Raw genomic sequence first — 115,343 nt, 5'->3', positions numbered from 1 at the left:
CGTGAATGTCAGCGCTGACTTGCATTCTGACATAATCTTCGCTTAATGGATGAGTTTCACCAATAAAGACCGGAACGTCTGAAGCACCAAGTAAATCTAAAATTTTAAGGGTATTAACGGCTGCCCGTTCGGCTTCGATGTTGCCAAACGAAGCAATAACCCCGATTAAATCAATCTCAGAATTGCCAACCGCGTAGGTTAGTGCCATTGAGTCATCGATTCCAGTATCAAGGTCCAAAATCATTTTTTTGGTACTCATATAAAGTCCTCCTATATAACTTCAGTTACAGTACAACTTTATAATACTTTAATATGTAGGAAATTGCGATAGATATGAAATTGGTTTTTTTATTTTGTCTTTGCATGGTAAACTTTGGTTAAAGATAAAATTAGATAAAGAGTGATAAAAATGGAAAATATGTACGATATAACAATTATTGGCGGCGGTCCCGTTGGGATGTTTGCGGGGTTTTACGCTGGCCTGCGGGATGCTAAAACGCAGATCATTGAGAGCCTTCCTGAACTTGGGGGCCAGGTCAAAGCGCTTTATCCTGAAAAGACCATTTTGGACGTTGCTGGTTTTGCGGGCGTCACGGGTGACGAGCTGATTGCACGACTGCAAAAGCAACTTGACACCGTTGATGTTGACCAAAAGGTCGAGAGTAAGGTAGTCGATGTGATTAAAAAAGATGACTATTTTGAGATTGAAACCAGTAGGGGAACTACTAAGAGTAAAGCCGTCATCATTGCGACCGGAAACGGTGCCTTTAAGCCACGTGAACTACGGGCTGAAAATGCCGAAGAGCTCACTGGGAAACGTCTTTTTTACAGTATCAATGATTTAAACCAGTTCAAGGGGCGAGACGTCATGGTCGCTGGTGGTGGCGATTCCGCCGTTGACATGGCTTTAATGCTTGAACGGGTTGCAAGTAAGGTATTTTTATTGCACCGGCGGGACGAATTTCGTGGTCTTGAGTATATGGTTGATCGTCTCAAGGAATCATCAGTTGAGGTGGTCACCCCATACTTAATCAAACGACTGGATGAGGTTGATAATCGTTTAAGGGTTACCAGTAAAAAAGTTAAGACTGAAGATGACGAGATGGAAATGATGGTGGATGATCTCGTGGTGAACTACGGGTTTATTTCGAATAATCACCAGTTAAAGGAATGGCAGATCCAACCAGCCCTTGATCATCGCTTACTTGAGGTTGATCAATCTTTTGAGACCAGTGTGCCAGGGGTCTTTGCGATTGGGGATCAGATCACTTATCCCGGCAAACAAGATTTGATCGCAACCGGATTTGGTGAGGCTCCCACCGCCATTAACGTCTTAATGAAAGAAATTTATCCCGACCGCAGAGGACCCGTTCACAGTACTTCGCTTCACCGCAAGTAGGTTCAAGAAAGGATAAATGTTGTGAAACCATTAACATGATGCTATCATGAAACTAGTTGAAATTTCTTAACTGGAGGATGATGTTCATGACAAATGAAGTATTTCCCTTATTTTTAAAGCCCGTTTTACAGAATAAGATGTGGGGTGGAACCGAACTAAAGCGGTATCACTATCAGTTAAATAGTAATCACGTTGGAGAGGCGTGGATTGCTTCGACTTATGGTGATGACTTGTCAGTGGTTTATAACGGACCCTACGATGAAAAGACTTTAAAAGAAGTTTGGAAGAAACATCCAGCACTATTTGGTGGGCATCCGGCTAACGCCTCCTTTCCACTATTGGTTAAAATTTTGGATGCCAAGGAAAACTTGTCAATCCAGGTTCATCCAAGTGATGAGAACGCGCAAAAGTACTTTAATGAAAAGAATGGAAAAACTGAGTGCTGGTACATTTTAGACACCAAACCAGATTCAAAGGTATATTACGGTCATTCCGCCAAAAGTAAGGATGAAATTCGGCAGGCCATTAAAGACCACCAGTTAGACCAGATTTTAGAAACGAAAACGGTTCAACCAGGTGAGATGGTTTATGTACCAGCTGGGACGCTTCATTCTTTGGGAGCAGGCATTGTCGCTCTTGAGGTGGAACAAAATTCTGACAACACGCTCCGGTTTTATGATTTCGACCGGGTGGATCAAAAGACGGGTAAGAAACGACCACTCCAGGTAGAAGATGCCATTAAAGTAACCAATACTCCGAACGTTCTACCAGACCCCGAGCAAACCCAACTGGTTGTCGATTCAAATAATCCAGCCCGGACGCGTCTATTGAAATCAAAGTACTTTAACGTTTATCAAATTGTGGTTCACGGTCAAGCCGAGATTAAAGACATGCAGACTTATTCAGTGAACGTTGTTATTGATGGAACAGGTACACTAATTGTCGATGACAAATCATATTCGCTTGAAAAGGGAAGTACGTATGTCTTGCCAGTTCAAGCCAAAACGTATCAGTTAAAGGGAGACCTCCGAATTATTCAGACAACCGCAAACTAAAATATGACAAAAATACCACTACCTCAATGATAGTGGTATTTTAGTATCCAATGACATCCTCTGCCACCGTTTCTAGCGTCTTGGTTTTGATGTCGGCTACGTTAATCCAATACAGGCAATTTTGGCGTGGATAAAACAAGCCTAACTGCTTAACCATTTCAAAATAAGACTTATTTGCTGAATGGAGCCCCATGATGTAGTACATCAGGATCTGGAGGGTGAATTTATTGGTTGGTTTAGCCTTTGATACCTTGAAATCCCACAGCCCATCCTTGGTCAGGTAGTCACCATCGCCGTTTACGACGGTGTCGGTGTACGCACCGGGAAAATCAAAGTCAATTGTAATGGGACCATCTTCTGATGCTTGCTTCAAGAACTGAACGCCCCGGTTAACCATTTGTTTAATGTGCTCAATGGTAACCTCATTCGCTTGGTACTTGGGACGAGGAACGTAGTAACTAGGTCCCATCCGGTAGGCAATGTCATAATTAACGAGTTGAATGGCGCACTGAATGCTGTCATCATCAAGTCCGGAATTGATTTCACTGGTTAATTGTTTAAAACGGTCCATATTACCATCGTAATGGTGCCCAGTCTTTTCGGCCGCTAGTAGGTCAACGTTATGGGCACCAATTTCAGGAATACTGAATGCTGCCACGACGTCTCCGGTGACTTCAAACCGTGTTAGATAGTCGACGACCAGTCCCATAAAGCTGGGCGTGATGTTTTCACTAGCAATCGGTAGAAATTCGTCTGGCGTAAACTGCTTGATGTGAAGGGATGAGACGGGAATGAAACCACCACGGGGCTGTTTATACTGCTTGGCTCTTTTTGTAACTGTATACTTAGTCATAATTTGTAACCTTCCATCCCTAGAGTTACCCGTATTATAGCACAGCTGAGAAGCGTGTGATCCCCAACAAAAGAACCCACATCAACTGATGTGGATTCTTTATAGTTATTCTTTGTTTGAATCAGGGTTGGTAATCTGAATTCGATTAGAGTTAGTTGAACTATGGTAAAGCTCAGGAGCATCGGTATGGTATAAACTGTTCGTACTCTTATCATGTCGTTCTGAGTAGAGACTGGTTGAGGCTTTTCCAAGCTTCTTTTCAATGTTTTCTTCATGGTCCAATCCGTTAGCATAATTGTACTTCTGCGGGTTAACTGGTTTAAATCCCTTAGGATGATAAAAACGAAGTAGGTTTTGTTCATTCAGCGTATCGGATAACGAGAGTTCTAGATTGACTTTATCCTGCGTCTTTTCTAACTTCTGTTTCAACTTTTTATCCGGATGGATTACTTTTTGGGTCTTGTTATCATAGACCGTCCCATTAACCGAAGTGTACTCAGGAGAAACCCAGTCCCGATTTCTAAAAGCAACGACCTGATCATGATGCTTGGAGAAGAGGTCCGTCCCAAATTGGATGTACTTCTTGGAACTGATTCCAAGAAGGTGCATCAAGGTTGGAAGTACATCAATTTCACCACCATAGGTATGATCCACGTGACCATTCTTGATTCCTTGCATGTTAATCATGAATGGAACTCGTTGCAATTGGGCGTTATCAAAGTCATTCCAGTCGTTAGGGTCTTTTCCAAGTAGCGGTGCTAAGCTGGTGTTTTCAGAGTTCGATAAGCCATAGTGATCCCCGTATAGGACAATCACGGAGTTCTTTAGTAAACCGGCTTTGTCAAGGTACTCATAGAGTTCCTGAACTGATTGGTCGAGATAGTGGGCCGTTACAAAGTAGTTGTTAACGGCTTCATCATTAGTATCAGGGGCCTTGAAATCAGAATCCTTCTGATCCTCAGCGTCTAGTTGATACGGGAAGTGATTGGTAACGGTGATGTATTTAGCATAGAACGGTTGCTGGAGGTGCTGAAGATAGTTGGTTGAATCTTTAAATAAGAGCTTATCCTTCAGTCCGTATCCGGTTGACTTATCACCCGAGGTATCGTAGTAACTGGCGTCAAAGAAGTAGTCATATCCTAGGTTTTTGTAAGTGTTGTTTCGGTTCCAGAAGCTAGCAACGTTTCCGTGAAAGACGGCGGACGTGTATCCCTTTTGACCAAGGATGGCAGGAGCACCCTGGAAGGTGTTGTCACTGCCAAGTTGAGCAAATAAGGATCCCTGTGGGAGACCATAAGTACTAGTCTCGAGCATGTTTTCTGCATCGGACGTTTTACCTTGGCCAACCTGATGGAAGAAGTTATCAAAGGAATAAGTTGACTTACTGTGATACAACTTGTTTAAAAATGGAGTGACTTCCTGGCCATTGATCTTTTTATCAATCACGAACTGTTGGAAGCTTTCTAGATGAATGATAATGACATTTTTACCCTTGGCAATCCCATACATTTTCTTGTTAGGAGCGGCGTAGTGTTCTTTTTTGAATTTAAGAATCCCCGTTAAGTCAGACTTATTGGCATTGGCTCGCATGTTGTTGGTTTGTTGGGACTTTATTCCGTCATAGACGGTAAAAGAATCCAAACCCAGGTATTTAACGATGTAAGTGCGGTCAAAGGTTCTGGTCAATAATTGGGGCCGATCCATGTCGGCCAAAGTAATGTTACCAACTAACATAAGGGCTCCAAGTGAGAAAACCGCAAAACCAACTCGGGCCTGTAGTGGCCGTTTGTCAATCTTAATCACTTTAAACAAAAGTAAGAGGATGACGATCACGATGTCGATCCAGTAAAAAACGTCGTGGGGCGAAGTTAGTGCTAATGAGCTTCCGCTTAGCCCCTGGTTGACCTTGGAATAACCGGTCATGGTCGACACCGTCATAAAGTCGGTGAATTCACGAAAGTAAATTACGTTTAAGTATAAAAGAACCGTGTTTAGAAAATCCAGAAACAGGATTGCTGGATAAAAAAGTTTAGCTGGTTTTAGATAAAGCGCCAAACCTAACATAATAACGGTGGTTGCGATTGGATTAATTAGGAGCAAAAACAGTTGAAAGATACTGTCGACACCCAAATTAAAGTCAGTGAAATATGCGTAAATTGTTTTAGCCCAAAAAAGCACTACTAGTAAGACGAAAAACCCGATTCTAGTATTGCATTTAGACAGAATTTTCTTGATCGTTTTCAAGGTATAAAGTCCCCTTTTTAAGTCCAACCCCTATCTTATCAGATTTATTAAATTTGGGTAGGATTGAGGGAGAATCTTAGAGAAAAGTTAAAGCCCACAAGTGATATACTTAGAGTGTGAATGGAGGAGATACAATGGCAAAATTTACCCTATACGTTGTCCGACACGGACAAACTTATTTCAATATTTTTAACAAATTACAAGGCTGGAGTAATTCACCACTAACCGACAAGGGAATTACTGGTGCCAAAAAGACCGCTAAACGTTTATCTAACATCAAATTTGTTCAAGCTTACTGCAGTGATACTACTCGTGCTGAAGATACCGCCAAGATTATTCTAAACGATAATTTAGTTTCAGATATTAATGAGCCTGTCGTATCTCCCAATTTTCGTGAACAATTTTATGGTTATTTTGAAGGATTAAACATGGATGAAGCGTGGTACGAGGCCGGAGCACCTCATGGAGTACCAACTTTTAAAGACATTGTAAATAAATATGATATCAATACGGCTAAGGACTATATGAAAGAGGCTGATCCTTTCCATATGGCTGAAAATGCAGCTGATTACTGGAAACGACTTGATAAGGGGTTAGATATGATTACTCACGATGCTAAGGTTCAAGACGGCGACAACGTCCTCTTGATTAGTCACGGAAATACCCTGCTTAGTTTAGTAGAACGTTTTTCTGACGGACAGTATGATATGACAAAACGTCCCGAAAATGGCAGTATTACTAAGATGAGTGTTGATGGTAATCAAATCAAGGTCACTGAATACAATAAGTAGTGGAGGCGAGGCGACAAATGCATGAAGCTAATGACAAGATCATCAATTCCTTTAACATGCAGGACTTTATTTTTCGAATTGGTGAAGTTAGTAAGATGACGGGGGTATCACCAAGACAACTCCGATACTGGGAGAAAAAGGGATACGTGAGAAGTACCCGAGTTGAAAAATTAGCGTCACGAGTTTTCAATTTTTCAAATTTTGTACTGATTAAGTTAATGAAAGAATATCTAGATGACGGTTACACCCTGACATCTGCTTATCAAAAGGCGACGCAGTTTAAATCACGAATTGCTTTTTTGTATTCCTTTTTTAAGCGAGTGGATCATGGTTGTGACGAAGTGAATGGAAAACGAATGGCAGACATGGGATACTTTGATGATGCGCACACGAAGCGTTTGTATGGCTACCTTGATGACGACGGGGAAGTTAAGTACCTCGTAAAAGATAACTAAAATTACTCGAAAAGACACCAAAGCTGATAATTAGTTTTGGCGTTTTTTGACGGAATGACTCATGTACGGTAGCATGTTTATTGGCAGTAGAAAAAGTAGAGTGCTAGGAAGGGTCATTTGATAATGGCATTGCTTGAAAAAGTCATTTTGACAATGCTGGGATTGGTATCAATTTTGATACTAGTTGCTGTTTTGTTAGTATTTTAGAATTTAACCCAGTGGGGAATCGGCAGAGGTGCCGATTCCCTTTTTGTTAGGAGCCTTGTTTTTAGGGACTAAAAGTATATACTTTTGAATAATCATTAATTATGTCGGAGGTGTCAACGATGGAAAGCGAATTTCAAGAAATTGGCAGTAAGTTTTCAGCACGTCATGTAACGGTATTTATTCAAAGACAGACTGTTTCCCAAATAGTTGTGAAATGAAGTTGAATCATAATTTCATTCGATTATTTGGGTGAAACATTCATCCTGAATCAATCATTGAATTTCCTCAACTTCATTAGTAATCGTTAAACTGAAATGAGGGAAATTATGAAAAATATCAGGAAAATGTATACGTACGCATTCTTTTCTAACTTAACCTTTGAATTAGTAATTTGGATGCTTTATTTGAAACATATGGGATGGTCAGTTGGCCAAATTGCATTATTACAACTTGTGATTAACGCAACTCAGGTTATTTGTGAACTACCATCCGGAATCATTGCTGACAAAATTGGCTACAAAACCACTTTGATTTTGGGTCAGATAATGTGTGTATTATACGTGGCAACTTTTTTTGTCGCACGTAACCACTTGCTAGTATTTGGTGGGTTCGTTTTGTTTGGAATTGGACTTTCGCTAATTTCGGGAACCGATGAGGCCATCATTTATGAGGCAGATGAAAAACAACACTACCAGAAATTTTGGGGACGTTACAACGCCATCATGATTTGTACGGTTGCTTTCAGTAATATGGTTGGTGGGTATTTGGCAGACATTTCGTGGCCACTGGTCTTTACCGCCTCAATTATGGCCCACGTTCTTTCAATCATGACGGTATTAGTGATCAAACCTCGACCGGTGGTTAATGAGCCCGATGCTCCAAGTGTCTTAAAGCAATTGAGGACTTTCTTGGTCAGTAATAAAAATTACCAGAAGTTAATCCTAGTAGTGGCGATTTCACAGGCTACGGCTTCGATTATGTATCAATACGGGTCGTTGTATCTATCCCACATTACAAGATTTAGCACCGGTAACATTGCGATGATCCTAGCGATTGTTGATATCATTGGAGCTGTTTTTTTCGGCAAACGTCTTTAAAGTAGTTGCTAAATATGGCCGAATGAGGGTGATTTCTTTAAGCATGGCAATTGGCTTATTGATGTCACTGCTCTTAGGGATTTCGAATTTCATCGTTGCTTTAATTGCATTTGTAATTTTTAGTTCACTTTTTGAAGTGTGGGATACGACACTAAACGCTGAACTGCAGGATACAGTGGTAAAACGACTCCGAGTTACGTTGATGTCTTTTTGCAATCTAATTACGGCTCTTTTGATGGCACTTGAGTCATTGTTTATCAGTGCCTTTTCAAAGGTTATTAACATTCAGGTGATTTTTGTATTATTTGGTGTTACGGCAATGTCTGGTTCTTTGGTCATCTTGTTTCTTTACTTTAAATCAATTCGTAAAATGAATGTTTAGGGCATAATAAAAGCCATCAGTTTAACTGATGGCTTTTTGATTATTTATTTTTGGCTCGTTTGTTTTTATAAAGGGGCCAATGATGCAAATCGGAACGAGGTAACGTGATTGCTAGTTTGCCAAGTCCAGTCGTGACAAGTGGCAGGATGACATTAAAAATAATAATCGTGATGATGACGGTCAGTCCGATGAAGTCAAGCGAGTGAAGCAGACTAACGAAAAGACCGAATGTAATGATAATGGTAGCAAACATCACGTAACTAACTGTTTTTGTAAATGCACTTGTCCCACCGGTCAACCATCCTAGTAAGTCTGGATTTTGTTTTCGGTAGGAAATGGCCAAAAAGGTTAATTCAAATATCCCAGTTATGGAAAGGGGAACCAGCATTGAAACGGATGCCTGCCAGTTTAATTGACTGTCACTTGCGGCATAGTACATGATAAGTTGGGTGGCCTTCAGTGCGGAAAAGACACTCATCACGTATGTGACCAACCACCAAAATGGTTGGAGAATGGAACGACTAACGATGATGATGGAGGCGAAAACGATTAAGATGATCATTATCATTCCAATAATAAAGTCGTGGTCAAAGTTAGTTTGAACGTTGGCGTTTTCAATTGGCTGGCCGGTATAAGCGACCTTAGCATTTTCAAGGCTGGTGTTTTGTAACTGGTTTCTAACCGTATTTTGCATGTTGTGAACGTTATTTAAGTTCGTGTTGCCAGTGGGATCATTGTTAAATTCTACTTCGAGCTTAGTGATTTTTTGGTTTTCGCTTGCAAAATTATACTTAGTTTGATAAAAATCGGTGTCATTAATCTGTTGCGGTGAGATGTAGAAGGTATTCCCAGCACTTGACTTCTTGACACCATTTAAGTAACCAGTGACGGGCGTTAACTTATCCTTACTTTCCTTTAAAGTTCGGTTAACGGACGCAATTTCACCACGAACTTTAGACGCTTGTTCGTTGTATTGCTGGACCGCTTCTTGCGCTTCCAGTCCAGAATTTTGGGCGTCAGAGATTTGGTTGCTTAACTGGGTCAAGCTTTGACTGGTGGTACTCAACTGATCAGACACTTGTGAGAGATTTTGGCGAAGTTTTTTGGACTTCTGGGCTTGATTAGATGACTGAGCCGTTTCAAGTGGAGTGAATGTGCTGAAATTGTTGGTGTCAGCTTGTTCACTCGTATCGCTAATCCGATCAAGTTGTCTAATCAGTGAATCGACTGATTTAGTTTGATTCTTAATGTTTTTCTGTTGAAGTGTCTTGTTTGCACCCTTAAGGGTTCTTTGTGAGCCCTTAAGGGAATTACTAATGCCATTAAGCGTTGAAGTGGTCTTATTCAATTGATTTCGTAAATAGTATTTATCAATTTCATCCCCACCTGGTTGAGTCACAGAGTACACCTGCGCAACGTTTTTTTGGGACTGAAGCTTCGTTGTAACCTGGTCAATGGCACTAATGGTGTTGTCATTATTAAAGGGTCGGTTATTTTTGATGTAAATAGTGACTGGAGTTGGTTTTCCCTTATTAAAGTGATTTTGAAGGATGTGTCTACCGACTTCAGCCTGATCATTAGCAATTAAATTGTTGTTAGTAAGGTAGGTTACATTAGGACGATAGAATAAAACTAGTGGGACCGTAATCACTAATGCAATTAGTAGTCCTAGGAGAGGTTTTAAAAACGAGACATGGGCAAGTTTACCCCAGAAGCCCTCGTTTGCGAGTTTTAAAGTCTTCTTCTTTGGCCAGAAAAAGGTTGGTCCAAGGAGTTGCATGAACATTGGGGTCACGGTCATCACGGCGAATAGAGTTATTAGTACGACAATGGCGACGCTACCAATGGCCCGAACCGAACTAAACTTGAGCAGGTAAAGTGATCCAAATGCTAATGACGTAATTATTGCGGTTGCCCCAAGTGGATATGTAAGACTTTTAGTGGCTGTTTTACTGGGGTCAACGCTTTCGTTTTTAAGTGCCAATTCAAAACGTCGATACAAAAAGAAACTAGCAAGGGTACCAAATAAAGTTACTACCAAGCCAGTTACTAAAGGAATGTATGGCGAATACGGGAGACTAAGTTGAGTTGACATTAAAGCTGTTGCACTTAATGAAACCAGGTAAGCGATGATCAGGATGATAAAGGTAAAAACCGGTGCTAATAGTGATCTAAATGCAATGGCAATAAAGACTAAAGAAAGAATGAAAATTGCAATGGTCACAATGTTAGTGACGCTTAAAATCTTCTCATTGTTGTCTTGATTAATTAATTGCGGACCGGTGACGTACGTCTTCAGTCCATTATCAACGTTGAATTGCTTTTGAAGCGTGTTAGCAAAACTTGCACTTGTGGCATTGCTTTTTGGAACATGAATATTCACAATCTCGGTTGATTGATCGTTGGAGATAAACTTTGAGGCACCATTCGGGCTCGTGTGAGCGGTGGTGATCCGACTAATACCGTTGTCCCCGTTACTTTTCTGAATCATACCAACCCGATTGTAAATGTCCTTTTGCTCAGAACTGGTAATTTTACCCTTGTTGGCGTGGTAAACGATGTTCATACTTGTGGTTCCATCTAAGCCTTCGCCCCATTGGTTCTGTAAGTTCTGTGCTTTATACATCTGGGACTTTGAGTTCATTTCCGGGTTGCCAGCCTGCATCACAACCTGACTCAGGTTGGGGAGACTGACAATTGCCATAAAAATGACAACTAGCCAAATAATTAAAGAGAAAATCCTATTTTCGTGTAACGTCCTTATAAAATGTTTCATCGAAGAAAATTCCTTTCATTTTATTTCACTACCCCCTCATGCTCATTTTATATTAAATTAGTTCTTAAAGAAATGGTTTGCACGTAAAAACAGCAACACAATGATGATAAAAATGATCGTGATGATAATGGTTATAATCCACGCTGATGGTTTATCCATAAATGGAAGTTTTACGTTTTCACCATAGAACCCAAATACGATGTTTGGAACACTTAGAATTAACGAAAAAACGGTTAAAAACTTAATCGTGTTGTTCAAGTCACTATCAAGGAGGTTGGAATAAGCGCTTGCTACTTGCTGGGTCGCGGCGTTCGCCATCTCTGCCATTGAAAGTCCCTGTTGAAGTTCGATACTGATATCTTCAACGGCAGCTTTTTGATCCTCAGTGAGGTCCCTTGTAAAACGCCGCTTGAAGTCGTTAATCATATCGTTGTTTGATCCGAGTGACGTTAGGAAATATACTAAGTCGGTCTGTAGATTAAGCAGGTGGTTAATGGCACTTTTATTGGCCTTGCCACGTAAGTTACGTTGAATGTTAGTTCTGACACTGTTGATTTGGTTAATATAATCAAAGTATTGGACGGATAGTTGGTACAACGTTTTATTAATTACGTCAATTGGTTGCAATTCTGCGAGTTGTTTTGAACCGGCTTTCTTTATAATGGTAGAAATGAGTTCGTTAACGAAGTTAGTTTTATCAGCCGTGAACGTAAATAACATGTTGTCATGGGTTATGATTCCAATTGGTTCAGCAGAAACATCCCCGTTAAAACGAGTCGGTTCGGCCACATCAAATATGAAAAGGAGGACTCCTTCTTCATCGTAATATTCAACCCGAGGTCGTTCGTGACGGTCAAGTGCATAATAGAGCATTTCGTTGTTTAAATGGTATTCTGTTTTTAAAATTTCCTTATCAGCTGGACGGCAATCGATGGTTTTAATCCAGTTAATATTTTGGTTGATTTTTTCAATTTTAATCAATGCAAAACTACTCCCGTTACTATATTGTCAGATATCTTCATACTACACTAAATGGCTAAGTTAGTCGATTTTAGTGAGTGTTTCTTCTATTATAATGCGTAATTGGAAATGAGTAAGAAACTTTTTTAAGTAATCATAAATACTCAACAAAAAATGGTTGGCTAAGGTATAATAACCACATAGGGAGATGTTGTCCGTGAAACACAGTAAAAAGAAAAACGTGTGGATTGCAGTTGTGATTGGAGTAGTCGTCGTCTTACTACTTGTATTCGCTGCATTTAAGATTAGACACATGTTGATTAATCATTCATATCAAGTTCGACAAGAGCAAATGAATAACGCAACCAAGAAACGTGATCAAGAGATCGAAACTCAGCACAAAGAGTTTATTCAAAAAATTGGTGACCCAGCCGTTAAGATTTACGAGAAAAAACAACAGGTTTTGCCAAGTATCGTGATCGGACAGGCTATTCTCGAATCGAATTGGGGGCAATCCGAACTTTATAAGAAAGCCAATAATCCGTTTGGAATCAAAGGAACGTACAATGGTCAGTCAATCTCGTACGATACAACCGAGTACGTTAATAAAAAGAAAACGACCGAAGTGGGTCAGTTTAGAAAATACCCCTCGGTTGCTGATGCCATCGAGGATCATAACGAGACTTTAAATACCAAGTTTTTAAAGAAAACGGGCATCACGAGTTTTAGACAAGAAGCCAACTTGTTGCAAAAAAATGGCTACGCTACCGATCCCGACTACGCTAATAAGCTAATTGGTGTCATCGTGAACCATCAATTAATGAAATACGACGTTAAAGCAATTAACAATTACTAATTACAACTAACTAATGGAGGAGTCTTTGATTGTTCGACCTACTCGCTAAATTATATGGTCCTTTTTTTGATCTACATAACTGGGAGACCGTCATAACGTCTGGAAATGACTGGTTGATTATTTTCTCATTGGTAGTGATTGAATGTCTTTTATCCGTTGATAATGCAGTTGTCCTTGCGGCCCAGACTCAAGTTCTTCCTACTAAAAAGTGGCAGGAAGAATCTTTGTTTTACGGAATGTGGGGAGCATACATCTTTCGCTTTTTGATCATCGGAGTCGGAGTGTACCTAATTAGGTTCTGGATCATTAAGGTCTTAGGTGCAGCTTATTTGTTTTATCTTGCGTTTAGTTTCTTCTATAATATGCACAAGAATAAGCACAAAAAGAGCCGAACTCATCAGGTCAAACCAAATAAGAAAAACCACACCCGCAAGTACTTTTGGTGGGTGGTAGTTCAGATTGAATTCATGGACATTATCTTTTCAATTGACTCAGTGCTAGCGTCGTTAGCCATTTCACCTAATCCAGTGATCGTCTTAATTGGTGGGATGATTGGGATTTTAGCGATGCGTGGAGTAGCTGAAGTCATAATGATGTTGATGAAAAAGATTCCTGAACTACAGCCGATGGCGTACTTCTTGATCATTATCATTGCATTGAAACTTTTCTTATCGATTCCAATGATTGACATTGAGATTCCAGCGGGATGGTTTGGGATCTTGGTAATTGTCACACTAGTGGCTACTTTAGTTATCCATGTGATTAACGTGAAGAGGGGGAAAGACTATGGCAGTGGATCTAAATCAGAATAATTTTGACTCAGAAATTACGGGACCAATGACCGTGGTTGACTTCTGGGCCCCATGGTGTGGTCCATGTAAAATGATGGATCCGTTGATTTTAGAATTGGAACGTGAGTACAAAGGTCGAATCAAGTTTTTAAAGCTTAATGTCGATGATAATCAGGAGATTGCCAGAAAATACCGGGTCATGAGTATTCCGACACTAGTATTATTTCGTAACGGGAAGGGCGTTGAGAAGGTCACCGGAGTGTATCCTAAGAGTAAATTAGAGCACTATTTTAATCGAAAATTAGCTGAAAAATGATGAAATTAAGTAAAGTCTTATGCTTTTAATAACTTTTTTTATGGCAGAAGGCTTTTTCTTTTGCTAAAAATTGGTGTTGTGAAATGTTGATCAATCCTTGAAAACGGGCATTATTGCGAGTTTTGTTACATTGACGTTACAACGTGACAAAATAATCGGTTTTTTTAACATTGCTGTTTTTGCCATGTAAATAACAGTATTTAGAATGTGAAATTGTTGTTTGAGTATATTTTAGTTTTAAGAAAACGGAAGTAACAAAAATTTATAGGAGTGATTTATCATTTTATTAAAATCTAGAAACGTAAAGGTGCTTTTAGCATCTATTTTCACAGTAGCCGGTGTGTTAATGACTGCAGGCTTCAACGCCAATGCTGCCACTAACACTAATCAAGTTACCGTTAAGAGCGGTGACACAGTCTCAAAAATCGCAAAGCAACATAACACTAGCATCAGCAGCATTGTTAAGGCTAACCACCTTAAAAATGTCAACCTGATTCATGTCGGAGAAAAGTTAACATTACCTACTAACGCAAGCAACATGACTTACCAAAGTAACAATACTCAAACACAACCATCTGCTCAGGTAAGTAGCAATGCACAATACACTGCTGCACCACAGCAAAACGCACAACCTGCTCAAACACAACAACAAGCAACAACTACAACCACTACTCAACCTGCTGCAAGCAGTAACAATAATGCAAGCAATGCCGGTGATAACTCTGGTTTAGCATCAATTGCACAAGTTGAATCTGGTAACTCATACAGTGCTCGAAACGGTCAGTACATTGGTAAATACCAATTGTCTTCATCATACTTAAATGGTGATTACTCTCCAGCTAACCAAGAACGTGTGGCTCGTCAATACGCAGTTTCACGTTACGGTTCAATCGCTGCCGCTGCTCAATTTCGAGCATCACATAACTACTGGTAAGATTTAATTTCAAGTTAACGATTACTCAAACGAAAAACAAGATGCAAAGGGGACGAAGAATAATTCTTCGCCCCCTTTTTTGGATCCAAAAAAATCCCAGTACCATATTTATGATACCGGGATTTATTTACTTAACTTTAGCTAAGAAGTAACGTTTCTTGCCGCGTCGTATGATGATAAACTTCCCGTCAAATTGAGCTTGGGGGTTAATTTCAGTGTTGACGTCGGTAACCTTTGCTCCATTGATGGTAATAGCGCCATTATTAACGTCTTCTCTAGCCTGACGTTTGGATTTATCAACTCCAGCCGCAATGATTAAATCGACTACGTTTACGGGATCAGAACTAATCGCAGACGTTGGGACACTGTTAAATGCCTGACTAACTTCTTTTACTGATAGGTCTTGAACGTTGCCTTTAAAAAGAATTTTTGAGATATTTTCGGCCTGCTTAACGGCGTCTTCACCGTGCACAAATTTCGTGACCTCACGTGCTAATGTCTTCTGGGCTTCTCGTTTCCAAGGCTCATCTTTAACTTTTTGGGCCAGTTCATCAATTTGATCCTTAGGCAAAAAGGTGAAGTATTTGAGGTATTTGATAACGTCAGCGTCGTTTTGGTTTAGCCAGAACTGGTAAAATTCATACGGTGAGGTCTTTTCCGGATCAAGCCAAACAGCACCACCAGCGGTTTTTCCAAACTTAGTTCCGTCTGATTTAAGCATTAATGGGATGGTTAATCCGTATACCTCGGCGTCTTGACCTTCAACGCGATGAATGAGGTCAATTCCGGCCGTGATGTTTCCCCATTGGTCTCCACCACCAATCTGAAGTTGAACGTCATGGTCACGATAAAGAGTGAGAAAGTCCAATGCTTGTAGGATTTGGTAGGTGAATTCTGTGAAGGAAATGCCCTTTTCCAGGCGACTGGCCACCACTTCTTTTGATAACATGGTGTTGACGTTAAAGAGTTTTCCGTAGTCACGAAGAAAATCAAGCAGTGACACGTTAGACGTCCAGTCGTAGTTATTCACGATGTGAATGTTACTGTCACTGCCAAAGAGGTGCTTCATTTGCTTTGTTAAGGCGTTAACGTTGTGTTTGACCATCTGTTTGGTCTGAAGGGGACGTTCGGTGTTTCTCCCACTTGGATCACCGATGGAACCGGTGGCCCCGCCGATTAGGATGTAAGGGTGAAAACCAGCCCGTGAAAAACGTTCCATGATCATAAACGGAATTAGGTGACCAATGTGCATACTATCACCAGTTGGATCGACCCCACAGTATAGGGCAATCTTTTTCTCGTTGGTTAATTTTTCTAGTCCGTCTTCGTCGGTTGTTTGGTTAATGGCACCTCGCCATTTTAAATCTTCAATGATATTCATTGTTGTTTTCCTCCTGTTGTTGATAAATAAAAAGCGTCCTAGTAGTAATTGACTACTGGGACGCTTGTGCGCGGTACCACCCACGTTCAGATACAAAAGTACCTGCACTTATTTTGATGTGTAATTTTAGGTAGTTCATCTAATATCCTGTGTGGCTTGCACCAACCGCCACTTCTCTTATCACTTAAATATTAGACTACTTTTGATAAACTCATCGTATCATTACCTAGCCGAATTAACAATATGCAAATTATTCAAGGTAAATTTGACGTAACTGATGAATGTCGGCATTGGTCAATCCAATACCTTCATGGAGAAATTGGTTCATTCCGCCGTATAATTGATTGATTTCATCCATTGCGGCATTGAAAAAGTCTAATGAGACACTATAAAGGGATCTTAGACTCTTTAGGGCTGCATCATTATATCCTTCTTCTTTGGCTTGCTCTAATCGAGCATCAATCACTGGTTTTGCCACCTGATTGGTTAACAGGTAATCTTCTTCGATGGTTTTACGATCGACTCCTAGGGCAGAGAGGATCATGGTCGCAGACATTCCGGTTCGGTCTTTTCCAGCTGTACAGTGAAATAGGACGGACTCGTCATCTTGCCTGTTATCGAGTAGAACTTCAAATAATTTTTTAAAAGCCAAACGACAGTGTTTCGTTTTAATCATGCTTTTATAGACGTGTTCCATATGATCATGACCATAATTAGGGTGATTGCACAGGACTTTCTTCATTTCAGCTGGACTTTTCGAATTGTCAGTTGCGTCTTCTTTAAAGATCGGATCAAAAATGTAGTCGACAGCAGAAGTTTCCACTTGATCGGCCAGCATGTCGACTTCAGGTTGACTTCTGAGATCAACGTCAAAGCGAACCCCGTAATGCTCAAGGGTTTTTAGATCATTTTCACTGAGCTCACCTAAGTGTCCCGCACGTAGTAACTTGTGCCACTTAGTGGTTTTACCATCAACAGTTTGGTATCCACCTAACTCACGAAAATTTTCACCAGTTGGAATGGCTAGAACTCTTTTATTTTCCATGTTTTCCATGTAACCCACCTTTCAATGTCAGTGTAATATAATTATATCATGAAGCCCGTGTTCCACATGATTTTTTGAGATATGATTTTACAAATATTAGAAAATAGAATAAGCTTAGCGTATGAAGATTATTAAGGAGAGTATGAATTATGGCAATGACTGAAAGACAAATGATTCAAGAAATCTTAAACACGGTTGACGTTGGTTATGATTTTGAAAACGTTGATGAAGATAACAAGCAGTACACGTTATTGATTAAACGTCAGGATAATGATGTTCGTGATTTAAACGAGATTAATGCTGAAATCAAGGAATACTTTAAAGATGCTGATTTTTCTTATGACGAACAGGTTGAGCCAAAAGATATTGATGCTGACATTCGGGTTGAAGTTAAGCGTTAATTAATGATGCCATAAAAGAGAAAGTAGATTTTATTCTACTTTCTCTTTTATTTTCAAGTAGTGAGATGAATTGAATCGTGCTAATATGAGTATCAAAAATACGATGAAACGGAGATGAACCAGTTGTCTGACAATAAAGATTACGTCCTAGCGATTGATCAAGGATCGACTAGTACGAGAGCGATCATTTATGATCATAGTGGTAGAAAAGTCATTGAAAGTTACAAGGAAGTTCCTCAGATTATCAATAGTGACGGATGGGTTGAACAGGATCCAAACGAGATTTGGAACTCCGTGCTTTCTGCCATTGCGAGTGCCTTGATTGACGCCTCCATTCACCCCGAAAACATTGCCTCAGTGGGGATTACCAATCAGCGTGAGACCACGGTAGTGTGGGACAAAGTGACCGGCAAACCCATTTACAATGCCATTGGTTGGCTTTCAAAACAAACTAATTCAATTGCTGAAGACTTAAAAAACAGAGGGTACGAGGACCTAATTCATAAAAAAACGGGCCTAGTCATTGACTCGTATTTTTCTGCTACCAAGGTCAGGTGGATTTTAGACCACGTTAATGGTTCACAGAAGCGCGCTTCTGATGGTGAATTGTTATTTGGGACCATTGATACGTGGCTCGTCTGGAAATTGTCTGGTGGGAAATATCACATTACTGATTATACGAACGCCAGTCGAACGATGATGTTTAACATTAATGACTTAAAGTGGGACGACGAAATCTTGAAGATTTTAAACATTCCAAAGATCATGCTTCCGACCGTTCATGCTTCTGATGAAGTTTATGGAACGACCGAAAACTACCAATTTTATGGTGTTAGTGTCCCAATTGCTGGAATTGCTGGCGATCAGCAGGCGGCGTTGATCGGACAAATGGGCTTTTCAAAGGGAATGGTTGAAAACACCTATGGTGATGGTGCTTTCATCATGATGAATACGGGACACCAGCCGCAGTACTCAGACGAGAATTTGTTGACGACCATTGCGTATGGAATTAACGGAAAAATTACGTATGCACTTGAGGGTTCAATCTTCGTGGCTGGAAGTGCGTTGACGTGGCTTCGAGACCAAATGAAGATTATCACCAGTGTTCCTGAGTCCAGACAGGCGGCTAAACGATCGACCGACCACAATGAAATATACGTTGTTCCTGCTTTTAATGGATTAGGGGCCCCATATTGGGACCAAAATGTCAGAGGAGCCGTTTTTGGGATTACCCGAGGAACTAACAGTGATGATTTTGTAAAGGCCACGCTTCAGTCAATTGCGTACGGAACTAAGGATATCGTTAACACAATGGAGTCCGATACCGATCTCGATATTCCACAGATTCGAGCTGATGGGGGAGCTAGTCGCAATAGTTACCTAATGCAGTTTCAGTCTGACATTTTGAATATTCCGGTTCAACGAGCCAGCGATGAAGAAACGACCGGATTTGGGGCTGCCATCTTGAGTGGACTAGCAACCGGGTTCTGGAAAGATTTAGATGAAGTTCAGTCCATTTACGAAGAGGGAAAGATTTTCACTCCTTCAATGAAAGCAGCTGAACGAGATAAATTGTATCAGGGATGGAAGCGAGCGGTTAAGGCCACGCAAGCTTTTAAACCCATTAATTAAGACTTGCTTTGGCAAGTTTTTAAATTTTTCTTAATGAAAACGTTTTCTTTTTATTTTTGACGTGTTATAATTAATTTCGTAAATAAGGGTTACAAAAGTATTTTGAAAAGAAGGTATGGGATATGAGTTTTGAAGCAATATTAATTGGATTAATTCCAGTGATTGGTTGGGGGCTATTTCCAACTATTTCATCAAAAATTGGTGGTAAACCAACGAACCAAATCTTTGGTGCCACAGTTGGTACATTGATTTTTGCGATTGTTGTCTTATTATTCACCCAAGCTGGCTTCCCAATGGGCTGGAACTTAGTCTACGGAATCTTGTCTGGTATGGGTTGGGGCTTCGGTCAAATCATGGCCTTTAAAGGTTATTCTTTGATTGGTTCTTCAAGAGTTATGCCAATCACGACCGCATTTCAGTTGATTGTAACTGCTTTGTGGGGTGCATTTGCGTTAAGTAGTTGGCCTGGTATTGGTCATAAGATCATTGGAATCCTTGCTTTGATCGTTATCATTATCGGTGCCACTCTTACCACTTGGAGCCAAAATAAAGAAAACGTTAATAAAGGTGCGCTTGAAAAAGCCGTTATCTTACAGTTAATTGGTGTTATTGGTTACTGGTTATACTCAGCCGCTCCACAGGTTAATAACTTGACTTGGGCTAAGGGAATTTTGCCACAGTCCACTTCAGTAATGACCCCAATGGAAGCATTCTTGCCACAGGCAATGGGAATGGTCTTGATGGCTATTATCTACGGTTTGATGAACATGAAGAGTGAAAATGTGTTTGCTGAGGGTGTTTCATACAAACAGATTATTGCTGGTTTCTTCTTTGCAATTGCCGCATTCTCATACTTGATTGCTGCACAGCCAAACATGTTAGGCCTTTCAACTGGATTCGTTCTATCACAGGTATCAGTAGTTGTTGCTACCTTGACCGGTGTTTACTTCTTACACCAGAAGAAGACTCCAAAGGAAATGGTTGCTACTTTGATCGGTTTAGCTTTGATCATCGTTGCTGCTGCCGTTACCGTTATGCTATAAAATCATTAATCTCAAACAAAAAAACACTTCACATTATGTGAAGTGTTTTTTGTGTTCCTAATTATTTATAATAATGACTTCGTTTTAAAAGTTCAGCTGAACGTTTATTGATTGGAACAAATCCCTTGTTTTGCAAATGCCGGAAAAACATCATATTGTATACAAAACTCCATGCTAATGGCATGATTGCAAAAATCTCATAGGCAGAGGATGCGATGTTTAATCCAGTTAAGACGGTAAGTGCCATTGCTAGGATAAAATCCACCCCTAGCATACAAAGGGTATTATAGAAATCACCACGAAAAATAGAAGGCCAGATTCCAAAAACTAGCGTAGTGAATGAGAAGCCCACCTTTTGGACTTTGACTTCTTGGGTTTCTTTATTTTGCACGACGGCGTAGTTAGGTGGCAAGAACATGTTGTTCATGCCATTATTCCCACTATTATTGCCGTTATCGAATGGATTCATTGACAATTGGACCTTTCTAAGACTTTAAAGTAAATTTGACGACGACTTCGACGTGCGGAGTCTGTGGCATCATATCAACTGGTTGCAGGTAGTCCACGTTATAAGACTTCGTTAGTTGAACTAGGTTCTGAGCTAGCGTTGATGGATTACATGAAACATATACAAATTTTTGTGGTTTAGCGGTTAAAATGGCATCAATTAAGTGTTGGTCAAGGCCAACGCGTGGTGGGTCAACCACCAGTGCCGTGGGTTTAAAACCCTCGGTTATCCACTGCGGCATCAAATCCTCGGCACTGCCAAAGTAGTAGGTGGCGTTATCAATATGATTGATTGCTGCATTATGATTGGCGTCGGTGATGGCTTCCTTAATGGTATCCATTCCTCTAACTTCAGAAACTTGGTTTGCTAATGAAAGACCGATGGTTCCTACCCCAGAATATGCATCAATCAAACGATCATCAGAATCAAGATTGAGGGCTGTTCCAGCTAAATCGTAGAGTTTTGGTGTCATGATGCTGTTGAGTTGGAGGAAAGCTCTTGGTGACAACTCAAATGATAAACCATTAATTTTTTCGGTAATACTATCATTTCCAGCTAAATGAACCGTCTTTTCTCCCCAGATCAAAGGTGAGTCACCAGGATTGATGTTTTGCATGACGGAAGTGACTTCTGGAAGGCGATCGGAAATCATTTCTAAGAGTTGATTTTTCTTAATCAACTTGGGCGTGTTAGTGATGAAAACCACCTGCACGTCGTTGGTATTGAGAGCTGCTCGAACTACCAAGGTTTTTAAAATGCCAGAGTGATTGGATTCAACGAACGTTGGGATGTTTAGTTCCTGAACCATTTCGACTAAAGCGTGCATGACCTTCATGGTAAGCGGATACTGAACGGAGCAGGTCTCCATGTCGACCACTTCGTGAGTTCCTTCTTTATATAATCCGGCGATGACTCTTCCGTTTGCTTCAGTTCGAACTTGAAACTGGGCCTTATTACGGTATTCATAGGGATTATCCATCCCGATCGTTTCCCTGACATCATAATGATCATAAGCCCTCGGATGATATCTTCTAAGCGATTGTTTAACTAAATCACGTTTGAATTCCAGTTGCTTAGGGTATGCGAGGTCTTCGAGTTCAAAACCACCAACTTCTCCAGCATATGGATCACGCGGTTTAACCCGAAAGGGACTTTCCTTATCAATTTGAACTAATTTTCCGCGTAGGTATTTAGGTTTAATCTCGGTTACATCAGCTTGAACTAATTCACCAACTAGCGCACCAGGAATAAAAATTAATTTGCGGTGAAAATAACCAATTCCCTCACCATTAATTCCGAGACGCTTGATGGTGACCGTAACTCGTTGGTGGAGTTCTACCGAAACATTTGACGATCTTTTTGAACCGTTTCTAACTCTTTTATAACTCATTAGAACTCCTTTTTTCTTCATAACAACGTCTACGTCATTATAGCAGACTCATATATGATACAAAAGTGTTGTATAATCATACTGTTAATTTGTTAAAAAGAAAAGAGAGGTATCAAAATGGCAGTACTAGAAACTAAAAACCTATGCTACGACGCTGATGGACGTGAGATTATCAAGGATATCAGCTGGAGCGTTGATGCCGGAGAAATCGTTACGATCACTGGTCCATCAGGGAGTGGGAAGACAACTTTTGTGAGACTTTTGGCGGATCTTTTGACTCCCAGTTCTGGTGAAGTAATTTTTGAAGGCCAAAACGTCGCTGATTTAAATCCAATTGAGTATCGGAGAAAAGTATCATACGCCGTTCAGCAACCCACCTTGTTTGGCAATACGGTCAAGGATAATCTTGAGTTCCCATATCAGATTCGAAATAAACCGTTTGATAAAGAACATGCGTTAAAAGCACTTCAAACCGTCGATCTAGGTGATGGTGATTTGGATCGGACGGTCGATAATCTTTCTGGTGGGGAACGCCAACGGGTCGCATTAATTCGCAACATCATGTTTGTGCCTGATGTGCTTATTTTAGATGAGGTTACCACTGGCCTTGATGAGAACACCAAGGAAAGTGTGCACAAGATGATTAACTACATTAATCAAAAAGATCACACCACGGTCATCATGATTACTCATGATCAAGGTGAGATTGACCATGCCACCGAGTTAGTCACAATTGTTAACGGACGACTAGTTAAAGGAGATAAAGATGCCTAATTTAATTGTTTCAAATCAAGCGCTCGCATTAACTGGACTCCTGGTCTTAATCGCGTTATTTGTCGGATGGAAAGAAAAGTTGGGCATTGATAAGTCAATTATCATTGCCACCATCCGTTGTGTGGTTCAGTTATTTATAGTTGGGTACGTTTTACGATTCGTTTTTCGGATCAATAACGTTTTTTTAACCCTGATTTTAATCTTAATTATTTTGTTTAACGCAGCTTATAACGCCAAAGGACGTAGTGACGGTATGGAACACGCACTCCCCATTTCCATCATTGCATTAGGAAGTAGCACGATTGTCGTACTTGCGGTATTAGTCTTTGCGGGAGCAATTAAGTTTATCCCGTCTCAAGTGGTACCAATTACCGGAATGGTTGCCAGTAACTCAATGGTTGCCTTGGGACTTTGTTATCGAAGTATGAATTCCATGTTTAAAGACCGGAGACAGCAGATTATTGAAAAATTAGCTCTGGGAGCCGACGTGAAGACATCCTGTTCTGACATTGTGCGTGACAGCATTAAGACCGGGATGCAGCCCACGATTGATACTGCGATGACCGTTGGACTGGTTAGTTTACCCGGGATGATGGCTGGTTTAATCTTTGCTGGTGTTGATCCGGTTAAGGCCATTAAGTACCAGATCATGGTAACTTTCATGTTGCTTGGGATTACGGCCGTTAGTTCAATCATCGCATGTTACATGGGTTATCATAGTTTTTACACTAAAAATGACCAGCTTAGAAATATGAATTAATAAGTAAGGGCTCTGACTAGGAGTCTTTTTTATTGCTTCTGATAGGATAAATTGATGGAGTGGTTTATAATTCAATTGGGTCAACAGTTAAATTGGAAAAAACGAAAAGAGGGATTCTATGAGTAAAATGACAGCAAGTAGAGCACTGGTGAAAGTGCTTGAGAGTTGGGATGTCGACCATTTGTATGGCATCACAGCTGGCTCTTTGAATAACTTATTGAATGCGCTAGATGAGGAAAAAAAGAACATTAAATATATTCAGGTTAGACATGAAGAGGTCGGTTCTTTGGCCGCTTCCGCTGACCATAAGTATACCGGTAAGATTGGGGTCGCCTTTGGTTCGGCTGGTCCTGGTGCGACTCACATGTTTAATGGTTTATACGACGCGAAGGAAGACAATACGCCAATGCTAGCCCTCGTTGGACAAGTTCCCCAACCAATGATGAACACGCGGTTCTTTCAGGAAATGGATGAACTGCCAATGTTTGCTGACGTTTCGGTTTACAACCGCCAGGCGTCAACTGCCGATCAGATACCGAAGATTATTGATGAAGCCATCAGGACGGCCTATCAAAAGAAGGGGCCAGCAGTCGTCATCTTACCGAATGATTTACTTGGAACTGAGATTGACTATGAACCAACTAAGACAGCCAACGTTTCAAGTAGCATTAAAACGGTTCACCCTAAACAAGCTGACGTTGATGAAGCCATTAAGATGATTAAGAAAGCCAAACATCCGGTTCTTTGGTACGGAAGAGGTGCTAAGGGTGCCCGAGATGAGATCGTGAAAGTTTCCGATCAGTTTAGCATGCCAGTCTTGTCCACGGCTCCTGCAACTGGGATTATGCCAAACGACAATCTGAGTTACATGGGTGCTCGTGGTAGACTGGGAACGAAACCCGGATTTGAAGTTTCTCAGGCTGCCGATCTGATTATTATGCTTGGAAACGACTTTCCGTTTGCTCGCTTCATGCCTAAAGATAAAAAAATCATTCAAGTTAATAACAATCTGGCTGATTTGGGTCGTCAGTATCAGGCCAACCTCACGATTCACGGTGATGCCAAGGAATTCTTAGAAATGTTAATTGATTCAGATGTAAAGCTTCCTAAGAGTGATTTCTTAAAAGCCGCTCGAATTGATCGCGAGAATTGGTTAAAATGGCTTGATAGCATTGCGACTGACTACGACGAGGGTCTCAGAGCTGAGACTGTTTTGAAAGCAATCGCTGACCATTCTAAGTCGAATGCGGTTTATGGACTTGACGTTGGAAACAACACCATGCATTCCATTCGTCAACTTCCCTTTAATCAGCAGCAGCAGTTTGCCATGTCACCGTGGTTTGGAACAATGGGCTTTGGTCTACCAGCTTCCATTGCTGCTAAACTCTCATATCCTGATCGTCAAGTTTGGTCGATTTCAGGTGATGGGGGATTTGCAATGGTCATGCAGGATGTGATTACGCAGGCCAAGTACAACTTGCCGATTATCAATGTCGTTTTGTCAAACGAACGCTTTGGTTACATTGAACACGAAGACGTTCAATCTGGCATTAGTGATTATGGTGTTGACCTCTATCAAGCGGATTTTGCCCAAGTTGCTGAAGGCATGGGTGCTCATGGCTTTAAAGTTTCAGGTCAAGATGAACTTGATAGTGTCATGGTTGAGATTGACCGAATGCAGGCTGAAGGTAACACGAAGCCGATTGTGATTGACGCTAAGATTAAAGCGTTTGACCCAATTGATACTAGTTTTGTCCCACTTGACCCAGAGAACTTTGACCAAAAAACGATTGATGCGTACAAGAAACGTTATAACGTTTATGGTCAACCAGCATTGAGCGAGATTTTAAAAAGTTTGAAATAGTGGTTTAAATAAAAATAACCGATCTCGGTTGAGATCGGTTATTTCTTTTGCTTATTTTTTCTTCGTCTTTTCGTCTTCGTCAATATCAACGGCAACCGTTGATTCATCACCAACATCTAACGCTTGATGCTTTAGGTGAGGGAAGATGTATTTATCAGCAAGTCCAGTGATTCCACCTTGGAATAGAAACGCAAAGATCGTTCCTACTCCTAAGTTAGTAAATTGACGAGTAATTGCAAAGGCAACCACTGCCATGACAGTCGGTGGGATGTAGGAAGCCCACATGGCTTTCCCAGCAGCACCATTGAAGTACTTAAATCGCAGGATCTGCATCAAATCATCAGCGGGATGCAAGACTAAGTTGACTCGTTGGTAGATTGAGATGGCGGTTGCAATCAATGCTACCCCGAAGAAATTCAAGAGAACATAGAAAGCGACCATCATCCAACCCTTGGCTTCAGGGAATCCAGCAAAAAATGATACTTTTCCAATTACTGGAAGTGAACCATCCATGAAGAAGTCATCAAAGACCTGGATGAGTGCTGAGAACGGAACCATGAAGATGACGTTTCCAATGGCACGTCCCCAATCCCAGTGACCGACTAAAAAGGCGTTCAAAATGGTAATGGCAACTCCCAAGATTAGAAATGCCCAGAATAAGTTCCAGTGAAATGCATTTCCAAGGTTGGTTTCGGCTGCGGTCCAGTAAGCTGAACCTAGAAAAGATGGATGAATCTTAGCAGTTGTTACTAGAGTCAAAACATTTCCAGCAGAGTTAATTATTAATGAAAGGATAAAGAACATAATTGAAGCTGTCATGGAAATGGTACGTTTGGCTTTTCTATTAGCGGTTTTCTTCGCCATAGTTTCCCTCCACGATCAGATTTTGGTTCAATTATTTAAGATTACCATTAACTTTAACAATTGACTTGCCTTGAACCTTGTCAGTACCAGCTAATACACCAGGTACTTGTTCTAAAGTAAGGATGTTGTGTTGGAAAGGTGTAACCTTAACGGAACCATCTGAAAGTAAAGCAATTGAATCTTCGAAACTGTGGGGGTTAATCATTGAACCCTTGATGGTTAATTGCTTCTTGAAGATTTCGTAAGTGTTCATGTTAAATGTTTGACCTGGTGCACCAACACCAAACATCATAACTTGAGCGCCAGGATTAGTTGCTTCAACAGCTTGTTCTTGGGTTTCAGGCTTTCCAACACATTCGATTACCATGTCGTACTTGTCAGTGATTTTTTCCTTAGTCGTGTTGATAACCTTGTTTAAGTTAAGTTCTTTCTTTTCCCAAGCAAGGTTTTCATCATGTCTACCAGTCATGTCAATGTTCTGGATTCCGTAGATTCTAAGTAGTTGAGCAAACAACTTAGCCATGTATCCATCACCAATGATTAAAGCGTGTTGGTAAGGGGTAATGTTTTCGGTGATCTTCATCGTGTGAACGGCACATGAAAGTGGTTCCATTGAGCATGCAGTTTGAAGTGATAGTTCATCAGGAATGTGGTAAACAACCTTTTCTGGGGCAGTGAAGTAGTCTTCAAGACCACCATCTCTAGTTACACCAACGGCCGATAGGTTTTCACACAATTCGTAGCGGCCAGTGTGACAGTAGAAACATTTGTCACAGTAAATGTTAGGGTCAACAACAACACGATCACCCTTCTTGAAGTCCTTAACGTTCTTTCCAACTGCGGAAACAACTCCAGAGTTTTCGTGACCTAATACGATTGGAGGAGTAGCATCAGCTGAACCTGGGAGACCATTGTATAAGGCGTGATCGGTACCACAGATACCAGCGTAGGCAGTTTCAACTAAGACTTCGTCGTCCTTAGGGGTTGGGACATCTCTGTCTTCAATCTCCATGTGTTGCTTAGCTGTCATAACTAAAGCTTTCATTTTTGACATAAGATAACTTCCTTTCGAAAAGTTGATGAATTAATATCGTTACAATCTGAACATAACTGATCGAAAAAAATGGAAAGATTTCTTTCAGGAATATCAGATTTGTTTCCAAGTAATAATGTAAACCGTTTGAAAACTGTTTGCAAGGGCATTCCAGCTTCTGAAATAGATCCAATAAAAATTGAACAAAGAAGAAATTTGATAAGTGAAATAGATAACGGCATTAGAGTGGGAATTAAGCAATTAATTTTAATTATTGTTATGAAAAAATTACGAAAATATTTCACAAAATTATTTTTTTAATTTTCCGTTAAGGCCAGTCTTACTTTCAGGTTAAAATTTACTTTTGGTTAAATTGGTTTAAAATGGACACTACTAAAAAAGAAGGAGAGAACCAAATGGCTTATTTAGAACTAAGAAACATCAAAAAGTCCTATTATGTGGATAATCAGGATTTTCATGTTTTAAACGGGATCAGTCTCAACTTCGATCGTGGGGAATTTGTTTCCATCCTGGGAGAATCTGGTGGTGGAAAGACGACCCTTATGAATATTATCGCTGGACTAGACAGTGATTATTCCGGTGACGTTTTAATTGACGGGAAATCGTTAAAAAAAGATACCAGTAAACAACTTGATGAGTATCGGCGCAACACAATTGGTTTTATCTTTCAAAACTTTAACCTTGTGAATCATCTGACCATTAAAGAGAACGTGATGGTCTCTTTAGAAATGACAACTTTAACGCATAAACAACAAGAAGCACGGGCCACTGAACTTTTAAAAAAGGTTGGTTTGTATGACCACCGTAACAAGTACCCCAATCAACTCTCAGGTGGACAAATGCAGCGGGTTTCAATTGCTCGAGCACTTGCTTCTGACCCAGATATCATCATTGCTGATGAGCCAACTGGTGCCTTGGACGCTCAAAATACTGATGACATCTTGGAACTAATGAACGAAATTGCAGAAGACGGAAAACTGGTAATTGCCGTCACCCACTCTCAGGTGGTTGCCAATTATGGAACGAGGATCGTTCATTTAGCCAACGGGAAGATTGATGAAGATAGGATTTTAAAACCCGCTTACCCGGTTAATAAAACGCAGGCGGACTTTCAGGCGCGTCCGGCCAAACTTGCTTCCATCTTTACGATGGCCTTCGAACACTTTCGTTATAACCTGAAGCGCAACCTGTTAATTATTTTTGGGGCGGCCATCGGCATCTTTTCGGTCATTTTCATGTTAGGTCTCGGCAATGGGGTCAAGGGATACATTAATCATGAAATTTATTCAGAGGTTAATCCCACTACCATTCAGGTTAGTCGAAAACAGAAACAGGGAGAGGAACAAAACCCTAAAAATGAACTTCTGACCAACCAGGATAACCAACAGTTGCAGGACCTAAAGAATGTCAAAAGTTCAACGTTAGGTAAGTTTTTAGCTGGCGGTCAGTTTAAGGCGGCCGATAAAACCGCTTCCGTTCAGTACATTCAAACATACTATCAAGGAGCGGTCTTAAAGAAGAACATTAAATCCGGAGCAGTCCCCACTAAAGATAATCAGGTGTTGATTAATAAGAAGACGGCCCAAAGCTTTAATAAGAAGAAGCCGTACGACATGACGGGCCAAAAAATTAAGTTGTTTGCGAATGCTCCCGATGATAACGGGCAGCCCCACGTCCTATCAAAAGAGGTTACTGTGAGTGGGGTGACTAGTGACGTGAACCCAATGGCACTTGTTAGTTCCAACACGATGAAGTCAATGTTTAGTGAGGCTAAAATGAAGTACGGACCGAACTTTGCCGCGGTGAACATCGCTGGTGGAGTTCCCAACGTTCAACCCGTTCAAGATAAGATTAAGTCGTTGAAGGGACCCAATCAACAAGCCAAGTACCAAATTACTGGTGCGGGTGCGATTGTATCAACACTGAACACTTACATTAACGTCGCTGTTTGGGTTCTAGCAGGAATTGCGGCAATTTCGCTCCTTGTGTCAGCAATTATGATCATCGTGGTGCTCTACATTAGTGTTGCCGAACGAACCAAGGAGATTGGGATTCTAAGGGCACTTGGTTTTACCAAGGGCAACATTCGAAACCTATTCTTCTCCGAAGCCTTTATTCTGGGAGTCTTCTCGTCCATCTTTGCGGTTATCATCGCCTACCTGGCCGAATGGGGAGCGGATACGATTTCTAATGGAGCGATTAAGTATGCAATTGTTCAAATTTCACCGGCCAATTCCATTATTGGGGCACTAGTCTTTGTTATTATTTGTTTACTAGCAGCACTTGCTCCAGCAGCCAAGGCCGCTAAATTAGATCCAATTGTGAGTCTGAGTTCCGAATAAAGATTAAAAAATTAATTAAGCTATTGCAATTATAGGAAAGTTGGACCAAACTAACTTCTAAACCAAATAAGAGCTATCCCGTTAATTCGGGATGGCTCTTATTTATTAGGAATTACTAAATTGTAATGGAGGGGTTCATTTTGAGAATTGGAATTGCGGCAAACGTTAACCGGATTAAGACGTCTAACTATAACCTTGATTACGCCAATTATACTGCTCAAGTTTTTATTGATTTACTGCAAAAACACGGCATTCTGCCTGTTATTATTCCCATGGCTGAGCTTGATATGATTTCCGAATACGTTGACTTAGTTGACAGCCTAATTATTCCTGGTGGTCAAGATGTTCAACCGGAATTATTCCACGAAAAATCAGTCGAACCAGATGATGCGCACTATCGACCCCATGATGAGTGGGAAATGGGACTGATTAAAGAAATGGTGCGCCGGAGAAAACCACTTTTAGGGATCTGTCGGGGGCTTCAAGTATTAAACGTAGCTTTTGGTGGTAGTCTTTATCAAGACATTGCCACTGATTTACCCAAGTCTAACGTTCAACACGTGAAACACGACGATCCGAAGCATAATTTTCATGAGGTGCAAGTGAAAGCCAAAAGCCAGTTGGTCCATTCCATTGGAAACCATCTGGTGGTGAACTCAATTCATCATCAGGCCCTAAAAAGGGTCGGAGAGAGTTTGACCGTCACGGCCAAATCCCCTGATGGCGTCATCGAAGCGGTTGAAAATGAAGATGCTAGTATCATGGGAATCCAGTGGCACCCAGAATTATTGTGGCAAAACGATCCAAAAGAAGAACAGTTGTTTTTGGACTTCTTTGAGCGAACCAGTAACCAATAAATAGCGAAAACCACCTTGATAGAAATATCAGGGTGGTTTCTTTGTTACTTGTTGTTTTCAAAGTATTCTTCATCGTGATTGGTGCTGTGACTGAGTTCGACCATCTTGCCGGTTTGATTGTAAACGAGCCACTCGGCGAGGTTCACGACGTGGTCACCGATCCGTTCGAGCAATCGGATGACCATTAAGTAGCTTAGGGCCGCTTGCGCCGTCTTACTGTTCTTTTTCAGGGATTCAGTTACTAACTTTCTGGTGGAATGGTAATACTTGTCAATTGATTCATCCTGGTCAGCAATTTTCTTGGCTTCCGAGGCATTGCCCTCAAAGAAGGCCTCTAGTACCTGTTCTAACATTGAACGGACTTGTTCAGTCATTTCACTGATGACTTTTTCGACCGCCGGGATTCGTTCATGGCCCTTGGCGTTAATGGTTTCTCTCGCAATCGTATTGGCGTGATCGCCGATTCGTTCAATGTCGGTACTGGCCTTTAAAATACTGATAATTTGACGAAAATCACTGGCAACGGGTTGCTGGAGTGCGATCAGTTGTAAGGACTGTTTCTCTAAATCCATTTCTTCGTTGTTAATCTTGGGGTCCTCTGCAATGATTTTGCGTGCGAGGTCCTTATCATGATCAATGAAAGATTTGGTGGCTTGATAGATTTGTTCACTACTGTCAAATCCCATTTCCATGAAGTGTCCTTTAAGTTTCTTTAATTCATCATCAAATAATGCTCCCATAGTCATTCTCCTTATCCAAATTTTCCGTTGAGATAGTCACTTGTTTCTTGCTTATCAGGATTCATAAACATTTTTTTGGTTTTGCCTACTTCCACTAGTCGACCGTTCAGCATGAACGCCGTTTTGTCTGAGATCCGAGAAGCTTGTGACATGTTATGAGTCACGATGATGATCGTATACTTGTCCTTGATGTTTAGGAGGGTGTCCTCAATCATCTGACTCGAAATAGGGTCGAGCGCGCTCGTTGGTTCATCCAGTAAAATCACGTCTGGTTGAATGGCCAAGAGTCTAGCAATGCAGATTCGTTGTTGTTGTCCTCCAGAAAATGAAAGCGCACTTTTATGAAGTTTGTCCTTAACTTCATCCCAGATAGCCGCCTGCTTTAGAGATTCTTCAACGCGTTCGTCCAATAGTTGCTTATCTTTAACGCCAGCTAATTTTAAGCCAAAGGTGACATTATCGTACACGGAAAAGGGGAAGGGATTGGGTTGCTGGAAAACCATTCCGACTTCTTTTCGGAGTTCCACGATGTCTTCTTTTGGACCATAAATATTGTGACCATTGAGCGTGAAGCTTCCCGTGATGGTAATGTTTGGAATAAGATCATTCATTCGGTTTAAACAACGGAGGTATGTCGACTTTCCGCATCCAGATGGTCCAATTAGGGCGGTAATCTCATTTTGTTTGAAGTTTAAATTAATGTCGTGCAACGCTTTTCGCTTTCCATAGTACAAATTGACGTTTTCAGTTTTGATAATCTCTTTTGGTTCCGTTTTAGTTGTCATTTACTTCTCCTTAACCGAAGTTGCCGGAAATGTAATCCTCAGTGGCTTTGACCTGTGGTCTGGTGAAAATGTCAGCTGTTTTAGCGTACTCCATGACGTGTCCAAGATGGAAGAAGGCGGTATAGTCACTGACTCTGGCGGCTTGTTGCATGTTATGGGTCACGATGATAATCGTATATTTTTTCTTTAACTCTAGAAGCGTTTCTTCAATCTTAGAGGTTGAAATGGGATCAAGAGCACTCGCTGGTTCGTCTAACAACAAGATGTCAGGTTGCATGGCGATTGAACGAGCGATACAGAGCCTTTGAGCCTGTCCACCAGATAATTCAAGGGCGCTTGTATCCAGCTTGTCTTTGACTTCGTCCCATAGTGCAGCGGCTTTTAGACTTTGTTCTACTCGTTGATCAAGTTCCCGTGGATCTTTTACGCCATGTTTTCTAAGCGCAAATTTAATGTTCTCACGAATGGTTTTGGCAAAGGGGTTGGGGTGTTGGAAGACCATGCCAATGTTTTTTCGAAGGACGTAGACGTTTAATTTTTTTTGGTTAATGTCTACGTCTCTGTACATGATTCTACCGGTAACGTTTGCCACACCATCATTCATTCGATTGAGACAGCGAAGGAAGGTTGATTTGCCAGATCCAGATGCTCCAATGAGGGCGGTGATCTTGAACCTTGAGAATGCCAGTGAAGCATCAAATGTAGCTTGCTTTTTACCGTAGAAGACGTTCACGTCCTCGGTCTCAAGGGCCATTTCTCCTGGTGGTGTAATAATTTGATGGTGGTCTAAATCGTAATTTTGTTGAGCCATGTTTTAACCTCGCTTTTTTCTAGAAGTCCCAGTCATCTTGCGGTAAGCCCAGTTACCTAAGAACCGAGACGACAGGTTAAAGACTAAGATAACAATGATAAGAACCGCTGAGGCGCCGCTTGAAACAACGTGTGCGTCTGGAACAATTCCCTCGGTATTTAGTTTCCAGATATGAACTGCAAGGGTCTCAGCTGGACGCATGGGATTTAGGAAACTGCTGGGACTGAAAGGATTCCAGTTGGTGTAACTTACGATTGGCGCACTTTGACCAGCAGTGTAAATCAAGGCGGCGGCTTCCCCGAAGATTCGACCAGAACTAAGGATGACACCGGTGATGATGCCCGGGATCGCGAGGGGTAGCACAACTCCAGTAATGGTTTTAAACTTGGAGAGTCCAAGCGATAACCCGGCTTCTCTTTGTAACTTTGGCACCTCCTCGATGGAATCTTCGACACTTCTGGTAAGGAGTGGCAGGTTGAAGATGGTTAAAGCAATCGCTCCTGACAGAATGGAGTAATCAAGTTGAAACTTGATTACTAGCACCAAGTATCCAAACAGACCAACGACAATGGAAGGCAATGAACTTAGAACCTCAATGGCCGTTTTAACGAGCGTTGTGAGCCAGTTGTCCTTGGCATACTCTGCCAGGTAAATTCCGGCCCCAAGACTGATTGGCAGCGAGATGATGATCGTCAGTATTAGCAGGTAGACGGAATTAAAGAGCTGATCTCTAATTCCACCGCCGGCACTGATCGAACTGGACGTGGTGGTTAAAAACTTCCACGAGATATCGGGTAGACCGGTAATGAGGATGTAACCGAGTAGGAAGATTAAGATCAGAACTACGACTAAGACTAAGGCCCAGATGGTCCCAATGGCGAACTTATTAATTTTTTTGGCATTTATTTTCATTTTTTAAATGCACTCCTCTTTCCAATTAGTTTTACGATGACGTTGAATACTAGTGACATTACTAGTAAAACTAAGGCCAATGTCCATAAGGCGTTGTTAGGCAACGTTCCCATGATGGTATTACCCATTTGGGTCGTCAGTTGACTGGTTAAAGTTGCAGTTGGACTTGTCAAGCTGGTTGGCATGAGGACTGCATTTCCGATGACCATTTGAACGGCTAGTGCTTCACCAAAGGCGCGCGCCATTCCGAAGATCATCGCGGTAAGGATTCCCGGAGTGGCAGCCCGTAAGACCACTTTGTACATCATTTGCCATTTAGTGGCTCCAAGTGATAGGGCAGCACTCCGGTAGTCTCGTGGGACGGCCTTTAAAGCATCAACTGACATTGAGGTGATGGTCGGAAGAACCATGACGAACAAAACGATGGTAGCTGGTAAAATCCCAGAACCGGTTCCCCCAAACACCGTTCTAACGATGGGAATCAAGACCATTAGGCCGATGAAACCATAAACAACGGATGGAATTCCAACGAGTAATTCGATTACTGGTTGCAGAATCTTTTGCCCTCGTTTGGGCGCAATTTCGGTCATGAAAAGGGCCATGGCAATCGCAAATGGGGTGGCAAGAATGGCGGATAGTAGGGTGACCGCAAATGAGGTGACGATCATTGGAAGTGCCCCAACTTCTGGTTTCCCATTTGGTCCCGTTTGACTTGGATTCCAGGTTCCCTTAGTGAAGAAATCGATGATACTGACGTGATCGGAAGTAAAGGTCGCCAGTCCCTTGGTGGTGATGAAGAAGAGGATGGTAATGACGAGGATGCCGATCAGGCCGATACATATGAGACTGATAAAATGACCAACCTTATCTTGATGAGTTTCTTTTGATGGTTTCAGTAATTTTTCTTTAATGTCATTCATATAAAAACCACTTTCATAATTATTTAACCGCTTGAACTTGACCTTCAGCATTCTTTTCAAATTTCATGTTTTTAACTTGAATGTATCCGATCTGCTTGACTAATTTCTGTTGAACATGATCTGAAAGCATGTAATCAATAAATTTTTTGGTGGTTCCAGTGGGCTTGCCCTTGGTATACATGTGTTCATACGACCAGATTTTCCAATTGTTATGTTCCACGTTAGGGTCGGTTGGTTGCACCTTATCGATGGAAATACTTTGCGTTTTATTGTTTAAATATGGAAACGAGAGGTAACTAACCGCACCGGGAGTCGATGAGACAATCTGTTGCACCGTTCCGTTTGAGTCTTGTTGCTGAGCGTTGACGGCTTTTTTGCCCTTTAAAACGGATTGTTCAAAGGTCATCCGGGTTCCACTTCCCTCGACCCGGTTAATCACCACGATCTTGACGTTATTTCCGCCGACCTGCTTCCAATTGGTGACTTTACCAGTGAAGATTTGTTCAAGTTGTTTCATTGAGAGATTTTTCACTCCCACTTTTTTATTGGCAACCGGGGCAATTCCAACAACGGCAACCTTATGATCAACTAAATCGCGAGCAGTAACACCTGGTTGTTGGGAAGCAAAGACATCTGAATTACCAACATTGACGGCTCCCTGTTGGATTTGGCTTAGGCCAGTTCCAGATCCACCACCCTGGACGTTAATGTTAACTTTCGGGTTACTAACCTGATACTCTCGACTCGCTTGCTCGACCAGTGGTTGAAGTGCCGTGGAGCCAACGGCGGTAATCTTATTACCGTTTTTGGCCTTGGTGGAAGAAGATGATCCGCACGCGGCTAGTCCCAGCGCCAGCAGTCCACACGTTAATATCAATGCAACCTTTTTCTTTTTGCCTAATGACATGGACGAAATCTCCTTTGGTTTAAATGGACATTATTTTGTTTACGAACCAAGTATATAAGGTGAATGTAAATGTTAAGTAAATTTTACGGTCTTTTTATGTAAATGTTTGGTAAAGCCAAAAAGAACCCCTTCAAGTGCTATTGAAAGGGTTCTTAAATAACGGTGTTATTAAAAACAAACTAAATGGACAGCCATGCCATCCATCCCGGGTAGAAGAAGTCGTAGAGGTTGTTACACAGCATGATGGCCTCTTGCTCGTTATACCGATGTTTCAAAATGTCACAAAAAGTAGCATAAAACGAGAACACGTGAAAATGCAGTTCCTGGTAGTTAAACTTAAAGCTAACAAGGATGATGTTACGTTCTTGCATGATCCCAATGGCGTTAGCAATTTTTTGGGTAAAGTACTTCGTTAGCATTTCGGCTAGATTGTCGTACTTCGACCCCTCTGATTTAAAAAGAATTAATTCCTTATACTTCGGATTAGCGTAAAGGGTGTGGATGATTGGATTCATATTCAAAATGTTTTGTTTCCACACCGTTTGAACGCTGGCTGGACTGATTTTAGCCATTCCCTGATTAAACTGATTCTCATATTCGTCTTTTAATTGCTTAATAAAGGGATCAAGAATTTCATCTAGAATCGCATCCTTTGATTCAAAGTGTTTGTAAAAGGAACCGGTTGTCCGGTTAGCGTTTCGGCAAATTTCACGAATCTTTGTCTTATCAAACCCGTTTTTTAGAAAGGCCTTAAACCCGGCCTCTAGTAATAGGGAATGGGTTTTATCCTGGTTACGAACGTTTGCCATGAAAATTCCTCCAGTGGATTGATTGCTCAATTTAAGATAACAGTGTTATATTAAGTGAGTATTATTTGTTTAATGATGGTCAACTTAACTTCGGATGATGTTTCAAAGGAGAAAAACAATGATAAAAAAGTTTAAGTTAAGTATAACAGCAATTTTAATCTTATTTTGTGTCATCGTGCTAGTTGGTTGTGGCAAAAAATCAGGAGATGAACGGGCCAACCATAAGCTGAGAGTGGTTACCTCAACTAATTTTTATGGTCAAATTGCGAAAAATGTTTTGGGAAATCAGGGGAGCGTTCAGCCGATTATTAAGGGAAGCGGTGACCCACACGATTTTGATCCTTCAACGAGTGATGCGAATCAAGTTGCAAGAGCAGACGTGGTTGTTGAAAATGGCATTGGATACGACGATTGGATGAAAAAGCTGGTAAAGAATGGAAGTGATCAGACGTCGGTTGTCAACGTTTCAAAGGTGATGAACCGAAAAAATGGGGATAACGAGCACATTTGGTATGATCCTGACACTGTTAATAAGCTCGTCTACCAACTCGCAGACGTCTACAGCAAAAAACAACCGAATCACAAACGTTATTTTCATGATAATGCCAAGCGGTATTTAAAAGAATATGAACCAGTTAAGCAGCAGGCGGAAAAGGCACGAGATAATCTGAACGATTACCAGTTAAATCGCAAGGTCGACGTCAGTGAACCGGTTTTCGATGATGCCCTTAGTTACATGGGATACAAGGTAAATGACCCTGATTTTGCCAATGCGACCGAGAAGGAGATTGACCCGTCACCTAAGAGTATTCAAAACATCAGGGATGATATCACTCACCATCGGATTGCTTTCTTTGTTGATAACACGCAGGCTGACAGTAAAATGGTCAAGAACCTCGTCAAATTAGCTAAGGATCATGATGTGCCGGTTGTAAAATTGACCGAAACGATTCCTGAAGATAAAAACTACTTGGAGTGGATGGATAATGCCTATCAGCAGGTGGTCAAAATTCAAAATAATGAAATGAAAAACAAATAAAATGACATCCAAGCCCGTTAATGGTTTGGATGTCATTTATTATGGTTTATTTAATTTCGCTTCAAATTCATAACCAAAGCCACGGATCGTTTTGATTAAGACGGGGTCTTTGGGATTAGGTTCAATCTTGTCCCTTAAATGGCTGATGTGCATTTCAAGCATGCGGGAAGATTGGTCAATGTAAAGATCGTTCCAAACGCCGTTTAGGATTTGTTCACGACTCAGGATCCGTTTAGGGTGAGTCAGAAAGTACTCTAAAAGCTTGAATTCTTTAGGCGTTAGTCGGAGCGAAGTACCATTTTTGGTAGCAACCTTCTGATCTAAATCAACGTCGATGTCAGAAAAGTGAAATCGTGGTTTGACCTTCTTATTTTTTTCCTGCTTTAGACTATTATTTTCGTCTTGGTAGAAGCGCGCACGATGCTTCATCCGGAGCATGACTTCGTCAGCGTTGTATGGTTGGATGATGTAGTCGTCGATGCCAACTTTAAATAATTGATCAACGATGCCCTCGTCCTTTTTTTCTCCCAGAGCGAGAATTGGAAGTGAGGCCTTTTGGCGGATTTTAGGGATAAGCTCGCTCAACTTTTGAGCTGCCACGGTACTTAGGTCCCAAATAATGGCCTGTTCTTCGTACTTTTGAATGGATGATAGTAAGCTTGAAACATCGTATAAATCGTCGACAAAGTACCCATTGTCATTAAAGGTTTGGTTGAAACTAAGTGCTAATGATAATTTTTCAGTCACTAAAACAATGTGATTCATGGCACCATCCCGATTAAAAATCACGCTTCTCTTTCTTCACTCATTATACAGTTTTATGGCTGATAATCGTAACTTTAACGTTTTCACGTAACTAAGCTACTTGGAATCAGAATGTCGGTTCTCTTTTTCCTGTCGTTTTTTGGCGCGATGAAGACTCACTAAGATGGTAATGATGGTTACCACTACGAAAACGACCACCATCATTATGACGAGCCAGATAAACGTGCTTAAATCCATGACGTCCATTCCCTTCGTTAATGATTGGTTTTATTTTAACACGACCGAAAAGATTAAGTTTTAAGGAAATCACAAATTTATAACTTAATTGATTGTGATAAAATGACTAAGAAGGGGTTTGATGCATATCATGAATGATACAAACGACGCTAATACTACTAACTACTTAGATATCGTAAAAAGATTAGTTTTTGATGAAAAAATTGAATACTTGTTTTGGGGAGCCATGACCACCCTGGTTTACTTTGTCAGTCGATTCGTTTCGATGAAGATTTTTACCAGTGATTTTACCCCGGTCTTAATTGCCCAAGTTCTGTCGATTGCGTTTGCTTTTGTGGTGAACAAATACTTTGTTTTTAACAGTGGAACGCAGTCCAAGACACTTCAGGCTCAGATCGTTAACTTTGTTTCGGGACGATTGTTTGTTTTAGTCCTCGACTTTTTGATGACTTACGTAATGATCGATAAGTTTCCGCAATTTTTCATTAAGATTTTATTTTTAGATCACTTAAACTATTCGGCTTGGTTGTTCCAACTTCCCGTTGTTCACGGGTTGATTGGGAGTCCCACGTTGTTTAACAGTTTTATCTGTGTGGTTGGAACACAAATTATGGCCATTGTGATTAATTACTTTGTTTCTAAGTACTTTGCTTTTAAATAAAATCAAAAAAGCATCCACTTTTTCTAGGTGGGTGCTATTTGTTTGCGATGTAATCCAAAATCTTGAATAAATCGCGATGGTTCTGTTTTGAAATTGGGTGGTTAATGATGGTGTCCTTAGATTGATTTAAAACAGAACCCTTGAGGTAGGAGTAATCGTTAATTGCCATCTCGGTGACATTGTCGTGTTTGGGTTCGAGGTGAAACTGGAGGCCAACGAGGTTATCCTTTACAAATCCCTGATTAACGAGTTGATCACTTGAGTACAATAACGAGGCACCATCTGGAATCTGAAACGTTTCCTCATGCCAGTGGAGCACTTCTAGTTGGTTGGATAATCCGGAGATGAGTTTTGATTTTAAGTAGACAGGAGCAAACCCAACCTCCTTAGTGTGCGAGTCAAAGACGGAAGCTCCTAGAACTTTGGCCATTTGTTGGGCACCAAAGCAGGCGCCAAAGATTGGTTTTCTTTGGCTAATCATCCGTTTGATTAGTTCACGTTCGGATTTGATCCAGTTTGTGTCGTCGTTGACGCTCATTGGGCCGCCTAAGATTACTAACATGTCGGTTGTACCAGCGTCTGGTAGCACCTTAAACTGGGAAGGATGATAAACGAACATCTGGTGATGGTTGTGATGAATCCAGTCGGAGATTGCTCCAGGTCCTTCATCAGAAGTGTGTTGCAAAATACTTACTCTCATTATTGTTGTTCCTCTTGAATTGACCGTGATAATAAAAAAATAATGCCAAGTGGCATTATTTTAGTAAATTACATCATTCCGCCTTGCATACCGATCATGGCTGCAATGGCTGCGACGATCATCTTGAACAATCCCATTACGATGAATGCAACGATGATTCCAAAGGCAATTGTGAATGCCATTTGCATTGATGATTTCCAGGCTGCCTTGTCTCTACCACCGAGGAACTTGTAGAACAACCATGCTAGAGCGATTAGAATGATCAAAATCACAACTAATGCAACAATTGAAATGATTAAACTTTCTGTACCCATTAATTTTCACCTCACAAACATAAGATTATATATATTTAGCATGAACTTTTAGGGTTAAATGTGCAAACATATTACTTAATTTTGAAGGAATCTATAAGAATCTTAAAATATACTTACGGTAAGTCATTTTAGTAACTTTTTGGTGTCGACGGTGCTATCTTAGCAGTTGAAACATCATAAAAATATCAAGGGGAGCTCTTCAAAGATGAAAATGAAGAAAACATTATTTACGTTAGCTGCCGTAGCTAGTGTGGGATTGGTACTTACTGGTTGTGGAGAAAGCAAGAGTAGTTCTAAGTCCAGTTCGTCATCAAATATGTCGAGTAGCAGTAGCGAAAAAACAATGAGTAAAAAAGACATGAAGGAAACCAAGGGCGATAAGTCAATGGACATGAATATGCCAATGAAGCATAAGATGAACCTACCAACTGACTTAGCTGCCGCTAAAAATCCTAAGTTTAAGGTTGGTTCTGAAGTTAAACTATCAGCTAACCACATGAAAGGAATGAAAGGTGCTAAGGCTAAAGTTACCGGAGCATATGATTCACCACTTTATGTCATCGATTACAAGCCAACCGATGGTAAGGCTGAAGTTAAAAATCATGAGTTTGTTACTAAAGACCAACTTAAGGCTGATAAACAAGGTGCTACCTTGAAGAAGGGTGAAAAAGTCACCGTTGAAGCTGATCACATGCCCGGCATGAAAGGTGCTCAGGGGAAGATTGTTAAAGTTTGTGACGGTCCTGCCTATGCTGTAACCTTCAAACCAACTAATGGTGGCAAAGAATACGTTAACCATCAATGGGTTAGCCAAACTGAAATGAAAAAATGCTAATTTAAATTAATTCAAAAATACTAGGACATTGTCCTAGTATTTTTTTATTTTAGATGAAGTTGTAACCGATGGCACCAATTAAACCAATAATCGCGGCAATTAAATACCACGTAGTCTTCTTGTTTTTGCCGAACATGCCCCATAAGAGTTCATCAATAAAAACGATTAAGACCGTGATTAGTAAAATATTGAAGTGGGCGAACATGATGGCAATTACCAGGGCAATGCCACAGATGAGATCGTTAATGTTTCGTAGAACGTTGCGTTTGTTTTTCATTTTTTCTCCATTAATAGTAGTTTGAAGTTTAATCAGTGATACTAATCATATTACTTCAAATGAGTTTTAGATAACATCACCTGAAACCAAAAAAATTCCTTAGCCCATCCAAGCTAAGGAATTTCTTATAGGTACTGTGATTTTTTGAGTGCTTCTTGAAGGGCTTTAGGACAAACATTAATGGTTTCGGTGACCTTTAAGTGGTTGTTACTAGCGGCTTCCACGATTTTGGCAATGTCATTAACAGCCATTTTACCCTCTAGGGCATAAGCAATGTGGACAGCAAATTCGTAAAAGTTATGAGAATCCTGCATCTCCATTTGCACGGTATTGTATAGTTTTTGATCATTTATAAAAACATCGTTTCCAGTACAATGAATCATAAGCACGCCTCCTTTATTATATTATAATAATTATAATCAAATAAGTTGAATAATCAAATAATAGAATTATAGTTCATCAAAATTCACGAACACTGAGGGAATTGGTGAACGGGAATTGTTGAGTGACCGATATCCCGTGCCGCAATTAATTGATTTTTTTATTTATGTGCCTTAGCCCTTTGATTGAGCTAACCAGTATGTGATAATGTAAACGTAAGAAAATCTTAATATTTATTTAATTGGGGGAACTAGTATGAATGAATGTCCTAATTGTCATTTTAATAACAAGCTAGGCGCAAAGTTTTGTGTCAAGTGTGGAACTAAGTTGACTGGCAACAGTCAAACGAGCAGTAACAAGGTACATAATGAAGCAAAAAAGCAGCAGCCCCGTAATTCACAGGCTGAAGTTTCCAACGGGTTAACCAGCGTGTTTAATTATTTCATTGAATCAATTAAACATCCAGTCAAATATGAGGCTGCTAGTGAGAAGTATCTGGGATATATCTCGCTTGGAATCTTTGCCGTTTTGACCTGGCTAGTTTCGTTTATTTTAGCAATGAGAATGAAGAGTGGACTGGCCTCTGAATCAGTTCCATACTCACTTATTCATAAGATGGATGGCGTCATTAACACGAGTGTTATGGGACTAGGACTGATTATTGCCGTAATCGGTCTGTTAGCTTGGATTTTAGGCTATGTCGGAGTTCACTTCATTATGAACAACAATATGAGCCTTAGTGATTATACGAATGAGTACGGTAAATTTTTAAACGTTGGAATTATTTTACTGTTAGTGGGTTTGCTTCTATCAGCCGTCATGCCCGCTGGAATTTTATTTTTAATTGGTCTCTACGTGGTCGACTTGGCCATCACCATTTCGGGTTGGGCGTTAATTTATGAAATGCTCTTTTCTAAGAATTTTGGGTCGATTGATAGTTTCTATGTTTTATTGATTGTAACGGTTATCGTGGCAATCATTTCCGCTGTCCTAGTAGCTATTTTGGGTAATAGCCTGGGCTCTCAACTTCAAACGCTGACTCAAGAGATCATTAACAACTTTGCTGCTAACTTTGGGCAGGGATACTAGGAGGAGTCAAAATGAGTGAAGAAGCGTCTTTTTGTCCCAATTGTGGACATCGAATTAATGCAAATGATGAGTTCTGCCCCAATTGTGGGTATAAATTAACTCCTAATGGATCACCAAAAAGTCAAGCAGGACCAAGTCGCAAGGCATCAGGGAGTCGGCCCCTGCGTCAGACAAGTAACGTTAATCGTCCGCAAAAACAAAAGAAGATGAAACCACTTACTAAAGTGATTTGGGTGATTGTGGTGGTCTTGGTAGTGGTACTTATCGGTGGTTACTTCTTTGGAAAGAATTACTATTCAAAAGCTAATCAAGTCGACCGGGTCATCTCAGCGATTAAGAATGATCAGGAAAAGAATTTAGCCAATGTGTCGGAAACAAACGACCCGAACTTTAAGATTAGTGGGAAAGCGATGAAGCCAACCATTAATTATTATGCTAGTAATAAGGACCAGTTATCAAAGCTTAGGAGTCAGTTCATGCGCGATAACGATAATCCGGTGACCGACAGCCTGCAATTTAAGCAGGAGGGTAACACCTGGTTAGTTTTCCCTAAGTATAAACTGATGGTCAAACCCATTTATTCTAGTATTTCCACTAACCTGAATGGCGTCTCGTTGAGTGTGAACGGCAAGCAAATTACCAGTAACATGGGCAGTCAAAAGGCTAAGAAGATTGGGCCACTTGCACCAGGCCTTTATAACATTACCACTGCCGGAAAAGTCAATGGCCGTGAATTGCACAATAATGGTCAATTCGACTGGATTGATGGTGCCAGTTCAGCGTTTTTACCACTTCGAATTATCACCTTCACCGTAAAGGGGCAACCAGGATCAGACGTGTTGATTCAAAACAAGAAGGTTGGAACGATTGGTGACAATGGGAGCTTTAAGCTTTCTGACTACCCATTTAGTACGAACATGAACGTTCAAGTTCAGATGAAGGGCAAGTCCGGTAAATTAATTCAGAGTAAACCCTATAATTTAAAAGACAGTGATAATAACAACACGATTGAACCGAAGTTTGATGGGATTGCCACGAAAGATCAGGCTGATCAGGTCTTGAATCCGCTCTGGACTCAGGTGAGTGGTGCCGGTAACGACGTTGATATTTCCCATTTCTTTGACGGTGGAAATGGTAGTCCCGCTTGTCAGGATATGCTTAAGATGGTCAAAAGTTATAATGACAACGATAAAATTGAGTCATTTGAAACTAGTGAAAGGACCGAATCGGTAGCACCTTATGATAGTGGGGAGACGCAAGTCACTTATCAGGTTGATTATACTTTCGATAACAATGACGACGATGACAATAGTTCGGTTCGTCATCAGACGTTTGAATACAATGCCATCTTGGTCAAAAATCCTGGCAGTGATGATTCTGATGATCTTCCGTTTATTATCAAGAGTAACCAGTCAGTTAAGAAAGTATCGGATAGTACCGATAACGATTAATAGTAATTTAGAAAAGAAACGAGCATTCTGTGCTACGTTTCTTTTTGTTTGGTGTATGTTATGATTTCCTCAATATTATAAAAGGATGGAAATTAGATTGGCAGAAAAACGTAAATCACATAAATTCTTGGCCTTTTTACTCGTGTTGGAAATTATCATCGTGATTGTGGTCGGAGTTTCCGGGACAAAGTATTATTCAAAAAAAGCCAGTGGTGACCGCTTGGTGAATGCTCTGCGTAATCACGAACAAAAGCAGGTGATTGCTGGAATCAAAATTGACGGGCAAACGGGTACTCCAAGTGAAGAGGCCCTTCAACCCCTTGTTAACGATTTCGATCAAAATTCCGAAGCAGTTAATCGGCTCAAGATGCAGATTAACGGTGAGAAAGTGGCTGAAAACAACTTGGTTTATAAACAAATGGGGAAGAATTTCCTGGTATTTCCACGTTATCAACTGGTAGTTAAACCAATTGATCCTAAAATTAAGACCAATCTTTCAGAAGCCAACGTGACAATTGATGGAAACAAGGCAGGTAAAACGGATGGTAATGGGGAGCTGAACGTGAAGTCACTCATCCCGGGAGTTCATCAGATTGAGGCGACTGCCACGGCTGGTGGTAAACAGCTTAAGACTTCCGGTCAGTTTAGTCTGATGAAGTCATCTGATATGGCGCACCTGACGTTTAACGTGGTTTCGTTTGGGCTTCAAAGTGTCCCAAACGCCATCGTCTACGTTGACAATCATCCGGTTGCTCAAATTGGTGAAAACGGCAAGGCGAAGGTCAATAATTTACCCATTGGTGATGATTCATCAATCTGGGCCACTCTGAGTGTTGACGGCAAACCAATGAAAAGTGATGTTCAGTACCTCGGGATGAAGAATAATCACTCTGAGATCAAACTCCCGTTTAAAAAGCTCGTTGATAAAAAGGCAGCAACTGGTCTGCTTAAAGCCGTGTGGGAGCCACTGAACCATGACGTTTTTGACGAAAAGTCAGCTGATCAAGTTCAGTACGACCAAAACTTTGTTGGAGGAAAAAGTAACCCAGCCTATAATCAGATGATTACGATTGCGAAAAAGGATCATGAACCGGACGTTAAAGATCTTCAAATTAAGGTAAACGTTAAAAAGGTTACAAGTACTGATGAAAGGAAAGCCACCGTTGACTTTGCGGTTCAAACTGATTCAACTAACGATCAGGGCCAAAAAGCGTCAAAAACGACCAATTATCGGGCTGATGTTAAACAAGATGTTAATAATCAACTCAAACTTAAAGGTCTGGATGAGGTTAAATAAAAAAGGAGGCCAATTATGGCTCCTTTTAGTTGACGTTTGCTTTAATAAATTTGGCAATGGTTTCGGCCATCATTTTGTAAGTAGTCGAATTAGGGTGAAGACGATGGTCATGTAGTCTTGTTCTATAATTATCGTCGTCGACAATGGTCGGTGCCACCTTACGCCAGTTCAGATACGGAATGTTATTTTGGCGGTAGACGGTGGTTAAGCCGCAAAGGAGCTGCCCAAACGTGTAGTGGGCAAGTCCCTCAATGTTGTAGTTATCGGTGCCACCATCGAAGCGGTTAAATGGAAGGATTCCCAGAATTTGAATGGACGGATTTTCGATCTTGATTTGCTGGATGTTTTCATTTAACATCCTTTTAACGACTTCTAAAGTATCGTAGCGGTGGGCAAAATCGTTGGTACCATAAAAGATCGTGGCGATGTCGTAGTCACCAAAATTGTTGTGGTTAACCTGATAGGTTAAGTCCAGCTCACAATTTCCGGTAATGGTACCGGCATTCTGGCCTGCGTTTTTGATGAAGTTAAATGGTAAAATTTGACCTAAATAATAGGGCCAATTGTGCACTAAATCTTTTTCTCCGTCAAAACCACGAGTTAACGAGTCACCTAATAATATGATGTTGTCTTCATTAATTGATTTCATTTTTTAAACCTCGGTTGTGAATTGTGATACTATCATTTTACTGCTAAGTCAATTGACATGGGCATTTTATTATTGCATTATAGAATATAATTAAATTTTATTAAGTCGCATGGGAGATGAAAACGTGAGTTATAAAAGGGTAATTGTTGTGGATTTAGCATCACTCGGATTACGCTCGGACAATGAAGCAGAACAACTTAACGCTTCAAGCGATAACATCCTTTCACACGTTTTGAATCAATCCTCAAAGTCAGATTTACCATCGCTTCGGCGGTTGGGCCTTTTTAACATCTTTTTTGATGGGGAGCGTTCTTCATCAGATGAAGTCAATCCCGAGGGCGCTTACGGATTAGTTCGAACTAATTCCGTTGTTAATCGACCCGCATCCGGACTGCGAGAAATGTTTGATTGTGCCGTTAATTCACGTGTGTCAAGCGTCTTTGAAGAGGTTTATAAAGCGGAAAAGAGTTCCGTGATCATTTCCCGGTTTGTGGAATATCTTCAGGTTCAGGACTTTTCCAGACGGATTCAGGTACCCGATAATACCTCTGCTTTTGTTGAATTAAATCATCAGCTGGAAAAGGTTCGGAGCGGTTTTATTTACGTTCAAGTTCCAGATCTTCAGACCTCCGCTATGGAGGGTGATTTGGATCAATTCTCATCGGAACTGAAGAAAGTTGATGTCATGTTATCAGAACTGATGGATTCTTTAGAGGATGATGACTTGTTGATTGTTACCTCAAGTCGAGTTGGTGATTCACAAACCCAGGATGGATTATCGACTTACAAGATTTTACCAGTAATGTTGTATGATAACCAATCAACTGATCGCCACATTGAAGATGTTAATAAAGTAAGTGTGATTGGCGGAACGGTTCTAGATGGATTAGGAATCCTTGATCGAGTAAAACGACCATCAATAAGTTTACTTCCATACTTAAAAAAAGAGACAGCTTAGGCCGTCTCTTTTTTGATTGCTTTTAAGCTGAAGCAGCTAATTCAATTATGCGTGTGGTAAACTTGACTAATAACGACGGATTTAAAACGGAGGGATATTATGCAAAAAATTATTATGGACATGGACCCAGGAATTGATGATGCAGCAGCTTTGTCAGTGGCACTCAATGAGCCAAAACTGGATGTGGACTTGGTGACCACCGTCGCTGGAAACGTAACGGTTGATAAAACGACGATTAATGCCCTTAAAATTATTAATTTTTTTCATGATGGTGAGCGGGTCAAAGTCGCTAGTGGGGCCGCAAATCCCTTAATAAAGCCGTTTGAAGATGCAGCTCGGATTCATGGTGAATCTGGGATGCGCGGTTATGATTTTACGGGTGAACTGCCAGAGCCATTGAAAATGACCGCGGTGAAAGCCCTTCATGACCACATTATGGACAGTGAAGAACCAGTCACGTTGGTCGCAACAGGATCTTATACCAACGTTGCTCTCCTACTGTCTGAATATCCAGAAGTAAAAGCCAAGTTAGTGCGGATTGTTGCCATGGGCGGAGCACTTGGACGTGGTAACATGACCAGTGCCGCTGAGTTTAACGTCTTTACTGACCCTGATGCGGCCAAAATAATGTATCAAAGTGGTGTTTCAATTGTGATGATTGGACTTGATGTGACCAAAAAAGCTCTTCTTACTAACGAAACTTTAGCTGAAATTAAGAAAATGAATCGAGCGGGAGAGATGCTTTCTGCCATTATCACTAGTGATGGGGATCAAAGTAATGCAGGCGTGGCCATGCATGATGTTAATACGATTTTCTACCTGTTACACCCAGAATTACTTACTACTGAAGAGATGTGGATTGATATTCAAACTACTGGGCCCGCCAATGGCGCCACCGTTGGTGATATTCGTGGTGCTTATCATCATGGTCAAACCAATGCTAAGGTTGCCGTTGACATTGACGCCCAAGCGTTTAATGACTGGTTTAAGTCTGAAGTTCAAAAGATGCCAGATTAAACGGAACGGGGGTAAATTTCTCGGTGACTTTTTTCCTTTTTTTGGTAACGAAATCTTTAAATTTTCGTTATAATGAATAAAGGGTCTAATTTAAATTGGTTTAACTTTAATTAGTTTCCAATTGTTTGTTTTACATAGGAGAAGTAAATGAATCCAGAACAATTTAAAGCGGCATTGTTAAAACACAATGTCTCACTATCGGACTTTCAAGTAGAACAGTTTAAAAAGTACTACGAACTCTTAGTGTCCTATAATCAAAAGGTGAATTTGACGACCATCGTTGAACGTGACGACGTGTATTTAAAGCACTTTTACGATTCACTTACTCCCGTTTTTTACATACCAGAGCTTAAAAAGCCAAGGTCAATTGTAGACATTGGTGCGGGGGCAGGGTTTCCGTCAATCCCACTTAAGATTATTAATCCCGATTTAGAGGTCACCATCGTGGACTCACTTAATAAGCGGATTGTTTTTTTGAAACAACTAGTTAGTGAACTGGGATTGACTGACGTGCGCCTTGTTCATGCTCGTGCCGAGGAATTTGGTGGAAAGCGGTCAAATGATCGCGAACAATTTGATTTTGCAACCGCACGGGCACTGGCGCGGTTGAGTGTGATGTCTGAGTTGTGCCTCCCACTGGTTAAGATCGGCGGCAAGTTAATTGCGTTAAAGGCCGCTAGGGCTCCTGAAGAACTGAAGGGAGCTCAGAAGGCAATTACAACTTTAGGTGGTAAGGTCGAAAGTGACTTTGAGTTTAAATTACCGGAAAACGATGAAGTAAGAAATATAATTGTCATTGATAAAGTCACCAAGACACCAAAGAAGTATCCAAGAAAAGCTGGAACTCCAAATAAGGATCCGATCAAGTAAGAAGGAGGGAACAACATGGGAACCGTTATATCGCTTGCAAATCAAAAGGGTGGCGTTGGTAAGACCACGACTGCTGTTAATCTGGGGGCTGACCTAGCCACAAAGGGCAAGAAAGTCCTGCTGGTTGATGCCGATGCCCAGGGAAATGCCACTAGTGGCGTTGGTCTTAGTAAGCAAAAAATTAATAAAGATATTTATGATGTTTTAGTTAATGAAGAGCCGATCGAAGACGTTATTCTACATTCAGCTCATCAAAATCTCGATATTGTCCCTGCTACCATTCAATTATCTGGAGCAGAGATTGAGTTGACCCCCATGATGGCGCGTGAGACTCGATTGAAAACGGCACTTGAGAGTGTCTCTGACAAGTACGATTACATTTTGATTGATTGCCCACCTTCTTTAGGATTAATCACGATTAACGCTTTTACTGCCAGTGATTCGATTTTGATCCCGGTTCAGTCTGAGTATTACGCCTTAGAGGGACTGAGCCAATTACTTAATACCATTGGTTTGGTACAGAAACACTTTAATCCCAACCTCAAGATTGAGGGAGTGTTATTGACTATGTTTGATTCCCGTACTAATCTTGGAGCACAAGTCAATGGTGAGGTTAGAAAGTTTTTTAAGGATAAGGTGTACACCACCGTCATCCCCAGAAACGTTCGTTTATCGGAAGCTCCCAGTCATGGACTGCCGATCATTGACTATGATGCCAAATCAAAAGGCGCCAAAGTATACATGGAATTGACAAAGGAAGTGTTAGCTGCCCATGACCAACAAAAATAGTAAGGGATTAGGACGTGGAATTGAAGCATTGTTTAAGGACAATGACGTTAATAGTAATGACGAAGCAGTTGTTGATCTTGACCTAACCGAAATTTCGCCTAATCCTTATCAACCAAGAAAGAAATTTGATCAGAAGGCTCTTGACGATTTAACCCAGTCCATTAAAGAATCAGGAGTTTTTCAGCCAATTATTGTGCGCCACGATGTTGATAATCATAATTACCAGATTATTGCTGGTGAACGTCGATTTCGGGCATCTAAAGCTGCTGGGAAAGCCAAAATTCCAGCAATCATTCGTGATGCTACCGAAGAGCAAATGATGGAAATCGCTGTAATGGAAAACTTACAGCGTGAGGACCTTAATCCACTAGAAGAAGCTCAAGCGTACGATACTTTAATGACGAAACTGAATTTAACGCAAGCACAAGTTTCAGAACGCTTAGGCAAGAGCCGCCCTTACATTGCCAATTATCTTCGTTTGCTGGGGTTGCCACAATCCGTTAAGGATATGCTGCAAAAAAAGCAACTTTCAATGGGGCAGGCCCGGGCTCTTTTATCAGTCAAAGAAAAATCACAACTTTTGAATTTAGCTGCTAAGGCTAAGGATGAAACCCTCACGGTTAGACAGTTAGAAAAGTTAATTGCCAAGGCTAATAAGGCTCACTCAACCAAGAGTAAACGACCAGTGAAAAAGTCCAAGTCTCCCTACATTATGGAGAGCGAGGACCAGCTTCAAGATAAATTTGGAACTAAAGTTTTGATTAATGAGACCAATTCTAAGCTTGGTAAGGGACAAATCCAGATTGATTACATGTCAAACGAAGATTTGAACCGAATTTTAGACCTATTGGATATTCATCTCGACTAGGGAGGATATTTTTATGTATGGAATGCATGATATCGTTGAAATGAAGAAACAGCATCCCTGTGGCACCAATCGATGGGAAATCATTCGAATGGGAGCTGACATTAAGGTTCAGTGCATGGGATGTGGTCACATTGTGATGATCAGTCGACGACAATTTGAGAAACGTTTGAAGAAAATACTAGAAAAACACGAAGAAATTAATTAAAAGAGGTAAGCAGGATGTCTTTAACAGCGGGAATCGTTGGGTTGCCGAACGTTGGTAAGTCAACACTTTTTAATGCCATTACAAAAGCTGGTGCTGAAATGGCTAACTATCCTTTCGCAACGATTGATCCAAACGTAGGAATGGTAGAAGTGCCAGATAAACGGCTGGACCGGATTCAGGAGTTAATCCCGGCTAAAAAGGTGGTACCAACTACTTTTGAATTTACCGATATTGCGGGGATTGTAAAGGGTGCTAGTAAAGGTGAAGGGCTTGGAAACAAGTTTCTTGAAAACATTCGTCAAGTGGACGCCATTGTCCACGTCGTTCGGGCTTTTGATGATGACAATATCACCTCAGTTACGGGAACCGTTGACCCCATTGGCGATATTGAAACGATCAACGTCGAACTTGGAATTGCTGATTTAGATGCCGTTGATAAACGAATTGGAAAAGTTCAAAGAGCAGCAAAGAGCTCAGATGAAGCCAAGGAAGAACTGGATGTTTTAAACAAGATTAAACCGGTGCTTGAAGATGGCGGAGCTGTCCGCGATATTGATTTTGATGAAGACGAGCAGAAGATCGTTAAGGGATTGTTTCTTTTGACTTCTAAACCCGTTTTGTATGTCGCTAACATCAGCGAAGAATCGATGGCGGATCCAGAAAGTGACAAGTACTTTAAAATGGTTAAAGACTATGCTCAAAAACACGGTGCGCAGGCAATTGGAATTGCTGCCGAAACCGAGCAGGAAATCGCTGAACTAGGTGATGATGATAAAGCTGACTTTCTTGAGGCTGAGGGGGTTAGTGAGCCTGGTCTAAATAAGTTGATTCGTGCTTCATACAAATTACTTGGACTGGAAACCTTCTTTACTGCAGGTGGCAAAGAGACCAAAGCCTGGACCTTTAAAAAGGGCACTAAAGCACCTCAAGCCGCTGGAATTATCCATTCTGATTTTGAACGGGGCTTTATTCGAGCTGAGATTATGTCCTTTGAAGACCTAGATAAATACGGAAGTGAAAATGCCGTTAAAGAGGCCGGGAAATTGCGGGTTGAAGGTAAGGATTACGTCATGCATGATGGAGACATTGCAGAATTTAGGTTCAACGTCTAGGAGGAAATTATGAGCGAGGAAGATAATCGAAAACGAAATGCTAAAGCAAAACAGCATCAACATCACTCAAACACTAAGATTGCTGAACGAGAACAATTTGATCACGTTGGTTTGACCAAGAGAAATGCTGAATACATGTATAAATTTAAGCAGGAACTTTCGGAAACCAAATTGGAACCAGAAAAACAAGTTGCTCAAATCAGTACGATGGTAAATGAACTAAAAAAGGCTCAAAAGAGTGGAGTGACTGCAAAGAATCTGTATGGAACGGTTGCTCAAAAGGTGCAAGTCACGGTTCATCCACCAAAGAAACCCCAAAAGATGACGCCCATCACCTACGTGATTGATGCCACGTACAACTTTTTGTGGTTTTTGGTCCTGTTCTGTTTCTTGTACGCGGCCATGTTCTTCATTAATTCTTCGCAAGCATCAAAAGGTGGTGTAATGGGGATTACTGGCATCTTTGTTTCCTCCATTGTTGCTGGTGCAGGGATGCCACTTATGACTAACTTGTTTGCTCCGGGAGTAAAACATAAATATAATGGCATCATTCGAGCTTTGATGATGGTTCTATTGTTCGCAATTTGGATGCTAGTCTTCTTTGGTGGAACGTATATTCCGAGAGTGATTAACCCGATTACCAGTCCGATTGTTGATGCAGTGATTGGTGTAATTGGAATTGCGGGAATTTTGTACATGCGTCATCGTTTCCCAATTACCAATGGACTATTTACCGGGAACCGAAATTAATTAATGAATCGTGGATCAACTGGTCTACGATTTTTTTGATGTGAAAGTTTAAATGTTTATAATATTAAAACAATTTTGGTTAATCCCTGTTTTCAATCTGATAAACTGAAAGAAAACAGTGAATTCGAGGTAATTAAAATGAAAATTTTAGTTGTTGATGACGATAAAGAAATCGCACAATTATTAGAAATCTACATTAAAAACGAAGGTTACGAACCAATCTCAGCCTATAACGGTAGTGATGCCCTCTCACTTTTGCGCACTGAGCCAGACATTGGCTTGGTAATTTTAGACATCATGATGCCGGAAATGAGTGGGATTGATGTTATTAAAGAAATCCGTAAAGACTCCCAGATTCCGATCATTGTGTTGTCCGCCAAAACGGCTGATATGGATAAAATTCAGGGATTGGTTTCTGGAGCTGATGATTACGTCACCAAGCCATTTAACCCATTGGAAATCATGGCACGGGTTCGTTCCCTGCTTAGAAGAAGTCAAAACGATGTCACTAAGGACAAGCCTGACATTTTAAACGTGGGTCCACTGACTATCAATAAGGATTCACACGAAGTCAAGACGGAAGACGGCAAAGAAATCCAGTTAACCGCTCTGGAATTTGGTATTTTGTACCTTCTTGCCAGCCATCCTAACCGGGTCTTTTCCGCTGATGAGATTTTTGAGCGCGTTTGGAAACAAGAAAGTATCATTTCAGCTAAAACCGTCATGGTCCACGTCAGTCATTTACGTGACAAGATTGAAGAAGCCACTGGCGGTGAAAAAGTGATTCAAACCGTTTGGGGCGTCGGCTACAAAGTGGAAGCATAAATAATAAGAGGAATCTTGAGTTTGAAATTAACGACGAAAGAAAAAACTGAATTATTTGTTGAAGGAGTAGTTACTTTAATATTATTACTCCTTTTAAACTTGGCGATTACCGTGATTATCACTGAATCAATCGAGAGTAACCCGGGTCTAAGGGACGGAATCTTCATCATTAAGCAGTCGGTGACCTTTGGCCCGATGCATTTTCGACTACTTAGCTGGGAGAATCTCTTCATCATTGCTATGGGCGTAATCGATGTCATTATTATTTACTGGCGGTTGATTCGGCGCTATCATCAAATGCAACTCCGTCACATTATTTCGGAATTGCATTACATTGCGAACGGGCATTTTGACCATCGAATTCCCTTTGAATTAAAGGGAGATACCGAGCGAGTCATTCAAAGTATCAACGCGCTTGTTGATAGTGTCATTGAATCCATGAATGATGAGCGAGAGGTGGAAGCTTCAAAGGACAAATTGGTCACTAGCGTTAGTCATGATTTAAGAACGCCACTAACTTCAATTCTGGGGTACCTTGGTCTCATTGAAGACGGTCAGTATCAAAATGAAGACGACATTTTAAAGTATTCACATATTGCTTATTTAAAGGCGCAACAAATGAAACAATTAGTGGATCGGCTTTTTGAGTATGCTAAAGCGGGCGACAAGTCTAAGCCTTCGCAAAAAATTGATAACATTGATATGAATGCGCTATTAGAGCAGCTTCAGACCTCATTTAAACTTGATGCATCTAAGCACAAGATGACGATTGAAATGAAGCCACTCAAGCACGATATTTCGATCAAAGCCAATGCGGAGTCGTTAGGTCGGGTATTTAATAATCTGATCTCGAATGCTTTTAAGTATGGAAAGGGTGGACGTCATATCTATCTTTCTGCTAAGCCATTTAGTAGTGAAGGAGTTGAAATTATCGTTTCAAACGATGGCGAACAGATCCCTAAGGGGTCGCTAGATCACATCTTTGATCGTTTTTACCGGGTTGAGGAGTCACGAAATACCAAAACTGGCGGAACTGGCCTAGGACTTGCCATTGTTCGTGAGATTGTCACCAATCAGGGAGGTTATATTAACGTTTCTTCAACGAAAAAATTAACCGCGTTTAAGATTTACCTTCCGTTAGATGTTAAGCATCCATTACGGAAAAATAAACATGTGATAGGAGAGAAAAATGCAAACCAAGAAAAGTAATCATAGTGGTCATCAATTTCTCGTTTCATTTTTAATCATGACGTTAGCGCTCGTTTTAATGATTCCAGAGACCTTGGCAAAGGCCAACTCGAACGAAATCGATAGTAAAGCTGCCATTGCAGTGGACGCTAAATCAGGACAGATTATTTATCAAAAAAACGCTGCTAGAAACTTACCGGCAGCCTCGATGAGTAAGTTACTCACCGCATACATAGTTCAAAAACGAGTTCATGATCATCAATTGAAATGGGACACTAAGGTGGATATTTCACCTGCAGTTGCCAAATTAAGTACCAAAAAAGGGTTCACCAACGTTAAATTAGAGGCCCATAAGAAATACACGGTAAGGGAGCTATATTCAACGGCCCTAATTGGTTCAGCTAACGCGAGTGCGATGGCGCTTGGTGATAAAATCTCTGGTAACAGTGAGAATTTTGCCAAAACCATGCGAATAACTGCCAAAGAATTGGGAATTAAAGACGCCAAATTCTATAATGCTTGTGGTCTGACTAACAAACAGGTTGCACCGATGAATTTGCCAAGGGTGACTGGTGATTCTGAAAATGAGATGTCAGCAAAAGACACGGCAATCATCTCTTCCAAAATTATTTCGCAGTATCCTGATGTTCTAAAAACCACTAAGAAAACGCAGTATACATTTGGTGATACCGACCAAAAACCGAAAGAAGTTGTCAAGACCTCTAACGAAATGTTGAAGGGACAACGATATTACGATCCAGCCTTAAACGTTGATGGTCTAAAAACGGGAACTTCTAAGAAAGCGGGTGAAAACTTCGCGGGGACTTTAGATAATCACCATGGTCACCGCATTATCACAGTAGTTATGGGTGCTAAGCCTAATCAACGGTTTATCGTTACTAAGAACTTAATAGAACACGTAATCAAGAATTATCGCCCCATGGAGTATGATAACGATCAATTTACCGAGAATCATCTAAGGGTGATTAACGGGAAAAAACGGACGGTTAAAGTCAAGATGAGCAAACCAGTTACCCTGTGGGGCAAGGTTTCTCAACCAAATGAATTTAGCGACCAAATTATACTTGATTCAAAGCATGCTAAAGATAACGCGGTATCAGCTCCTGTGCTTAAAAATCAGGAAGTTGGAACGAATCAGGTTGGATTTAAAAATCAGAAGGTGGAATTTTTAAATCATGATGGTGGAAAAGCACCAATCGTTACCTGCCAAAGCGTTGATAAGGTTGGCTTCTTTTCGAGATTGTTCCGTGAAATTGTGGAATTTTTCTGATAATTACCATTAGAACAAAATTATGGTTTGTTATTTTGCCATTTTTTCTTATAATGAACAATGTACGCAAAAAGTTAATTAATTTTTTTAGGTTATTTATTCAAGAAATCAAGTGGAGGATTTCAATTGACAAAATTAGTACCGAATCCTAATGAACCTACTTGGAAAGCCAATTTCAAGGTCTCGTTTCCCTTAGACTTGAGTTACATTCCAATTGGTTTGGCGTGTGGGATTTTGCTACACGCCGCGGGATTTAACACGTTTAACACGATTTTGGTATCACTACTGGTTTTTTCCGGTGGTGCCCAATTTTTGATCGCATCCATGTTAACCATTAATTCACCACTTCTAACGATTGTGTTGATGCTTTTTTTCCTAGAGCTGAGATACGCATTATTAGGATCGAGTCTTTCTAAGTATCTTCACGGGCAGAACACGCTCTTTACGTTCTTTTTTGCCTGTTCTTTAAATGACGAAAATTACGCTGTGAACTATTTAAAGTTTTCAACTGACAAGAAATGGACCCCGAAGGATGCGTTGCAAGTAGAACATTTTACGTTATTTTTCTGGACCATTAGTAACTTAGTGGGGAGTTTAATTGGGTCAGCTCTTACAATTGATCTAACCGTGGTGCATTTCGCACTCACAGCGCTCTTCTTGTATATGATTGTGATGCAGTTAAAGGATTTGCTAAAAGTGTTTATTGCACTTTTTGCTGCTGGCCTTGCGATCTTCTTCTTAGTGTTAACTAAATCAACACTCGGATTAGTTGCGGCGACGTTAGTTGCATCGTTCGTCGGTTTTTTGCTTGATAAATACTTTCGGAGTCGAAAACGGAAGACCAACAAGAAAAGTATTTTTCTTAAGACGTTTAAAAACCCTGCGGGGACACCGAAGGAATAAGTTGGGAGAATTGTTATGAAATGGGATGCGATGCAACACTTTCTGTTAATATTGCTGTGTTTTTTGGTTGCTTTAGCTCCAAGATTTATACCATTAGCATTTTTTAGAAAGCGCAAAATTCCAAAATGGTTTACCGAATGGATGGAATTTGTACCAATTTGCCTGTTTACTTCACTGGTAGTAAAGGATATTTTTATTAATCAGTCATATGCCTTTTCGATTAGTGGTCAGGGACCAGAGTTAATCGCTGCCGTGTTGGTAATTGGGATTGCTTACTGGACCCGATCTATGCTAGTTTCAGTGATGGCAGGACTAGCGGCGGTGTTTCTGTTAACGTTTGTCCTTTAATGAATATTTGATAACAAAAAGACGTAACTTTAATTGATGAAGTTACGTCTTTTACTATCTATTATATTAAGTTATTTGTACATGTAGTCACGAGTCATTGGAAGTGATGCACCAGCCGGTCCCTTTGAAATGAGGTACTGCATGACATCGATATTTCCAACCTTAAATGAAGCGGCACAGGCTTGAAGGTACAAGTCCCACATGCGGCAGAAACGTTCGTCAAACATATTTTCAATTTCTTTTCGGTGCGCATTGAAGTTTTTGTCCCATGTTTCCGTAGTCTTCTGGTAGTGTCTTCTTAGTGATTCCAGGTCATAGATTTGCATGCCATTATCAATAATGTGGTCTAAGTTTTCGGTCAAACCGGGAATGTAACCACCAGGGAAGATCCACTTATTAAGCCAACCATTGATCGCACCACCTTGTTGTCTGGTAATTCCATGGATGAGGGCGTTTCCGTTTTTCGCTAAGTGGTCTGAAACAACCTTGAAGTATTCATCAAGATTTTCTTTCCCAACGTGTTCAAACATTCCGACTGATGTGATGTAATCCCATTTTTCTGACTTTGGTAGTTCACGGTAATCTTGAAGGCGGACTTCAGCGACGTCTTCAAGACCGTATTTTTTGATCTGTTCGTTAACGTAGTCGCATTGTTCCTGACTAAGAGTCACACCAGTAACCTTTAGGTCGTATTCTTTAGCGGCAACTAACATTAAAGTACCCCAACCACAACCGATATCTAAAAGAGTACCACCAGGCTGTGGGTTTAGTTTCTTGATGATATGATGAACCTTATTCATCTGAGCATCGTACAGGCTATCTTCTGGACTTTCCCAGTAACCACATGAATAGGTCATGGTCTTATCAAGCCAAATTTTGTAGAATTCATTTCCGATGTCATAATGCTTTTGCACATCTTTTTTACTTGCCGCTTCTGAATGAGAAGACTTTGGTAGCCACTTAATGAATTTCTTGTTGTGTAAGAAACTGCTACTATCCAGGTAAGCTGCTGCAACTAAATCTTCTAAAGAAATCCCTTCAACAGTGATTACACCATCCATGTATGCTTCACCTAAAGCGATTGAAGCATTACTGGTAATATCTTTAATTGGAATTGCCTTGTGGATGGTAATATGAGCTTTAGGCTCACCCTTACCATAAGTCTTGGTAGAACCATCCCAGTATGTTACCTTTAATGGAATATTAAAACTGTGTTTGATAAATTCACTGTAAAACGTCTTTTCAAGCATATAAAAACCTCTCTTTAATTCAATAGTTATATGGCCATTATAACCTTTTTTTGTGAAACTCGTAAAATAGACTGACATGAATTTTAACAAATTACATTAGATGCTATAATAAAAATATTACGTACTACTATTAAAATTGATTTGAGCAAAGTGTTAAATACGAATTATGAATGGAGAGGGGATGGATTAAAACCAAAATGGAGAATTTAACCAATTGGTGGCAAAAATTTTTAAATAACACAAAATTAAGACGGGCAGTGGTCTTGTTGCTAATTGTCGTTGTTCTGTATCTCTGTCGCTCAATGATGACCACCATTCTTTTGACCTTTATCTTTACGTTATTAATAACCAAGCTAGTACTTTGGATTCGGGCCCGGATTAAGATTCCGATTCCAATCTTGGTCATTGTGATTTACTTATTAATTGTGGGAGCCATTGTACTGGTAAGTATCCTGTACCTTCCCCAGATTGCTGAGCAGGGAGTTGAAATAACCAAGACGCTAATTACCTTTTATGAAAGTCCCCATTCGATTAAAAACCCAGAATTACGTTCGTGGGTTTTATGGTTACTAAAGAACTTTAATGTACCAAACCAGATTAAGGGAAGTATGAACCTGATTTGGAGTTACATTACAAGCATTGGTTCAACTGGGATTGCTATGTTCTTGTCACTACTTTTGAGTTTCTTTTTTACCTTGGAACTTAAGCAGGTGAAGCGCTTTTCTAAGAAGTTTTTAACCAGTACCTTTGGGTGGTTCTTCTCGGATATCCTGTTTTTCGCGAAGACATTCGTCAAAACCTTTGGGGTCGTGATTGAAGCCCAATTCTTTATCGCAATCTGTAACACGACCATTACCACGATTTGTTTATGGATCATGCAAATTCCACAGCTTTTGATCTTAGCTGTCATGATTTTCTTCTTGAGCCTCATTCCGGTGGCTGGGGTTATCATTTCGTTAATTCCTCTAACCTTGATTGGTTATACTGTAGGTGGATTTAGATACGTGGTATACATCTTCATCATCATTATGTTGGTTCATCTACTTGAAGCATACGTGTTAAACCCCAAGTTCATGTCGGCTAAGACCGAACTACCAATCTTCTTTACGTTCGTGGTCCTCCTGGTTGGTGAACACATCTTTGGAACGTGGGGATTAATTGTTTCGGTTCCTGTTTTCACCTTTTTACTGGACGTCTTAGGAGTCCAAAACGTTGATGAAGTGGCGAGAAATCGAAAACCAGGTTGGTTTAGTAAGATCAGTAAGTTAGTGAAAAAAAGTTTTAAATGATGTAAAATGAGTTAGTATAAAAACAAAAGAGGGGTAATTACAATGGCTAAATTAGTATTTGTTAGACACGGCCAAAGTGAATGGAACTTATCGAACCAATTCACTGGTTGGGTTGACGTTGACTTAAGTGAAGAAGGAGTTAAGCAGGCTAAAAATGCGGGTAAATTAATTGCTGAAGCAGGAATTCAATTTGACCAAGCTTACACTTCAGTTTTAAAGCGTGCCATCAAGACTTTAAATTATGTGTTGGATGAAAGTGACCAATTATGGATTCCAGTTTTGAAGTCTTGGCGTTTAAACGAACGTCACTATGGTGCACTTCAGGGCCAAAATAAGGCTGAAGCTGCTGAAAAATTTGGTAAGGAACAAGTTCACATCTGGCGTCGTTCATACGATGTTTTGCCTCCACTTTTGGACGCAAATGATGAGGGATCAGCTGCTAAAGACCGTCGTTATGCTGACTTAGATCCAAAGGCGATCCCTGGTGGTGAGAACTTAAAGGTTACTTTGGAACGAGTTATTCCATTCTGGCAAGATCACATTGCTCCTAAATTGTTAGACAACAAGAATGTGATCGTTGCTGCCCATGGTAACTCTCTTCGTGCTTTAACTAAGTACATTGAAGGAATCTCTGATGAAGACATCATGAACGTTGAGATTGCTACTGGTCAACCAATTGTTTATGATATTGACTCTGACTTAAACATTTTAGACAAGGTTAAATTAGGCGAAAATAAATAATTTAATCTAAACCAAAAGACACCTCCTAATTAATTAGGAAGTGTCTTTTTTGTATCCATTAGTGTGATTTTACTACCACGATCGCTTACTTTGATAATGACCGATTTACTGGGGTCGTCTGAAAGAGGTCCCATATTAATGCAGTAGTCGTCATTTTTAGTTTTAACGTATTGAACCCGATCGAGGATTAATTTTTTAAAAACTTTACTGATTTCTTCGTGACGTTTTGCCTTATCTACTGCCGTGGCTAAAGTAAAGCCGGACTCTAGATAGGATTTGATTAATAAAACGGTTACTAAGGTATAGATGCTATATCGCTTGTTTTGATTTTTATGAACTGGTAAAGAAGTAATGTATCCTCGCTGCTCCCAGTAGCGAATCTTACTTTGGGAAAGGCCGGAGCACTTGGAAATATCACCAATGCCAACCGAAATGTTATTTTTTTTGATGATTTTTCCGAGTCGTCCGTTGAGGTCAGCTACGTCTTGATCATTCTCATTTTCCAAGGGTTTACCTACTTTCTATGCTTAATCAAACTCGATGAATTCATTAAATAATACAATACTAATTATATGTAAAATAATGCGCGTGTCAATTAAATTGACATAAACATTGAATGGTTGTATAGTAGTTGGTGTTGTAATTTTGAGCAAATATTAATTAATTAAGCTTTTGAAAGGGGCATATATAATGCATAATATTCCTGCTGTTGATGCTAATGGCAAAAAGTATAATCGAACCATGTTTGTCATTATTCTTTTGGTTGGAACTTTTTGTACGGTTTTAAACCAAACCATTTTGTCAACGGCTTTTCCAACATTAATGCGTGCCTTTAATGTTAATACCTCGACCGTTCAGTGGTTAACCACCGGATTTATGATGGTTAACGGAATTTTGATTCCGGTTAGTGCCTGGTTGAGTGGACGTTTTAACACTAAATGGCTGTACTTATCAGCAATGATCATCTTTGAGATTGGAACGGTGGGGTCATGGATAGCTCCAAGCTTCTGGTTTTTATTTGGATCACGTTTGATTCAAGGTGTTGGAGTTGGTATTGCCATGCCATTACTTCAGACTATCATGTTGTCAATTTTTCCAGCAGAAAAACGGGGCACTGCCATGGGACTTGCTGGAATCGTCGTTGGTTTAGCGCCTGCCATTGGACCAACTTTGTCTGGATGGGTGATTGATACTTCATCTTGGCGAAATTTGTTTGGGATTATTGCTCCCATTGTTGCCATAGTCATTGTTTTAGGACTGTTTTTTGTTAAACCAGTTCTTCCAACTAAGAAGAGTAAGCTAGATTATCTCTCATTAGTTTTGTCTACCATTGGTTTTGGTAGTTTACTTTATGGATTCTCGTCAGTTGGAAATGACGGTTGGGGAAGTCCAACTGTCATTTGGGGATTAATTATTGGAATCATTTTTATTATTCTCTTTGGATGGCGTCAACTGGTCATGAAGAACCCGTTCTTGAATTTAAATGTTTTTAAATCACGTGAATTTCGACTTGGAACCATTGTCAGTGCGGTGGTCTTCATGGGAATGGTCGGAGTTGAAATGGTCTTACCTCTCTACTTACAAATTGTTAGAGGGATGAGTGCTTTTCATTCCGGATTGACTCTATTACCCGGAGCACTTTTGACCGGATTTATGAGCCCAATTACTGGAAGACTATTCGATAAGTTTGGAGCCCGTCGTTTAGCAATGGGTGGATTGTTCTTATTGACGGTTGGAACTTTTCCATTTTTGTTTTTAACAAAGGATACTCCAACCATTTACGTTGTTATTTTGTATGCGATTAGAATGTTTGGGGTGGCAATGTCCATGATGCCAGTAACGACATCTGGAATGAATGCTCTTCCAGTTTCTGAAATGGGGCATGGAACTGCTGCTAACAATACCTTTAGACAGGTTTGTGGATCAATTTCAACGGCCGTTATGATTTCAATTCTAGCCAACGTTACTACCAATAATATGCCAGCAAAACACTTACTTAAAATTAATCCATTGGCATATCGAGCTGGAGCAATTAACGCTAATTTGAAAGGATACATGGCAGCCTTTGGAGTCGCATTCTTAATCTCATTAATTGCCTTTCTTTTGACGTTTGCGTTGAAAAAGGGTCATGTTACTGAAGATCCTGTTTTTGAAAAGGGAGGTAAAAAATAATGATATTTATCTTACTAATTATTTTTGTAATTGCCTTTTTCTTAACGTGGAATTTGATTGCTAATAAAAAAGTGGCAACCTCTTTAGGCCTTATATTTGCTACTTTGATTATCATTACGATTGGTATAATGATTGCCAATTACCACAATCACTTTGGGATGGAAAAGAAGACCACGGTTAAGACCACTTCGTTTACATCAGTGAACAATCAAGCCAACATGATATTGTATAAGAAGATTGGTCAGACTAATGATAAAGTTGTGATCTACAAAAAGAATGTAAGTCAAAAGAAGCCAACCGTAACACCTGCGATTGACACTACGAATGAAATCAAACCAGGTGACGATTCAAACAAACTGGTTACGAAGAAACAAGATTGGGTCTACAAAAATAAATTTTACAAAGTCTTCTTCATGTTTGCTCAAAAAGAAGCCTTTATTAAACGTACGAATACTTTCCACGTAAAATCAGGTTACATGGTATTCACACCTGAACAAGCTAAAGCATTTGGGAAGGCCATGAAACAAGAGGCTGCTCAAATGAAGCAGTCACAACAAAATCCTGAAGCTCAGCAACAGATGGCTGCTTCTGGGAAACAGTTTGTAGCAGCTAAGATACAACAAGCTATGGCCGAAAATCCAAAGATGTCACCAAAGGACCAAGCTAAGCTGCAAAAACAAGCTGAGAATGAATTTAAGGCGCAAATGCAGAACAAAGCTAAAAATCAGATGGAACAAAAGGCAATGGAACAAGCTTTAAAAGTTAACTAGATAAAAAATGATGCTCAAATTTTGAGCATCATTTTTTATTGCTGTTTTTGGATTTTTTCAAGTTCTTGGTATTGATTGTTCATCCACTGCATGTAATTCTGGCCCTTTGGAGCAGTCTCTGAGACGTTTAAAATAGGAACATGATGTGTTTTAGCGTACTTAACCATTTGCGTTACCACCGGGCTATCGGATTGAGTGTTATTAACAAAGAAAGCAATCTTATGGTTGCGCATGTCACTTTGCAGGTTAGAAATGTCACTGACTGAAGGATCGACGCCCTTTTCGATCGCATTTGAGAACCCGTAGTCCTTAAGTTTGTAACCAAGAGCTGAAAGTGAGTAGTCAAATACGGGTTCGCTGGTAGCAACTGATTGACCGTGCGAATTCTTTGATAACTGCTTGATTAACCGTTGCGTTTGGCCCCATTCATTTTTGTATGTTTGCGCATTTTCCTCAAAATATCCACGGTGATCTGGATCAATCTTACTGTAGACGGTAACTAGATGATCAACCAAATGGTCCATGGTAGTTGGTTTATACCAAATGTGTTCGTTGTCGCCATCTTTTTTATGCATCAATTTGCCAACGTTTACGTCCTGTTGATGATCGTTTCCAGCGTTGTGAATTAATTCGTTCATCCAATCGTCATAACCAATTCCATTTGAGATGACCACGTTTGCCTTGGCAACTTCTTTCGCGTTGTTAGTTGTTGGTTCAAAGTCGTGTGGATCAACGTCTGAATTGATGATGGACGTGTTGTGACCGTACTTTCCAACAACTTGTTGGGCCGCGTCCCCATAGAAGTTCACCGAACTCACAATCTGAATTTTCTTTGGGTCATGGACTGCTGATTTGTGACAGGCTGTGAGTGGAATCATCAGTAGTACGAGACAAGTGACTAGGAGGGAAAGTTTAAAATGTCGTTTCATATTATCGTCCTTTTCTAATCTTTATGAATTCTATCCTAGTGTACCATTTTTGGTGTGGTAAAATAGGAATGCCATTCTAGCTCAGTAGGTAGAGCATTTCCATGGTAAGGAAAAGGTGCCGGGTTCGACTCCCGGGAATGGCTTATCATTTATTTTCATAGTTTAAAACTCTCACTACGTAATCGTAATGAGAGTTTTTTTATTCGACCGTTGAATTTTTACTGACTTTAATTAAATTATCACTGATGGATTGTTTAGGTATCAACGGCGAAACTTCGCCGTTACACAACAGGGTTAACGAATGCATGGCTCGCGTCAAAATTGTGTAAAGGACTCCAAGTGAGTGCTGATCAGGGTAATTCTTTTTTGAGACGTCCCAGGCAATGACCGAATCAAATTCGAGTCCCTTGGCCAGATAAACGGGAAGCACGACAACTGGTGAAGTCATATCTCGGTCACTATCTTTTAATAATGTAGCATCAAAGTGAGCGTTGACCTTTTGATAAACTTGTTTGGCCGATGTGGCATCTCTAGTAATGACCGCAACGGTTTCATGTTTTTGAAGTTGGTTGTTGATAACGTCAAATAAAGAACTTGTTAGTTCATTAAAATTGTCCTTCACGATTAGCTCAGGCTTTTCCCCATTTCGGTTGAAGGCCTCGATGTTATTTCCATCTGGTAATAATGACTTGGCAAAGGACGTGATGGGATAGGTTGAGCGGTATGAACGATTCAGCTGAATTAGTCGCGAATGTTTACTAGGGATGGCATCATTAAGCTTGTCCAGTAACGTTTGGGCTGATTCAACATCCTTGAAAATGGCCTGTTCACTATCACCAATCAGGTTGAACTTAGCTCTCGGAAAAATGAGCTTGAGATACATAATCTGGGCAATTGAGTAGTCCTGAATCTCGTCGACGAAGAGGTATTTAATGTTAACGTTTTTATTTTCCCCACTGAAACGATCCCTCAAGTACAGTAGGGGGGCAGTGTCGTCCAAACCAATTTGGTGAAATTCAATGTGATTTAGGAAATCATTTTTGCTTTGTTTAAAAGCATCTGGTTCAACATTTTCAGGCAACTTAACGTGGTCAAGAAAATCGGCGTATTGAACGTATGGATCGAAAAACTCATCGTTGTAGATGGCATCGTACACGGTACTAAGTCGATCTTTAACTAGTCGCGTGGCAATGTAGTTTCGTTCATCGTCTAGTTCCTCAAAGTCATTTAAGTGTTTTTCACCCAGAAGATTGTGGTACTGTTCTTCGCTCATGGTGTCGATAATGTCAGCGACCCATTTTTTCTTAGTTTCATCGTGAATACGGTTCTTCAGTCTCTTGATTAAGCGATTCTTCGTTTGAAGGAGTTTTTCACTACTGGTCATCCCACTGGGTAGACTAGCGTAAACTTCACGAATTTCATTTTTAGAAAAGTAAACTTCACCATTAAAGTGAATATCATCGAACTTGATTTGATCAGAAGTGAGAGTTTGGACGTAGTTTTCAATCTGATCGATGAAGTTCTGACTATTTTTGAATTCGCGAAGTTTAGAATCAGAATCATGATCAGAAGCTTCGTAACGTTGAAAAAGGGTCTGAACTTTCATGCCCTCAAGTCGGTGGGCAAAAAATTCAGCTAACGTAACCTGACGCATATTACGTTCCCCTAAACTTGGCAGCACATCCTTAATGTAGTTACTAAAAAGAAGATTCGGAGAAAAGAGTAGGATTTGGTCAGCATTTAAAGAGTCCCGACTGTGATATAACAGAAAAGCAATCCGTTGTAAGAGTGCTGAGGTCTTTCCTGATCCAGCTACTCCTTGAACGACCAGCAGATTACTGGTGGTATCTCTAATAATGTCATTTTGTTCGTGCTGAATGGTGGCTACAATGTTCTGCATCTTTTCGTTGTTTTCATCACTTAAAGCACTCTGCAAGAGTTCGTCGCCAACCGTTTCGTTGGTATCAAACATGTTGATGATCTTGCCGTCTTTAATCTGGAATTGACGCTTCTTTAGAAGGTCAGTGGCTTGTTTTCCATTGGGAGTGTCATAAGTGACTTTTCCAAGCGTACCATTATAGTAGACACTTGAAATGGGAGCTCGCCAATCATAGATTAAGAATTCACCGTTTTTGTCGATGAAAGACGCCTTTCCAATGTATAGGTGATCAACGTCAGAAAAGCCCTCGTCAGAGATGTCAATTCGACCAAAGTAAGGTGATTTTTTAAGATCCTGGTAAGTGGCTAGTTGGCCCTCAACAATGGCTTGATCCTCAACCACTTTGTTAGTTAAACTTCGCTGTTGTTGCAGGTCAGCGCTGGTTTCGATTCGGTCATCAGCTTCCAAATAATTTGCGGATGTGTTAGTCCCGTAGTCTTTTTGAACTCGTTGAGTTTCTGCCTTGGCTTTTTGGTATTCGGTTTGGGTGTCTTGGATTTTTTCGTCCAATTGGGAACCAACCCAGGTGACCCGCTCTTGCTCTTTGTTTTTTTCATCCTTATTCAAGTGCATACTCCTCCCTTTAATTCGTGAATAATTCTAATTTGAAAAGCCGGTACTGTCAATTTTTTCGTGCTTTGACAACCCGTCATAAATCGCATAAAATGAAGTTAATATGTATTTAGTTTAGTAAGTAGTGGAGTCAAATAACAGAGAGGCTATGTTTACTGAGATTAGTCAGACAACACGAATTGGATAATGGGTAACAACCTTATAGTTTGAGTGGCAGAGAAACCTCTGCAATTTAGGTGGTACCACGTGCAAGGCGTCCTATTGATTATTCAATAGGACGTTTTTTATTAAAGAAAGGAAAATTACTATGGCAAAAAAAGAAATCGTGTTAACTGGTGATCGTCCAACTGGAAAACTCCACATTGGACACTACGTTGGTTCGTTAATGAGTCGTTTAGAGTTGCAGAATTCGGGTAACTACGACCCATTCATCATGATTGCTGACATGCAGGCCTTGACCGATAACGCTCGTGATCCAAAGAAGATTCAAAACAGTCTGCTGCAGGTAGCCTTGGACTATCTAGCGGTCGGACTTGATCCAAATCAATCAACGATCTTTGTCCAATCACAGATCCCAGCCTTAAATGAACTAACCATGATTTATCTTAATTTAGTAACGGTTTCCCGGTTGAAACGAAATCCGACCGTGAAAACTGAGATTAAACAAAAAAATTTTGGTGAAAGTGTACCAGCTGGTTTCTTCATCTATCCGGTCAGTCAAGCCGCTGATATCACCGCCTTTAAGGCAACCGTGGTTCCGGTTGGAGAAGATCAAGAGCCAATGATCGAACAAACCAGGGAAATTGTCAGAAGCTTTAATAGTGCCTATCACAAGAACGTATTGGTTGAACCACAAGGTTTCTTTCCACCGAAAGGCATGGGGCGCATTCCTGGCCTCGACGGAAATGCCAAAATGAGTAAATCGCTTAACAATGCTATTTACCTTGCTGACGATGCCGATACCATTAAGAAAAAAGTGATGTCCATGTACACGGATCCAAAGCACGTCCACGTTGATGACCCAGGTCAAGTTGAAGGGAACACGGTCTTTACGTACTTAGATATTTTCGCTCACGACAAGCAAAAAGTTAGTGAACTTAAAAAGCAATATCAACACGGTGGTCTTGGAGATGTTAAAATTAAGTTGTATTTAAACGAAGTTTTGCAAGATGAACTCAAGCCAATTCGACAACGTCGAGAAAAGTTAGCTAAGGATCCTGAGTATGTCTACCAGGTTTTAAAAAACGGAAGCGACGCGGCTAACATTGTTGCAGAAAACACCCTTGAAGAAGTTCGTGATGCCATGGGGATTAATTATTTTAAGTAGATAAATTGTCATAGCACCAAATATGAATAAATACTTGAGGAGGAGAATCGAATGGAGAACTTTGTTATCATTGATATCGGTTCAAACTCAGTCAGAATGGCAATTTATTGCATCGATTCCGATGGAAGTTATCATGAGATTAAACGCGTTAAGAACGATACGAGATTGTCTGAGGGAATCGGACAAAATAACATTTTACAGATAACTGCAATGAATCGTACGATCTCGGCGCTTCGATCCTTTAAGTCAGAGTATTCAAAGTATAAAAACGTTGTGGTTCGTGCCATTGCTACGGCAGCGGTGCGCCAAGCTCAAAATCAAAAGGATTTTTTACACAATGTTTATAAGCAGCTTCACATTAAGATTCGCGTGTTAACCGGCAAGGAAGAAGCTTACTATGATTATCTAGGAATCTCTGATCGATTGGCGGTTAAAGATTATCTCTTGATGGATGTTGGTGGTGCTAGTGTTGAAATTATTCAGGTTAGAAACCAAAAAGATATCCATTGTATCAGCGTTCCCATTGGGGCAGTAAAAATTTCGGAACAATTTCATTTGATTAACCAGGTGACTCCAGCTGATTTATTTGCGGCTGAGTCTTACGTTATCGAAGTGTATAGTCGGATTCCTTGGATTAAGAAGCCCCTTCATTATCCGATTGTTTTGATTGGTGGCGCTGCCCGCGCAATTGCAAGAATTAATCGACAGTACCAACACTTAAGTCACGTCGATCACATCCAAAATTTTCAGTTAACCAGAAAACAGGTCAACAGTACGATGGAAATGTTTCTGAGTAAGACTTTGGCTGAGCGTCAAAAGATTAATGGGCTTGAAAACGACCGTGCCGACGTCATCATTGGTGGTTCCCTTTGTTTAACCGTCATGATGCATTTTATTGATTCCAAACGGGTCATTTTCTCAAACGGTGGCGTGCGTGAGGGACTGATTAATGAATACATTGAGAATAGTCCTCATTTTAGAAAATAGGTGTCATTTTGAACGATTTTAATGGATTTTATAAAAAATCATATCAAAAACGGTTACAGCAGGTTGCCAAATTTGCCGATCTTGATCGAACACAACTTGATGTGATTGAAAGTCACTTCGTAGATGCTAGTAGCCACATGATTGAAAACTACCTTACCGACTACGGATTGCCAGAGGGGGTTGCAACTAACTTTGTAATTAACGGAGTCGAACATTTAATTCCGATGGTGATTGAAGAACCCTCGGTCATTGCGGCCGCTAGTAACGGCGCCAACATGCTTCGTGTTGGTGGCGGCATTCAGGCTAAGTCTCAGAGTTGCATCTTGACTGGTGAAGTCATTTTAGGAGTCTCGGATCCGGTTCAATTTACCGAATGGGTTGAAACTCATCGAGTTAAATTAATGCAGGTTGCACACGATGCTCATCCCACAATTGATAAATACGGTGGTATACACGATTTGACCGTCTCACCTCTTTACGATCATTATCTGGTGATTGAACTGTTCGTTGATGTCGGTGATGCGATGGGGGCTAACATCATGAATTCGATGCTTGAGGCTCTTTCGACATACATTGAAATCAACACTAGTCAATCATCTTTAATGAGTATTTTATCGAATTATGGGGATAAAAATTTGGTTACAGCATCAGGAACCGTTCCGTTTCGGGCCCTAAAACGAGGTCAATTGGACGGAAAAAACGTTGCTGAAAAAATCGCAGAAGCCTCATTAATTGCAAATAAGTACCCAAAACGGGCAGCAACTCACAATAAGGGGATCATGAATGGGATTGATGCGGTTCTCGTTGCCACTGGTAATGACTGGCGCGCCGTTGAAAGTGCGGTTCATTCCTATGCCGCAAAGGATGGTCAGTATCGTGGGGTTAGTCAATGGCGAGTTACTCCTGACGGATTAAAGGGAGAAATTACCATTCCGGTACCCTCAGGAATCATTGGTGGTGCAACTCGGCTCTTTTCAATGAGTAGGATTAACTATCAAATTTTAAACGTTAACTCCGCCACTGAGTTCATGGAAGTGATTGCTTCCGTGGGACTAGCGCAAAACCTGGCCGCATTAAAGGCCCTTGTTACCGATGGAATTCAAAGGGGTCACATGAACCTCCAGATGAAATCACTCGCCATGTCTGCTGGAGCTTCCAGTAAGAACTTGGACATGGTGATTAACGCATTAAAGAAATTACCAACAAATCAAAGAAACTTAGAAAACGCAAAACAAATTATAGAAGGGAAGTTTGGATCAGATGGCCGAAAATAATGATAATGTGCAATTAAGTAAGACGACGCAAGGCTTAATTAACGAAGTCAGTCACTTTTTTCCAGGGGATGTTGAGGTTCAATTTATTGGCAACTTAAAGTCCGGTTATGTGCGACATGACCAAGCGCAAGTCGTGCAAGATGGTGATCGACTTTACGTGCAGATTAGAGATCTGACTGAGCCGGATTTTACTGCTACTCATGAGTTGTTACACTTGTTAATGACACTCCGTGGTTTTCCACAGATTTACTTTCCCCTTACTAGTGGGGATAAGCAACTTGATGAACAGTTAATGTACATGGGAACTGAGTTGTACGATGATGTATGTCACTTTGTCGTGTATGCTGAACAGAGAAAGCACGGTTTAGTTGATGAAGCGGTTGAAAAAGAATATGTTAAGGGTGTTAGACAGACGATTACCCCTGAATCTGGGAAGGTCGACGATGAAATGCCATTACGATTAGTGACCATTTTGGATGCCATGATTTTTCTTGGCGACCACTTTGATCAGTACGAAGACGTATTTCAAACGAGTTTTCCCATTTCTTTAAAGGCCGCTAAGGAACTTTACGCAATGCTTACAGAGAAGCCGGTGGACTCACCATTTACCCTCAGACGCGATGTGGTCAAACTATACCGTGATTTTGATAAACAGATGAAGAACTGGGGACTACCAGCCTTACAATTAAATGATTTTGTGATGCTAACGGCGGTCTTCTCAAAGCGCCAACTCGGTTTGCAAGTGAAACAGGTTTTTAACCTTTATCACTCAGAATTAAAGGAGACCAAGACTAACAAAAGAGCGTACGTGGGCTTTACCAAATCGGATGACCAAAATTCGTTTGTGACAAGTGGTCCAGCTGGTAAAAAGGCAAGTGAAGACTATTTCAAAGAACTATATTCAAAGACGGTTAAAGAGTTGTATCAAGACTTACGGATTCCATATTTATTGAGATAAGGTGACAATATGAATCAAGATAATATTCAAGAAAAGTTTGATAATGCTAAAAACATCGTATTTTTAACGGGAGCCGGAATCTCTACCCCTTCTGGAATTCCCGATTATCGTTCTAAGGGCGGATTGTATACGAATGACAAGAGCAGTAAACCAGCGGAATATTACTTGAGTCACGACTGCTTAGTAAATGAACCTGAGGTATTCTACGAGTACGTCAAAAAGAACATGTACTATCCAGATGCTCAACCCAACATTATTCACAAAAAGCAGGCGGAATTAACCCGTCAAAATCGGGCTAGTATTATCACTCAGAACGTTGATAATCTGTACGAAAAAGCTGACGCAAAGAACCTGAATGAGTTTCACGGTAACTTGTATGATATTTACTGTCAAAAATGTGGCAAACACGTTGATTATCATGAATATATGAAGAGTATGTATCATCAAAACTGTGGTGGAATTTTGCGCCCTAACATTGTTTTATATGGTGAGGGAATTAATCCTCAAACAATTGAAAATAGTGTTCGATTGATGAGTCAAAGTGATCTAATTGTGATCGTTGGGACTTCAATGCGAGTCTATCCGTTTGCCGGATTACTTGATTACCGTAATCCTAGTGCCGATGTGATTGCGATTAACCAAGAGGCACTTAATTTTCCGTTTCCGTTCACCATGGTGCAAGAAGATGCCGTTGATTTCTTTGATAAACTGAAAGTATAGGTGGTAACGTGATTTTAATTGGACTGACAACCTGGTCTGATCATCCATCACTGATTAATGGGGAAGATCGCAAAGTTACTTTATCAGAATATGCGGAACATTTTCCCGTTGTTGAGGTTGATAATCCGTTTTACGGCATCCCTAAGATTAAGACGGTGGAGAATTGGCAAAAGCAGGTTCCAAACAATTTTCAATTCATCTTAAAGGCCAATTATTTGATGACCAAACATCATTTGCCACAGTTTGGTGAAGATAATGAGCAGGTTAGAAGGGAGCAATTTATGCGGTATGGTGAGATGGTTGCGCCACTAGTAGATGGTAATCAGTTGGCATCCGTTTTATTTCAGTTTCCACCGTACTTCCGTTTAAACAATGATAACATTAGGTACCTTCGACTAGTTCGTGAGTGGATGGGAAGTTTACCCATCTCAGTTGAGTTTCGAAATCCTAGCTGGTATGGTGATGAAATCTCAAATGATGTCCACGATTATCTAAAGAGCCTCAAAATGAGTGAAGTGATCGCTGACGAGCCCCATAACCTGTCAGATGGCGTGCCCTTTGAACCCGTTGTTACGGATAAGAATTTCGTCATGCTTCGACTGCACGGTCAAAACCAAAAGGGCTGGTTTGAAAAGAGCTCCCAGTGGCGTAAGAAACGGACTCTGTACCGTTATAACGAAGAGGAATTAAAGCATTTTGCCGAAGTTGTTGATGATCTACGCCAAAAAGCTAAGGTAGTTTGCGTCATTTTTAATAACAATTCTGGTCATGATGCGGCTGACAATGCCCTTCAGTTAAAAAAGATTTTAGGATTGAACTTTGGTGGGTTAGCTCCCATGCAACTCGATCTATTTTAAAGGGCAAAAGTAGTATAATATTGGTACGATTTAATTTGTACGATAGGAATAAAGGAGCGAATTGGGATGGCTGAAAAACCAACATATTACATTACAACACCAATTTATTATCCATCAGGAAGGTTACACATCGGGAACGCTTATACGACGGTTGCCTGTGACGCACTGGCTCGTTTTAAGCGGGAATCTGGCTACGACGTGTTTTATTTAACCGGAACCGATGAACATGGACTAAAAATTGAACAAAAAGCAGAAAAGTTGGGTGTTGATCCTAAAAGTTACGTTGATAAGATGGCCACTCAAATATCTGACTTGTGGGCTAATTTAGATATTTCTAACGACGATTTCATCAGAACCACTGATGATAAGCACGTAAAAGCCGTGCAAAAAATATTTCAAACGTTACAAGACCAAGGTGACATCTATCTTGGACAGTATTCGGGATGGTACTCGGTTTCAGACGAAGAATACTTTACCGAATCACAATTAGCAGAGGTTTATCGTGATGCTGAAGGCAACGTGATTGGCGGAAAAGCCCCATCTGGACACGAAGTTCAACTTGTTAACGAAGAGTGTTACTTCTTTAAGATGAGTAAATATTCTGATTGGTTAATGAATTACTACAAAGAGCATCCTGACTTCATTGAGCCGCATTCTAGAATGAACGAAATGGTTAACAACTTCTTAAAACCAGGTTTGGATGACTTAGCGGTTTCGAGAACCACCTTTAAGTGGGGAGTTCCCGTTAAGTCAAATCCTAAGCACGTGGTTTACGTATGGATTGATGCATTGTCAAACTATATCACTGCCCTTGGTTATGACAGTGATAATGACGAGTTGTTTAAGAAATTTTGGCCAGCTGATCTACAGATGGTTGGAAAAGAAATCGTTCGTTTCCATACCATTTATTGGCCAATTATTCTTCACGCCCTTGGTCTCCCACTGCCAAAGAAAATTTATGGCCACGGCTGGCTGACCATGAAAGACGGAAAGATGTCCAAGTCAAAGGGCAACGTAATTTATCCTGAGACGTTAATCGATCGTTATGGATTAGACGCTACCAGATACTATCTGATTAGAGCAATTCCGTTTGCAAGTGATGGGATTTTTACTCCTGAAGACTTTGTTGATCGGGTTAACTATGACCTAGCTAACGACCTTGGTAACTTGTTGAACCGAACGATTGCAATGGTCAATAAATACGAAGATGGCGTAACACCTTCATATCATGATTCTGATGATCAACCGAGTGTTGATTTACAAAAAGTTGCTAAAACAACCGTTTCAGAATTTAAACGGTTAATGAATGACACTCATTTATCTGATGCCTTGGCTGAGATTTGGAAATTAGTTTCTCAAACCAACAAGTACATCGATCAGACCGAGCCATGGACCTTGGCTAAGAACAAGGATGACGCAGATGACCAAGCTAAATTAGCAAACGTCATGAGTCATTTGGTTGCCAGTCTGCGCTTGATTGCAATCTTAGTAAGTCCAATCATGCCAAATGCGGCGAATGAAATGTATCGTCAATTAGGTCTTGATCAGATGGATGGGTTTGATATCAAGAATGCCGCTCTTTCTGGACTTCCTGAAAAACAAAAGGTAATTGAGAATGGTGAACCAATTTTCCCTCGTTTAGATCGCGACGTTGAAGTTAGATTCATTAAGGATCAGATGACTCAATCTGACAAAACAAAGGGTCGTTCAGCAATGAAACGTGCTGACCAAAAGAAAGCTTTTGACCCAGAAAAAACGATTTTGAAGTCAGAGAAGAAGACCTTGGACTTTAGTGATTTTGAAAAAGTTGAATTAAAGGTCGCAGAAATTAAAAACGTAGCTAAAGTTGAAAACGCAGACAAATTATTGAAGTTTCAACTTGATGCTGGCGATGACGGTGACCGTCAGATTGTTTCTGGAATTGCTAAGTGGTATCCAGATTTTAAACAGTTAATTGGTAAAAAAGTGATCATTGTTGCTAACTTAAAGCCAAAGAAACTTCGTGGTGAGTTAAGTCAGGGAATGATTTTGTCCGTTGAACAAAAGGACGGTTCAATTAAAGTAGCAACTGTTGACCAAACTTTAGATAATGGCAGTACTTTAGAGTAGTAAAAAAGTTTCACTAGTCAATGATTAGTGAAACTTTTTCGATTATGAAAGGAATAGTCAATGAAAATATTTGATTCCCACACTCATTTAAACGATCAACCATTCCAAAATGATATTGAGGGCTACGTTCGACACGCCAAAAGACTTGGTGTTGTTAGAATGGCTAACGTCGGGTCCAATACTGAGCTAAATGAGCGTTCCTTGGAGCTTTCAGCTCAGTACGACAATCTGTATTCAATTATTGGATGGCATCCAGAAGACGCTATGAATTACAATCACGAGCAGGAAGAACTGCTCGAAAAGCAACTAGAAAATCCGCAAGTTGTCGCTGTGGGTGAGATTGGAATGGATTATTTTCAAGATGTCACACCGAAAGACGTGCAAGAACGAGTCTTTCGGCGACAAATTGAAATTGCCAAAAACATGCATTTACCAATCTCAGTTCATAACCGAGATGCCTTTGAGGATGTTTATCGGATTTTAAAAGATGAAAATATTGGTGAAGTCGGTGGCATTATCCACAGTTTTAACGGAGATAGTGAATGGATGAAGAAATTCGTTGATTTAGGGATGGTGGTTTCATACAGTGGGGTCGTGAGCTTCAAGAAAACCAAAGAGGTTCATGAAGCCGCTCGTTTAACTCCGCTGGATAAGATTCTAGTGGAGACGGATGCCCCATATTTGACACCTGAGCCGTTTCGCGGACGACAAAATGAACCGGCTTATTCTTTGTATACCCTAGAAGCAGTTGCCAGATTTAAAGACATTGATCCTGATGTGGTCGCAAAGGCGACGTACGAAAATACGAATCGATTATTTGGATTGGATAATTAAAATGAAAAGAATTAAAGAAGTAATTGTGGTGGAAGGAAAAGATGATACCAAACAAATTCAACGAGCCGTTGATGCTGATACGATTGAAACCCGGGGCTCTGCGATTTCGGATGAGACCCTCGATCTAATTGATCGGTTGGCACAAACCCGTGGAATCATCGTTTTTACTGATCCAGATTTTTCTGGGGAAAAAATCAGAAAAATAATTTCAGATGAGATTCCAGAAGCAAAGCATGCCTTTTTGAAAAAGTCGGAAGCAGTTCCTGATACACAGAAGGGATCTCTTGGAGTTGAGCATGCTAGTCCAGAAGCAATTCGGAATGCCTTGTCTGAAGTGTACACCGAAAGCGATGAGAATCCAGAAGTCATTAGCAAGCGGGATTTGATTCAAGCTGGTTTAGTAGGAACGAAAGAAGCCAAGGAACGCCGACTGGAACTTGGTGAATTGCTTCATTTGGGGTATGTTAACGCTAAACAAATGCAAAAAAGATTGCGAATGTTTGGCATCACGAAAAAACAGTTTAACGATGCACTAAAACAAGTTGATGATAAGGAGGGATTAGATGAGTAAAGTTCCCGCAATCGGTAGTCCAGCTCGGACCCAGGCCATCTTGAACCGATACCGTTTAAATGCGAAGAAAAGCTTGGGGCAAAATTTCTTGAACGATCTTGGAGTTTTAAAAGAAATCGTTGCAGTTGCCCAAATATCAGAAGCCGATGATGTAATTGAAATTGGACCTGGCATTGGGGCATTAACTGAACAAATTGCTCAATCAGCTCACGCCGTAATGGCCTTTGAAATTGACGAGAATCTTCTCCCAATCTTGGATGAAACTCTCAGTCCCTATGACAACATTAAAATTATTAATGAAGACTTCTTGAAGGCTAATCTGCCAAAATTAATTAAAGAAAACTTTGATGGAAAACACCACCTAAAAGTTGTGGCTAATTTGCCTTACTACGTCACTAAACCAATCTTGATGGATATTTTAAAGGGCAACGTTAAATTTGATTCAACGGTGTTGATGATGCAAAAAGAAGTGGCAGAACGAATTAGCGCAAAGCCGGGCAATCGCGACTATGGAGCTTTGACGGTTATCACTCAGTATCTTAAAAACGTTGAGATTGCAATTAACGTATCGGCCAAGTCCTTTATTCCCTCACCAAAAGTTGATTCTGCGGTGGTCAAGTTAACCCCGAAAACAGATAAAAAGGTGATTGCTTACGATGAAAAAGCTTTCTTTGGCTTTGCGCATGGATGTTTCATGCACCGAAGAAAGACACTCTGGAATAATTTGCAGGGTATTTTTGGAAAGAAACCTGAGGTAAAAGAACAAATTGAACAGGATTTAAAACGGTTAGGCATTAATAAGTCAGACCGTCCCGAACAGTTATCGGTTGATCAATTTGTGAAAATGGCAAATCAGTTTCACGTAAGTGGATTGCTGGCATAACAGGCTATTCATCCATTACCTTTACATTATATTGATTTTAATGTATAATAGTAATACGCGAGGTGATTGATAATGCCAACTAGTCTATCTAAGATTAAATTATTTCTAGATAATCACATTGGACAGGAAATCCATGTAACTGCACAAGCCGGAAGAAAACGAACTAACGAATATGATGGGGTTCTGGCTGAGACATTTCCCGCTGTATTTTTAATTACACTTGATCCAGACGAGAAGTTAGGACAAGTATCATACAGTTATACTGATATTTTAACCAAGAACATCGAGATTAACTTTGTTTAATGAATTGACCGAAAGGTCTTTTTTTTTGCTTTATATTATTAGTAGTTAGTAAGATGATGTGGGTATTTAAATTAGTCAAGATAATCCATGATTTCCCCGAGCTGTTAGTTGCATGTCTTAAGATAACAGTGTTATATTAGTTGAGAACTATTGATTAGTTAGTAAGCTTCGTTAGTACTATTGAAGCTCGAAATGGTAGGAGTTTAAATATGAATGACTTAGTTTTAAAGATAGAAAATTTAACCGTTAATTTTGCGGATAAACACGTTTTAAGTGATTTGAGCTTTAACGTGAAACGTGGTAGTTTTTTAAGCATTGTAGGCCAGAATGGAGTAGGGAAGACCACCTTGATCAAAGTGATTCTTGGTCAATTGAAGCCCACCAGTGGAAAGGTTCAGTTTATCCCGGATCGTTCTCAGGTCAAGATTGGGTATGTGCCCCAGTTTAGAAATATTGATACCGAATATCCGTTGTCGGTAAAAGATTTTGTTGCTCTAGCTTTTAGTGGGTTTAAACTACCATGGCTTTCAAGAAAAGATCGTGAAACGTTAAATCAGGTCCTAACTGAGACTAACCTAACTGATATTGCCAAAGAACCATTAGGAAGAACTTCCGGTGGGGAAAAACAGCGAGCTTATCTAGCACAGGCGCTGGTAGTGAAACCCGATCTTTTGATTTTGGATGAATCGACGGCAAGTCTTGACCCAGAGGCCAAGGAGAACCTGCTTAATGTGGTTTCCGATCTAAACGTCAAAAGTGGGTTAACCGTAATTTTTGTTACGCATGACATTCCGCTAGCAAAGAAGTTCGCTAACGAATACTTGTTTTTGCGTCCTGATAATTATGAATTTGGACCAATTAAGAACTTAAATGTTGAAGAATTTTGGAAGGGGCAAGCCGATGTTTAGTTTTGAATTTATGCGTAATGCCTTTTTAGCCAGTACCATCATTGCGGTGGTCTGTGGGGTCATCGGGGTGTTTGTCGTTTCAAGAAACATGCCGTTTCTGACCCACACTTTATCTGAGATTGGGTTTGCTGGAGCTTCCTTTGGAATGTTTGTTGGGATTAGTCCGTTAAACGGGATGCTACTCTTTACCACCATTAGTTCGGTTCTCGTTGGGAGAATGAGTGCTGGCTCCGTTGCCGAAAGACGAGAAGATACCATCAGTGCTGTTTCGGCCCTCTTTATTGGACTAGGAGTCTTATTTCTAGCCCTTTCAAACAGTAGTGCTAGTTATGCCACTAATATCTTGTTCGGAAGTATTGTCGGAATCAGTGCTTCTGAAGTCCATCAGATGATTTGGTTATCGGTGATTGTGTTAATCGTGACCCTATGTATTTATCGGGACTTAAAGTTTGATTCGTTTGATGCAGTGGGAGCCAGAGCCCAGAAAATTCCAAGTGGAATCCTCTCATTGATTTTCCTAGTGATGCTGGCCTTAAGTGTCTCCGTGGCTGCTCAAATTGTCGGGGCACTTTTGATTTTTATCCTTTTGACTTTGCCAGCTGCGAGTGCTAAATACTTTGCCCATTCAGTCGGAAAAATGATTGGACTGGCCATTGTTTTTGGTTTGATCGGAGTTTGGGCCGGATTAACGCTTGGATACTACACGAACTGGCCGGTAAGTTTCTTTATTGCTGTTATTGAGGTTGCCATTTACTTTGGATCACTGATTTATAATCACTTTAGGGAGGGCTAATTTGATTTAGTTCCTCTTTTTTTACTCTTTTTTCGATAAAGTGAAGTAAAACACGAACATTTATGCTAAAATTTCCTTGTGTGCCAATTTATGACGAGGTGAAAGCATGAAATTTAAAAGAAGTGAACGATTAGTAGATATGACAAACTATCTATTAAACCGTCCTCATACATTAGTACCATTAACTTTTTTCGCTAAGCGCTACAATTCTGCTAAATCTTCCATTAGTGAGGACTTAGCCATTGTGAAGCAAGCATTTCAACAACGTGGGATTGGTCTGGTTGAGACCGTTCCCGGAGCTTCTGGGGGCGCCAAATTTACGCCATACATTTTAAAAGAGGCGGCTGATCAGTTTATTAAAGAGGTCTCTGACATCTTAAACGATAACGATCGTTATCTTCCTGGTGGTTATGTTTATATGTCCGATATTTTAGGCCAACCGGAGAAGTTGAAAACCATTGGGCGGATCATTGCCACCCAATACCTGTTTCAGAAAGTTGACGCAGTACTAACGGTGGCAACGAGAGGAATTCCAGTTGCCGAAGCTTCTGCCACGTATTTAAATGTGCCACTGGTAATTGCTAGGCACGACTCTCAAATTACTGAGGGGTCGACCGTGAGTGTTAACTACGTTTCCGCATCTAGTCAAGAAGTTAAACGAATGACAATCTCAAAAAGAAGCCTGAAGCCAGGTTCTAACGTTTTGATTGTTGATGATTTTTTGCGTGGTGGTGGAACGATTTCTGGTCTGACGTCCCTGATTGATGAGTTCGATTGTCATCTGGTGGGCAGTACGGTTTTTGTTGAAACCGATGACCCAGGTCACAGAAAGGTTACTGATTTTACTTCATTACTTAAAATGGATATTAAAGATGATCAGATTGAGATTAAACCTGGCAATTATGCCCAAAAAATTTTTGGGAGTACAAATTAAAAATTAATTACAAGGGGAACAAAAATGAGTTCAAAGAATACGATTATTTTAGCGGCTGGTAAGGGCACCCGGATGAAGTCCAAGTTATATAAAGTTCTCCACCGAATTTGTGGGAAATCAATGGTTGACCATGTTTTGACGCAGGTATCCAAGTTAGATATGGATAACATCATCACGATTGTTGGTTACGGTGCTGAAGATGTGGAAAACGAACTGGGCAATCGTTGTGAGTACGTCATCCAAGATAAACAACTTGGGACTGGCGATGCCGTTGCACGAGCTGAAGGACTTTTAAAGAACTCAGATGGTGAGACGTTAGTTATTAGTGGTGATACTCCATTATTTACCTCCTCTACTCTTAAGCAACTCTTTGAGTATCACGAACAAAAAAAGGCCACCGCGACCATTTTGACGTCTAAAGCTCCTGATCCGACTGGTTATGGCCGGATTGTTAGAAATGACATTGGGATTGTAGAAAAGATCGTGGAGCAAAAGGATGCTACGCCGGAAGAGCAGGGCATTCATGAGATTAACACTGGGGTTTACGTGTTTGATAATCATTCGTTATTTGAGGCTTTGCACAAGATTAATAACGATAACGCTCAGGGTGAATATTATTTAACTGATGCCATTGAAGTTTTAAAAAATGAGGGTCACACAATTGCTGCCTACAAGATGGCGAACTTTAATGAATCGATGGGTGTAAACGATCGGGTCGCTCAGGCCCGTGCCACTCAAATTATGCAAGCCCGGATTAATCGTCAGCACATGCAAAATGGTGTTACGATTGTTAATCCCGATGATACCTATATTGATAGTGACATTAAAATTGGTCAGGATACCATTATTGAACCAGGAGTTCAACTTCAAAATGGGACGGAAATCGGTAGTAATTGTATCATTGGTGCCCACTCTAAAATTTCTGGCAGTAAAATTCATGATAACGTTAAGGTCTTCTCTTCGGTAATTGAAGATTCTGAGATGATGCCAGGTTCTGATATCGGACCAGATAGTCATTTAAGACCGGGTGCTAAGATTGAAAAGAATGTTCACATTGGCAACTTCTGTGAGGTCAAAAGTGCCACCATTGGCGAGGGAACCAAGATGGGTCATCTGACTTACGTTGGCAATGCTAAACTCGGTAAACATATTAATATTGGTTGCGGAGTGATTTTTGCGAATTACGATGGAGCCCATAAGCACACCACAACGGTTGGTGATGATTCTTTTATTGGAAGTAATTCCAACTTGATCGCCCCAGTCCACATCGCTGATCATACCTTTATTGCGGCTGGTTCGACCATTACCGACGACATGGATCAGTATGACATGGGAATTGCTAGAGAGCGCCAGACTAACAAGCCGGGTTATTATAAAAAACTTCCCTTTAAAGGCGCTAATTAATTTGAGCTAAATAGTGAAATTGTTTTCTGAAAATAATATAATGGAATTGATTAGGTAGGAAAAAAATGTGGGGGTTATAATGGCTGAAAAGTATGCTGATCCAAAATTAAAGATTTTTTCTTTAAATTCAAATCGTCCGCTTGCAGAAAAGATTGCTAAACGAGTGGGAGTTCCCTTGGGAAAAGCTTCCGTCAGTCGCTTTAGCGATGGTGAGATTCAAATTAATATTGAAGAAAGCATTCGTGGCGATAACGTTTATATTATCCAATCAACTTCTGATCCCGTTAATGATAATTTAATGGAATTATTAATCATGATCGATGCTTTAAGAAGAGCAAGTGCCAAAACCATTAACGTAGTTATTCCATACTATGGTTACGCTAGACAAGATCGAAAAGCACGAAGTCGTGAACCAATTACCGCTAAGTTAGTGGCAGACATGCTGGAAAAAGATGGAATCACACGTTTGGTAGCCCTTGATTTACATGCTGCTCAAATTCAAGGATTCTTTGATGTTCCCGTTGATCATTTGATGGGGGCACCGCTCCTTGCTGACTACTTCATCAAGAACGGACTCGCAAAAGACGCGGTAGTTGTTTCACCTGATCATGGTGGGGTGAGTCGAGCTCGTGCCATGGCTGAGTTTTTAAAGGCTCCAATTGCTATTATTGATAAGCGTCGCCCAAAAGCCAACGTTGCTCAAGTTATGAACATCATTGGGGATGTAAAGGGGAAGCGTTGTATTATGATTGACGATATGATTGATACAGCTGGAACCATTACGAAAGGTGCGCAAGCCTTAATGGATGCTGGTGCTTCAGAAGTTTATGCATGTTGTACCCATCCCGTCTTATCAGGGCCAGCAACCGAAAGAATCGAAGCTTCGCCAATTAAGAAACTGGTTGTGACTGATTCCATTCAGTTACCCGATTATAAAAAAATTGACAAGATCAAACAAATTTCAGTTGCACCATTAATTGGAGACGCAATTACTAGAATTAACGAAAATCGTCCCGTTAGTCCGCTGTTTAGTCATCGGTTTGACTATGGTAAGGATGATGAAAAAAAGTAATGGATAAAAAAATAATCTTAGCTTAAAATGCTAAGATTATTTTTTTGCGCTCGTTTGTTATTGATTAACGTACTTATTGATGGCGTATGCTACCCCATCTTCTGAATTAGGTTTAGTAACAAATTGGGCGTTCTTTTTAACTTCATCGATTCCGTTACCCATGGACACTCCCAGTCCCGCAAACTTGATCATCGAAATATCATTCCCCTGATCGCCAATGGCCATGACGTTATCTGGCTTTAAACCAAGCTTTTCGGAAAGATCCCGTAAGGCATTGCCTTTACTTGAATTTGAGTTCATAAACTCAAGAAAGACCGGTGAACTCTGAACGACACTCATTCGGTCGTAGATTGATTTTGGTAGATTGCCCTTTGCTTTGGTGATCTTGTCCGGATAATCAACGTACATCAGTTTGTAAATGTTGACGTCACGAGTGATTTCACCAGGAGTTCGATATTTGATGGGCATCGAAACAAGATGGCTTTCTTCAACGGAAAAGGGACTGATATCACGATTGGTAGTGGTAATGGAATCAACCGTTTCGATTTGGAAGTGGACGCCCATTTCTCGTGACATCATTTCAATTTCTAAAAAGTCATCATACTTAACCGTTTCTTTGATTAACACTTTACCACTAACCGTTTCGACTAAAGCACCATTATAAGTGATGGCGTATTCATCGTCTCCGTCAATTCCGAGTTTATCAAGGTATGGCTTTACGCCAGTAATGGGGCGACCAGTACAAAGGACCACTTTTATGCCTTGATTGCAGGCTTTAGTAATAGCTTTGATGGTTGCTTTTGCTAATTGATTTTTTTCGTTTAATAGGGTGCCGTCGATATCGATGGCAATTAATTTGATATCCATGTTAGTTCTCCTTTGGAATTATAAGGTTGTCATTATCAATGTATTTTTGAAATTCATCGTATAAAGGTTGAAAGAGTTCAACGTTTTTTGTTGGCTTAAGCATTTCACGTGGAAAGAAAAAACGCTTGTCACCAATTAGTTTTCCGGTAATGGCACGAACTAGGTCACTAGCCTGAGAAAGTTCTACCAAATTACCATCATTTTCCATCAGTTCAATCTGGGCGTTTTGATGTTTACTTTTGGGATCGTAGACATCGTAGGGCTGATCAAAACTGTTGTCAGTGGCAGTGTAGTACTTTGGATTAAATCCGGCTTTTTCAATGATCTTTTGTAGCTTAGGGATTAAAAATTCCGTCTGATCATTGTATTTAGCGGATTTAAAGGGACGCCGATTTAAGAAACGTTTGGCGAGGTCAGAGAGAATCGGATCTTCCGACTTTCGCCACATGACGAAGTAGGTGTTAAGCACCCCATCGTCAATTTGTAAATAATCATCTAGGGAGTAGTTATTAGAAAAGATTGGCATTAAAAGACTAGGCTTAAAGGTGCTCTTAGGTTGTAACGCTAATTCTTTCGCCCGCATCAGTAGGTGACTTAAAATAACCTCCATCGAACGTGAGACGGGATGGAAGTATACTTGTTGATACATTTGAAAACGACAAACAATGTAGTACTCAATCGCATGTAAACCACTTGCCCGAAAACAAATCCCACCAGAGTACGGACGCATCACCTGAAGAATCCGATCCAAATCAAAATTACCGTATTGTGCTCCGGTGTAATATGAATCGCTTAGAAGGTAGTCCATCCGATCGGCATCAACTTGACTTGAAATCATTTGGACGACTTGCGGATTGTCATAGGTCTTGTTAATGACACTGGCGACGCGTTCGGGAAAATCGGGACCGACCTCACTTAAGACGTGGTTAATTTCCGTTTCGTTTGAAGTGATGATTTGCTGGGTAATCTGTTCGTGATTGGTGTGAAAAATGTGTTCAAACGTATGTGAATAAGCTCCATGACCAACGTCGTGAAGTAGAGCGGCACACAGGGCCACAATTCGTTCTGAATCGTCCCATAAGCCATCACCCGCTTTTTTAGACGGATAATTTCGCTTAAAATTATCACAAATTCGTCTAGTAATTTCATACACTCCTAAAGAGTGGCTAAATCGGGTGTGTTCTGCTCCGTGAAAGGTTAATGAAGTAGTTCCTAACTGCTTGATTCGTCTTAGACGTTGAAATTCAGGCGTATTAATGAGATCAAGAATTACTTGGTGTTCAACGTAAACGTGACCCAGAACTGGGTCACGAAAAACTTTGTCATATTTCAATGGTTGATTGTAATACTTCAATAAAAGACCTCCACTTATACTAATCTCTCTTCATTATAACTGAAATAAAAATAAACGTCATGACAAACTCAAAGTTAGTGCATTTCCATTGCTAACGGCGTAAAATCAAATTTGTGAGGTGATATTTTTGACAGAAAACGAAAAGATCGAAAAAGTTCAAGTTGAGATTGTAATCGAAATAAAACAGGACGAAAATGTCGAACACCATCATTTTAAAGAAAATGGGCAACTAGTTATGCTCAACGGCTATCGTTATTTACGTTACGTTGAACACGTTGACGGACAGCCGGACGTTCCTGTCACCTACCGGATTGGAAAAGATGCGATTCGGTTAACTCGTGCTGGCAAAAATCATCTTGAACTTCATTTTAAACCGAACGAAACAATCGAAGACTTGTACCGAACGCCATTTGGTAATCTAAAAATTGGGGCACATACCACTAGCATTAAGCAATCTAGAGATGATAAAAACGGCTGGCAAATGATTGAGATTAACTATGAGTTGTACACCGACGGACAGAAAGTCGGCGACTATCGAGTCAAATTGCAATTTAAATGTTAAACTAGTATTATTAGTCTGTTAGGAATCTAGAAAGGCGTGGTCGAATTGGAACTTAAAGAATTAGACAAGCAAGATAAAAGCGAATTATCAATGGTTGAAGTGGCTCATGCAATTTTAGCTGATGCTGGTAAAACCATGTCATTCGTTGATTTAACCAACGAAGTACAAAAATACTTGGGGGACAGCAACCAAGTAATTCGTGATCGTTTACCTCAATTCTACACAGACCTTAATGTTGATGGGAGTTTTATTTCCCTTGGCAATAACGTTTGGGGTCTTCGTACTTGGTACCCATATGAATCCATTAACGAAGCCACCATCAATGAAGGTGAAGAAGACAACGGTAATACTCCCAAAAAGCATCGTAAGGTGAATGCTTTTATGGCTGATGCAGCTGACGATGATGACGTGATCGACTATGATAACGATGATCCAGAAGATCAGGATGATTTTGATGATACCCCTGACGACAAGGATAAGTATCATAAGGATCTTGATGAAGAAAATCCTGATACTGATGATGACGCCATTGACGATGATGATGGTGTTGAAGGCGACCTCTCAGAGGTCAATCCAGATGACGATGACGATAAAAAAGATGATGACGACGACAATGATTAAACTTGACTAATTATGTAGAATCACTTAACATACTATTTGGGCACTTTGCAGACATGTGAAGTATTTCGAATAAGTAACCGCTCCCTATTCAATGAATGGGGAGCTTTTTTTATGTTGTAACCTAAATTTGATGGAGGAGTTAAGCATGACTAAGTATATTTTTGTAACCGGTGGAGTAGTTTCTTCCTTAGGAAAGGGAATTGTTTCGGCTTCAATCGGAAGATTATTGAAGAATCGTGGTTTTAACGTTACGATCCAAAAATTTGATCCATATATCAACATTGATCCGGGAACAATGAATCCTTATCAACACGGAGAAGTCTTTGTTACCGATGATGGTGCTGAAACTGATCTTGATTTAGGTCATTACGAACGTTTTATTGATAACAATTTAAACAAGTACTCTAACTTTACGACCGGTAAAATCTATGAAGAAGTTTTAAGAAAAGAACGTCACGGAGATTATCTTGGGAGAACCGTTCAGGTCATCCCTCACATTACTGGAATGATTAAACAAAAGATTATGAGTGCCGCTCAAAGCACGGACGCTGATATCGTTATTTCAGAAATTGGTGGAACGGTTGGAGACATCGAGTCCCTCCCGTTTTTGGAAGCCATCCGTCAGATGAAACATGAAGTCGGTGACGAGAATACTTTTTATATTCACGTTACGCTTGTTCCATACTTGCACGCCGCAAAGGAAATGAAAACCAAACCAACCCAGCACAGTGTTAAAGAATTAAGGGGAATTGGCATTCAACCCGATATGTTGGTTCTTCGTGCTGAGAAACCAGTTAGTGATGAGATGAAGAAAAAAATTGCCATGTTCTGTGATGTTCCGGTTAAGGATATCATAGAGTCCATCGATGCTCCTAACTTGTACCAAATCCCGCTTAGTTTTCAAAAACAGGACATGGACGATGAGATTTTAAAGCACTTTAACGTTAAAGCTCCAGAGGCTGACATGAAAGACTGGAAGAAGATGGAGAAGCACATCAGAAATCTCAAGGGTGAGGTTAACATTGCCATTGTTGGTAAGTATGTTGATCTAAACGATGCTTATTTGTCCGTCAATGAAGCTTTAAAACATGCTGGTTATGCTGCTGACGATAAGGTTAACATTCACATGGTTGATGCGGGTACGATTAACAGAGACAACGTTTCTAAGAAGTTAAAGGGAATGGACGGAATCTTGGTTCCTGGTGGATTTGGTAATCGAGGGGTCGAAGGAATGATTCAAGCCGCTCGATATGCTAGAGAAAATGATGTTCCTTATTTAGGTGTTTGCCTTGGAATGCAGATTGCTACCATCGAATATGCTAGAGACGTTGTGGGTTATAAGGATGCCAACTCAACTGAATTTGATCCGCAAACTAAGCACAATGTGATTGATCTCATGGCCGATCAAAATGATGTTACTGATGCTGGTGGAACCCAACGCTTGGGTGCTTATAAGACTAAGTTAAAAGCAGGGAGTAAAGCCGCCGCTGCATACGACAACAAAAAGGAAATCTCAGAGCGTCATCGTCATCGTTATGAATTCAATAATAAATTTAGAAAAGACTTGGAAGATGCTGGCTTAGTTATTTCTGGAACCTCACCAGATGATCACTTGGTTGAAGTAGTCGAAGTTCCAGCCAATAAATTTTATGTTGCAGCACAATACCATCCCGAATTTTTATCACGGCCAAATCGTCCCGAGGGATTATTCAAGGCGTTTGTCGCCGCTTCCGACAAAGAACACATGCATAATCACAAGAAGTAATCAGGCTTCTTTATAATCTTAATAAAATAATTTCTGATTTTGTATTGTGTTTTGGTGAAAACTTTCCTATGATTATTATTAAAAGATATGATATAAGTGAGGATTACCAATTATGACGATACTAAAAATATCAGGAGGACATCCTCTATACGGCGACGTCACCGTTGGCGGAGCTAAGAATAGTACGGTTGCTTTGATACCAGCCGCTATTTTGGCGGATAGTCCAGTGGAACTTGACATGGTTCCCGATATCCTGGATGTGCATAATCTCATGCTAATCCTCCAGTCGATGAACGTAACATCTGATTTTTCAGATGGTGTCTTAAACATTGATCCAACTAATATACTTGAGGGTGAATTGCCCGGTAAAGCAATTAAAAGTCTGCGTGCTTCCTATTATTTTATGGGAGCGCTTCTTGGCAAGTTTCATCGTGCCACGATTAGTTTCCCTGGTGGAGACAATATCGGACCACGGCCAATTGACCAGCACATTCGCGCCTTTAAGGCTTTGGGTGCAGAAGTCAATGAAAGTGATGATTCGGTCGATATTAATGCAACGGAAAATGGACTTCATGGTGCTTCAATTTTCTTTGACATGGTCTCGGTTGGAGCGACGATCAACACGATTCTGGCAGCGGTAAAGGCTGATGGGGTTACTACCATTAGTAATGCCGCTAAAGAACCGGAAATTATTGATATTGCATCGTTTTTGAATAGTATGGGAGCTAAGATCAGGGGAGCTGGGACCGACGTCATCAGGATTCAAGGCGTTGATCATCTCCAGGCCAAGGCGACGCATACGATTATCCCTGATCGAATTGAAGCGGGAACATATTTGACGTTAGCCGCCGCTGTTGGGAAGGGAATTAACGTTAAGAACGTAATTCCTGAGCATTTACAAGCCTACACGGCTAAGTTGATTGAAGCCGGCGTTCAATTAGAAGTTGGCGAAGACAGTATTTATGTTCCAAAGACTGGGAAATTAAATGGTATCGAGATTAAAACGGCACCATTTCCAGGATTTGCAACGGATTTACAACAACCAATTACCCCCATGCTGTTTAAAGCAGACGAGGATAGTGTGATTCACGATACGATTTATCCGGAACGTCAGAATCACATTGCCCAGCTCCAGAAGATGGGGGCTAATATCAAGGTCAATCCAACTGATAATTCAATTATTATCAGTAAGAGTGAGAACCTCCATGGGACAACCGTTCAAGCCGGAGAGATCCGCGCTGGGGCATCCTTGGTCATTGCTGGGCTGATGGCTAGTGGTAAGACCGTCATTGAAAATGCGGACAATATTTTACGCGGATATGATAATATTACTAATAAATTAACCAATCTACACGCTAACGTCCAGATGATTGACCAGGACGACTAACGCCTGGGTCCTATTGCGTACGTCAAAAAATAATGTTAAGCTATTATGGTTGATGTTATATTCGATAATCAATCTCTGAACTGTGTTTAGGGCAAAAGGAGCGAAATATTATGAAAAAAGGAATTCATCCAGATTTTCATCAAGTTGTTTTTCAAGATTCAAGTACTGGATTTAAGTTCATTACTGGTTCAACTGCAACCTCTGATGAAACCGTCAAAATGGACGACGGCAACACTTACCCATTAATCCGAGTTGAAATTTCATCTGATTCACATCCATTCTACACTGGTAAGCAAAAGTTCAACCAAGCAGATGGTGCGGTCGATCGTTTCAACAAGAAATATGGTCTTGCCGACAAATAATAATAAATAAAAAGAGCCAACTTTTAGTTGGCTCTTTTTTTGTCTAAATTTAGTTTACGGTCTTCTGTTCGTTTCTGGTTTCGTTTAATACTAACAAGAAGTTAATGAAGACAAGGATCGCGGTTGAAATGAACACACTTGAGTAATCAAACAAAGAAGAAACAATGGAGCCGATGATGGGTCCGATACAGTTTCCAGCTGCTTGCATGGACTGGTTCCAGCTAAAAATCCGACCAGTAACGTTAGATGGGGTGTTTTTAGCCAAAATGGTTTGAACGGCAGGTAACATACAGGCGTTGGAGATTCCAATTAGGAATCTGAGTCCCATTAATTCCCAGACGTTGGTTACAAACGCCATGGGGATGTAGACCAAGATGGCAAAGATGAAACCGCCTAGCATAATCTTGGAGGTCCCGATTCGATCGCCTAATGCTCCCAGTTTGGGGGCGGCAAAAAGCGTGGCAATCCCCGGAACTGCGGCAACAATTCCACTGTAGAAGGTGACTTGAGGACTATTGTGCATGATTTCTTTGACGTACAGTGACAGAATGGGTGAAATGGAGAAATTAGAGGCTTGAATAATCAGGGTGGTCAAGAACATTCCAAAAATCAGTTTGACGTTTGAAAGTTCGAAAATAACCTGTTTGGTAGATAGGTTATCTTCTTTTGCAACCGGTTTAAAGTGTTCTTTAACGAAAAATAGCGTGACAAAAAAGACGGAAATGAGTAAACCACCAGTAATGAAGAAGGTAAGACGATAACTAAAGACAGAAGCTAAGATTCCGCCAATGAAGGGACCAAAAAGGGTTCCTGAGACGTTGCCGGTGGTTAAAATTCCAAGGGCTTTCCCACTTTCTCGCTTTGGTACCTGAGTCGCAAGTAAGGCGTTGGCATTGCTCATGTATCCAGAGAAGATTCCTTGAATAAATCGAAGGGCAATTAACTGCCAAACAGCAGTAACAAAGCCCATCAATATTAGACAGATTGCCATTCCAAGTGATGCTCGTAAAAGCATCACTTTTCGTCCGTATCTGTCAGCCAAAGATCCCCAAATGGGAGAGACGACGGCGGTAACAATGAAAGAGGCTGAGAAAGCAAGCCCACTATAGATACTTAGTTGACTAGAATTATAGTGGCCTAGGGTAGCGATGAACAAGGAGAGAAAAGGCATGACTTCACTAAAACCTAATCCATTCATGAACATCCCAAACCATAGTGCTACTAGGTTTTTGTGCCATATTTCTGAAGGAACCGGATCAGAGATTGGGGCTTTATTCTGATTCAAATGATTCGCTTCCTTCCTGTTTGCTGTTATGATGTTCTTGCATGTACTTTAGCCACAAGGGCAAAGATTGATCCAGCATTTGATAGGTATCCTCAAATCGATGGGTATACCAAGGATCAACGATGTTGACTCCCTTTTTACCGGGAACAATGTCCATGCATAAATGAAGCTTATTCCATTGACTTTTGGGGATCATCTTTTTAAGATCACTGATATTGTAGTCATCCATGGTAATAATGTAATCAGCATGATCGATGTCGTAAGCGGTGATTGGGTGGGATTGTTTCCCACTATAATCTAAGTGATGAGCGTCCATGGTTTTTTGAGCACCAGGATGAGGACGACTACCCGCTTCATCGTTTTCGGTGGCAGCTGAACTTACTGAATAATGATTTGAAAGTCCTTTATTTATAAGCATTTTTTTAAACATTGCTTCTGCCATGGGAGATCGACATATGTTCCCCAAGCAGACAAATAAAACGTTAGTTTTTTTCATAATCCACACTCCCGAAATTTAAATCGTTATTACTATATTAACAGTAATTGAACTTCATATATATAAAAATGAATGCTAATTATAACGTAAGAAAATGACGTGAGTTGGAAAAATGGTTATTAAAATCTTATTTTATGGTGAAAGGGGTAATAAGGATTGGAGCAAGACAAATATGTTAATTAACACAGTGTATTTTCAGGTTAATCCAGTTAAGAATTTTGCCTACAGTTGGGGAATTCTTCCGTTGGATTTTTTAAACGGAATTAAGAACGATCCCCAAAATATTATTTTATTAAATGATGATTATCGTTACGCAAATGATTTCAATATGTCCACTAAATTTGATTTAATTACCGGTCAAAATGAAATTAGAGAGTACATGATTAACAATAAAATTAGTACCAAGAAATGGGTTGATTTTAGAAACCGGGAGGATCTGGATTCTTTAAATGAGGATGAAATCGCAGATTTATTGTACTTGAGTCACATGGGTATCCCACTCAATCAAACGAGTCCATTTTCGGTTAAATTGAAGAATCAATTTGTGTTTTTGGGTGAATCCACTGGCTTTACAAAGGTATACATGCGTCATTTTAGTGCCATTAATCAAATTTTAGCTGTCTGCATTAAACGGCATCTAAAAAAGCAGTGGAACAGTAGACGAATGTTCGTAAAGTCAGTGCCGTTTAGGGATATCGACGAACGTACCATGACCAAGTTGTTAAAACTGGGAATTACGGGAGTTATTATTCCGTGTGATATGATAGTTATGAAGAGACCAAAGCTTGAGATTCCCTTAATGAGACACAAAAAACGATCTCCAAAGGTAATTTGGAACTCTTATGACCAGTTGAAAAGTGGAGCCTTTAAAGTTGGTCAAATTACTTATGATATTTCCACTAAAACGTGGGAACTTCAAAGAGACGTTGATGATGAGGGAGAATTAAACGATTTGGTTTAAACCAGCTGAGTCGCTTTTTTATTGATTTTTTTCTGATATACTTTAAATGCATTTACATCGAATTAAGAGGAGTTTTTGTTATGAAAATGAACCTTTTAGAGGTTGCAAAATCCGTTAATGGTGACTTGAATTCAAAAAAATACGAAAACGTTGAAATAACGGGAGTTTCGTTTGATAGTCGGAAATTAAAACCGCATGATCTTTTTGTTCCACTCACTGGGAATCATGATGGGCACGATTTCATTGCTAGTGCCATCAAAAACGGGGCTAACGCAACGTTTTGGAGTCAAAGTCGAATTAGTGATGTTCCGAAGGATTTTCCGGTTATTTTAGTCGATGACACACTAAAGGCCCTACAGGATCTCAGTCGACACTATTTAAATAAGATTAACCCTAAAGTGGTGGCAATTACCGGAAGTAATGGCAAGACCACTACTAAAGACATGATTGCTTCAATTCTTGCCACTCAGTTTAATGTTACTAAGACGCACGCTAACTTTAATAATGAGATTGGAGTCCCGATTACGATCCTTTCCATGGAATCTAACACAGAATATTTGGTGGTAGAGATGGGGATGGATCGACCCGGCCAACTTGACTTTTTAAGTAAGCTAGTTAAGCCTGACATCGCCGTCATTACCATGATTGGGGAAGCTCACATTGAGTTTTTCGGAACCCGTGCTAAGATTGCGGATGCCAAAATGGAGATTACCCATGGACTTAGGCCAGATGGGGTGTTTGTCTATGACGGTGACGAACCCTTATTAAACGAACGGGCTAAATCACTTGACGTTGAAAAGTTGACCTTTGGAAGAAAAGACACTAACGATATTTACCCAAAGGATGTCTATGACGGCGACCACGAAACGACGTTTAAGACCAATCGGTTTGGAAACATGAAATTCACCATTCCGCTAATTGGTGACTATAACGTCAACAATGCACTTGCTTCCATTGAAGTTGGTGAACTAGCGGAAATCCTGCCGGCCAACATGAAATCAGCACTAGACCATGCCAGTTTTACTAATAATCGAACTGAATGGGTTAAGGGTCAAAATGGTGAAATGATTTTAAGTGACGTATATAATTCGAACCCATCAGCTCTAAAAGCCGTTTTAAAGGCGTTTCAATCCACTCATTTACAAGGGAAGCGAGTTGCAGTTCTAGGTGACATGCTGGAACTTGGTGATAAGGGAGTGGAGATGCATGAGGATATTTCTGATGCAATCGATCCGCAATTGATTAACCAGGTTTACCTAGTTGGACCACTTATGAAGTCTCTATATCAAATGTTGCAAAAAAAATATCCCAATCAAAATGCCCTTCATTATTATCCAGTTGATCAGCTTGATCAATTAGCTAAAAGCCTAGACTCCCAGTTGTCTACTGGGGATGAAGTCTTGTTAAAAGGGAGTCACGGAATTCACTTAGAACGAGTTTTAAAAGCGTTAGAATAGGTTCTTCGGTTTGTGAAATTAGGCCAGATGGTGTAATATGTTTTAGACACGTAATCGCTGAAGAATATAGAAATAAATGTGAATCAGACGATTTGCGCATTATGGAAAACGGATTTTTTCCAAGCAAATCATTGAATTCACAATTGTAGTTTCAATAGGAGGAACACATTTGAAGTTTAAAGATTTAGGACTATCTGATAGTCTATTAAAAGCCGTGGAAAAATCAGGCTTTGACGAACCCACTCCAATTCAGGCTCAGACAATTCCATTATTGTTAAAGGGTCAGGATGTTATTGGACAGGCTCAAACTGGAACTGGAAAAACGGCTGCGTTTGCCCTTCCAATCCTGCAAGAAATCGATCTGAATAATCCAGATGTGCAGGCACTTGTAATTTCACCAACTAGAGAACTTGCCATTCAAACGCAAAAAGAGATGCAACGTCTTGGTGGCGTTGAAGGAGCTCGAGTTCAAGTAGTTTATGGTGGTTCAGATATTCGCCAGCAAATTAGAGATTTGAAGAAGAAGCCACAGATTGTGGTGGGAACTCCAGGACGAATTCTTGATCACATTAATCGTCGCACCTTAAAACTAGGACACGTTAAGTACTTAGTGTTAGATGAAGCCGACGAAATGCTTAACATGGGATTCTTAGATGATATTGAAAGCATCATTAAGAACATTCCAGAAGATCGGCAAACTTTGCTTTTCTCAGCAACCATGCCGGCACCCATCAAACGAGTGGGGGTTCAGTTCATGAGAGATCCAAAGCAGATCACGGTTAAGTCGAAGGAATTAACCACTGACCTAGTTGATCAGTACTACGTTAAGGTTAAAGATAACGAAAAGTTTGATACGATGACCCGTTTGTTTGACGTTCAAACACCCAAGGTTACCATCGTATTTTGTCGAACTAAACGACGAGTCGACGAAGTTTCTAAGGGATTGATTGCGCGTGGTTATCGGGCAGCCGGTCTTCACGGTGATTTAACCCAAAAACGGCGAACTCAGATTATGAACGAATTTAAGAACGACAAGATTAATTATTTAGTGGCTACTGATGTGGCTGCTAGAGGAATTGATGTTTCGGGTGTCACTTACGTTTATAACTTTGATATTCCCCAGGATCCAGAAAGTTATGTCCATCGAATTGGACGAACTGGTCGTGCCGGTCATCATGGTACCTCAGTAACGTTTGTCACTCCAAATGAGATGAGTTATTTAAGGGGAATTGAACGACTTACCAAAGTTAGGATGCTTCCTTTAAAGCCACCTTCAGAAGACGAAGCCCTTGCTGGTCAGTTAAAATTTGCTGAAGATGATATTGAAAAGTTAGTAAAGAAGACGGATACTGCCAAGTTTGAGCGGGTCGCAAAAAAGCTCCTTGAAAAGTATGACAGTGTCGATTTGGTTTCTGCTCTTTTGAATGACATGACAAGAGATCAGGTTAAGGTTCACATTACGGCCGAAAAACCACTTAAAAATCATGGTGGCTTTGGTGGTCATCGTGGTGGCGGTTATCGCGGTAAGAGAAATGACCGGAACAGTCACAAACGCTTTGGCAATCATCGCGGTGGTCACGACTCAAGACGTCGTGATTCACGAGGTCATAATGGTGGTAACCACGGTAAATCAAAGAATTTTGTCATTAAGAATAAGTAGCAAAGAGAGAGCCTTCTTGGTTCTCTTTTTTATTTAGAAAATTAATTTATTAAGTGTTATAATAATTATCAAAGAATAATTAGATAGTACTTTATTCGAGGAAGTATACGTTATGGCAGTGGGAAGAAATCGAAATGCACAACTAGTTATTGATGAAGATGCCATTTTTCATAACATTAGTGAGGAACGAAAACGATTGGATGCCAAGTCGGATCTATTCATGGTCGTCAAGGCTAATGCTTATGGACACGGTGCGGTTCAAGTAGCGAGGATTGCTAAACAAGCAGGAGCTACTGGTTTTTGTGTTGCCATTTTAGACGAAGCAATTCAGCTTCGAGAAGCTGGATTTGTGTCTGAACCCATTCTTGTTTTGGGTCTTTGTGACCTTTCAAATGTTCCATTAATTGCGAAGTACAATGTTTCGGTTACGGTGAGCTCAATTGATTGGATTAAGCAGGCAGCTAATTTAGCTGAGCAACTGAAATTAAAGAACAAGATTAGGGTTCATTTGGCTTTGGATACTGGAATGGGAAGGATCGGACTCCAAACTGTTTCAGAAGTTAGAGATGCAATAGTTGAGTTGAACCGAACTAGCGAGTATATTGACTTTGAGGGAGTATTTACTCATTTTTCTACCGCAGATAGCGCTAATGATGATTATTTTAAGTATCAATTGGATAATTTTAACGAATTGATGACTGCGATTCCCGATAAACCTCGTTATGTTCACGTGGCAAATTCAGCTACTAGTATGTGGCATAAAGCAGCGGGTGGAAACATGGTCCGCTTTGGAGTGGCTGGCTATGGTTTGAATCCATCGGGGGTTGAGATTGCTTCACCATTTAAGTTGAAACCAGCACTGAGCTTTACCAGTGAGTTAGTTTACGTTAAAGAGGTTAATGCTGGTCGTTCAATTGGATACGGTGCAACTTATACATCCAACTCAAAGGAGTGGATTGGAACGGTTCCTGTTGGATATGCAGACGGAGTTCGTCGCTCGATGCAGGGATTTTCACTTCTAGTAGATGGACAGTATTGTCCAATTGTCGGAAGAGTATGTATGGATCAACTGATGGTGAAGTTACCACATCAGTTACCAATTGGAACGAAGGTGACCTTGGTGGGAACTGATCATGGTCATACTATTACTCTCCAAGACGTTGCCGACTATTGTCATACTATTCACTATGAGATTGCATGTGGGTATTCGGATCGATTACCACGGGTGTATAAATCAAGTAATCATTTGAAGTAACTATTTGTAAGGAGGAGTTCTCCATGACATACAAATACACGATTGATGCTATTTGGTCTCAGAAAAATGAAGAATATTTCACCAAACTAGGACTTTCTTTTGACAACCACAAAGTTGCCATGGACTGTGACTCGTTTGATAAAGACCCTCTAATTAATTCTTTAATTTATGGCTACTCAATCATGGCCAATCTAAATTCAATAATTGTTGATGAATATTCTCCATGTGAGGATGAGATTGCAAGACGGCTCTTTGACAATTATGAAGACGAGAAGTCACGGTTGTAAGTTTATTTATGCGGAAGGAATAGTCTATGGAAAACGTTGAAATTAAACGTGGCGATATTTTCTATGCAGACTTATCTCCAGTCGTTGGTTCTGAACAGGGTGGAATGCGACCAGTTTTGGTAGTCCAAAATAACGTTGGAAATCATTATAGTCCCACTGTGATTGTAGCCGCAATTACGGCTCGGATTACTAAGCCAAAGATGCCTACTCACGTGGGTATTACACCTCAGAATGCCGGAATTGAGAAGAGTTCGGTGATTCTGTTAGAACAAATTAGGACGATTGATAAGCAGCGTCTTAAAGATCATGTCACTCATTTAAGTAAAGATATCATGAGAAAAGTTGATGCTGGTCTTAGTTTAAGTCTAGGGCTCAGTCAGAGCACGCACGAAGTCTGATGATACATAAGATACAAAAAAGAACGTGGAATTATTCCACGTTCTTTTTTGTATCTAATTTTCTTCAATTGGAGTTTCTTTTGATTCTTGTTTTAGATCTTCAACTTCCGGAACTTTGAATCCCTTTCGTTCTAGAGCTGCAATGATGCGGTCCAGACGATCCTTAGTCACCTTAGACGGGAGGGTAAACATGGTTCGATAGACCGTTTTGCCAGAACGATCAACTGAATCCAAGCTGATCACACTTGAAATGGCGGTATATCTAGTAATAATGTGAGCCATCTCTTCTAAGTCCCCACGTTCACCAGGTGAGACAACTGAAATCACGTAGCTACCAAATTTCACGTTCCATGATTGTGACAAGCTTTCCATCAATTTCGTGTGAGTTAAAATGCCATAAAAATTGTTGAACTCGTCAAGAACGGCAATGTATGGAAGATCCTTAATCGTAAAGAAGACCTTGAAAAAAGCTGAATTCAGGTTAACAAATTTAGTTTCGTTTCTAATCAGGGTCATAACCGAGTCGGACATCTTGCCGCCATCGGCTTCGTGTTTGTAGATGTGCATGCGATAAATGTTACCCTTGAAGGCTTTATGAGTGGCATCTAAAACGGGAATGCAACGAAAATGATTCTTTTCCATTAATTTTAATGCGGTGTCGAGATCAGTGTTTTCATCAACAGTAATCAGGTCACTTTTAGGTTTAACTAAAGATTGCAAAATCATGGCTAAGGCTCCTCACATAAGTAATTTCTAATTAATATTAACACAAAATAACTGGGAGCATAAAAAAACAGACATAAATGTCTGTTCTTTTTAAACTTATTTTTAAAGGTTGATGGTCTTCATACCTTTAACAATGGTTTCTTTTAAAGTTTTAGCTGAAGCACTCATCTTGTCTTTTTCGTCATCACTTAATGGAACTTCAAGGACTTTGGCAACTCCTGAAGCATTAACAATGGCAGGAGTTCCAATGTAAATATCGGACAAACCGTATTCACCATTCATTGGGGCACCGATTGGTAAAACGGTGTTTTCGTCCCTTAAAATGGCCTTTGAAATTCTCATCAAAGCAGTTCCAACTCCGTAGAAAGTAGCACCCTTCTTGTTAATTATGTCGTAAGCCTTGTTTCTAGTTTCGTCTTCCATTTTCAATAAATCGTCCTTGCTAACACCATTTTGTTTAGCAAATTCAACCAACGGAACGTTTCCGATTGAAGCTTCATCAATATCAGCAAATTCTGAATCACCGTGTTCACCCATAACGTAAGCATTAACGCTTTGTGGGTTAACGTTTAACTTCTTACCAACGGCAACTTGGAAACGTGAGGTATCAAGTGATGTACCTGAACCAAAGACACGGTTTTTAGGAAAGCCAGAAATCTTTTGGGTTGCGTAGGTTAAGATGTCAACGGGGTTAGCAGCAATTAAGAAGATTCCATCAAAACCAGAATCAACAACTGGCTTAACGATGGTAGTCAAAATCTTCAAGTTTTTGTTAACCAGGTCAAGTCTAGTTTCACCGGGCTTTTGTGGAGCTCCAGCAGTGATCACAACTAAATCAGCGTCTTTACAGTCACTGTAGTCACCAGAGTAGATCTTTTTTGGAGAAGTGAAAGGTTGGGCATCTTCAAGGTCCAATGCGTCTCCTTCAGTTCTGTTTTTGTCGATATCAACAACGACAAATTCTTCGGCGATCCCTTGTTGCATCATTGCGAATGCGTATGATGAACCAACGGCACCATCACCAACTAAAACAACTTTTTCGTGTTTTTCAGCCATAATATTTCTCCCTTTTGAAATTAGTTTGTTCACAAACTGATTATATCATGAACGAATTTATTTATACAGAACCATATTCTTAATGGTACGGGATCAGCTCAAATCGTTAATCTATTATGATACAATAAACATGATTAAGCCGAGTGAGTAATTATTCATTTCGGCCATTTTAGGTTAATTAGAAGTAAATGGGAGACAATAGCAATGAAAATGATTGTGGGATTAGGCAACGTTGGTGCTGAATTTGATGGTACCAGGCATAACACGGGGTTTATGGTGGTTGATAAGTTTGCTGATCAAAACCAGATCGCGATTAATAAACAAAAGATGGATGCCATGTATGGTACGGGAATAGTCAATGGTGAAAAGGTAATGGTAGTCAAACCAATGACGATGATGAATGATTCAGGGCGCGCAGTTCATCCCTTGATGCAATTTTTCAAATTAGATCTTGATGATTTAGTGATTGTTTACGATGACATGGATTTACCAGTGGGACGAATTCGGTTAAGAAACCACGGTTCGGCTGGTGGTCATAATGGAATTAAAAGTATCATTGCCCACCTTGGGACCGATCAGTTTAATCGGATTAAGATTGGAACCAGTCATCCCAAACGTGAAAGTGTTGTGAACTATGTCTTGAGTAAATTTAGTCTGGAACAACGGGCACCGTTTATTGAAGCGGAGGATCATGCGGTTAAAGCATTAGACGAGTGGGTTTCTGGTACTCCCTTCAGTAAGTTAGAAAATCAGTTTAATTAATTCGTATAATTAATAAAAGAGGAGATGAGTTTTTGAAGCTAGATGAAACGTTAAAAGAAATGCCACAGTATGAAAAAATCAGTTCAAACCTTGATCCTGATACCAAGCAACTGATCACTGGGACTAGTGGATCCGCTCGTACTCTATTATTAAAACAATTAATTAATGATAAGCAAAAACCTACGATATACGTAACCGATACGATGAACCATGCGGATCAAATTACTGAGTCTTTTAATGAAGTAATGGATTCAGATCAGGTCTTTGAGTTCCCGGCTGAAGAACTCGTCGCGGCAGAGATTGCAACCAGCTCTCCGCAGTATCGAGCTCAAAGAGTGCGGGCCCTAAACGCGCTTGAGTCAGGGAAACCAGTGGTGGTGATTGTTTCAACGGCTGGTCTTAAACGATATCTACCAGAGCCAACTAGTTTTAATCAAGCCCAATTACACGTCAAGATTGGAGACGACTTGGACCTTATAAAACTTCAACAACGATTGGTTCAAATGGGTTACGAGAAGAAGAACATGGTTTCCGCCCCCGGTGAATTTGCTAATCGTGGGTCAATTTTGGATATCTACCCACTTAATTCGGACTATCCAATTCGGATTGATTTTTTTGATACGGAAGTGGATTCCATGCGTTATTTTGATGCTGCTACCCAACGAAGTGTGGCAAATATTGATGAGATTAGTGTGTTGCCAGCTTCTGATTTTTTACCCAGCGAAAGCGATCGCAAGCATGGAATCAAGGAACTTTCCAAACGATTGAGCCAAACCATCAAAGACGACGGCAGTGACGTTTTAGTTGACAACATTCAACAGGTGATTGACGGGCTCAAAGGCCAATCGATTGACCAAAAATGGAGTGAGTATAGTCAGTTTATTTTTGAAAAGGAAACCTCAATTTTAGATTATTTACCTGAAAATGGAATGGTAGTCTATGATGACTACAGTCGCATAAGGGATGCCAATAAGCAACTTGAAAGTGACGAACAGAACTGGCGTGATTCAGTTGAAGATAATCATGAACTGTTTTCTGACCAGAAACTGTCGCTTAATTTTAGAACGGTTACTAGCAGTGACCATCATGCGACCTTGTTATTTTCTTTGTTTCAAAAGGGACTAGGGCGAATGAAGCTTTCTGACATCATCGACATCAAGGTTCACCCAATGCAGCGTTTTTTTGGACAAATGCCGATGTTTAAAGCAGAAATGCAACGTTATCAAGCTGAGAAACGAACCGTGGTCATTGCCGTTAGTGATGAAAAACGAGTGGAAAAGGTTTCGTCAACGTTGAGTGATTTTGGTGTTGATGCCATTCAATCAACCACTGATAACATTATTAAGGGAAAAACTCAGATTGTTTCAGCTAACCTAAAAAATGGCTTTGATTTGCCGGCCGCTAACCTAGCGCTTGTTTCTGAATCAGATATGTTTAAGCGGGTGAATGAACAAGGAAAAAAGAAACGAGTTAGAAGACAGACCTTTTCTAATGCAGAGCGAATCAAAAGCTATACCGATTTAAAACCCGGTGACTACGTTGTTCACGTTAATCACGGAATTGGACGATACGATGGGATGAAGACCATGGAAGTCGATGGTAGGCATCAGGACTATATGACTTTGACCTATCAAAAGGGTGCCAAGATCTACGTTCCCGTTGACCAACTGAATTTGGTACAAAAATACGTTTCATCTGAGGACAAACATCCAAAGATTAATAAACTTGGTGGAACGGAATGGGCCAAGACCAAACGGTCAGTCGCTTCTAAGGTGGAAGACATTGCTGATGATCTGGTTGACTTGTACGCTAAACGGGAGGCCGAGTCGGGGTATGCCTTTCCGGTTGATGATCAATATCAGGCTGAGTTCGAGCAGGCGTTTCCATACACGGAGACACCCGATCAGCTGCGAAGTACTGATGAAATAAAGAAGGATATGGAAAGTCCTCATCCAATGGACCGTTTACTGGTTGGAGACGTGGGCTACGGAAAGACTGAGGTAGCCTTGAGAGCGGCCTTTAAAGCCGTTGAAGCCGGGAAACAGGTGGCTTTTCTAGTGCCGACAACGGTACTAGCTCAACAACATTATGAGACCATGGTTGAACGATTTAATGGTTTTCCGGTTAAAATCGGAGTTCTCTCGCGTTTTGACACGCCCAAACAGACCCGCCAAACCATTCAAGACCTAAGGGACGGAAAAATTGATATCGTGGTTGGCACCCACCGTTTGCTGTCTAAAGACGTGAAGTTCAATGACTTAGGTCTTTTAATCGTCGATGAGGAACAACGATTTGGGGTTAAACACAAAGAAAAAATCAAGGAATTGAGGTCGGATGTTGACGTGTTGACGCTAACTGCCACACCAATTCCACGGACTTTAAACATGTCAATGATGGGCGTTCGTGACCTATCAGTCATTGAAACGCCTCCGGCTAATCGCTATCCGATTCAAACCTACGTGATGGAACAAAATGAGGGTTCGATTGTGGACGGAATCAGACGGGAGATGCAACGCGGGGGACAGGTCTTTTATTTGCATAATCGGGTTAAAGATATTGATCAGACGGTCGACAAGTTGCAGACCCTTTTGCCTGATGCGCGGATTGCTTCCATCAACGGCCAGATGTCCGAAAATCAAATGGAAGGGATCCTGTACGACTTTGTTAACGGAGATTATGATGTGTTGGTTACGACGACCATCATCGAAACGGGAGTTGACATTCCTAATGCGAATACCCTGTTCGTTGAGGATGCGGATCGGATGGGACTCTCCCAGCTTTATCAGATTCGGGGAAGAATTGGTCGAAGTAATCGAGTAGGACAAGCTTACTTTATGTACCAGCCAAATAAAGTGTTGACCGAAGTTTCTGAGAATCGACTAGAAGCCATCAAGGATTTCACTGAATTGGGTTCAGGATTTAAGGTGGCTATGCGTGATCTTTCGATTCGTGGGGCTGGAAATGTGCTTGGAAAGCAGCAGCACGGTTTTATTAATTCAGTTGGTTATGATATGTATACTAAGATGTTGTCTGATGCTGTCTCCAAGAAGAAGGGCCAGCATCGCGTGGTTGAAAAGTCTGATTCAAAGGTTGAACTCGGGATTGAAGCTTATCTTCCGGCGACTTACATTGAGGATCAGCAACAAAAGATTGAATTATACAAGCGAATCCGACAGATGGATAGTGAGGAACAATTTACCGAACTGCAAAGTGATTTAATTGATCGGTTTGGTGAATATCCTGATGAAGTAGCTAATCTGCTTGAAATTGACCGCATTAAGATGCTTGCCGATTATGATCTGATTGATAAAATTCGCAAAGATCAAAATAATTTAACCGTTACCATGAGTAAGGTAGGAACCCAAAAATTCACTAGTAAGGAAATTTTGAAAGCCATTGCTGATACGGATTTTCGTTCCTCAGTGAAAGTGGTTAACGGGTGTTTTCAAATTAAGTTAGTTATTCAACCAACGATGAAAGATGCCGATTGGTTGAAACAGCTTTATCAATTTGTCAAAAGCTTGAGTAAAATAAGATTGGATCAAGAAGAACATGAATCAAAAGACAAGTAAAAAGATTGTTAGTGGAACCTTGATCCTTTCGGTAGCTGCCATTATTTCAAAGGTACTAAGTGCCGTTTATCGGATTCCACTGGAAAATTTTGTTGGAAACGTTGGATTTTACATCTATCAGCAGGTTTATCCTATTTATGGGATTGGGGTTGCGTTTGCCTTGACCGGTCTTCCAGCGTTTGTTTCCAAGATGATTGTGGAACGGGAGACTGAAGGGGAGAAACAAACGTTGTTTTTCCAAATCATGGTGATCTTAATGATCATTTCGGTGATTATTTTTGGTGGATTACAGTTATTTTCATCAGAAATTGCTGCTTTAATGGGAGACTTTGAATTAAAACCCGTAATTCAAGCGGTAAGCTGGATGTTTTTGTTGATGCCCCTCTTAGCGGATGTGAGGGGGTACTTTCAATCTAGCATGCAGATGATTCCAACGGCGACTTCTCAAGTGGTAGAGCAGTTTGTGCGGGTTTCAATGATCATTGTGGTAGCCTATTTAGCAGCCGTCCAGCATTGGAACTTATATAAAATGGGGACGTTAGCAATGTTATCGGCTCCATTAGCAGCGATTTTTTCAGCACTTATCTTGGGATATTATGCACGTGACATACTTGCTCATTTTCACTTTCAAGATTTGAAATTTAACTACCTGAAATTAGCGAAGCAAATCATCTTACAGGGTGGTGTGCTTAGTGTTTTAGCTGCTCTAATGGTGTTAATGCAGTTGGTCGATTCATTTACGGTAAAAAATGGGTTGGTAGTAAGTGGTGTAAGTAATCTAATGGCTCAGACCCAAAAGGGGATTTATGATCGCGCTCAGCCCATTGTTCAACTAGGATTAGTGATTGGGACGGCCATTTCTTCAACCGTCTTGCCGCAGATGGCGTATTATCATCATGCTGGAAAAGAAAGGTCATTTAAGACCCTTGTAAACCACAGTATGCGCATTACACTGGTAGTGACGATGGCAGTTACCTTCGGACTGATTAGTATTATGCCTCAATTAAATCATCTCTTGTTTGGGAGTTATGATTTAGACATCACGCTTTCGGTATACTGTTTGAGTATCCTCTTCGCTACAATGGTGACAGCCCTTAACTCGGTTTTACAGAGTATTGATGACTTTAAAAGTACGGGGACCGCTATTTTGTTAGGTCTAATTTGTAAAATAATAATCACTAAGTGGTGCGTAATTCATTTCGGAATCATTGGTGCTTCATTATCAACTATCATTGCTCTGTTAATCGTGTTATTAGTTAACTGGTATACTAGTCCAAAGCGGGTTCATGAGCACATTTTTAGTTGGAAGTTCCTATTAGAGGTATCATTAATCAGTATGGTAATGGTGATTGTCGTTGTTTTAACTGAATTCGGATTGAACCACGTCCTTGGAGATACCAGTCGACTGGTGGATGTTATTAAATTAATGATTGTTATTCCGATTGGGGCATTCGTGTTTTTAGGAATGTGTCTGAAAGGAAAAGTTTTGACTGCTTCGGAGTTAGCGATGGTTCCAATTATGAAACGGTTTGTAGGAGATAAGCAAAAATGAGAATTGATAAATTTCTAAAAATTTCACGGATTATAAAACGTCGTCCAGTTGCCAAAAAGATTGCCGATCAAGGGCGAGTCTTTGTAAACGGCGAGCCAGCCAAATCATCGAGTAAGGTTTCGGTTGGCGATCAAATTCTGATTAAGTTTGGAAATAAAAATTTAACCGTAGAGGTGCTACAACTGTTAGATACCACCAAAAAGTCTGATTCAGACACGATGTATAAGACCATCAGGGAAACCTATGATCGTGACTATCGGGCTGAAAATGATGAATTAGAATAATTATTGTTGAATTAATATTATATTCTGGCTTTACATGTGGTACTATGTTCATATAAATTCGTGGAGGCATTCCTGATGAACAGAAATAACAACGTTGAATACTTGAATTCTGCTTCAAGGAAAAGTAAAGCAAACCAACATCAAAGAGATAATAAGAAGTTAAGTAAAAGAACCAAGCGACTGGTTGCTCTCGTGGCAATATTTGCCGTGGCTTTTTTGGCGCTCGGGTGGCAAATTGTTAGTGGAATGAATCAAATTCACGGTGTGAATGCCCAAATTACCAGAAAAAAACAGGATTACCAGGTTGAAAAACAAAAAGAAAAGAATCTTAATGAACAAATTAAGCTTTTAAATAACAAGAATTATCTTCAAGAATTGATGCGAGCTAAATATTATTATACAAAACCAGGCGAAACTGTTTACAGTTTCCCACAGAATAGTAAGATTGGTAATGAATAGAGGATTACTAGGATGTAATCTTCTTTTATTTTACTTTAAAGGATTATGTTATAATTAACACAACATTTATTAGGAGGAATGGCTTTTTTATGACAATTAAGGTTGGAGAGAAGGTCACTGGGAAAGTTTCAGGAATTACTAATTTTGGAGCTTTCATTGATCTAGGCGATCATAAGACTGGACTAGTTCATATCAGTGAGGTTTCTGATGGTTACGTAAAAGATATTCATGATATTCTGTCGGTTGGCGATGAAGTGACCGTTAAGGTTTTGAGCATTGGGGATGATGGTAAGATTGGCCTATCAATTCGCAAAGCTTCCGATCATCCAGAAAAAGAATCACATCAACATCATGGTGAACATAATCATGATGAGCATTCACACTACGGGCACTCAAATAACGGGAATCATGGACATCGCAGTGGCCGCGACAATCGTAATGGCCATAAGGGTAAGAATGAAAGCTTTGATGATTTGCTTTCAGACTTCATGAAAGAAAGCGAAAGTCGGATGTCCGTCATTAAGAAAAACACAGAAGGAAAACGCGGCGGTCGTGGTGGTCGTCGTAGTTAATGAACGAATAACTGGGCAGATTGCTCGGCTTTTTTGTTTTGGAGGTTAATTTGAATTTACGTAATCAAATTAATTCGTTGGTTAAGAAGAAACAATGGTGGAAAAAAGACGAAAATGTTGTGATTGGGGTCTCAACTGGAGTTGATTCCATGGCTTTGTTAGATTTACTCCAACACTTAAAAGATTTTAAACCTCATATTATTGTTGCTCATGTTAACCACCATTTACGAAAACAAAGTGAGGTTGAAGAACGGTTTCTGATTGATTACTGTAAGAAACACCACCTTGATTTGCGGGTTGGCAATTGGAATCACGACCAGATTAGGAGTGGGGTGGAGAATCAAGCCCGTAAGTTTCGCTATCATTTTTTTGCGGAAGTCATGAATGATTTTAATGCTTCAGTCTTGTTAACGGCTCATCAAGAAAATGATCAAGCCGAGACCATCCTTATGAAACTCATTCGCAGTGGGAATTTGTTTGAGGTTCAAGGAATTAAAGAGAGTCATCCCTTTAATGGAGGAACGATGGTTCGACCATTACTACAGTTTTCGAAAGAATCCATCCGTTTGTATGCTAAAGAACACTCATTAACGTGGTATGATGATAAAACTAACTTTGAAAATACGGTCCTCCGTAATCGGATTCGTAACCAGATTTTACCAGAATTAATTAAAGAAAATCCTAATGTTATCTCTCATTTTGCTAAGTTTGCTAGTAATTTGCAATCGGAACTCGACGGATCAAGTGGTTTCGCTCAAGCTGATCTTTTGAGACATGACTTAAAGATTAAAAGAGATTACGTAAGTGCCAAGTACGATACAACGTCAATTAATCAACTTTCCATTTTACTTCGCGCATTGTTAAAACAGTTGACGTCAACGGTTACTCTTTCTGATAATCAAATTACTGAAATTTTGACTTTAGTTAAAGATTTTGGAAAACCACAGGGAAAATTGCGAATTTCAAATGCTTATTTTTTTGAAAAAAGTTATAATAAAATCATGTTTTTTAAACAATCTCCTAACAATTACGATGATCACCGTGATGAAAGTTCGTTTGTGGTAGAATTAAACCAGTGGAACCGCAACGTTAATGGATTTAATTTTGGTATTTTTGATGAAAATCATGTTCCAAAGGGAAACTTTTGGCGTCGAAGTCATTTTGATTTGGCGGACTCCCAGTTTCCCTTGTCCAAAAGAGCCTTTAAACCGGATGATACCGTTGAACTCAAGAATGGCGGTCATCAGAGTTTAAGAAGATTGTTAATTAATCAGAAAGTTCCAAGTGCCAAGCGACGTCACGTGCAAGTACTGGTGGACAGTAAGGAGAGTGTGTTGGCCGTCATTGGTTATAAGGAAAGCAAGTGGTTGCCTAAGGGTGCAACTCACGGGTATGAACTTTTAATTACGCGAAAGGATATAACAAATGAATGACGATATTGAGCGGGTCTTATATAGTCAAAAAGACATTGCTTCTGCAGTAAAAAGGCTAGGGAAGCAGTTAAGTAATGATTATCGAGACAAAAAGCCACTAGTGGTTTGTGTGCTGACTGGGGCAGTGTTATTTATGAGCGATATTATTCGCCAGATGGACATATACCTAGATCTTGATTTTGTCGATGTTTCAAGCTATAAGGGTGGGACTGCTTCAACCGGAAAAGTTGAGCTCATCCGTGATCTTGATGGTGATGTTAGTGGCCGCGATATCATTTTTGTTGAAGATATTATTGATACAGGACGCACCCTTCAATTTCTTGAGGATTTGGTTTCAGCTCGAGGAGCTAATTCAATTAAAGTTTGTACCATTTTTGATAAACCTGAGGGAAGAGTTGTCCCTGCCAAGGCAGATTATGTGGGTTTTAACGTTCCAAATGAATTTATTGTCGGTTATGGACTTGATTACAAGGGTTTTTATCGTAACTTACCGTACATTGGAATTTTAAAACCTTCAATTTATTCGGCCTAAACGGTCGTCCATTTAAAGTAAAAGTGATAACATTCTATTTGTTATCTTTTCGAGAAATTAGATTGGGAGGCACAAATGAAAAATAATAAAAATGGGCTTTTTAAGAGTAGCCTATTTTATATCATCATCTTTGTGGTTGTCATGGGTGTGATTATGCTTGTCACTGGTGGTGGCAGCGGATCACAAAGCACTCAAACTCAGGGAATTCGTTCAAGTCAATTTACAAATGATTTGCAGACGAACAAGGTTAAAAACTTCTCTGTTCAACCTTCTGGCGGTGTATATAAAATAACTGGTCAGTACAAGAAGCCCCAAAATGTTAAGCAGAAAAATAACGGAATTCCGCTTAATTTTAGTAATGGAAAACTTACCAAGTCGAGCAACAATACTTACACTAAGGTAAATGGATTCACTACTAGCATTTTAAAGAATGACTCATCGGTTAGTCAGATTACCAAGTTAGCTAATAAGAATAAGGTGCCGATGAGTACTAAAGAAACACAATCGAATAGCTTTTGGTTAAACTTAGCAATATCAGTTCTACCATTATTAATCTTCATTTACTTGTTCTACATTATGATGAAGCAAGCTGGTGGAGCAGGTGGTGGCGCTGGTGGTGTCATGAAAGTCGGAAAGAGCCAGGCTAAACCAGTTAAGAGTAATGTTAAGTTTAGTGACGTTGCTGGTGAAGATGAAGAAAAACAAGAACTGGTCGAAGTTGTTGAATTTTTAAAGGATCCAAAGAAGTTTACTAAGCTGGGTGCCGTTATACCAAAAGGTGTCTTGCTTGAGGGACCTCCGGGTACTGGTAAGACGCTGTTAGCCAAGGCGGTTGCCGGTGAAGCAAACGTTCCATTCTACTCATTATCAGGGTCTGATTTCGTTGAGATGTTCGTTGGGGTTGGTGCGAGTCGTGTTAGAGACTTGTTTGCTCAAGCTAAGAAGAATTCACCGGCCATCATCTTTATTGATGAAATTGATGCCGTTGGACGAAAACGTGGATCCGGAATGGGGGGCGGTCACGATGAACGTGAACAAACCCTTAACCAGTTGTTGGTTGAAATGGATGGTTTTACTGGTAATGAAGGTGTTATTGTCATTGCCGCCACGAACCGTTCTGATGTTTTAGATCCAGCCTTAACTCGTCCGGGTCGTTTTGATCGGAAAATCTTAGTTGGTCAGCCTGATGTTCGTGGACGAGAAGCAATTTTGAAAGTTCATGCCAAAGACAAACCACTTGCTTCTGATGTTGACCTTCATGAAATTGCTAAACAGACTCCCGGATTTGTTGGTGCTGATTTAGCGAACTTGCTAAATGAAGCTGCCTTACTGGCCGCGAGAAATGGTGATAATGAGATTAATGCGGCTGATATGGATGAAGCTGAGGATCGTGTTATTGCTGGACCAGCTAAACGTAATAAGGTTATTAACGAACACGAACGTCAAATTGTGGCTAACCATGAAGCTGGTCATACCATCGTTGGTTTAGTATTAAATGACGCTCGAGTTGTTCATAAGGTTACCATTGTTCCAAGAGGTCGTGCTGGTGGATATGCCATCATGCTGCCTAAGGAAGACCAACAATTGATCTCAAAGAAGAACGCTCAAGAACAATTAGCTGGGTTAATGGGTGGTAGAACTGCTGAAGAAGTCGTTTTCCATTCTGAATCATCAGGTGCTTCAAATGACTTTGAGCAAGCCACTAATCTTGCTCGTGCCATGGTTACTCAATATGGAATGAGTGACAAGATTGGAACCGTGGAACTCGAAAGTCCTAACCAAGATCCATACGCTGCTCCTAAGTACTCACAGGAAACCGCAGCTAAGATTGATGATGAAGTGAAATACTTTATTGATGAAGCTCATAGTGAAGCTAAGGAGATTATTGAGGGTCATCGTGATCAGCACAAGGCAATTGCGGATGCGTTGCTTAAATACGAGACGTTGGATGAAAAGGAAATTTTGAGTCTCTACAAGACCGGTAAAATGCCTGAACATTCAACCAATAGTGATGAGTACCCTAGTGAAAATGAAACCTTTGAACAAGCTAAGAAAGCCATTGACGCTAAGGAGCACGAGCACGAAAAGAAACTTGAACAAGAAATTGATCATTCTGAAGAAAAACACGATGAAAATCATGATAGTAATTCAGATCACCAAGATTCTGATAATCAAGATCAATAAACGAAAAGAACGTTGGGATCAAAGCCCACGTTCTTTTTTAATCTAAGGAGGGAATAAAATGAATGATAAAAATGATGTATTAGTTAAGGCACTTACTAAAGATGGGATGTTTCGGGTTTACGGCTTAAACGCGACTGGAATTGTCAGTTATGTTCAAAAAATTCATGATACCTGGAGTACATCAACGGCAGCACTTGGAAGAACGATTGCTGCAACCTTGATGCTGTCGGCCTCAGTGTTAAAGGGAAAAGAAAGCATGACCGTTCGCTTAAATGGACGTGGTCCAGTCGGCGGAATGGTTATTGATGCTGATGCTAAGGGACACATTAAGGGATACATTCAGAATCCTCACGTTAACTTGCCACTCACAAAGGATGGGAAAGTTGATGTTTCTAAGGGTGTAGGAACGAATGGTTTTTTAGAAGTCGTTAAAAATCAGGGAACAAGTGAGCCTTACACTAGTGATGTTCCACTCGCAAGCGGTAAAATTGGTGATGATTTTACCTTTTATTTAGCAAAGTCAGAACAGATTCCATCAGCCGTTGGAGTTTCAGTTGACATTGACGGAGAAAACAACGTCCAAAGTGCCGGGGGATATTTGATTCAAGTCATGCCTGGTGCTTCTGACGAGGCAATTGATAAGTTGGAGCAGACTTTAAAGAATGCGCCCAGTATTTCGTCCATGTTAGAAAAGGATCCTAATCCTGATCACATTTTGGATGAGTTATTTGGTACGGATAATCTGGACGTTATTGATCATATGCCAGTCGAATTTGTCTGCAATTGTTCCAAAGAAAAATTTGCCAAAGACATTGCTGGAATTGGTAAGAAGGATCTGCAGCAATTGATTGATGAAGATCATGGGGCACAGGTTGTATGTAATTTTTGTGGTAAAAAGTATAACTTTTCGGAAGATGAATTGGTTGATTTACTGAATGAGAAGGATAAGTAGTATTAAAGAGCGTGCTGTCATACGGTTCGCTCTTTTTTGTACGGGTATGGTATTATATAAAATGTTTGGAAACAATTTAGATGAGGTGAAAAAATGGAGTGGAAAATTGGAAACGTAACGATTCCAAATCAATTAGTAGTAGCTCCAATGGCTGGAGTTACGAACTCAGCCTTTAGAATCATTTGTAAAAAGTTTGGTGCGGGATTAGTTGTCTGTGAAATGATTTCCGATCGTGGAATTATGTATAACAACAAAAAAACGTTAAGCATGGTTAACGTTGATCCTAATGAACATCCAATGAGTATTCAGATTTTTGGTGGAACCAAAGAAACTTTAGTGGAGGCTGCTAAGTTTATTGATCAGAAGACGGCTGCTGATATTATCGATATCAACATGGGTTGTCCCGTAAATAAGGTCGTTAAGACCGATGCCGGGGCTAAGTGGCTCCTTGATCCAGATAAGGTTTATGAAATGGTGTCATATGTAACTGCTGCCGTTAAAAAGCCAGTAACGGTTAAGATGCGAACTGGTTGGGATGAGGATCATGTTTATGCGGTGCAAAATGCGCTTGCTGCTGAGGCGGCTGGGGCTTCTGCTGTTGCGATGCACGGTCGAACTAGAAAACAAATGTATACCGGTCATGCTAACTGGGAGATTTTAAAAGAAGTTGCCGATGCATTGACGATTCCGTTCATTGGAAATGGTGACGTGACTACTCCACAACAGGCTAAACAAATGATTGATGAAGTAGGTTGTGATGCAGTAATGATGGGCCGTGCCGTTGAAGGAAATCCCTGGGTTTTGAGGCAAACTGAGCACTATCTAGCAACTGGCGAATTAATCCCGGAACCAAGTGTTGAGAAAAAAATCAACACTGCTAAGGAACATTTGCATGGGCTGGTTCGAATTAAGGGTGAATACGTTGGACCAAGACAATTCAGAGGTCAGGCAGCTTATTACTTGAAAGGAATTTCTCATTCGGCTCGAACCAAAGTGAAGTTAAACAATGCTGAATCTGAAGCAGAGATGGACCAGATCTTCGATGATTTTCTAGAAAAAGATGCGATGAGAAACGCACGGAAAAATGCATAATTACGATGCTTAACTATGTTATTATGAATGTAAGTTACTAGTTTGGGGGATTGGAATTGGCACAAGAGAAGAAAATGAATGACCAATTAAAAGTTCGTAGAGAAAAGATGCAAGAGCTACGAGATGAGGGAATTGATCCTTTTGGTCATGCCTTTAAGCCAACTTATTTGGCAAAAGATTTAGACAAAGAGTTTGATAAGTACGATAAGGAAGAATTAGAACAAAAAGATGTCAAGGCTACAATTGCTGGGCGAATGGTAGCTAAACGGGGCAAAGGTAAAGTTGGATTTGCCGATATCCTTGATCGTTCGGGTAAAATCCAGGTTTACGTTCGAAAAGACGTTGTTGGAGAAGAACAGTATCATATCTTTAAACGTGCTGACATCGGGGACTTTCTTGGCTTTACTGGTGAAGTAATTAAGACAGACATGGGGCAACTAACCGTTCGTGCGACGTCCATCACTTTCCTATCAAAGGCACTTCGTCCACTTCCTGATAAGTATCACGGATTACAAAATAAAGAACAAAAGTATCGTCAGCGATACCTTGATTTAATCTCAAATCGTGATAGTTTTGAGCGTTTCCAGAAGCGCAGTAAAATTATTAAGGCAGTTCGAAACTTCTTGGATAATAAGATGGACTTTACTGAGGTTGAGACCCCAGTATTACACACTACTGCCGGTGGAGCATCCGCTCGTCCATTTATAACTCATCATAATGCCTTAAATATTGATTTATATTTGCGAATTGCACTGGAACTTCATTTGAAGCGTTTGATTGTAGGTGGCATGGGACGTGTCTACGAGATTGGCCGTGTGTTTAGAAATGAAGGGATGGATAAGGAACACAATCCTGAATTTACTGAACTTGAGACCTATGCTGCATACTTTGATTTTCATGATGTAATGGATGAAACCGAAGGAATTTTTAGAGCCGCTGCCAAAGCCGTTAGCGATAATGGTAAGGTTACGTATCAGGGTGAAGAAGTTGATTTGAACCAAGAATTCGATCGAATTCATATGGTTGATGCCGTGAAAAAATATACGGGAGTTGATTTTTGGCCTAAGATGTCGGATGATGACGCTAAGAAGTTGGCTGATAAACACGGTGTGCACTATGAATCATACTGGAAAGTTGGTCATATCATTAATGCTTTCTTTGAACAGTTCGTTCAACCAAAGCTAAAGAAGCCAACGTTTGTCTATGGTCATCCAATTGAAATTTCTCCTTTGGCAAAGAAAAATGCTGATGACCCAAGATTTACGGACCGTTTTGAATTATATATTCTTGGTAATGAATATGCTAATGCTTTTTCTGAATTAAATGATCCAATTGATCAACGTCAACGTTTTGAAGCTCAAGCTAAGGAACGTGAAGAGGGGAATGATGAAGCTCAGGGTATCGATGAAGACTTTATCGAAGCACTTGAGTATGGCATGCCTCCTACAGGTGGATTAGGAATTGGAATTGATCGTTTGGTAATGCTTTTAACTGACGCACCATCCATTCGTGATGTTCTCTTGTTCCCAACTATGAGACCAGAAGATAATTCTGATAATCCACAGGATGAAGATAATAAAAAATAGATTTGTTTGATAGAAAAAGAGATGATTAAAATCATCTCTTTTTATTTGTACAAAAATGATTTGAAACATTGTTAGAGTAGCTTTTGTAAAGATTGATCACTTGTCCGATTATGTTCATTTATTAGATGGAAAATAAAAATTGAAAAAAGTTTGACCTTTTTTGACCAAAAGTGTTGACAAAGTATTTGAGCGCATGTATAGTAGTAAATGCTCAGTGAGAGAGAAAAATGATTTTATAATAATTAATAAGTCACTGATTATGAACTAAATTAATTATCATAAATATTGCTCTTGCACTAAAGTGCAAAATACTGTATTATATTTGATGTTGCAGTAACGGTTTTGCCGATTGCTAACAAATAAATTTAAAATAATTGAGTTTATCTGTTGACATTTAAAACACAACGTAGTATAGTTATACATGTTGCGTTAAGGAAGAATAAAACAGCAACAATTAAGAGTAGATCTTTGAAAACTGAACAAGATTTTGATTACAAGTGTAAGGTAATTTTAAGTTGTAGAACTTAAAATTA

The 115,343-nt window shown here is 40.3% G+C and carries 116 protein-coding genes and 1 tRNA gene (1 of these 117 running past the window's edge); 82 read left to right on the top strand and 35 right to left on the bottom strand.

From position 1 onward, the window contains the following. A protein-coding gene (locus tag AC6UDA_RS06560) for a nucleoside hydrolase (protein WP_500694076.1) crosses the window boundary here: on the bottom strand, positions 1-259 show its 5' portion. It extends 701 nt beyond the left edge of the window; only the first 259 of its 960 coding nucleotides appear in the window; its start codon is at positions 257-259; the stop codon falls past the left edge of the window. Between the two features lie 150 nt (positions 260-409). Between AC6UDA_RS06560 and AC6UDA_RS06555 the strand changes: the two genes are divergently transcribed. Together AC6UDA_RS06555 and AC6UDA_RS06550 are read left to right on the top strand one after the other, a co-directional pair. Continuing rightward, positions 410-1,399 carry an NAD(P)/FAD-dependent oxidoreductase gene (locus AC6UDA_RS06555; protein ID WP_500708250.1) on the top strand — a complete coding sequence of 330 codons (990 nt, stop codon included), beginning with the start codon at positions 410-412 and terminating at the stop codon, positions 1,397-1,399. Between the two features lie 86 nt (positions 1,400-1,485). Continuing rightward, positions 1,486-2,454 (top strand): type I phosphomannose isomerase catalytic subunit, encoded by a 969-nt coding sequence (locus tag AC6UDA_RS06550; RefSeq protein WP_500711403.1) that lies wholly within the window; start codon positions 1,486-1,488, stop codon positions 2,452-2,454. 40 nt (positions 2,455-2,494) lie between these two features. Here the strand turns inward: AC6UDA_RS06550 and AC6UDA_RS06545 are convergent, their stop codons facing one another. Beyond that, on the bottom strand, positions 2,495-3,307 hold the full coding sequence (locus tag AC6UDA_RS06545) for a hypothetical protein (protein ID WP_500696969.1): 813 nt from the start codon (positions 3,305-3,307) through the stop codon (positions 2,495-2,497). Positions 3,308-3,412: 105 nt separating this feature from the next. Further along, positions 3,413-5,551: an LTA synthase family protein gene (locus AC6UDA_RS06540; protein WP_500694072.1), complete on the bottom strand. Its 2,139-nt coding sequence runs from the start codon at positions 5,549-5,551 to the stop codon at positions 3,413-3,415. Positions 5,552-5,685: 134 nt separating this feature from the next. Here AC6UDA_RS06540 and AC6UDA_RS06535 point away from each other — a divergent pair, with 134 nt between their 5' ends. The 4 genes from AC6UDA_RS06535 (at position 5,686) to AC6UDA_RS06520 (ending at position 8,483) form a co-directional block, all read left to right on the top strand. Continuing rightward, positions 5,686-6,342 carry a histidine phosphatase family protein gene (locus tag AC6UDA_RS06535; RefSeq protein WP_500695822.1) on the top strand — a complete coding sequence of 219 codons (657 nt, stop codon included), beginning with the start codon at positions 5,686-5,688 and terminating at the stop codon, positions 6,340-6,342. Positions 6,343-6,359: 17 nt separating this feature from the next. Continuing rightward, positions 6,360-6,797, top strand: a complete 438-nt coding sequence (locus tag AC6UDA_RS06530; RefSeq protein ID WP_500694070.1) for a MerR family transcriptional regulator — start codon at positions 6,360-6,362, stop codon at positions 6,795-6,797. 533 nt (positions 6,798-7,330) lie between these two features. After that, the gene (locus tag AC6UDA_RS06525) at positions 7,331-8,101 is read left to right on the top strand and encodes an MFS transporter (protein WP_500708253.1); all 771 of its coding nucleotides are present in this window, start codon (positions 7,331-7,333) and stop codon (positions 8,099-8,101) included. Further along, positions 8,070-8,483, top strand: coding sequence for a hypothetical protein (locus AC6UDA_RS06520; RefSeq protein ID WP_500711401.1), 414 nt, complete (start codon positions 8,070-8,072; stop codon positions 8,481-8,483). Before AC6UDA_RS06525 ends, AC6UDA_RS06520 begins: the two co-directional genes overlap by 32 nt. A gap of 40 nt (positions 8,484-8,523) precedes the next feature. Here the strand turns inward: AC6UDA_RS06520 and AC6UDA_RS06515 are convergent, their stop codons facing one another. Then, a complete protein-coding gene (locus tag AC6UDA_RS06515) occupies positions 8,524-11,187 on the bottom strand; it encodes an MMPL family transporter (protein WP_500707428.1) in 2,664 nt (887 codons plus the stop codon). Between the two features lie 129 nt (positions 11,188-11,316). Further along, the gene (locus AC6UDA_RS06510; protein ID WP_500708257.1) at positions 11,317-12,240 is read right to left on the bottom strand and encodes a magnesium transporter CorA family protein; all 924 of its coding nucleotides are present in this window, start codon (positions 12,238-12,240) and stop codon (positions 11,317-11,319) included. 196 nt (positions 12,241-12,436) lie between these two features. Between AC6UDA_RS06510 and AC6UDA_RS06505 the strand changes: the two genes are divergently transcribed. The 4 genes from AC6UDA_RS06505 (at position 12,437) to apf (ending at position 15,116) form a co-directional block, all read left to right on the top strand. Further along, the gene (locus AC6UDA_RS06505) at positions 12,437-13,075 is read left to right on the top strand and encodes a glycoside hydrolase family 73 protein (RefSeq protein WP_500711399.1); all 639 of its coding nucleotides are present in this window, start codon (positions 12,437-12,439) and stop codon (positions 13,073-13,075) included. A gap of 29 nt (positions 13,076-13,104) precedes the next feature. After that, entirely contained in the window at positions 13,105-13,887 is a 783-nt protein-coding gene (locus tag AC6UDA_RS06500; protein ID WP_500694064.1) for a TerC family protein, read from the top strand. Continuing rightward, complete coding sequence (trxA, locus tag AC6UDA_RS06495) at positions 13,862-14,182, top strand: thioredoxin (protein ID WP_500708263.1); 321 nt, start codon at positions 13,862-13,864, stop codon at positions 14,180-14,182. Before AC6UDA_RS06500 ends, trxA begins: the two co-directional genes overlap by 26 nt. 307 nt (positions 14,183-14,489) lie before the next feature. Continuing rightward, positions 14,490-15,116, top strand: a complete 627-nt coding sequence (gene apf, locus AC6UDA_RS06490; RefSeq protein ID WP_500694062.1) for an aggregation-promoting factor — start codon at positions 14,490-14,492, stop codon at positions 15,114-15,116. Between the two features lie 127 nt (positions 15,117-15,243). On the opposite strand, the gene tyrS is transcribed toward apf, so the two are convergent. Then, positions 15,244-16,497 (bottom strand): tyrosine--tRNA ligase, encoded by a 1,254-nt coding sequence (gene tyrS / locus AC6UDA_RS06485; protein WP_500695816.1) that lies wholly within the window; start codon positions 16,495-16,497, stop codon positions 15,244-15,246. Between the two features lie 250 nt (positions 16,498-16,747). Then, positions 16,748-17,551 (bottom strand): tyrosine-protein phosphatase, encoded by an 804-nt coding sequence (locus AC6UDA_RS06480; protein WP_500701256.1) that lies wholly within the window; start codon positions 17,549-17,551, stop codon positions 16,748-16,750. A gap of 140 nt (positions 17,552-17,691) precedes the next feature. Here AC6UDA_RS06480 and AC6UDA_RS06475 point away from each other — a divergent pair, with 140 nt between their 5' ends. The 3 genes from AC6UDA_RS06475 (at position 17,692) to rbsU (ending at position 20,618) form a co-directional block, all read left to right on the top strand. Next, entirely contained in the window at positions 17,692-17,943 is a 252-nt protein-coding gene (locus AC6UDA_RS06475; RefSeq protein ID WP_010022943.1) for a hypothetical protein, read from the top strand. Between the two features lie 114 nt (positions 17,944-18,057). Continuing rightward, positions 18,058-19,575, top strand: a complete 1,518-nt coding sequence (glpK, locus tag AC6UDA_RS06470) for a glycerol kinase GlpK (RefSeq protein WP_500694059.1) — start codon at positions 18,058-18,060, stop codon at positions 19,573-19,575. Positions 19,576-19,697: 122 nt separating this feature from the next. Then, on the top strand, positions 19,698-20,618 hold the full coding sequence (gene rbsU / locus AC6UDA_RS06465; RefSeq protein ID WP_500694058.1) for a ribose/proton symporter RbsU: 921 nt from the start codon (positions 19,698-19,700) through the stop codon (positions 20,616-20,618). Between the two features lie 61 nt (positions 20,619-20,679). Here the strand turns inward: rbsU and AC6UDA_RS06460 are convergent, their stop codons facing one another. Continuing rightward, positions 20,680-21,093, bottom strand: a complete 414-nt coding sequence (locus tag AC6UDA_RS06460) for a hypothetical protein (RefSeq protein ID WP_500694057.1) — start codon at positions 21,091-21,093, stop codon at positions 20,680-20,682. Between the two features lie 10 nt (positions 21,094-21,103). Next, on the bottom strand, positions 21,104-22,516 hold the full coding sequence (rlmD, locus tag AC6UDA_RS06455) for a 23S rRNA (uracil(1939)-C(5))-methyltransferase RlmD (RefSeq protein ID WP_500695813.1): 1,413 nt from the start codon (positions 22,514-22,516) through the stop codon (positions 21,104-21,106). Positions 22,517-22,633: 117 nt separating this feature from the next. Here rlmD and AC6UDA_RS06450 point away from each other — a divergent pair, with 117 nt between their 5' ends. The 3 genes from AC6UDA_RS06450 (at position 22,634) to spxB (ending at position 25,914) form a co-directional block, all read left to right on the top strand. After that, entirely contained in the window at positions 22,634-23,290 is a 657-nt protein-coding gene (locus AC6UDA_RS06450) for an ABC transporter ATP-binding protein (RefSeq protein WP_500694055.1), read from the top strand. Next, entirely contained in the window at positions 23,283-24,050 is a 768-nt protein-coding gene (locus AC6UDA_RS06445) for an ABC transporter permease (protein ID WP_500694054.1), read from the top strand. Before AC6UDA_RS06450 ends, AC6UDA_RS06445 begins: the two co-directional genes overlap by 8 nt. 118 nt (positions 24,051-24,168) lie before the next feature. Beyond that, positions 24,169-25,914 carry a pyruvate oxidase gene (spxB, locus tag AC6UDA_RS06440; protein ID WP_500696958.1) on the top strand — a complete coding sequence of 582 codons (1,746 nt, stop codon included), beginning with the start codon at positions 24,169-24,171 and terminating at the stop codon, positions 25,912-25,914. A gap of 51 nt (positions 25,915-25,965) precedes the next feature. On the opposite strand, the gene AC6UDA_RS06435 is transcribed toward spxB, so the two are convergent. Then, on the bottom strand, positions 25,966-26,778 hold the full coding sequence (locus AC6UDA_RS06435; RefSeq protein ID WP_500695811.1) for a DUF6198 family protein: 813 nt from the start codon (positions 26,776-26,778) through the stop codon (positions 25,966-25,968). A gap of 31 nt (positions 26,779-26,809) precedes the next feature. Beyond that, positions 26,810-27,823, bottom strand: a complete 1,014-nt coding sequence (locus AC6UDA_RS06430; protein ID WP_500694138.1) for a zinc-dependent alcohol dehydrogenase family protein — start codon at positions 27,821-27,823, stop codon at positions 26,810-26,812. 78 nt (positions 27,824-27,901) lie between these two features. Here AC6UDA_RS06430 and AC6UDA_RS06425 point away from each other — a divergent pair, with 78 nt between their 5' ends. From AC6UDA_RS06425 to AC6UDA_RS06415, 3 genes are all read left to right on the top strand, one after another. Next, positions 27,902-28,132 (top strand): hypothetical protein, encoded by a 231-nt coding sequence (locus tag AC6UDA_RS06425; RefSeq protein ID WP_500694051.1) that lies wholly within the window; start codon positions 27,902-27,904, stop codon positions 28,130-28,132. Positions 28,133-28,227: 95 nt separating this feature from the next. Further along, complete coding sequence (locus tag AC6UDA_RS06420; protein WP_500711396.1) at positions 28,228-30,174, top strand: ABC transporter ATP-binding protein/permease; 1,947 nt, start codon at positions 28,228-28,230, stop codon at positions 30,172-30,174. A gap of 140 nt (positions 30,175-30,314) precedes the next feature. Then, entirely contained in the window at positions 30,315-31,031 is a 717-nt protein-coding gene (locus AC6UDA_RS06415) for a gamma-glutamyl-gamma-aminobutyrate hydrolase family protein (RefSeq protein ID WP_500711394.1), read from the top strand. 44 nt (positions 31,032-31,075) lie between these two features. Here the strand turns inward: AC6UDA_RS06415 and phoU are convergent, their stop codons facing one another. The 7 genes from phoU to AC6UDA_RS06380 all read right to left on the bottom strand — a co-directional run bounded on the left by phoU (position 31,076) and on the right by AC6UDA_RS06380 (position 36,915). Continuing rightward, positions 31,076-31,771: a phosphate signaling complex protein PhoU gene (gene phoU, locus AC6UDA_RS06410; RefSeq protein WP_500694048.1), complete on the bottom strand. Its 696-nt coding sequence runs from the start codon at positions 31,769-31,771 to the stop codon at positions 31,076-31,078. An 11-nt stretch (positions 31,772-31,782) separates the two neighbouring features. Further along, the gene (gene pstB, locus AC6UDA_RS06405) at positions 31,783-32,556 is read right to left on the bottom strand and encodes a phosphate ABC transporter ATP-binding protein PstB (RefSeq protein ID WP_500695808.1); all 774 of its coding nucleotides are present in this window, start codon (positions 32,554-32,556) and stop codon (positions 31,783-31,785) included. 10 nt (positions 32,557-32,566) lie between these two features. Beyond that, positions 32,567-33,367, bottom strand: a complete 801-nt coding sequence (pstB, locus tag AC6UDA_RS06400; RefSeq protein WP_500708269.1) for a phosphate ABC transporter ATP-binding protein PstB — start codon at positions 33,365-33,367, stop codon at positions 32,567-32,569. A 3-nt stretch (positions 33,368-33,370) separates the two neighbouring features. Beyond that, positions 33,371-34,273, bottom strand: coding sequence for a phosphate ABC transporter permease PstA (pstA, locus tag AC6UDA_RS06395; protein ID WP_500694137.1), 903 nt, complete (start codon positions 34,271-34,273; stop codon positions 33,371-33,373). A gap of 2 nt (positions 34,274-34,275) precedes the next feature. Then, complete coding sequence (pstC, locus tag AC6UDA_RS06390; protein ID WP_500695807.1) at positions 34,276-35,199, bottom strand: phosphate ABC transporter permease subunit PstC; 924 nt, start codon at positions 35,197-35,199, stop codon at positions 34,276-34,278. Positions 35,200-35,218: 19 nt separating this feature from the next. After that, positions 35,219-36,106 carry a phosphate ABC transporter substrate-binding protein PstS family protein gene (locus AC6UDA_RS06385; protein ID WP_500708270.1) on the bottom strand — a complete coding sequence of 296 codons (888 nt, stop codon included), beginning with the start codon at positions 36,104-36,106 and terminating at the stop codon, positions 35,219-35,221. Positions 36,107-36,285: 179 nt separating this feature from the next. Continuing rightward, entirely contained in the window at positions 36,286-36,915 is a 630-nt protein-coding gene (locus tag AC6UDA_RS06380; RefSeq protein ID WP_500699614.1) for a TetR/AcrR family transcriptional regulator, read from the bottom strand. Between the two features lie 118 nt (positions 36,916-37,033). Here AC6UDA_RS06380 and AC6UDA_RS06375 point away from each other — a divergent pair, with 118 nt between their 5' ends. Beyond that, complete coding sequence (locus tag AC6UDA_RS06375) at positions 37,034-37,954, top strand: metal ABC transporter solute-binding protein, Zn/Mn family (RefSeq protein ID WP_500708272.1); 921 nt, start codon at positions 37,034-37,036, stop codon at positions 37,952-37,954. Positions 37,955-37,993: 39 nt separating this feature from the next. On the opposite strand, the gene AC6UDA_RS06370 is transcribed toward AC6UDA_RS06375, so the two are convergent. Both AC6UDA_RS06370 and AC6UDA_RS06365 read right to left on the bottom strand, forming a co-directional pair. Beyond that, positions 37,994-38,743, bottom strand: a complete 750-nt coding sequence (locus AC6UDA_RS06370) for a winged helix-turn-helix domain-containing protein (RefSeq protein WP_500711392.1) — start codon at positions 38,741-38,743, stop codon at positions 37,994-37,996. A gap of 72 nt (positions 38,744-38,815) precedes the next feature. Beyond that, the gene (locus AC6UDA_RS06365; RefSeq protein WP_500711390.1) at positions 38,816-38,965 is read right to left on the bottom strand and encodes a hypothetical protein; all 150 of its coding nucleotides are present in this window, start codon (positions 38,963-38,965) and stop codon (positions 38,816-38,818) included. Between the two features lie 121 nt (positions 38,966-39,086). On the opposite strand from AC6UDA_RS06365, the gene AC6UDA_RS06360 reads away from it, so the two are divergent. Further along, positions 39,087-39,617 (top strand): GtrA family protein, encoded by a 531-nt coding sequence (locus tag AC6UDA_RS06360; RefSeq protein ID WP_500701244.1) that lies wholly within the window; start codon positions 39,087-39,089, stop codon positions 39,615-39,617. 34 nt (positions 39,618-39,651) lie between these two features. On the opposite strand, the gene AC6UDA_RS06355 is transcribed toward AC6UDA_RS06360, so the two are convergent. Beyond that, positions 39,652-40,317, bottom strand: coding sequence for a type 1 glutamine amidotransferase (locus AC6UDA_RS06355; RefSeq protein ID WP_500708281.1), 666 nt, complete (start codon positions 40,315-40,317; stop codon positions 39,652-39,654). Between the two features lie 68 nt (positions 40,318-40,385). After that, positions 40,386-40,631 carry a hypothetical protein gene (locus AC6UDA_RS06350; protein ID WP_500694037.1) on the bottom strand — a complete coding sequence of 82 codons (246 nt, stop codon included), beginning with the start codon at positions 40,629-40,631 and terminating at the stop codon, positions 40,386-40,388. Positions 40,632-40,836: 205 nt separating this feature from the next. Between AC6UDA_RS06350 and AC6UDA_RS06345 the strand changes: the two genes are divergently transcribed. Next, complete coding sequence (locus AC6UDA_RS06345) at positions 40,837-41,466, top strand: YdhK family protein (RefSeq protein WP_500706716.1); 630 nt, start codon at positions 40,837-40,839, stop codon at positions 41,464-41,466. A 49-nt stretch (positions 41,467-41,515) separates the two neighbouring features. Here the strand turns inward: AC6UDA_RS06345 and AC6UDA_RS06340 are convergent, their stop codons facing one another. Together AC6UDA_RS06340 and AC6UDA_RS06335 are read right to left on the bottom strand one after the other, a co-directional pair. Continuing rightward, the gene (locus AC6UDA_RS06340) at positions 41,516-41,743 is read right to left on the bottom strand and encodes a hypothetical protein (protein WP_500694035.1); all 228 of its coding nucleotides are present in this window, start codon (positions 41,741-41,743) and stop codon (positions 41,516-41,518) included. A gap of 125 nt (positions 41,744-41,868) precedes the next feature. Then, complete coding sequence (locus AC6UDA_RS06335; RefSeq protein ID WP_500694034.1) at positions 41,869-42,126, bottom strand: hypothetical protein; 258 nt, start codon at positions 42,124-42,126, stop codon at positions 41,869-41,871. Positions 42,127-42,379: 253 nt separating this feature from the next. Here AC6UDA_RS06335 and AC6UDA_RS06330 point away from each other — a divergent pair, with 253 nt between their 5' ends. The 3 genes from AC6UDA_RS06330 (at position 42,380) to AC6UDA_RS06320 (ending at position 45,961) form a co-directional block, all read left to right on the top strand. Beyond that, the gene (locus AC6UDA_RS06330; protein WP_500711388.1) at positions 42,380-43,213 is read left to right on the top strand and encodes a DUF6574 domain-containing protein; all 834 of its coding nucleotides are present in this window, start codon (positions 42,380-42,382) and stop codon (positions 43,211-43,213) included. Positions 43,214-43,224: 11 nt separating this feature from the next. After that, positions 43,225-44,664 carry a zinc ribbon domain-containing protein gene (locus AC6UDA_RS06325; RefSeq protein ID WP_500711386.1) on the top strand — a complete coding sequence of 480 codons (1,440 nt, stop codon included), beginning with the start codon at positions 43,225-43,227 and terminating at the stop codon, positions 44,662-44,664. 97 nt (positions 44,665-44,761) lie between these two features. Then, a complete protein-coding gene (locus AC6UDA_RS06320; protein ID WP_500711384.1) occupies positions 44,762-45,961 on the top strand; it encodes a zinc ribbon domain-containing protein in 1,200 nt (399 codons plus the stop codon). Positions 45,962-45,986: 25 nt separating this feature from the next. On the opposite strand, the gene AC6UDA_RS06315 is transcribed toward AC6UDA_RS06320, so the two are convergent. Further along, positions 45,987-46,610 carry an SGNH/GDSL hydrolase family protein gene (locus AC6UDA_RS06315; protein ID WP_500711382.1) on the bottom strand — a complete coding sequence of 208 codons (624 nt, stop codon included), beginning with the start codon at positions 46,608-46,610 and terminating at the stop codon, positions 45,987-45,989. Between the two features lie 124 nt (positions 46,611-46,734). Between AC6UDA_RS06315 and AC6UDA_RS06310 the strand changes: the two genes are divergently transcribed. The 13 genes from AC6UDA_RS06310 (at position 46,735) to AC6UDA_RS06250 (ending at position 57,734) form a co-directional block, all read left to right on the top strand. After that, a complete protein-coding gene (locus AC6UDA_RS06310) occupies positions 46,735-47,568 on the top strand; it encodes an alkaline phosphatase family protein (protein ID WP_500694029.1) in 834 nt (277 codons plus the stop codon). A gap of 99 nt (positions 47,569-47,667) precedes the next feature. Next, positions 47,668-48,585, top strand: a complete 918-nt coding sequence (gene rihC, locus AC6UDA_RS06305; RefSeq protein WP_500711380.1) for a ribonucleoside hydrolase RihC — start codon at positions 47,668-47,670, stop codon at positions 48,583-48,585. A 147-nt stretch (positions 48,586-48,732) separates the two neighbouring features. Continuing rightward, positions 48,733-49,455, top strand: a complete 723-nt coding sequence (gene rsmG / locus AC6UDA_RS06300; protein ID WP_500711378.1) for a 16S rRNA (guanine(527)-N(7))-methyltransferase RsmG — start codon at positions 48,733-48,735, stop codon at positions 49,453-49,455. Between the two features lie 15 nt (positions 49,456-49,470). Next, positions 49,471-50,244 (top strand): ParA family protein, encoded by a 774-nt coding sequence (locus AC6UDA_RS06295; protein ID WP_500694026.1) that lies wholly within the window; start codon positions 49,471-49,473, stop codon positions 50,242-50,244. Beyond that, positions 50,228-51,112, top strand: a complete 885-nt coding sequence (locus AC6UDA_RS06290; protein WP_500711376.1) for a ParB/RepB/Spo0J family partition protein — start codon at positions 50,228-50,230, stop codon at positions 51,110-51,112. The genes AC6UDA_RS06295 and AC6UDA_RS06290 overlap by 17 nt, the downstream gene beginning before the upstream one ends. A 13-nt stretch (positions 51,113-51,125) precedes the next feature. Next, positions 51,126-51,317, top strand: coding sequence for a DUF951 domain-containing protein (locus tag AC6UDA_RS06285; RefSeq protein ID WP_500694024.1), 192 nt, complete (start codon positions 51,126-51,128; stop codon positions 51,315-51,317). Between the two features lie 14 nt (positions 51,318-51,331). Beyond that, entirely contained in the window at positions 51,332-52,429 is a 1,098-nt protein-coding gene (ychF, locus tag AC6UDA_RS06280) for a redox-regulated ATPase YchF (RefSeq protein WP_500711374.1), read from the top strand. Positions 52,430-52,438: 9 nt separating this feature from the next. Beyond that, positions 52,439-53,179 (top strand): DUF1129 family protein, encoded by a 741-nt coding sequence (locus tag AC6UDA_RS06275; protein WP_500711372.1) that lies wholly within the window; start codon positions 52,439-52,441, stop codon positions 53,177-53,179. A gap of 138 nt (positions 53,180-53,317) precedes the next feature. Continuing rightward, entirely contained in the window at positions 53,318-54,004 is a 687-nt protein-coding gene (gene croR, locus AC6UDA_RS06270) for a response regulator transcription factor CroR (RefSeq protein WP_500694021.1), read from the top strand. 21 nt (positions 54,005-54,025) lie between these two features. Continuing rightward, positions 54,026-55,213 (top strand): sensor histidine kinase, encoded by a 1,188-nt coding sequence (locus tag AC6UDA_RS06265; protein ID WP_500711446.1) that lies wholly within the window; start codon positions 54,026-54,028, stop codon positions 55,211-55,213. Then, the gene (locus AC6UDA_RS06260) at positions 55,194-56,483 is read left to right on the top strand and encodes a D-alanyl-D-alanine carboxypeptidase family protein (protein WP_500711370.1); all 1,290 of its coding nucleotides are present in this window, start codon (positions 55,194-55,196) and stop codon (positions 56,481-56,483) included. Before AC6UDA_RS06265 ends, AC6UDA_RS06260 begins: the two co-directional genes overlap by 20 nt. A 126-nt stretch (positions 56,484-56,609) precedes the next feature. Next, a complete protein-coding gene (locus AC6UDA_RS06255) occupies positions 56,610-57,386 on the top strand; it encodes an AzlC family ABC transporter permease (RefSeq protein WP_500694019.1) in 777 nt (258 codons plus the stop codon). Positions 57,387-57,401: 15 nt separating this feature from the next. Further along, positions 57,402-57,734 carry an AzlD domain-containing protein gene (locus tag AC6UDA_RS06250; RefSeq protein WP_500694018.1) on the top strand — a complete coding sequence of 111 codons (333 nt, stop codon included), beginning with the start codon at positions 57,402-57,404 and terminating at the stop codon, positions 57,732-57,734. A gap of 71 nt (positions 57,735-57,805) precedes the next feature. Here AC6UDA_RS06250 and AC6UDA_RS06245 read toward each other — a convergent pair whose 3' ends face one another. Continuing rightward, positions 57,806-58,984: a class I SAM-dependent methyltransferase gene (locus AC6UDA_RS06245; RefSeq protein ID WP_500694017.1), complete on the bottom strand. Its 1,179-nt coding sequence runs from the start codon at positions 58,982-58,984 to the stop codon at positions 57,806-57,808. Positions 58,985-59,154: 170 nt separating this feature from the next. Between AC6UDA_RS06245 and AC6UDA_RS06240 the strand changes: the two genes are divergently transcribed. Further along, positions 59,155-60,273, top strand: coding sequence for an AI-2E family transporter (locus tag AC6UDA_RS06240; RefSeq protein ID WP_500711368.1), 1,119 nt, complete (start codon positions 59,155-59,157; stop codon positions 60,271-60,273). A gap of 42 nt (positions 60,274-60,315) precedes the next feature. Then, complete coding sequence (locus tag AC6UDA_RS06235) at positions 60,316-61,014, top strand: 2,3-diphosphoglycerate-dependent phosphoglycerate mutase (RefSeq protein ID WP_500694015.1); 699 nt, start codon at positions 60,316-60,318, stop codon at positions 61,012-61,014. A 29-nt stretch (positions 61,015-61,043) separates the two neighbouring features. Here AC6UDA_RS06235 and AC6UDA_RS06230 read toward each other — a convergent pair whose 3' ends face one another. Next, entirely contained in the window at positions 61,044-61,520 is a 477-nt protein-coding gene (locus AC6UDA_RS06230) for a MerR family transcriptional regulator (RefSeq protein WP_500699628.1), read from the bottom strand. 184 nt (positions 61,521-61,704) lie between these two features. Here AC6UDA_RS06230 and AC6UDA_RS06225 point away from each other — a divergent pair, with 184 nt between their 5' ends. After that, positions 61,705-63,186 carry an MDR family MFS transporter gene (locus AC6UDA_RS06225; RefSeq protein ID WP_500694013.1) on the top strand — a complete coding sequence of 494 codons (1,482 nt, stop codon included), beginning with the start codon at positions 61,705-61,707 and terminating at the stop codon, positions 63,184-63,186. Beyond that, the gene (locus AC6UDA_RS06220) at positions 63,186-63,956 is read left to right on the top strand and encodes a DUF4811 domain-containing protein (protein WP_500711366.1); all 771 of its coding nucleotides are present in this window, start codon (positions 63,186-63,188) and stop codon (positions 63,954-63,956) included. The genes AC6UDA_RS06225 and AC6UDA_RS06220 overlap by 1 nt, the downstream gene beginning before the upstream one ends. A 35-nt stretch (positions 63,957-63,991) precedes the next feature. Here the strand turns inward: AC6UDA_RS06220 and AC6UDA_RS06215 are convergent, their stop codons facing one another. Further along, complete coding sequence (locus tag AC6UDA_RS06215; protein ID WP_500711364.1) at positions 63,992-64,885, bottom strand: metal ABC transporter solute-binding protein, Zn/Mn family; 894 nt, start codon at positions 64,883-64,885, stop codon at positions 63,992-63,994. Between the two features lie 70 nt (positions 64,886-64,955). Between AC6UDA_RS06215 and AC6UDA_RS06210 the strand changes: the two genes are divergently transcribed. Continuing rightward, positions 64,956-65,028 (top strand) — tRNA-Thr (locus AC6UDA_RS06210). Between the two features lie 56 nt (positions 65,029-65,084). Here the strand turns inward: AC6UDA_RS06210 and helD are convergent. Further along, positions 65,085-67,397, bottom strand: coding sequence for an RNA polymerase recycling motor HelD (gene helD / locus AC6UDA_RS06205; RefSeq protein ID WP_500711362.1), 2,313 nt, complete (start codon positions 67,395-67,397; stop codon positions 65,085-65,087). A 307-nt stretch (positions 67,398-67,704) separates the two neighbouring features. Between helD and trpS the strand changes: the two genes are divergently transcribed. The 16 genes from trpS to AC6UDA_RS06125 all read left to right on the top strand — a co-directional run bounded on the left by trpS (position 67,705) and on the right by AC6UDA_RS06125 (position 83,331). Then, complete coding sequence (gene trpS, locus AC6UDA_RS06200) at positions 67,705-68,724, top strand: tryptophan--tRNA ligase (protein WP_500711360.1); 1,020 nt, start codon at positions 67,705-67,707, stop codon at positions 68,722-68,724. Between the two features lie 51 nt (positions 68,725-68,775). Beyond that, on the top strand, positions 68,776-69,711 hold the full coding sequence (locus AC6UDA_RS06195) for a Ppx/GppA phosphatase family protein (protein WP_500694008.1): 936 nt from the start codon (positions 68,776-68,778) through the stop codon (positions 69,709-69,711). Between the two features lie 8 nt (positions 69,712-69,719). After that, on the top strand, positions 69,720-70,985 hold the full coding sequence (locus tag AC6UDA_RS06190; protein ID WP_500711358.1) for a hydroxymethylglutaryl-CoA reductase, degradative: 1,266 nt from the start codon (positions 69,720-69,722) through the stop codon (positions 70,983-70,985). Further along, positions 70,972-71,943 (top strand): IpaB/EvcA family protein, encoded by a 972-nt coding sequence (locus AC6UDA_RS06185; RefSeq protein WP_500696930.1) that lies wholly within the window; start codon positions 70,972-70,974, stop codon positions 71,941-71,943. The genes AC6UDA_RS06190 and AC6UDA_RS06185 overlap by 14 nt, the downstream gene beginning before the upstream one ends. Positions 71,944-71,952: 9 nt before the next feature. Next, positions 71,953-72,663 carry an NAD-dependent protein deacylase gene (locus AC6UDA_RS06180; protein ID WP_500711357.1) on the top strand — a complete coding sequence of 237 codons (711 nt, stop codon included), beginning with the start codon at positions 71,953-71,955 and terminating at the stop codon, positions 72,661-72,663. Positions 72,664-72,671: 8 nt separating this feature from the next. Next, entirely contained in the window at positions 72,672-73,520 is an 849-nt protein-coding gene (locus AC6UDA_RS06175; protein WP_500699635.1) for a DUF72 domain-containing protein, read from the top strand. 66 nt (positions 73,521-73,586) lie between these two features. Continuing rightward, a complete protein-coding gene (metG, locus tag AC6UDA_RS06170; protein ID WP_500711355.1) occupies positions 73,587-75,629 on the top strand; it encodes a methionine--tRNA ligase in 2,043 nt (680 codons plus the stop codon). 60 nt (positions 75,630-75,689) lie between these two features. Next, positions 75,690-76,463 (top strand): TatD family hydrolase, encoded by a 774-nt coding sequence (locus tag AC6UDA_RS06165; protein WP_500711353.1) that lies wholly within the window; start codon positions 75,690-75,692, stop codon positions 76,461-76,463. A gap of 1 nt (position 76,464) precedes the next feature. Then, the gene (rnmV, locus tag AC6UDA_RS06160) at positions 76,465-77,034 is read left to right on the top strand and encodes a ribonuclease M5 (protein ID WP_500711351.1); all 570 of its coding nucleotides are present in this window, start codon (positions 76,465-76,467) and stop codon (positions 77,032-77,034) included. Beyond that, positions 77,027-77,917, top strand: a complete 891-nt coding sequence (gene rsmA / locus AC6UDA_RS06155) for a 16S rRNA (adenine(1518)-N(6)/adenine(1519)-N(6))-dimethyltransferase RsmA (protein WP_500711349.1) — start codon at positions 77,027-77,029, stop codon at positions 77,915-77,917. The genes rnmV and rsmA overlap by 8 nt, the downstream gene beginning before the upstream one ends. A 72-nt stretch (positions 77,918-77,989) precedes the next feature. After that, positions 77,990-78,220 carry a Veg family protein gene (locus AC6UDA_RS06150; RefSeq protein ID WP_500693999.1) on the top strand — a complete coding sequence of 77 codons (231 nt, stop codon included), beginning with the start codon at positions 77,990-77,992 and terminating at the stop codon, positions 78,218-78,220. 209 nt (positions 78,221-78,429) lie between these two features. Beyond that, positions 78,430-79,128: a metal ABC transporter ATP-binding protein gene (locus tag AC6UDA_RS06145; RefSeq protein ID WP_500711347.1), complete on the top strand. Its 699-nt coding sequence runs from the start codon at positions 78,430-78,432 to the stop codon at positions 79,126-79,128. Next, positions 79,121-79,921, top strand: coding sequence for a metal ABC transporter permease (locus AC6UDA_RS06140; protein WP_500693997.1), 801 nt, complete (start codon positions 79,121-79,123; stop codon positions 79,919-79,921). The genes AC6UDA_RS06145 and AC6UDA_RS06140 overlap by 8 nt, the downstream gene beginning before the upstream one ends. A gap of 106 nt (positions 79,922-80,027) precedes the next feature. Continuing rightward, positions 80,028-80,855, top strand: a complete 828-nt coding sequence (gene purR / locus AC6UDA_RS06135) for a pur operon repressor (RefSeq protein WP_500693996.1) — start codon at positions 80,028-80,030, stop codon at positions 80,853-80,855. Between the two features lie 24 nt (positions 80,856-80,879). After that, positions 80,880-82,259: a bifunctional UDP-N-acetylglucosamine diphosphorylase/glucosamine-1-phosphate N-acetyltransferase GlmU gene (gene glmU, locus AC6UDA_RS06130; protein ID WP_500711345.1), complete on the top strand. Its 1,380-nt coding sequence runs from the start codon at positions 80,880-80,882 to the stop codon at positions 82,257-82,259. Between the two features lie 79 nt (positions 82,260-82,338). After that, positions 82,339-83,331 (top strand): ribose-phosphate diphosphokinase, encoded by a 993-nt coding sequence (locus AC6UDA_RS06125; RefSeq protein ID WP_500693994.1) that lies wholly within the window; start codon positions 82,339-82,341, stop codon positions 83,329-83,331. Positions 83,332-83,388: 57 nt separating this feature from the next. On the opposite strand, the gene yidA is transcribed toward AC6UDA_RS06125, so the two are convergent. Together yidA and AC6UDA_RS06115 are read right to left on the bottom strand one after the other, a co-directional pair. Next, complete coding sequence (gene yidA / locus AC6UDA_RS06120) at positions 83,389-84,198, bottom strand: sugar-phosphatase (protein WP_500711343.1); 810 nt, start codon at positions 84,196-84,198, stop codon at positions 83,389-83,391. Between the two features lies 1 nt (position 84,199). Further along, the gene (locus tag AC6UDA_RS06115) at positions 84,200-85,552 is read right to left on the bottom strand and encodes an HD domain-containing protein (protein ID WP_500706684.1); all 1,353 of its coding nucleotides are present in this window, start codon (positions 85,550-85,552) and stop codon (positions 84,200-84,202) included. 127 nt (positions 85,553-85,679) lie between these two features. On the opposite strand from AC6UDA_RS06115, the gene AC6UDA_RS06110 reads away from it, so the two are divergent. The 5 genes from AC6UDA_RS06110 (at position 85,680) to AC6UDA_RS06090 (ending at position 90,249) form a co-directional block, all read left to right on the top strand. Then, positions 85,680-86,114, top strand: coding sequence for a YwiB family protein (locus tag AC6UDA_RS06110; RefSeq protein WP_500706682.1), 435 nt, complete (start codon positions 85,680-85,682; stop codon positions 86,112-86,114). A gap of 45 nt (positions 86,115-86,159) precedes the next feature. Continuing rightward, entirely contained in the window at positions 86,160-86,735 is a 576-nt protein-coding gene (gene rpoE, locus AC6UDA_RS06105; RefSeq protein ID WP_500695768.1) for a DNA-directed RNA polymerase subunit delta, read from the top strand. A 145-nt stretch (positions 86,736-86,880) separates the two neighbouring features. Next, complete coding sequence (pyrG, locus tag AC6UDA_RS06100; RefSeq protein ID WP_500701208.1) at positions 86,881-88,500, top strand: CTP synthase; 1,620 nt, start codon at positions 86,881-86,883, stop codon at positions 88,498-88,500. A 112-nt stretch (positions 88,501-88,612) separates the two neighbouring features. Continuing rightward, on the top strand, positions 88,613-89,887 hold the full coding sequence (gene murA, locus AC6UDA_RS06095; RefSeq protein ID WP_500693988.1) for a UDP-N-acetylglucosamine 1-carboxyvinyltransferase: 1,275 nt from the start codon (positions 88,613-88,615) through the stop codon (positions 89,885-89,887). A gap of 110 nt (positions 89,888-89,997) precedes the next feature. Beyond that, positions 89,998-90,249: a type B 50S ribosomal protein L31 gene (locus tag AC6UDA_RS06090; RefSeq protein WP_500693987.1), complete on the top strand. Its 252-nt coding sequence runs from the start codon at positions 89,998-90,000 to the stop codon at positions 90,247-90,249. Positions 90,250-90,298: 49 nt separating this feature from the next. Here AC6UDA_RS06090 and AC6UDA_RS06085 read toward each other — a convergent pair whose 3' ends face one another. After that, positions 90,299-91,534, bottom strand: a complete 1,236-nt coding sequence (locus AC6UDA_RS06085; protein ID WP_500699646.1) for a multidrug efflux MFS transporter — start codon at positions 91,532-91,534, stop codon at positions 90,299-90,301. Further along, positions 91,521-92,030 (bottom strand): low molecular weight protein-tyrosine-phosphatase, encoded by a 510-nt coding sequence (locus tag AC6UDA_RS06080; RefSeq protein WP_500696918.1) that lies wholly within the window; start codon positions 92,028-92,030, stop codon positions 91,521-91,523. The genes AC6UDA_RS06085 and AC6UDA_RS06080 overlap by 14 nt, the downstream gene beginning before the upstream one ends. 172 nt (positions 92,031-92,202) lie before the next feature. Between AC6UDA_RS06080 and AC6UDA_RS06075 the strand changes: the two genes are divergently transcribed. The 6 genes from AC6UDA_RS06075 to AC6UDA_RS06050 all read left to right on the top strand — a co-directional run bounded on the left by AC6UDA_RS06075 (position 92,203) and on the right by AC6UDA_RS06050 (position 98,048). Continuing rightward, positions 92,203-92,991, top strand: coding sequence for a hypothetical protein (locus AC6UDA_RS06075; RefSeq protein ID WP_500701207.1), 789 nt, complete (start codon positions 92,203-92,205; stop codon positions 92,989-92,991). An 80-nt stretch (positions 92,992-93,071) separates the two neighbouring features. Continuing rightward, positions 93,072-94,448 (top strand): UDP-N-acetylmuramoyl-tripeptide--D-alanyl-D-alanine ligase, encoded by a 1,377-nt coding sequence (locus AC6UDA_RS06070; protein ID WP_500707466.1) that lies wholly within the window; start codon positions 93,072-93,074, stop codon positions 94,446-94,448. Positions 94,449-94,617: 169 nt separating this feature from the next. After that, complete coding sequence (cshA, locus tag AC6UDA_RS06065; protein WP_500695764.1) at positions 94,618-96,108, top strand: degradosome RNA helicase CshA; 1,491 nt, start codon at positions 94,618-94,620, stop codon at positions 96,106-96,108. Positions 96,109-96,220: 112 nt separating this feature from the next. After that, the gene (alr, locus tag AC6UDA_RS06060) at positions 96,221-97,363 is read left to right on the top strand and encodes an alanine racemase (protein ID WP_500693981.1); all 1,143 of its coding nucleotides are present in this window, start codon (positions 96,221-96,223) and stop codon (positions 97,361-97,363) included. A gap of 23 nt (positions 97,364-97,386) precedes the next feature. Beyond that, positions 97,387-97,650, top strand: a complete 264-nt coding sequence (locus tag AC6UDA_RS06055; protein ID WP_500693980.1) for a hypothetical protein — start codon at positions 97,387-97,389, stop codon at positions 97,648-97,650. A 26-nt stretch (positions 97,651-97,676) separates the two neighbouring features. Then, the gene (locus tag AC6UDA_RS06050) at positions 97,677-98,048 is read left to right on the top strand and encodes a type II toxin-antitoxin system PemK/MazF family toxin (RefSeq protein WP_010022835.1); all 372 of its coding nucleotides are present in this window, start codon (positions 97,677-97,679) and stop codon (positions 98,046-98,048) included. A 54-nt stretch (positions 98,049-98,102) separates the two neighbouring features. Here AC6UDA_RS06050 and cbpA read toward each other — a convergent pair whose 3' ends face one another. Next, positions 98,103-98,774, bottom strand: a complete 672-nt coding sequence (gene cbpA, locus AC6UDA_RS06045) for a cyclic di-AMP binding protein CbpA (protein WP_500693979.1) — start codon at positions 98,772-98,774, stop codon at positions 98,103-98,105. 102 nt (positions 98,775-98,876) lie between these two features. Next, positions 98,877-99,830: an L-lactate dehydrogenase gene (locus AC6UDA_RS06040; protein ID WP_500711340.1), complete on the bottom strand. Its 954-nt coding sequence runs from the start codon at positions 99,828-99,830 to the stop codon at positions 98,877-98,879. A gap of 204 nt (positions 99,831-100,034) precedes the next feature. Between AC6UDA_RS06040 and pth the strand changes: the two genes are divergently transcribed. The 12 genes from pth to lysS all read left to right on the top strand — a co-directional run bounded on the left by pth (position 100,035) and on the right by lysS (position 114,810). Further along, complete coding sequence (pth, locus tag AC6UDA_RS06035) at positions 100,035-100,592, top strand: aminoacyl-tRNA hydrolase (RefSeq protein ID WP_500711338.1); 558 nt, start codon at positions 100,035-100,037, stop codon at positions 100,590-100,592. A gap of 32 nt (positions 100,593-100,624) precedes the next feature. Continuing rightward, positions 100,625-104,164, top strand: coding sequence for a transcription-repair coupling factor (mfd, locus tag AC6UDA_RS06030; protein WP_500711336.1), 3,540 nt, complete (start codon positions 100,625-100,627; stop codon positions 104,162-104,164). Continuing rightward, positions 104,145-105,716, top strand: a complete 1,572-nt coding sequence (locus AC6UDA_RS06025) for a putative polysaccharide biosynthesis protein (RefSeq protein ID WP_500707468.1) — start codon at positions 104,145-104,147, stop codon at positions 105,714-105,716. Before mfd ends, AC6UDA_RS06025 begins: the two co-directional genes overlap by 20 nt. Further along, positions 105,713-106,000, top strand: a complete 288-nt coding sequence (locus tag AC6UDA_RS06020) for an RNA-binding S4 domain-containing protein (protein WP_500707469.1) — start codon at positions 105,713-105,715, stop codon at positions 105,998-106,000. Before AC6UDA_RS06025 ends, AC6UDA_RS06020 begins: the two co-directional genes overlap by 4 nt. Before the next feature lie 75 nt (positions 106,001-106,075). Beyond that, the gene (locus AC6UDA_RS06015) at positions 106,076-106,459 is read left to right on the top strand and encodes an FtsB family cell division protein (protein ID WP_500699654.1); all 384 of its coding nucleotides are present in this window, start codon (positions 106,076-106,078) and stop codon (positions 106,457-106,459) included. 89 nt (positions 106,460-106,548) lie between these two features. Then, positions 106,549-107,031 carry a S1 domain-containing RNA-binding protein gene (locus tag AC6UDA_RS06010; RefSeq protein WP_500693972.1) on the top strand — a complete coding sequence of 161 codons (483 nt, stop codon included), beginning with the start codon at positions 106,549-106,551 and terminating at the stop codon, positions 107,029-107,031. 50 nt (positions 107,032-107,081) lie between these two features. Further along, positions 107,082-108,464 (top strand): tRNA lysidine(34) synthetase TilS, encoded by a 1,383-nt coding sequence (gene tilS, locus AC6UDA_RS06005; RefSeq protein ID WP_500707470.1) that lies wholly within the window; start codon positions 107,082-107,084, stop codon positions 108,462-108,464. Then, a complete protein-coding gene (gene hpt, locus AC6UDA_RS06000; RefSeq protein WP_500707471.1) occupies positions 108,457-108,996 on the top strand; it encodes a hypoxanthine phosphoribosyltransferase in 540 nt (179 codons plus the stop codon). Before tilS ends, hpt begins: the two co-directional genes overlap by 8 nt. 75 nt (positions 108,997-109,071) lie before the next feature. Then, positions 109,072-111,180 (top strand): ATP-dependent zinc metalloprotease FtsH, encoded by a 2,109-nt coding sequence (ftsH, locus tag AC6UDA_RS05995; RefSeq protein ID WP_500711335.1) that lies wholly within the window; start codon positions 109,072-109,074, stop codon positions 111,178-111,180. Positions 111,181-111,238: 58 nt separating this feature from the next. Next, positions 111,239-112,132: an Hsp33 family molecular chaperone HslO gene (gene hslO, locus AC6UDA_RS05990; protein WP_500693968.1), complete on the top strand. Its 894-nt coding sequence runs from the start codon at positions 111,239-111,241 to the stop codon at positions 112,130-112,132. 93 nt (positions 112,133-112,225) lie between these two features. Next, positions 112,226-113,224 carry a tRNA dihydrouridine synthase DusB gene (gene dusB / locus AC6UDA_RS05985; RefSeq protein WP_500707473.1) on the top strand — a complete coding sequence of 333 codons (999 nt, stop codon included), beginning with the start codon at positions 112,226-112,228 and terminating at the stop codon, positions 113,222-113,224. 56 nt (positions 113,225-113,280) lie between these two features. Next, positions 113,281-114,810 (top strand): lysine--tRNA ligase, encoded by a 1,530-nt coding sequence (gene lysS / locus AC6UDA_RS05980; protein ID WP_500695756.1) that lies wholly within the window; start codon positions 113,281-113,283, stop codon positions 114,808-114,810. Positions 114,811-115,343: the final 533 nt, after the last annotated feature.

The organism is Fructilactobacillus sp. X8R4C1 (assembly GCF_059900905.1).
The sequence above is the reverse complement of the archived record's forward strand: the minus strand, read 5'-3'. Positions and strand labels throughout refer to the sequence as shown.

Bases quoted from the DNA above. Each gene is read 5' to 3' on its own strand.
- AC6UDA_RS06215 (WP_500711364.1), bottom strand. From the start codon at position 64,885: ATGAAACGACATTTTAAACTTTCCCTCCTAGTCACTTGTCTCGTACTA.
- AC6UDA_RS06330 (WP_500711388.1), top strand. From the start codon at position 42,380: ATGAATGAATGTCCTAATTGTCATTTTAATAACAAGCTAGGCGCAAAG.
- alr (WP_500693981.1), top strand. From the start codon at position 96,221: ATGGCAGTGGGAAGAAATCGAAATGCACAACTAGTTATTGATGAAGAT.
- AC6UDA_RS06145 (WP_500711347.1), top strand. From the start codon at position 78,430: ATGAATGACTTAGTTTTAAAGATAGAAAATTTAACCGTTAATTTTGCG.
- AC6UDA_RS06195 (WP_500694008.1), top strand. From the start codon at position 68,776: ATGGAGAACTTTGTTATCATTGATATCGGTTCAAACTCAGTCAGAATG.
- AC6UDA_RS06430 (WP_500694138.1), bottom strand. From the start codon at position 27,823: ATGAAAGCTTTAGTTATGACAGCTAAGCAACACATGGAGATTGAAGAC.
- AC6UDA_RS06555 (WP_500708250.1), top strand. From the start codon at position 410: ATGGAAAATATGTACGATATAACAATTATTGGCGGCGGTCCCGTTGGG.
- AC6UDA_RS06260 (WP_500711370.1), top strand. From the start codon at position 55,194: ATGCAAACCAAGAAAAGTAATCATAGTGGTCATCAATTTCTCGTTTCA.
- AC6UDA_RS06125 (WP_500693994.1), top strand. From the start codon at position 82,339: ATGGCTGAAAAGTATGCTGATCCAAAATTAAAGATTTTTTCTTTAAAT.
- tyrS (WP_500695816.1), bottom strand. From the start codon at position 16,497: ATGAATATCATTGAAGATTTAAAATGGCGAGGTGCCATTAACCAAACA.
- AC6UDA_RS06315 (WP_500711382.1), bottom strand. From the start codon at position 46,610: ATGAAATCAATTAATGAAGACAACATCATATTATTAGGTGACTCGTTA.
- pyrG (WP_500701208.1), top strand. From the start codon at position 86,881: ATGACTAAGTATATTTTTGTAACCGGTGGAGTAGTTTCTTCCTTAGGA.
- AC6UDA_RS06150 (WP_500693999.1), top strand. From the start codon at position 77,990: ATGCCAACTAGTCTATCTAAGATTAAATTATTTCTAGATAATCACATT.
- AC6UDA_RS06445 (WP_500694054.1), top strand. From the start codon at position 23,283: ATGCCTAATTTAATTGTTTCAAATCAAGCGCTCGCATTAACTGGACTC.
- AC6UDA_RS06525 (WP_500708253.1), top strand. From the start codon at position 7,331: ATGAAAAATATCAGGAAAATGTATACGTACGCATTCTTTTCTAACTTA.
- AC6UDA_RS06015 (WP_500699654.1), top strand. From the start codon at position 106,076: ATGAACAGAAATAACAACGTTGAATACTTGAATTCTGCTTCAAGGAAA.
- AC6UDA_RS06475 (WP_010022943.1), top strand. From the start codon at position 17,692: ATGGCAATGACTGAAAGACAAATGATTCAAGAAATCTTAAACACGGTT.
- AC6UDA_RS06180 (WP_500711357.1), top strand. From the start codon at position 71,953: ATGAATCAAGATAATATTCAAGAAAAGTTTGATAATGCTAAAAACATC.
- AC6UDA_RS06055 (WP_500693980.1), top strand. From the start codon at position 97,387: ATGACATACAAATACACGATTGATGCTATTTGGTCTCAGAAAAATGAA.
- AC6UDA_RS06285 (WP_500694024.1), top strand. From the start codon at position 51,126: ATGTATGGAATGCATGATATCGTTGAAATGAAGAAACAGCATCCCTGT.
- AC6UDA_RS06545 (WP_500696969.1), bottom strand. From the start codon at position 3,307: ATGACTAAGTATACAGTTACAAAAAGAGCCAAGCAGTATAAACAGCCC.
- hslO (WP_500693968.1), top strand. From the start codon at position 111,239: ATGAATGATAAAAATGATGTATTAGTTAAGGCACTTACTAAAGATGGG.
- rbsU (WP_500694058.1), top strand. From the start codon at position 19,698: ATGAGTTTTGAAGCAATATTAATTGGATTAATTCCAGTGATTGGTTGG.
- AC6UDA_RS06535 (WP_500695822.1), top strand. From the start codon at position 5,686: ATGGCAAAATTTACCCTATACGTTGTCCGACACGGACAAACTTATTTC.
- AC6UDA_RS06240 (WP_500711368.1), top strand. From the start codon at position 59,155: ATGGAGAGGGGATGGATTAAAACCAAAATGGAGAATTTAACCAATTGG.
- AC6UDA_RS06355 (WP_500708281.1), bottom strand. From the start codon at position 40,317: ATGAGAGTAAGTATTTTGCAACACACTTCTGATGAAGGACCTGGAGCA.
- yidA (WP_500711343.1), bottom strand. From the start codon at position 84,198: ATGGATATCAAATTAATTGCCATCGATATCGACGGCACCCTATTAAAC.
- AC6UDA_RS06245 (WP_500694017.1), bottom strand. From the start codon at position 58,984: ATGCTTGAAAAGACGTTTTACAGTGAATTTATCAAACACAGTTTTAAT.
- AC6UDA_RS06220 (WP_500711366.1), top strand. From the start codon at position 63,186: ATGATATTTATCTTACTAATTATTTTTGTAATTGCCTTTTTCTTAACG.
- pstB (WP_500695808.1), bottom strand. From the start codon at position 32,556: ATGACAACTAAAACGGAACCAAAAGAGATTATCAAAACTGAAAACGTC.
- AC6UDA_RS06325 (WP_500711386.1), top strand. From the start codon at position 43,225: ATGAGTGAAGAAGCGTCTTTTTGTCCCAATTGTGGACATCGAATTAAT.
- AC6UDA_RS06235 (WP_500694015.1), top strand. From the start codon at position 60,316: ATGGCTAAATTAGTATTTGTTAGACACGGCCAAAGTGAATGGAACTTA.
- AC6UDA_RS06090 (WP_500693987.1), top strand. From the start codon at position 89,998: ATGAAAAAAGGAATTCATCCAGATTTTCATCAAGTTGTTTTTCAAGAT.
- croR (WP_500694021.1), top strand. From the start codon at position 53,318: ATGAAAATTTTAGTTGTTGATGACGATAAAGAAATCGCACAATTATTA.
- AC6UDA_RS06225 (WP_500694013.1), top strand. From the start codon at position 61,705: ATGCATAATATTCCTGCTGTTGATGCTAATGGCAAAAAGTATAATCGA.
- dusB (WP_500707473.1), top strand. From the start codon at position 112,226: ATGGAGTGGAAAATTGGAAACGTAACGATTCCAAATCAATTAGTAGTA.
- hpt (WP_500707471.1), top strand. From the start codon at position 108,457: ATGAATGACGATATTGAGCGGGTCTTATATAGTCAAAAAGACATTGCT.
- AC6UDA_RS06165 (WP_500711353.1), top strand. From the start codon at position 75,690: ATGAAAATATTTGATTCCCACACTCATTTAAACGATCAACCATTCCAA.
- AC6UDA_RS06375 (WP_500708272.1), top strand. From the start codon at position 37,034: ATGATAAAAAAGTTTAAGTTAAGTATAACAGCAATTTTAATCTTATTT.
- ychF (WP_500711374.1), top strand. From the start codon at position 51,332: ATGTCTTTAACAGCGGGAATCGTTGGGTTGCCGAACGTTGGTAAGTCA.
- AC6UDA_RS06360 (WP_500701244.1), top strand. From the start codon at position 39,087: ATGAATGATACAAACGACGCTAATACTACTAACTACTTAGATATCGTA.
- AC6UDA_RS06050 (WP_010022835.1), top strand. From the start codon at position 97,677: ATGGAAAACGTTGAAATTAAACGTGGCGATATTTTCTATGCAGACTTA.
- phoU (WP_500694048.1), bottom strand. From the start codon at position 31,771: ATGGGAGCATTATTTGATGATGAATTAAAGAAACTTAAAGGACACTTC.
- rnmV (WP_500711351.1), top strand. From the start codon at position 76,465: ATGAAAAGAATTAAAGAAGTAATTGTGGTGGAAGGAAAAGATGATACC.
- AC6UDA_RS06070 (WP_500707466.1), top strand. From the start codon at position 93,072: ATGAAAATGAACCTTTTAGAGGTTGCAAAATCCGTTAATGGTGACTTG.
- AC6UDA_RS06425 (WP_500694051.1), top strand. From the start codon at position 27,902: ATGGAAAGATTTCTTTCAGGAATATCAGATTTGTTTCCAAGTAATAAT.
- pstC (WP_500695807.1), bottom strand. From the start codon at position 35,199: ATGAATGACATTAAAGAAAAATTACTGAAACCATCAAAAGAAACTCAT.
- spxB (WP_500696958.1), top strand. From the start codon at position 24,169: ATGAGTAAAATGACAGCAAGTAGAGCACTGGTGAAAGTGCTTGAGAGT.
- rsmA (WP_500711349.1), top strand. From the start codon at position 77,027: ATGAGTAAAGTTCCCGCAATCGGTAGTCCAGCTCGGACCCAGGCCATC.
- AC6UDA_RS06140 (WP_500693997.1), top strand. From the start codon at position 79,121: ATGTTTAGTTTTGAATTTATGCGTAATGCCTTTTTAGCCAGTACCATC.
- cbpA (WP_500693979.1), bottom strand. From the start codon at position 98,774: ATGATTTTGCAATCTTTAGTTAAACCTAAAAGTGACCTGATTACTGTT.
- AC6UDA_RS06040 (WP_500711340.1), bottom strand. From the start codon at position 99,830: ATGGCTGAAAAACACGAAAAAGTTGTTTTAGTTGGTGATGGTGCCGTT.
- AC6UDA_RS06530 (WP_500694070.1), top strand. From the start codon at position 6,360: ATGCATGAAGCTAATGACAAGATCATCAATTCCTTTAACATGCAGGAC.
- AC6UDA_RS06365 (WP_500711390.1), bottom strand. From the start codon at position 38,965: ATGGACGTCATGGATTTAAGCACGTTTATCTGGCTCGTCATAATGATG.
- murA (WP_500693988.1), top strand. From the start codon at position 88,613: ATGACGATACTAAAAATATCAGGAGGACATCCTCTATACGGCGACGTC.
- AC6UDA_RS06340 (WP_500694035.1), bottom strand. From the start codon at position 41,743: ATGAAAAACAAACGCAACGTTCTACGAAACATTAACGATCTCATCTGT.
- AC6UDA_RS06385 (WP_500708270.1), bottom strand. From the start codon at position 36,106: ATGTCATTAGGCAAAAAGAAAAAGGTTGCATTGATATTAACGTGTGGA.
- AC6UDA_RS06275 (WP_500711372.1), top strand. From the start codon at position 52,439: ATGAGCGAGGAAGATAATCGAAAACGAAATGCTAAAGCAAAACAGCAT.
- rsmG (WP_500711378.1), top strand. From the start codon at position 48,733: ATGAATCCAGAACAATTTAAAGCGGCATTGTTAAAACACAATGTCTCA.
- AC6UDA_RS06010 (WP_500693972.1), top strand. From the start codon at position 106,549: ATGACAATTAAGGTTGGAGAGAAGGTCACTGGGAAAGTTTCAGGAATT.
- glmU (WP_500711345.1), top strand. From the start codon at position 80,880: ATGAGTTCAAAGAATACGATTATTTTAGCGGCTGGTAAGGGCACCCGG.
- AC6UDA_RS06295 (WP_500694026.1), top strand. From the start codon at position 49,471: ATGGGAACCGTTATATCGCTTGCAAATCAAAAGGGTGGCGTTGGTAAG.
- trxA (WP_500708263.1), top strand. From the start codon at position 13,862: ATGGCAGTGGATCTAAATCAGAATAATTTTGACTCAGAAATTACGGGA.
- trpS (WP_500711360.1), top strand. From the start codon at position 67,705: ATGGCAAAAAAAGAAATCGTGTTAACTGGTGATCGTCCAACTGGAAAA.
- AC6UDA_RS06335 (WP_500694034.1), bottom strand. From the start codon at position 42,126: ATGATTCATTGTACTGGAAACGATGTTTTTATAAATGATCAAAAACTA.
- AC6UDA_RS06290 (WP_500711376.1), top strand. From the start codon at position 50,228: ATGACCAACAAAAATAGTAAGGGATTAGGACGTGGAATTGAAGCATTG.
- helD (WP_500711362.1), bottom strand. From the start codon at position 67,397: ATGCACTTGAATAAGGATGAAAAAAACAAAGAGCAAGAGCGGGTCACC.
- AC6UDA_RS06075 (WP_500701207.1), top strand. From the start codon at position 92,203: ATGTTAATTAACACAGTGTATTTTCAGGTTAATCCAGTTAAGAATTTT.
- AC6UDA_RS06025 (WP_500707468.1), top strand. From the start codon at position 104,145: ATGAATCAAAAGACAAGTAAAAAGATTGTTAGTGGAACCTTGATCCTT.
- AC6UDA_RS06185 (WP_500696930.1), top strand. From the start codon at position 70,972: ATGGCCGAAAATAATGATAATGTGCAATTAAGTAAGACGACGCAAGGC.
- AC6UDA_RS06080 (WP_500696918.1), bottom strand. From the start codon at position 92,030: ATGAAAAAAACTAACGTTTTATTTGTCTGCTTGGGGAACATATGTCGA.
- rlmD (WP_500695813.1), bottom strand. From the start codon at position 22,516: ATGAGTTATAAAAGAGTTAGAAACGGTTCAAAAAGATCGTCAAATGTT.
- glpK (WP_500694059.1), top strand. From the start codon at position 18,058: ATGAACCAGTTGTCTGACAATAAAGATTACGTCCTAGCGATTGATCAA.
- AC6UDA_RS06480 (WP_500701256.1), bottom strand. From the start codon at position 17,551: ATGGAAAACATGGAAAATAAAAGAGTTCTAGCCATTCCAACTGGTGAA.
- AC6UDA_RS06020 (WP_500707469.1), top strand. From the start codon at position 105,713: ATGAGAATTGATAAATTTCTAAAAATTTCACGGATTATAAAACGTCGT.
- AC6UDA_RS06250 (WP_500694018.1), top strand. From the start codon at position 57,402: ATGAAATGGGATGCGATGCAACACTTTCTGTTAATATTGCTGTGTTTT.
- metG (WP_500711355.1), top strand. From the start codon at position 73,587: ATGGCTGAAAAACCAACATATTACATTACAACACCAATTTATTATCCA.
- ftsH (WP_500711335.1), top strand. From the start codon at position 109,072: ATGAAAAATAATAAAAATGGGCTTTTTAAGAGTAGCCTATTTTATATC.
- AC6UDA_RS06345 (WP_500706716.1), top strand. From the start codon at position 40,837: ATGAAAATGAAGAAAACATTATTTACGTTAGCTGCCGTAGCTAGTGTG.
- pth (WP_500711338.1), top strand. From the start codon at position 100,035: ATGAAAATGATTGTGGGATTAGGCAACGTTGGTGCTGAATTTGATGGT.
- AC6UDA_RS06380 (WP_500699614.1), bottom strand. From the start codon at position 36,915: ATGGCAAACGTTCGTAACCAGGATAAAACCCATTCCCTATTACTAGAG.
- pstB (WP_500708269.1), bottom strand. From the start codon at position 33,367: ATGGCTCAACAAAATTACGATTTAGACCACCATCAAATTATTACACCA.
- AC6UDA_RS06435 (WP_500695811.1), bottom strand. From the start codon at position 26,778: ATGGCGAAGAAAACCGCTAATAGAAAAGCCAAACGTACCATTTCCATG.
- AC6UDA_RS06350 (WP_500694037.1), bottom strand. From the start codon at position 40,631: ATGGGTACAGAAAGTTTAATCATTTCAATTGTTGCATTAGTTGTGATT.
- AC6UDA_RS06515 (WP_500707428.1), bottom strand. From the start codon at position 11,187: ATGGCAATTGTCAGTCTCCCCAACCTGAGTCAGGTTGTGATGCAGGCT.
- AC6UDA_RS06450 (WP_500694055.1), top strand. From the start codon at position 22,634: ATGGCAGTACTAGAAACTAAAAACCTATGCTACGACGCTGATGGACGT.
- rihC (WP_500711380.1), top strand. From the start codon at position 47,668: ATGCAAAAAATTATTATGGACATGGACCCAGGAATTGATGATGCAGCA.
- AC6UDA_RS06420 (WP_500711396.1), top strand. From the start codon at position 28,228: ATGGCTTATTTAGAACTAAGAAACATCAAAAAGTCCTATTATGTGGAT.
- AC6UDA_RS06550 (WP_500711403.1), top strand. From the start codon at position 1,486: ATGACAAATGAAGTATTTCCCTTATTTTTAAAGCCCGTTTTACAGAAT.
- purR (WP_500693996.1), top strand. From the start codon at position 80,028: ATGAAATTTAAAAGAAGTGAACGATTAGTAGATATGACAAACTATCTA.